The sequence below is a fragment of the Blattabacterium cuenoti genome (assembly GCF_014251635.1).
Lineage (GTDB): Bacteria > Bacteroidota > Bacteroidia > Flavobacteriales > Blattabacteriaceae > Blattabacterium > Blattabacterium cuenoti_S.
Genome location: NZ_CP059194.1, coordinates 519,044 through 634,386, shown reverse-complemented (window position 1 = coordinate 634,386; position 115,343 = coordinate 519,044). Strand labels below are relative to the sequence as shown.

At 25.3% G+C, this 115,343-nt stretch carries 106 protein-coding genes, 6 tRNA genes and 1 pseudogene (2 of these 113 running past the window's edge); 66 read left to right on the top strand and 47 right to left on the bottom strand.

The features are described 5' to 3' along the window. The 15 genes from H0H64_RS03105 to H0H64_RS03035 form a co-directional block, all read left to right on the top strand. Positions 1–745, top strand: partial view of a mechanosensitive ion channel family protein gene (locus tag H0H64_RS03105; RefSeq protein ID WP_185857323.1) — the 3' portion only. The gene continues 542 nt to the left of window position 1, outside the view; 745 of the gene's 1,287 nt are visible here — the last part of the coding sequence; its start codon lies beyond the left edge, outside the window; it ends in the stop codon at positions 743–745. Beyond that, positions 739–1,476: a pyridoxine 5'-phosphate synthase gene (locus tag H0H64_RS03100; RefSeq protein WP_185857322.1), complete on the top strand. Its 738-nt coding sequence runs from the start codon at positions 739–741 to the stop codon at positions 1,474–1,476. Before H0H64_RS03105 ends, H0H64_RS03100 begins: the two co-directional genes overlap by 7 nt. Further along, entirely contained in the window at positions 1,460–2,236 is a 777-nt protein-coding gene (locus tag H0H64_RS03095; RefSeq protein WP_185857321.1) for an alpha/beta fold hydrolase, read from the top strand. Before H0H64_RS03100 ends, H0H64_RS03095 begins: the two co-directional genes overlap by 17 nt. 30 nt (positions 2,237–2,266) lie before the next feature. Further along, on the top strand, positions 2,267–4,549 hold the full coding sequence (locus H0H64_RS03090; RefSeq protein WP_185857626.1) for an aconitate hydratase: 2,283 nt from the start codon (positions 2,267–2,269) through the stop codon (positions 4,547–4,549). A gap of 1 nt (position 4,550) precedes the next feature. Beyond that, the gene (yidD, locus tag H0H64_RS03085) at positions 4,551–4,775 is read left to right on the top strand and encodes a membrane protein insertion efficiency factor YidD (RefSeq protein WP_185857320.1); all 225 of its coding nucleotides are present in this window, start codon (positions 4,551–4,553) and stop codon (positions 4,773–4,775) included. A 6-nt stretch (positions 4,776–4,781) separates the two neighbouring features. Further along, the gene (gene lgt, locus H0H64_RS03080) at positions 4,782–5,675 is read left to right on the top strand and encodes a prolipoprotein diacylglyceryl transferase (protein ID WP_185857319.1); all 894 of its coding nucleotides are present in this window, start codon (positions 4,782–4,784) and stop codon (positions 5,673–5,675) included. Next, positions 5,662–6,186, top strand: coding sequence for a DUF192 domain-containing protein (locus H0H64_RS03075; protein ID WP_185857318.1), 525 nt, complete (start codon positions 5,662–5,664; stop codon positions 6,184–6,186). Before lgt ends, H0H64_RS03075 begins: the two co-directional genes overlap by 14 nt. Positions 6,187–6,255: 69 nt before the next feature. Then, entirely contained in the window at positions 6,256–6,585 is a 330-nt protein-coding gene (locus H0H64_RS03070) for a HesB/IscA family protein (protein WP_185857317.1), read from the top strand. Further along, positions 6,585–8,027: a Fe-S cluster assembly protein SufB gene (sufB, locus tag H0H64_RS03065; protein WP_185857316.1), complete on the top strand. Its 1,443-nt coding sequence runs from the start codon at positions 6,585–6,587 to the stop codon at positions 8,025–8,027. Before H0H64_RS03070 ends, sufB begins: the two co-directional genes overlap by 1 nt. 14 nt (positions 8,028–8,041) lie before the next feature. Further along, a complete protein-coding gene (sufC, locus tag H0H64_RS03060; protein WP_185857315.1) occupies positions 8,042–8,794 on the top strand; it encodes a Fe-S cluster assembly ATPase SufC in 753 nt (250 codons plus the stop codon). 25 nt (positions 8,795–8,819) lie between these two features. Continuing rightward, entirely contained in the window at positions 8,820–10,118 is a 1,299-nt protein-coding gene (gene sufD / locus H0H64_RS03055; protein ID WP_185857314.1) for a Fe-S cluster assembly protein SufD, read from the top strand. A gap of 6 nt (positions 10,119–10,124) precedes the next feature. Continuing rightward, positions 10,125–11,360: an aminotransferase class V-fold PLP-dependent enzyme gene (locus H0H64_RS03050; RefSeq protein WP_185857313.1), complete on the top strand. Its 1,236-nt coding sequence runs from the start codon at positions 10,125–10,127 to the stop codon at positions 11,358–11,360. A 10-nt stretch (positions 11,361–11,370) separates the two neighbouring features. Beyond that, positions 11,371–11,688, top strand: coding sequence for a 50S ribosomal protein L21 (rplU, locus tag H0H64_RS03045; protein WP_185857312.1), 318 nt, complete (start codon positions 11,371–11,373; stop codon positions 11,686–11,688). A 15-nt stretch (positions 11,689–11,703) separates the two neighbouring features. Beyond that, positions 11,704–11,967: a 50S ribosomal protein L27 gene (rpmA, locus tag H0H64_RS03040; RefSeq protein ID WP_185857311.1), complete on the top strand. Its 264-nt coding sequence runs from the start codon at positions 11,704–11,706 to the stop codon at positions 11,965–11,967. Next, positions 11,958–12,032: transfer RNA gene (locus H0H64_RS03035), tRNA-Arg, on the top strand. The genes rpmA and H0H64_RS03035 overlap by 10 nt, the downstream gene beginning before the upstream one ends. Before the next feature lie 3 nt (positions 12,033–12,035). Here H0H64_RS03035 and H0H64_RS03030 read toward each other — a convergent pair. Further along, positions 12,036–12,109, bottom strand: a tRNA-Ile gene (locus tag H0H64_RS03030). 149 nt (positions 12,110–12,258) lie between these two features. On the opposite strand from H0H64_RS03030, the gene H0H64_RS03025 reads away from it, so the two are divergent. Both H0H64_RS03025 and H0H64_RS03020 read left to right on the top strand, forming a co-directional pair. Continuing rightward, complete coding sequence (locus tag H0H64_RS03025; protein ID WP_185857310.1) at positions 12,259–12,567, top strand: ribosome-binding factor A; 309 nt, start codon at positions 12,259–12,261, stop codon at positions 12,565–12,567. Positions 12,568–12,587: 20 nt separating this feature from the next. Next, on the top strand, positions 12,588–13,781 hold the full coding sequence (locus H0H64_RS03020) for an ABC transporter permease (RefSeq protein ID WP_185857309.1): 1,194 nt from the start codon (positions 12,588–12,590) through the stop codon (positions 13,779–13,781). Here H0H64_RS03020 and H0H64_RS03015 read toward each other — a convergent pair. Together H0H64_RS03015 and H0H64_RS03010 are read right to left on the bottom strand one after the other, a co-directional pair. After that, a complete protein-coding gene (locus H0H64_RS03015; protein WP_185857625.1) occupies positions 13,772–14,689 on the bottom strand; it encodes a ribonuclease Z in 918 nt (305 codons plus the stop codon). The genes H0H64_RS03020 and H0H64_RS03015 overlap by 10 nt on opposite strands. Before the next feature lie 66 nt (positions 14,690–14,755). Then, positions 14,756–15,289: a CPBP family intramembrane glutamic endopeptidase gene (locus H0H64_RS03010; RefSeq protein ID WP_238784988.1), complete on the bottom strand. Its 534-nt coding sequence runs from the start codon at positions 15,287–15,289 to the stop codon at positions 14,756–14,758. A gap of 97 nt (positions 15,290–15,386) precedes the next feature. Here H0H64_RS03010 and H0H64_RS03115 point away from each other — a divergent pair, with 97 nt between their 5' ends. After that, on the top strand, positions 15,387–15,539 hold the full coding sequence (locus H0H64_RS03115) for a hypothetical protein (protein ID WP_238784987.1): 153 nt from the start codon (positions 15,387–15,389) through the stop codon (positions 15,537–15,539). 225 nt (positions 15,540–15,764) lie between these two features. After that, entirely contained in the window at positions 15,765–16,949 is a 1,185-nt protein-coding gene (locus H0H64_RS03005) for a M14 family zinc carboxypeptidase (RefSeq protein WP_185857307.1), read from the top strand. Here the strand turns inward: H0H64_RS03005 and rpmH are convergent, their stop codons facing one another. After that, a complete protein-coding gene (gene rpmH / locus H0H64_RS03000; protein WP_185857306.1) occupies positions 16,950–17,099 on the bottom strand; it encodes a 50S ribosomal protein L34 in 150 nt (49 codons plus the stop codon). 300 nt (positions 17,100–17,399) lie between these two features. Here rpmH and H0H64_RS02995 point away from each other — a divergent pair, with 300 nt between their 5' ends. The 7 genes from H0H64_RS02995 to gap all read left to right on the top strand — a co-directional run bounded on the left by H0H64_RS02995 (position 17,400) and on the right by gap (position 23,799). Then, the gene (locus H0H64_RS02995; RefSeq protein ID WP_185857305.1) at positions 17,400–18,731 is read left to right on the top strand and encodes a bifunctional UDP-3-O-[3-hydroxymyristoyl] N-acetylglucosamine deacetylase/3-hydroxyacyl-ACP dehydratase; all 1,332 of its coding nucleotides are present in this window, start codon (positions 17,400–17,402) and stop codon (positions 18,729–18,731) included. Positions 18,732–18,751: 20 nt separating this feature from the next. Next, positions 18,752–19,342 (top strand): elongation factor P, encoded by a 591-nt coding sequence (locus H0H64_RS02990; RefSeq protein WP_185857304.1) that lies wholly within the window; start codon positions 18,752–18,754, stop codon positions 19,340–19,342. A 16-nt stretch (positions 19,343–19,358) separates the two neighbouring features. Beyond that, positions 19,359–20,234 carry a succinate--CoA ligase subunit alpha gene (sucD, locus tag H0H64_RS02985; protein ID WP_185857303.1) on the top strand — a complete coding sequence of 292 codons (876 nt, stop codon included), beginning with the start codon at positions 19,359–19,361 and terminating at the stop codon, positions 20,232–20,234. A 10-nt stretch (positions 20,235–20,244) separates the two neighbouring features. Further along, positions 20,245–20,829, top strand: a complete 585-nt coding sequence (gene pth, locus H0H64_RS02980; RefSeq protein ID WP_238784986.1) for an aminoacyl-tRNA hydrolase — start codon at positions 20,245–20,247, stop codon at positions 20,827–20,829. 28 nt (positions 20,830–20,857) lie between these two features. Next, positions 20,858–20,930 (top strand) — tRNA-Arg (locus H0H64_RS02975). Positions 20,931–20,964: 34 nt separating this feature from the next. Further along, on the top strand, positions 20,965–22,755 hold the full coding sequence (lepA, locus tag H0H64_RS02970; protein WP_185857624.1) for a translation elongation factor 4: 1,791 nt from the start codon (positions 20,965–20,967) through the stop codon (positions 22,753–22,755). 27 nt (positions 22,756–22,782) lie between these two features. Then, on the top strand, positions 22,783–23,799 hold the full coding sequence (gene gap / locus H0H64_RS02965; protein WP_185857301.1) for a type I glyceraldehyde-3-phosphate dehydrogenase: 1,017 nt from the start codon (positions 22,783–22,785) through the stop codon (positions 23,797–23,799). Between the two features lie 15 nt (positions 23,800–23,814). Here the strand turns inward: gap and H0H64_RS02960 are convergent, their stop codons facing one another. Then, entirely contained in the window at positions 23,815–24,201 is a 387-nt protein-coding gene (locus H0H64_RS02960; protein ID WP_317168464.1) for a type I restriction enzyme HsdR N-terminal domain-containing protein, read from the bottom strand. Positions 24,202–24,332: 131 nt separating this feature from the next. Between H0H64_RS02960 and trxB the strand changes: the two genes are divergently transcribed. Beyond that, positions 24,333–25,292, top strand: coding sequence for a thioredoxin-disulfide reductase (gene trxB, locus H0H64_RS02955; RefSeq protein ID WP_185857299.1), 960 nt, complete (start codon positions 24,333–24,335; stop codon positions 25,290–25,292). Beyond that, on the top strand, positions 25,289–26,740 hold the full coding sequence (locus H0H64_RS02950) for a glycine--tRNA ligase (protein WP_185857298.1): 1,452 nt from the start codon (positions 25,289–25,291) through the stop codon (positions 26,738–26,740). The genes trxB and H0H64_RS02950 overlap by 4 nt, the downstream gene beginning before the upstream one ends. Positions 26,741–26,742: 2 nt before the next feature. On the opposite strand, the gene pheT is transcribed toward H0H64_RS02950, so the two are convergent. From pheT to H0H64_RS02935, 3 genes are all read right to left on the bottom strand, one after another. Further along, a complete protein-coding gene (gene pheT / locus H0H64_RS02945) occupies positions 26,743–28,806 on the bottom strand; it encodes a phenylalanine--tRNA ligase subunit beta (protein WP_185857297.1) in 2,064 nt (687 codons plus the stop codon). Next, the gene (locus tag H0H64_RS02940; RefSeq protein ID WP_185857296.1) at positions 28,803–29,936 is read right to left on the bottom strand and encodes a DNA polymerase III subunit beta; all 1,134 of its coding nucleotides are present in this window, start codon (positions 29,934–29,936) and stop codon (positions 28,803–28,805) included. The genes pheT and H0H64_RS02940 overlap by 4 nt, the downstream gene beginning before the upstream one ends. A gap of 58 nt (positions 29,937–29,994) precedes the next feature. Beyond that, positions 29,995–30,068 (bottom strand) — tRNA-Met (locus tag H0H64_RS02935). Between the two features lie 98 nt (positions 30,069–30,166). Here H0H64_RS02935 and pdxH point away from each other — a divergent pair. Then, positions 30,167–30,817 carry a pyridoxamine 5'-phosphate oxidase gene (pdxH, locus tag H0H64_RS02930; RefSeq protein WP_185857295.1) on the top strand — a complete coding sequence of 217 codons (651 nt, stop codon included), beginning with the start codon at positions 30,167–30,169 and terminating at the stop codon, positions 30,815–30,817. A 63-nt stretch (positions 30,818–30,880) separates the two neighbouring features. On the opposite strand, the gene H0H64_RS02925 is transcribed toward pdxH, so the two are convergent. Both H0H64_RS02925 and fmt read right to left on the bottom strand, forming a co-directional pair. Then, positions 30,881–31,147, bottom strand: a complete 267-nt coding sequence (locus H0H64_RS02925; RefSeq protein WP_185857294.1) for an HU family DNA-binding protein — start codon at positions 31,145–31,147, stop codon at positions 30,881–30,883. A gap of 96 nt (positions 31,148–31,243) precedes the next feature. Beyond that, entirely contained in the window at positions 31,244–32,212 is a 969-nt protein-coding gene (gene fmt, locus H0H64_RS02920) for a methionyl-tRNA formyltransferase (RefSeq protein WP_185857293.1), read from the bottom strand. Positions 32,213–32,346: 134 nt separating this feature from the next. Between fmt and H0H64_RS02915 the strand changes: the two genes are divergently transcribed. The 3 genes from H0H64_RS02915 to H0H64_RS02905 all read left to right on the top strand — a co-directional run bounded on the left by H0H64_RS02915 (position 32,347) and on the right by H0H64_RS02905 (position 36,544). Then, entirely contained in the window at positions 32,347–32,580 is a 234-nt protein-coding gene (locus H0H64_RS02915) for a DUF2795 domain-containing protein (protein WP_012821710.1), read from the top strand. A 49-nt stretch (positions 32,581–32,629) separates the two neighbouring features. After that, positions 32,630–35,929, top strand: coding sequence for a preprotein translocase subunit SecA (gene secA / locus H0H64_RS02910; protein WP_185857292.1), 3,300 nt, complete (start codon positions 32,630–32,632; stop codon positions 35,927–35,929). 165 nt (positions 35,930–36,094) lie between these two features. Beyond that, complete coding sequence (locus H0H64_RS02905; RefSeq protein WP_238784985.1) at positions 36,095–36,544, top strand: SanA/YdcF family protein; 450 nt, start codon at positions 36,095–36,097, stop codon at positions 36,542–36,544. Here the strand turns inward: H0H64_RS02905 and menD are convergent. From menD to prfB, 6 genes are read right to left on the bottom strand one after another with little or no spacing between them, the layout of a single operon-like run. Further along, on the bottom strand, positions 36,536–38,215 hold the full coding sequence (gene menD / locus H0H64_RS02900; RefSeq protein WP_185857291.1) for a 2-succinyl-5-enolpyruvyl-6-hydroxy-3-cyclohexene-1-carboxylic-acid synthase: 1,680 nt from the start codon (positions 38,213–38,215) through the stop codon (positions 36,536–36,538). The two genes, H0H64_RS02905 and menD, sit on opposite strands and share 9 nt — an antisense overlap. Positions 38,216–38,222: 7 nt before the next feature. Continuing rightward, the gene (gene fabG / locus H0H64_RS02895; RefSeq protein WP_185857290.1) at positions 38,223–38,957 is read right to left on the bottom strand and encodes a 3-oxoacyl-[acyl-carrier-protein] reductase; all 735 of its coding nucleotides are present in this window, start codon (positions 38,955–38,957) and stop codon (positions 38,223–38,225) included. Next, positions 38,954–39,649 (bottom strand): (d)CMP kinase, encoded by a 696-nt coding sequence (gene cmk / locus H0H64_RS02890; RefSeq protein WP_185857289.1) that lies wholly within the window; start codon positions 39,647–39,649, stop codon positions 38,954–38,956. The genes fabG and cmk overlap by 4 nt, the downstream gene beginning before the upstream one ends. 21 nt (positions 39,650–39,670) lie before the next feature. Further along, positions 39,671–40,534 carry an agmatinase gene (speB, locus tag H0H64_RS02885; protein ID WP_185857288.1) on the bottom strand — a complete coding sequence of 288 codons (864 nt, stop codon included), beginning with the start codon at positions 40,532–40,534 and terminating at the stop codon, positions 39,671–39,673. Further along, positions 40,531–41,922 carry a type III PLP-dependent enzyme domain-containing protein gene (locus H0H64_RS02880; RefSeq protein WP_185857287.1) on the bottom strand — a complete coding sequence of 464 codons (1,392 nt, stop codon included), beginning with the start codon at positions 41,920–41,922 and terminating at the stop codon, positions 40,531–40,533. The genes speB and H0H64_RS02880 overlap by 4 nt, the downstream gene beginning before the upstream one ends. A gap of 25 nt (positions 41,923–41,947) precedes the next feature. Beyond that, positions 41,948–43,051 carry a peptide chain release factor 2 gene (gene prfB / locus H0H64_RS02875; protein WP_185857286.1) on the bottom strand — a complete coding sequence of 368 codons (1,104 nt, stop codon included), beginning with the start codon at positions 43,049–43,051 and terminating at the stop codon, positions 41,948–41,950. Positions 43,052–43,154: 103 nt separating this feature from the next. On the opposite strand from prfB, the gene clpB reads away from it, so the two are divergent. Further along, the gene (gene clpB, locus H0H64_RS02870; protein ID WP_185857285.1) at positions 43,155–45,791 is read left to right on the top strand and encodes an ATP-dependent chaperone ClpB; all 2,637 of its coding nucleotides are present in this window, start codon (positions 43,155–43,157) and stop codon (positions 45,789–45,791) included. Continuing rightward, the gene (era, locus tag H0H64_RS02865; protein ID WP_185857622.1) at positions 45,791–46,669 is read left to right on the top strand and encodes a GTPase Era; all 879 of its coding nucleotides are present in this window, start codon (positions 45,791–45,793) and stop codon (positions 46,667–46,669) included. Before clpB ends, era begins: the two co-directional genes overlap by 1 nt. A gap of 2 nt (positions 46,670–46,671) precedes the next feature. Here the strand turns inward: era and tyrS are convergent, their stop codons facing one another. Together tyrS and H0H64_RS02855 are read right to left on the bottom strand one after the other, a co-directional pair. Continuing rightward, positions 46,672–47,946 carry a tyrosine--tRNA ligase gene (gene tyrS, locus H0H64_RS02860; RefSeq protein WP_185857284.1) on the bottom strand — a complete coding sequence of 425 codons (1,275 nt, stop codon included), beginning with the start codon at positions 47,944–47,946 and terminating at the stop codon, positions 46,672–46,674. Positions 47,947–48,355: 409 nt separating this feature from the next. Next, positions 48,356–49,921 (bottom strand): hypothetical protein, encoded by a 1,566-nt coding sequence (locus H0H64_RS02855; RefSeq protein WP_185857283.1) that lies wholly within the window; start codon positions 49,919–49,921, stop codon positions 48,356–48,358. A 139-nt stretch (positions 49,922–50,060) separates the two neighbouring features. On the opposite strand from H0H64_RS02855, the gene H0H64_RS02850 reads away from it, so the two are divergent. From H0H64_RS02850 to leuB, 4 genes are read left to right on the top strand one after another with little or no spacing between them, the layout of a single operon-like run. Then, positions 50,061–51,284: a 2-isopropylmalate synthase gene (locus tag H0H64_RS02850; RefSeq protein WP_185857282.1), complete on the top strand. Its 1,224-nt coding sequence runs from the start codon at positions 50,061–50,063 to the stop codon at positions 51,282–51,284. Positions 51,285–51,294: 10 nt separating this feature from the next. After that, on the top strand, positions 51,295–52,695 hold the full coding sequence (gene leuC / locus H0H64_RS02845; RefSeq protein WP_185857281.1) for a 3-isopropylmalate dehydratase large subunit: 1,401 nt from the start codon (positions 51,295–51,297) through the stop codon (positions 52,693–52,695). Next, entirely contained in the window at positions 52,670–53,263 is a 594-nt protein-coding gene (gene leuD / locus H0H64_RS02840; protein ID WP_185857280.1) for a 3-isopropylmalate dehydratase small subunit, read from the top strand. The genes leuC and leuD overlap by 26 nt, the downstream gene beginning before the upstream one ends. 1 nt (position 53,264) lies before the next feature. Beyond that, positions 53,265–54,323: a 3-isopropylmalate dehydrogenase gene (leuB, locus tag H0H64_RS02835; protein WP_185857621.1), complete on the top strand. Its 1,059-nt coding sequence runs from the start codon at positions 53,265–53,267 to the stop codon at positions 54,321–54,323. Here leuB and H0H64_RS02830 read toward each other — a convergent pair. Both H0H64_RS02830 and H0H64_RS02825 read right to left on the bottom strand, forming a co-directional pair. Further along, positions 54,317–56,977, bottom strand: a complete 2,661-nt coding sequence (locus H0H64_RS02830) for a PD-(D/E)XK nuclease family protein (RefSeq protein WP_185857279.1) — start codon at positions 56,975–56,977, stop codon at positions 54,317–54,319. The genes leuB and H0H64_RS02830 overlap by 7 nt on opposite strands. Beyond that, positions 56,961–57,899, bottom strand: a complete 939-nt coding sequence (locus H0H64_RS02825; RefSeq protein WP_185857278.1) for a bifunctional riboflavin kinase/FAD synthetase — start codon at positions 57,897–57,899, stop codon at positions 56,961–56,963. The genes H0H64_RS02830 and H0H64_RS02825 overlap by 17 nt, the downstream gene beginning before the upstream one ends. A 76-nt stretch (positions 57,900–57,975) precedes the next feature. On the opposite strand from H0H64_RS02825, the gene atpD reads away from it, so the two are divergent. Both atpD and H0H64_RS02815 read left to right on the top strand, forming a co-directional pair. Continuing rightward, positions 57,976–59,484 (top strand): F0F1 ATP synthase subunit beta, encoded by a 1,509-nt coding sequence (gene atpD, locus H0H64_RS02820; RefSeq protein ID WP_185857620.1) that lies wholly within the window; start codon positions 57,976–57,978, stop codon positions 59,482–59,484. An 18-nt stretch (positions 59,485–59,502) separates the two neighbouring features. Beyond that, positions 59,503–59,733: a FoF1 ATP synthase subunit delta/epsilon gene (locus H0H64_RS02815; protein WP_185857277.1), complete on the top strand. Its 231-nt coding sequence runs from the start codon at positions 59,503–59,505 to the stop codon at positions 59,731–59,733. Here H0H64_RS02815 and pdxA read toward each other — a convergent pair. After that, entirely contained in the window at positions 59,728–60,768 is a 1,041-nt protein-coding gene (pdxA, locus tag H0H64_RS02810; protein WP_185857276.1) for a 4-hydroxythreonine-4-phosphate dehydrogenase PdxA, read from the bottom strand. The two genes, H0H64_RS02815 and pdxA, sit on opposite strands and share 6 nt — an antisense overlap. A gap of 43 nt (positions 60,769–60,811) precedes the next feature. Between pdxA and H0H64_RS02805 the strand changes: the two genes are divergently transcribed. Then, on the top strand, positions 60,812–61,411 hold the full coding sequence (locus H0H64_RS02805; protein ID WP_185857275.1) for a riboflavin synthase: 600 nt from the start codon (positions 60,812–60,814) through the stop codon (positions 61,409–61,411). A gap of 24 nt (positions 61,412–61,435) precedes the next feature. On the opposite strand, the gene H0H64_RS02800 is transcribed toward H0H64_RS02805, so the two are convergent. Next, positions 61,436–63,019 carry a phosphoenolpyruvate carboxykinase (ATP) gene (locus H0H64_RS02800; RefSeq protein WP_185857274.1) on the bottom strand — a complete coding sequence of 528 codons (1,584 nt, stop codon included), beginning with the start codon at positions 63,017–63,019 and terminating at the stop codon, positions 61,436–61,438. Between the two features lie 88 nt (positions 63,020–63,107). Between H0H64_RS02800 and H0H64_RS02795 the strand changes: the two genes are divergently transcribed. From H0H64_RS02795 to yihA, 5 genes are read left to right on the top strand one after another with little or no spacing between them, the layout of a single operon-like run. Next, a complete protein-coding gene (locus tag H0H64_RS02795; protein WP_185857619.1) occupies positions 63,108–63,377 on the top strand; it encodes an acyl carrier protein in 270 nt (89 codons plus the stop codon). A 34-nt stretch (positions 63,378–63,411) separates the two neighbouring features. After that, the gene (gene fabF, locus H0H64_RS02790) at positions 63,412–64,671 is read left to right on the top strand and encodes a beta-ketoacyl-ACP synthase II (RefSeq protein ID WP_185857273.1); all 1,260 of its coding nucleotides are present in this window, start codon (positions 63,412–63,414) and stop codon (positions 64,669–64,671) included. After that, positions 64,661–65,398, top strand: coding sequence for a ribonuclease III family protein (locus H0H64_RS02785; protein ID WP_185857272.1), 738 nt, complete (start codon positions 64,661–64,663; stop codon positions 65,396–65,398). The genes fabF and H0H64_RS02785 overlap by 11 nt, the downstream gene beginning before the upstream one ends. Positions 65,399–65,428: 30 nt before the next feature. Then, positions 65,429–66,238 (top strand): alpha/beta fold hydrolase, encoded by an 810-nt coding sequence (locus tag H0H64_RS02780; RefSeq protein WP_185857271.1) that lies wholly within the window; start codon positions 65,429–65,431, stop codon positions 66,236–66,238. Then, positions 66,207–66,842 (top strand): ribosome biogenesis GTP-binding protein YihA/YsxC, encoded by a 636-nt coding sequence (gene yihA, locus H0H64_RS02775; protein ID WP_185857270.1) that lies wholly within the window; start codon positions 66,207–66,209, stop codon positions 66,840–66,842. The genes H0H64_RS02780 and yihA overlap by 32 nt, the downstream gene beginning before the upstream one ends. Here the strand turns inward: yihA and H0H64_RS02770 are convergent. From H0H64_RS02770 to H0H64_RS02760, 3 genes and pseudogenes are all read right to left on the bottom strand, one after another. Beyond that, entirely contained in the window at positions 66,809–67,231 is a 423-nt protein-coding gene (locus H0H64_RS02770) for a type II 3-dehydroquinate dehydratase (protein WP_185857269.1), read from the bottom strand. The genes yihA and H0H64_RS02770 overlap by 34 nt on opposite strands. Before the next feature lie 23 nt (positions 67,232–67,254). Then, the gene (locus H0H64_RS02765; RefSeq protein WP_185857268.1) at positions 67,255–67,962 is read right to left on the bottom strand and encodes a pseudouridine synthase; all 708 of its coding nucleotides are present in this window, start codon (positions 67,960–67,962) and stop codon (positions 67,255–67,257) included. Positions 67,963–67,971: 9 nt separating this feature from the next. Further along, positions 67,972–68,897, bottom strand: a pseudogene (locus H0H64_RS02760) (GHMP family kinase ATP-binding protein). A 153-nt stretch (positions 68,898–69,050) separates the two neighbouring features. Between H0H64_RS02760 and H0H64_RS02755 the strand changes: the two are divergent. The 4 genes from H0H64_RS02755 (at position 69,051) to H0H64_RS02740 (ending at position 73,895) form a co-directional block, all read left to right on the top strand. Further along, positions 69,051–69,938 (top strand): NAD kinase, encoded by an 888-nt coding sequence (locus H0H64_RS02755; RefSeq protein WP_185857267.1) that lies wholly within the window; start codon positions 69,051–69,053, stop codon positions 69,936–69,938. 66 nt (positions 69,939–70,004) lie between these two features. After that, entirely contained in the window at positions 70,005–70,736 is a 732-nt protein-coding gene (locus H0H64_RS02750; RefSeq protein ID WP_185857266.1) for an isoprenyl transferase, read from the top strand. Positions 70,737–70,741: 5 nt separating this feature from the next. Beyond that, complete coding sequence (locus tag H0H64_RS02745) at positions 70,742–73,357, top strand: BamA/OMP85 family outer membrane protein (protein WP_185857265.1); 2,616 nt, start codon at positions 70,742–70,744, stop codon at positions 73,355–73,357. Positions 73,358–73,385: 28 nt separating this feature from the next. Further along, a complete protein-coding gene (locus tag H0H64_RS02740) occupies positions 73,386–73,895 on the top strand; it encodes an OmpH family outer membrane protein (RefSeq protein WP_185857264.1) in 510 nt (169 codons plus the stop codon). Between the two features lie 7 nt (positions 73,896–73,902). Here H0H64_RS02740 and H0H64_RS02735 read toward each other — a convergent pair. Beyond that, a tRNA-Phe gene (locus tag H0H64_RS02735) sits at positions 73,903–73,975 on the bottom strand. 90 nt (positions 73,976–74,065) lie between these two features. Here H0H64_RS02735 and H0H64_RS02730 point away from each other — a divergent pair. The 3 genes from H0H64_RS02730 to H0H64_RS02720 are packed head-to-tail and all read left to right on the top strand — an operon-like array spanning position 74,066 to position 77,943. Beyond that, positions 74,066–74,536, top strand: coding sequence for a hypothetical protein (locus H0H64_RS02730; protein WP_185857263.1), 471 nt, complete (start codon positions 74,066–74,068; stop codon positions 74,534–74,536). Position 74,537: 1 nt separating this feature from the next. Further along, positions 74,538–75,809, top strand: coding sequence for a hemolysin family protein (locus H0H64_RS02725; RefSeq protein WP_185857618.1), 1,272 nt, complete (start codon positions 74,538–74,540; stop codon positions 75,807–75,809). Position 75,810: 1 nt separating this feature from the next. After that, on the top strand, positions 75,811–77,943 hold the full coding sequence (locus tag H0H64_RS02720) for a SurA N-terminal domain-containing protein (RefSeq protein WP_185857262.1): 2,133 nt from the start codon (positions 75,811–75,813) through the stop codon (positions 77,941–77,943). Here the strand turns inward: H0H64_RS02720 and H0H64_RS02715 are convergent. The 3 genes from H0H64_RS02715 to H0H64_RS03110 form a co-directional block, all read right to left on the bottom strand. Beyond that, entirely contained in the window at positions 77,940–78,209 is a 270-nt protein-coding gene (locus H0H64_RS02715) for a Sec-independent protein translocase subunit TatA/TatB (protein ID WP_185857261.1), read from the bottom strand. The two genes, H0H64_RS02720 and H0H64_RS02715, sit on opposite strands and share 4 nt — an antisense overlap. Then, positions 78,206–80,950: a protein translocase subunit SecD gene (gene secD / locus H0H64_RS02710; RefSeq protein WP_185857260.1), complete on the bottom strand. Its 2,745-nt coding sequence runs from the start codon at positions 80,948–80,950 to the stop codon at positions 78,206–78,208. The genes H0H64_RS02715 and secD overlap by 4 nt, the downstream gene beginning before the upstream one ends. Positions 80,951–81,115: 165 nt before the next feature. After that, positions 81,116–81,271: a hypothetical protein gene (locus H0H64_RS03110; RefSeq protein WP_238785006.1), complete on the bottom strand. Its 156-nt coding sequence runs from the start codon at positions 81,269–81,271 to the stop codon at positions 81,116–81,118. On the opposite strand from H0H64_RS03110, the gene H0H64_RS02705 reads away from it, so the two are divergent. Both H0H64_RS02705 and H0H64_RS02700 read left to right on the top strand, forming a co-directional pair. Further along, a complete protein-coding gene (locus tag H0H64_RS02705; RefSeq protein WP_238785005.1) occupies positions 81,198–82,898 on the top strand; it encodes an ABC transporter ATP-binding protein in 1,701 nt (566 codons plus the stop codon). The two genes, H0H64_RS03110 and H0H64_RS02705, sit on opposite strands and share 74 nt — an antisense overlap. Before the next feature lie 2 nt (positions 82,899–82,900). Beyond that, complete coding sequence (locus tag H0H64_RS02700) at positions 82,901–83,623, top strand: DUF475 domain-containing protein (RefSeq protein ID WP_185857258.1); 723 nt, start codon at positions 82,901–82,903, stop codon at positions 83,621–83,623. Here the strand turns inward: H0H64_RS02700 and H0H64_RS02695 are convergent. The 5 genes from H0H64_RS02695 to folP all read right to left on the bottom strand — a co-directional run bounded on the left by H0H64_RS02695 (position 83,615) and on the right by folP (position 88,919). Further along, the gene (locus tag H0H64_RS02695) at positions 83,615–84,811 is read right to left on the bottom strand and encodes a dihydrolipoamide acetyltransferase family protein (protein ID WP_185857257.1); all 1,197 of its coding nucleotides are present in this window, start codon (positions 84,809–84,811) and stop codon (positions 83,615–83,617) included. The two genes, H0H64_RS02700 and H0H64_RS02695, sit on opposite strands and share 9 nt — an antisense overlap. Before the next feature lie 57 nt (positions 84,812–84,868). After that, positions 84,869–85,861 (bottom strand): pyruvate dehydrogenase (acetyl-transferring) E1 component subunit alpha, encoded by a 993-nt coding sequence (gene pdhA, locus H0H64_RS02690; RefSeq protein ID WP_185857256.1) that lies wholly within the window; start codon positions 85,859–85,861, stop codon positions 84,869–84,871. 75 nt (positions 85,862–85,936) lie between these two features. Then, entirely contained in the window at positions 85,937–87,235 is a 1,299-nt protein-coding gene (locus tag H0H64_RS02685; RefSeq protein WP_185857255.1) for a UDP-N-acetylmuramoyl-tripeptide--D-alanyl-D-alanine ligase, read from the bottom strand. A gap of 36 nt (positions 87,236–87,271) precedes the next feature. Continuing rightward, the gene (locus H0H64_RS02680) at positions 87,272–88,063 is read right to left on the bottom strand and encodes a diadenylate cyclase (protein WP_185857254.1); all 792 of its coding nucleotides are present in this window, start codon (positions 88,061–88,063) and stop codon (positions 87,272–87,274) included. Between the two features lie 22 nt (positions 88,064–88,085). Further along, positions 88,086–88,919: a dihydropteroate synthase gene (gene folP / locus H0H64_RS02675; protein WP_185857253.1), complete on the bottom strand. Its 834-nt coding sequence runs from the start codon at positions 88,917–88,919 to the stop codon at positions 88,086–88,088. A gap of 41 nt (positions 88,920–88,960) precedes the next feature. Between folP and H0H64_RS02670 the strand changes: the two genes are divergently transcribed. The 3 genes from H0H64_RS02670 to H0H64_RS02660 all read left to right on the top strand — a co-directional run bounded on the left by H0H64_RS02670 (position 88,961) and on the right by H0H64_RS02660 (position 90,376). Continuing rightward, positions 88,961–89,467 (top strand): nucleotide modification associated domain-containing protein, encoded by a 507-nt coding sequence (locus tag H0H64_RS02670; RefSeq protein WP_185857252.1) that lies wholly within the window; start codon positions 88,961–88,963, stop codon positions 89,465–89,467. A gap of 50 nt (positions 89,468–89,517) precedes the next feature. After that, positions 89,518–90,276 (top strand): triose-phosphate isomerase, encoded by a 759-nt coding sequence (gene tpiA, locus H0H64_RS02665; protein ID WP_185857251.1) that lies wholly within the window; start codon positions 89,518–89,520, stop codon positions 90,274–90,276. A gap of 26 nt (positions 90,277–90,302) precedes the next feature. Next, positions 90,303–90,376: transfer RNA gene (locus H0H64_RS02660), tRNA-Arg, on the top strand. 13 nt (positions 90,377–90,389) lie between these two features. On the opposite strand, the gene H0H64_RS02655 is transcribed toward H0H64_RS02660, so the two are convergent. The 5 genes from H0H64_RS02655 to ubiE form a co-directional block, all read right to left on the bottom strand. Beyond that, positions 90,390–91,253 (bottom strand): sigma-70 family RNA polymerase sigma factor, encoded by an 864-nt coding sequence (locus H0H64_RS02655; RefSeq protein WP_185857617.1) that lies wholly within the window; start codon positions 91,251–91,253, stop codon positions 90,390–90,392. A gap of 13 nt (positions 91,254–91,266) precedes the next feature. Continuing rightward, positions 91,267–93,408, bottom strand: a complete 2,142-nt coding sequence (locus H0H64_RS02650; protein ID WP_185857250.1) for a polyribonucleotide nucleotidyltransferase — start codon at positions 93,406–93,408, stop codon at positions 91,267–91,269. Between the two features lie 92 nt (positions 93,409–93,500). Beyond that, positions 93,501–93,758, bottom strand: coding sequence for a 30S ribosomal protein S15 (rpsO, locus tag H0H64_RS02645; RefSeq protein ID WP_185857249.1), 258 nt, complete (start codon positions 93,756–93,758; stop codon positions 93,501–93,503). A gap of 36 nt (positions 93,759–93,794) precedes the next feature. After that, complete coding sequence (locus H0H64_RS02640) at positions 93,795–95,315, bottom strand: GH3 auxin-responsive promoter family protein (RefSeq protein WP_185857248.1); 1,521 nt, start codon at positions 95,313–95,315, stop codon at positions 93,795–93,797. Between the two features lie 40 nt (positions 95,316–95,355). Continuing rightward, complete coding sequence (ubiE, locus tag H0H64_RS02635; protein WP_185857247.1) at positions 95,356–96,087, bottom strand: bifunctional demethylmenaquinone methyltransferase/2-methoxy-6-polyprenyl-1,4-benzoquinol methylase UbiE; 732 nt, start codon at positions 96,085–96,087, stop codon at positions 95,356–95,358. A gap of 106 nt (positions 96,088–96,193) precedes the next feature. Here ubiE and H0H64_RS02630 point away from each other — a divergent pair, with 106 nt between their 5' ends. The 6 genes from H0H64_RS02630 (at position 96,194) to H0H64_RS02605 (ending at position 102,952) form a co-directional block, all read left to right on the top strand. Next, positions 96,194–97,303: a 3-oxoacyl-ACP synthase III family protein gene (locus H0H64_RS02630; protein WP_185857246.1), complete on the top strand. Its 1,110-nt coding sequence runs from the start codon at positions 96,194–96,196 to the stop codon at positions 97,301–97,303. 2 nt (positions 97,304–97,305) lie between these two features. Beyond that, a complete protein-coding gene (locus H0H64_RS02625) occupies positions 97,306–97,560 on the top strand; it encodes a type B 50S ribosomal protein L31 (RefSeq protein WP_185857245.1) in 255 nt (84 codons plus the stop codon). 5 nt (positions 97,561–97,565) lie between these two features. Next, the gene (locus tag H0H64_RS02620; protein WP_185857244.1) at positions 97,566–98,756 is read left to right on the top strand and encodes a putative sugar nucleotidyl transferase; all 1,191 of its coding nucleotides are present in this window, start codon (positions 97,566–97,568) and stop codon (positions 98,754–98,756) included. 70 nt (positions 98,757–98,826) lie between these two features. Further along, complete coding sequence (gene metE / locus H0H64_RS02615) at positions 98,827–101,115, top strand: 5-methyltetrahydropteroyltriglutamate--homocysteine S-methyltransferase (RefSeq protein ID WP_185857243.1); 2,289 nt, start codon at positions 98,827–98,829, stop codon at positions 101,113–101,115. A 21-nt stretch (positions 101,116–101,136) separates the two neighbouring features. Next, the gene (locus H0H64_RS02610; RefSeq protein ID WP_185857242.1) at positions 101,137–101,592 is read left to right on the top strand and encodes a SufE family protein; all 456 of its coding nucleotides are present in this window, start codon (positions 101,137–101,139) and stop codon (positions 101,590–101,592) included. A 1-nt stretch (position 101,593) separates the two neighbouring features. Further along, positions 101,594–102,952: an aldehyde dehydrogenase family protein gene (locus H0H64_RS02605; RefSeq protein WP_185857241.1), complete on the top strand. Its 1,359-nt coding sequence runs from the start codon at positions 101,594–101,596 to the stop codon at positions 102,950–102,952. Here the strand turns inward: H0H64_RS02605 and rpoN are convergent. The 6 genes from rpoN to leuS all read right to left on the bottom strand — a co-directional run bounded on the left by rpoN (position 102,947) and on the right by leuS (position 111,497). Next, positions 102,947–104,389 (bottom strand): RNA polymerase factor sigma-54, encoded by a 1,443-nt coding sequence (gene rpoN / locus H0H64_RS02600; protein ID WP_185857240.1) that lies wholly within the window; start codon positions 104,387–104,389, stop codon positions 102,947–102,949. The genes H0H64_RS02605 and rpoN overlap by 6 nt on opposite strands. Positions 104,390–104,392: 3 nt before the next feature. After that, complete coding sequence (gene asnS, locus H0H64_RS02595; RefSeq protein WP_185857239.1) at positions 104,393–105,799, bottom strand: asparagine--tRNA ligase; 1,407 nt, start codon at positions 105,797–105,799, stop codon at positions 104,393–104,395. A 10-nt stretch (positions 105,800–105,809) separates the two neighbouring features. Beyond that, positions 105,810–106,364: a ribosome-recycling factor gene (locus H0H64_RS02590; protein ID WP_185857238.1), complete on the bottom strand. Its 555-nt coding sequence runs from the start codon at positions 106,362–106,364 to the stop codon at positions 105,810–105,812. A 9-nt stretch (positions 106,365–106,373) separates the two neighbouring features. Next, on the bottom strand, positions 106,374–107,090 hold the full coding sequence (pyrH, locus tag H0H64_RS02585; protein ID WP_185857237.1) for a UMP kinase: 717 nt from the start codon (positions 107,088–107,090) through the stop codon (positions 106,374–106,376). A 56-nt stretch (positions 107,091–107,146) separates the two neighbouring features. Continuing rightward, a complete protein-coding gene (locus H0H64_RS02580; protein ID WP_185857236.1) occupies positions 107,147–108,574 on the bottom strand; it encodes a Glu/Leu/Phe/Val family dehydrogenase in 1,428 nt (475 codons plus the stop codon). A 151-nt stretch (positions 108,575–108,725) separates the two neighbouring features. Further along, positions 108,726–111,497, bottom strand: a complete 2,772-nt coding sequence (gene leuS / locus H0H64_RS02575) for a leucine--tRNA ligase (RefSeq protein ID WP_185857235.1) — start codon at positions 111,495–111,497, stop codon at positions 108,726–108,728. 157 nt (positions 111,498–111,654) lie between these two features. On the opposite strand from leuS, the gene mgtE reads away from it, so the two are divergent. Beyond that, positions 111,655–113,001, top strand: coding sequence for a magnesium transporter (gene mgtE / locus H0H64_RS02570; RefSeq protein ID WP_185857234.1), 1,347 nt, complete (start codon positions 111,655–111,657; stop codon positions 112,999–113,001). Here mgtE and H0H64_RS02565 read toward each other — a convergent pair. Together H0H64_RS02565 and H0H64_RS02560 are read right to left on the bottom strand one after the other, a co-directional pair. Then, positions 112,996–113,997: an RluA family pseudouridine synthase gene (locus tag H0H64_RS02565; RefSeq protein WP_185857233.1), complete on the bottom strand. Its 1,002-nt coding sequence runs from the start codon at positions 113,995–113,997 to the stop codon at positions 112,996–112,998. The two genes, mgtE and H0H64_RS02565, sit on opposite strands and share 6 nt — an antisense overlap. Next, positions 113,998–114,891 (bottom strand): PASTA domain-containing protein, encoded by an 894-nt coding sequence (locus H0H64_RS02560; protein ID WP_185857232.1) that lies wholly within the window; start codon positions 114,889–114,891, stop codon positions 113,998–114,000. A 45-nt stretch (positions 114,892–114,936) separates the two neighbouring features. Between H0H64_RS02560 and H0H64_RS02555 the strand changes: the two genes are divergently transcribed. Next, positions 114,937–115,343 carry the beginning of a D-alanine--D-alanine ligase gene (locus H0H64_RS02555; RefSeq protein WP_185857231.1) on the top strand. Its footprint extends 574 nt past the window's final position, so the window shows 407 of its 981 coding nt (coding positions 1–407); it begins with the start codon at positions 114,937–114,939; the stop codon falls past the right edge of the window.

Sequence of the window (115,343 nt, the reverse complement as noted above, 5' to 3'; positions counted from 1 at the left end):
TGATCTTATTACTATTTTAACCAGTTTAGGAGCTATAACTGCTTTTGTTATCCTAGTATTCAGAGATACAATTCTTGGATTTGTTTCAGGAGTTCAAATGGCATCTACAAAAATGATTAAAGTAGGAGATTGGATTAGAATTCCTAAATATAGTATAGAAGGAACAGTTATTGAAATCAATTTAACTTCGGCAAAAATAGAGAATTTTGATAAAACTATTACGAGCGTCCCTACTTATGATTTAATTTCGACAGCTGTTATAAATTTTGAATTTATGCGTCAAAAAAATATACGTAGAATTAAAAGATCTATTTTATTCAATATACAATCTTTTCATTTTTGTAATTCAGATAATTTGAAAAAGTTTCAACATGTTTATTTAATTAAAAATTATATAGAAAAAAAACAAAAAGAAATAGATATTTTCAATAAAGAAAAAAATATTGATGTTAGTATAAATATTAATGGTAGAAGATTAACAAACATTGGTCTTTTTCGGCAATATGCATTGGAGTACTTGTCTCAACATCCAAAAATATCACAATCAGAAACTTTAATGGTTCGACATTTAGAGCCTACTCCTTATGGACTCCCGATAGAATTGTACTGTTTTACGAACACTTCTGAATCTATTAAATACGAACAGATACAGGCTAGCGTTTTCGATCATTTACTAACAGCATCTAAAGAGTTTGGTTTAGAGGTTGCGCAAGTTACTAAAAAAGAAATTTTGAAAAAATGGTAAGATTAAGTGTTAATTTAAATAAGATAGCAACATTAAGAAATGCAAGAGGAGGAAATATCCCTAATGTTTTGCAGGTTGCAATAGATATACAAAAATTTGGAGGTCAAGGTATTACAATACATCCACGTCCCGATGAAAGACATATTACATATAAAGATGTTTATGATATCAGCTCTGTAATTACAACAGAATTAAATATTGAAGGAAATCCTACTGAAAGATTTATGAAATTAGTATTAGATGTTAAACCAACACAAGTAACTTTAGTTCCCGATTCCGATGATGCTATTACGTCAAATTCTGGATGGAATACTTTTTTATATCAAGATTTTTTAACTGATAAAATTAAAAAATTAAAAAATAATGGAATTCGTACTTCTATTTTTTTAGATCCAAAACCAGAATTAGTTTCATATGCAGCTAAAACAGGTGCAGATAGAATAGAATTATATACAGGATATTATGCTATAAGATATGCGGAGAAAAAATGGAATTGCATTGATCCGTATATTGATACGGCAAAAATAATTATAAATAATCATATGTTTATTAACGCTGGTCATGATTTAAATTTAGATAATATTTCTTTTTTAATTGAAAAAATACCAAATATATCAGAGGTGTCGATTGGACATGCTTTAATTAACGAATCTATATATATGGGACTAGAAAATACAATACAAAGTTATTTGAAAAGAATAAATAAATATAAAAATGATACTACATTCTAAAATTTATGGATCTGGTCCTCCTATTTTAGTTTTTCATGGTTTATTTGGAAATGGAGAAAATTGGATTTCTTTTGCAAAAGAATTTGAAAAACTTTATCAAGTTCATCTATTAGATATTAGAAATCATGGAAATAGTTTTGTTTCTGATAAAATGAATTATGATCTCATATCAAGAGATATATTAGAATATATACATTATTATGAATTAAATGATCCTATCCTATTAGGGCATTCTATGGGAGGAAGAGCCGTTATGAAGTTTTCCATAAAGTATCCTTTTATTCCAAAAAAAGTTATCGTTTTAGATATCAGTCCTAAAGCTTACATTAAACCCAATCAAGATCAAAAAAAGTTAATTCATGTTTTAAAAAAAGTAGATTTCAATATAATTAATACTAGAAGAGATCTAGACTCTTTTTTAAAAACATGGATTTTAGATGTAAAAATTAGGTTATTTTTTTCTAAATGTATTCAAAGACAAGAAAGTGGGAAACTATGTTTTTATTTCTCTTTATTAAATATTGAAAAAAATTATGATTCTTTAATTCGTCATAAAATAAAAAACGGTTTATATTATGGTCCTACTCTTTTTTTGCGAGGAGAATATTCAAATTATATTCTTGATGAAGATTATAATTATATACGTAAGCTATTTCCAAAATCAAAAATTTGGATAGTTAAAAAATCTGATCACTGGATTCATATAGACAACCCCATAGATTTCTATACTAAAATAAATGTTTTTTTAAACGAAACATAATTTATGTATATTATTAAAAATAATAATTTTATGATTTTTGATCTTGATATGATTCGAAGTTTTTATTCAAATTTTTTGTACAAAATTGAAAAAATTCGAAATGTGATAGATACCCCTATGACTTATTCAGAGAAAATTTTGTATTCTCATTTAGGTGAAGACATAAAAGAAATAGCGACTAACTTTGAATCAAAAAATTATCGAGATAAATATTACATGAATTTTCTTCCAGATCGTATTATCATGCAAGATGCAACAGCTCAAATGACATTGCTCCAGTTTATGCAAACTAAAAAAGAAAAAACGTTTATTCCTGCTTCTGTTCATTGTGATCATCTTATATATGCTAGAGATGGATACGACTTAGATTTAAAAAATGCGATAGAAAAAAATCAAGAAATTTATAATTTTTTAAGATCCGCATCTCATAAATACGGAATAGATTTTTGGGGAGCTGGATCTGGTATTATTCATCAAATTGTTTTAGAAAATTATGCATTTCCTGGCGGGATGATTATAGGAACAGATTCTCATACTCCTAACGCTGGAGGATTAGGTATGTTAGCGGTAGGAATTGGAGGAGCTGAAGCTGCTGAAGTTATGTCAGGATCATTTTTAGAATTGAAATTTCCTAAAATAATTGGAGTAAATTTGACAGGAAAAATTAATGGATGGACTTCTCCTAAAGATGTGATATTAAAATTATCTGGAATGATTGGAGTTTCAGGGGCTAAAAATCATATCATTGAATATTTTGGAGAAGGAATTAATAATATTTCTTGTGTGGGGAAAGCGACTATATGTAATATGGGAGCAGAAATAGGAGCTACGGCATCTTTATTTCCTTATGATACAAAAATGAAAAATTTTTTGGATAAAAACGGAAGAAATCAGGTATCTATAATAGCAGAAAAAATAAAACATTTTTTAAAAGCAGATCCAGAAGTTTATCAAAATCCATGTAATTATTATGATAAAGTAATAAAGATAGATTTAAATGTTTTAGAGCCACATATTAATGGACCTTTTACTCCAGATAAAGCGACTCCTATTTCTAAAATGAAAGAAGAAGCCGTTAAAAACAATTGGCCTACCAAAATAGAGGTAGGATTAATTGGCTCTTGTACAAATTCTTCTTATGAAGATTTATCAAAGGCTATATCAATAATTCGACAAGCAAAAAAGAAAAAATTGAAAATTAATTCAGAATATATGGTATCTCCAGGGTCTAAAAAAGTTTCTTTTTTTATGAAAAAGGAAGGATTTTTATCTCTTTTTAAAGAGATTGGAGCTAAAATTTTTTCTAATGCTTGTGGGCCTTGCATTGGACAATGGGATAGAAAAGGAAATAAAAAAAACGTAAAAAATACGATTATTCATACTTTTAATAGAAATTTTTCATCTCGCAATGACGGAAATCCAAAAACGCATGCTTTTATAGCTTCTCCAGAAATTGTCACCGCTTTAGTATTTTCTGGAAATTTGACATTTAATCCTATAAGAGATATGTTGAAAAATGAAATAGGTGAATATGTAAAATTCGAAGAACCTAAATCAATGGAAATACCTACTAAAAATTTTAATATAGAAGAATTAGGATATGAAAATATTTCAAAAAAAAATAGAAAAAACTTATCTGTGATTATAGAAAAAAATTCTAAAAGATTACAGATTTTATCCCCATTTTTAGCATGGAATGGAGAGAATTTAATAAATATTAGACTTTTAATTAAAACTAAAGGAAAATGTACTACAGATCATATTTCAATGGCAGGCCCGTGGTTAAAATACCGAGGTCATCTTGAAAAGATTTCTGAAAATTTACTAATGGGTGCTGTAAATGCTTTCAATCATGAAAGGAATAAAATAAAAAATACTATAACAGGTAACTATGGAACGGTTTATGAAATTGCTAAATTTTATAAATTTAAAAATATACAAACTTTGATTGTTGGAGAAGATAATTATGGAGAAGGTTCTTCAAGAGAACATGCAGCTATGGAGCCTCGTTTTTTAGGAATTCGTGTAGTTCTTGTTAAATCTTTCTCTAGAATATACGAAACTAATTTGAAAAAACAAGGAGTTTTAGCTTTAACTTTTTCAAATTCTGATGATTATTACAAAATTGAAGAAGAAGATGTATTCCATTTTTATATGAAGAATATATCTCCTAATGAAAATATAGTAGTAGAGTTAATTCATAAGAGTGGACATAAAGAAAAAATCATAGTTCATCATTCCTATAATGAAAAACAAATTGAATGGTTTAAAGCTGGTTCTTCATTAAATTTCATTAAAAATCATAAAATATAACATGAAAATTATAAGAATTTTTTGCATTAAAATTATCAGATTATATCAAATAGGGATATCTCCATGGATAGGGAATAACTGTAGATTTATACCAACTTGTTCAAGTTACATGATTTTATCACTAAAAAAATGGAATTTTTTTAAAGCTATTTTCATAAGTATAAAAAGAATCATGAGGTGTAACCCATGGGGACCATATGGTCATGATCCTACAAAATCAATTTAATGAACCATGCAAACATTAGAATATATTAATTGGGATCCTATCCCAAAATTTAGTTTGTGGAAAGGTTTTGTGATTCATATTTATAGTCTAATGTTTGTGATTTCTTTTTCATTAGGATGGTACATTATGAAATACATTTATCAAAAGGATAATATACATAAAAAATATTTGGATCCTTTATTCATATGTACTTTTTTTGGAGCTTTTATAGGAGCTAGATTTGGTCAAATTATATTTTATGATTTTTCATATTTTTCCGATCATTGGATTGAAGCTTTCCTTCCTATAAGAGAAAACGAGCATAATTTTTTGTTAGGATTTATGAAAGGGTATGAGTTTATTGGTTATAGGGGGTTATCTAGCCATGGGGCAACCATAGGTATTATTTTATCTAGCTTATTTTATAGTAAAACGATTCTAAAGAAAAAATCTTTTATTTGGTTATGCGATAGATTATGTCTTCCCGTATCAATATCGGCTGTTTTTATTAGAATAGGAAATTTCTTTAATTCTGAAATAGTAGGAAAACCATGTAATGAAAAATTGCCTTGGGCGGTAAAATTCGTACAAATGGATACAGAATATGGAGAGATAGTCCCTAGACATCCTGCACAAATATATGAATCCATTGGTTATCTAATAATTTTTTTATTACTTTGGTATTTATATCGAATAGGAAAAAAAAATTATGATGGTTTTTTATCTGGAATTTTTTTTATTTTTCTTTGGTCTATACGTTTTTTATTAGAATTTATGAAAGAACCACAAGGAGAAGAAATTCTTAATTTTTTATCTATAAATACAGGACAGTGGCTTAGTATTCCTTTTATTATTTTTGGATTTTTCCTTTTAAACTTATCAAGTATTAAAAAGTATTTTTTTCATAATGAAAAAAATTAATATTTTTTGTTCTTTTATCATAATAGTAATAATGATTCTGTGTATTTTTATAAATTCATCTGAAAGAATTAATTACGATTCTGATATGTTTTTAGATGTCGGAAATCTATTAGAAATAGAATTTATTAAAGATGGAGAAATATATTTAAATAATAATAATTCTATTATAAAAAAAATAGATATAGAATTAGCAGATAAAGATATAGAAAAAAATAATGGATTAAAATACAGATCTGTTCTAAAAAAAAATAGAGGAATGTTATTTTTATTAAAAGATCAAGAGGAGTATAAACAGATAAATATGAAAGACATGCGAATTCCTTTAGATATTGTATATATCAATCAATTTAATACTGTTATTTTTGTGAATAAATACGTAAGTCCTATGAAAGATATAGAAGAAATAAATTTTCCTTTGTACATAAAATATATTTTAGAAATTAATGCTGGTATGTCGGATAAATGGGGGATAAAGGAAGGTGTAACAAAAATTACTTGTTTTATTAAATAATTTAATTAATCATGAATCATGCAAAATAATTATCTTTATCTCGTGTAATCACAAAAATTGTAAATAATTATGGTTTTTATATCTGAAAAAGCTAAAAATAAATTAGTTTCTCTTATGAAAAGAGAAGGCCTTTCTCATGATGTTTCTTTTGTTAGATTTGGAGTTAAAACTGGAGGTTGTTCAGGAATGTCTTATGAATTGACTTTTGATAAAAAAAAACAAGAAGGAGATAGACTTTTTAAACATAAAGAAATGAAAATATTGGTAGATCAAAATAGTATTTCTTATTTAGAAGGAACAACATTAGAATATTCAGATGGACTAAATGGAAAAGGTTTTTATTTCAATAATCCTAAAGCAAAACATACTTGTGGATGTGGTAAAAGTTTTTCATCATAATGAAAAAAAATGATAAAATACTGGAAAATTTTACCCAATCTGAATACAAATATGGATTTTATACTCCAATAGAATCAGATAAGATCCCAGTGGGATTAAATGAAAACGTCATTCGTAAAATAACAGAAAAGAAAAAGGAACCTACATGGATGTTGGATTGGAGATTAGAATCTTATCACATATGGAAAAAAATGAATTCCCCAAAATGGGCAAATATAAAATACCAAGTTCCAGATTTTCAAAAAATAAGTTATTATTCTGCTCCTAAAAAAAAAATAGATTTAAATAATTTGGAAGAAGTAGATCCAGAGTTAATAGATACATTCAATAAATTAGGAGTCCCTATAGAAGAACAAAAAATGCTTTCAGGTGTTGCAACGGATATAGTATTAGATTCCGTTTCTTTAGCTACCACATTTCAGAAAAAATTAAAAAAGAAAGGGATTATATTTTGTTCTATAAATGATGCTTTGAATAAATATCCAAGTATTGTAAAAAAATATTTAGGTTCAGTTATTTCAAAGAAAGATAATTTTTACGCAGCTTTAAATTCAGCTGTATTTTCAGATGGTTCTTTTTGTTATATTCCAAAAGGAGTCCGTTGTCCTATGGAATTATCCACATATTTTCGTATTAATGAAAATAATACAGGTCAATTTGAAAGAACCTTAATTATTGCAGATGAAGATTCCTATGTTAGTTATTTGGAAGGGTGTACTGCTCCGCAAAGAAAAGAGAATCAATTACATGCAGCTGTAGTTGAAATTATAGCATTAGAGAATGCTGAAATTAAATATTCTACCGTTCAAAATTGGTTTCCTGGAAATAAAAAGGGAGAAGGAGGTGTTTTTAATTTTGTCACAAAACGTGGTTTGTGTGAAAAAGGAGCAAAAATATCTTGGATACAAGTGGAGACTGGATCTTCAATTACTTGGAAATATCCATCTTGTATTCTGAAAGGAGATTTTTCCATAGGACAATTTTATTCTTTAGCTTTAACTAAAGATTTTCAACAAGCTGATACTGGAACTAAAATGATACACATAGGAAAACATACTAAAAGTGTTATTATATCAAAAGGGATATCCGCTGGAAAAGCTCAAAATAATTATAGGGGATTAGTGAAGATAGCGCCTAAAGCAATTCATTCTCGTAATTTTTCTCAATGTGATTCTTTATTAATTGGAAATCAATGTGGAGCTCATACTTTTCCATATATTCATGTATATAATTCCAATTCTAAAGTTGAACATGAAGCAACAACTTCAAAAATTGGAGAAGATCAAATTTTTTATTGTAATCAAAGAGGAATAAAGACGGAAAAAGCGATTTCTTTAATTGTACATGGTTTTAGCAATGAAGTTCTAAAAAAACTTCCTATGGAATTTGCAGTAGAAGCTCAAAAACTTTTGGAAATTTCTTTGGAAGGATCTGTCGGATAATAATAAAAATTATTATGTTAAATATAGAAAATTTACATGCTTCTATAGAGAAAAAGAAGGTTCTTAGAGGAATTAATTTAAAAGTCAATCCAGGAGAGAGTCATGTTATTATGGGACCTAATGGTTCTGGAAAAAGTACTCTTGCTGCTGTCATAGCAGGGAAAAAAGAGTATAAAATAACTGAAGGAAATATTTATTTTTTTAATAAAAATTTATTAAATTTTTCACCAGAAGAACGGGCTCATTTAGGAATTTTTCTTTCTTTTCAACATCCAGTGGAAATACCAGGAGTATCCATTATTAATTTTGTTAAAACAGCGGTTAATTCGATTCGTGAAGCACGAAATGTAAATAAAATGTCTTCTAAAGATATTCTATTAAAAATTAAAGAAAAATCCTCTTTATTAAATATTGAAAAAAATTTTTTTTATCGTTCTTTAAATGAAGGTTTTTCGGGGGGGGAAAAAAAACGTAATGAGATATTTCAAATGATGATGTTAGATCCTTTATTATCTATTTTAGATGAAGTTGACTCAGGTTTAGATATAGATGCTTTACGTATAGTTGCTCAAGGAATTAATGCTTTTAGAAATAATAAAAATTCTGTTTTAATTATTACTCATTACAAAAGATTATTAGATTACATTTATTCAGACTATATTATACATATTCTATATAACGGAAAAATTATTCAGTCAGGAAATCAAAAATTAGCTGAAAAATTAGAAGAGGAAGGATATGATTGGATAGTAAAAAATCAAGTATAAAAGAATTGTTTAACTTTATAATTAAATGCAGTTAAGAGAAAAAGTAACTTTATTAATTAAAAAATTTTCTTCTGCGAAAAAAAAAGACTCTTATATGTCTTTTTTGCAACGAAAACATTTTGATTTTTTCCACAAACAAGGATTTCCTTCTTCTATAAATGAAGAATGGAAAAATATAGATATTGACTCAATTATTAACCAGGATTATAATATCATTTCTGAAAATGAAAAAATAAAAAATATAGAACCTAATAAAATAAAAAATTTTTCTTTTCTTAAGAAAAAAAGATCTTTTATTTTGATTTTTGTAGATGGTAAATATAACCCTGATCTTTCATACACTTATGCAGAAAATATTATTTTATCAAATATAATATCACTAAAAGAAAATGAAATTAAAGATTATTATGGTAGATTATCGTATCACTATGATGCATTTTATACTTTAAACACGTTATTATCAATAGATGGGGCCTATGTTTATATTCCTAATCATGTTATTTTAGAAAATCCTATAGAAATATTGCATATTTCTACAGGTATTGAATCTAAAATTATGTTGAATCACAGAAATTTGATCGTAGTCGGAGAACATGCTCATGTTAAAATTATAGAACATTTCAAATGTTTAAGAAGACATTCTTCTTTTATAAATTCCGTGAGCGAAGTTTATGCTATGAATCATAGTATAATTGACTATTATAAAGTACAAAATGATTTAGTAGAAACTTCTATAATAGATAATACATATTTGAAACAAAATGAGAATAGCAAATGTACCGTTTATACTTTTTCTTTACAAGGAAATTTTATAAGAAACAATTTAAAGTTTTATTCTATCGGAAAAAAAACCTATTCTTATTTATATGGCATTTCTCTTTTATCAGGAAAACAATTCGTAGATCATCATACTTTGATAGATCATTTATCTTCAGGGGCTTATAGTTTTCAATTATATAAAAATATTTTAAGTGAAAAATCTAGAGGAATTTTTAATGGAAAAATAATTGTTAATAAATTTATAAAAGAAATAAATGCATTCCAAAAAAATCATAATATTCTTCTTTCTAATGAAGCAAGTATATATGCCAAACCTCAATTAGAAATTTATTCTGAATATGTAAAATGTTCCCATGGTTGTACCATAGGTAACATACAAGAATCTGAGTTATTTTATCTTCAATCCAGAGGAATTTCTGAAAAAAGAGCTAAAATGTTATTGTTATTCTCTTTTTTAAGGGAAATGTTGATTCCTATTCATATTTTTGAATTGAAAAAATTTATCAATAAAAAAATAAAGGAAAAATTAGATAAACATTTATAAAAATATATGTTTTCAGAGAAAGAAATACAAAAAATAAGAAATCAATTTCCTATTTTAAAAGAAAAAATATACTCTAATCCCTTAATTTATATGGATAATGCAGCAACTACTCAAAAACCCTTAAAAGTAATTCAAGCATCCCAAAACTATTATTCTACTATGAATTCTAATATTCATAGAGGATTGCATTATCTTAGTCATAAAGCGACTCTATATGTTGAGAATGTTAGAAGAAAAATTCAAAAATTTATTCATGCAAAATATTCTTCAGAAATTATATTTACGAAAGGGACTACAGAATCTATTAATTTGGTCGCTTCTAGTATGGAAGGTTTTATAAAAAAAGGAGATGAAATTATTATTTCTTGTATTGAACATCATTCAAATCTTGTTCCATGGCAAATTCTTTGTAAAAAGAAAAACGCTATTTTAAAAATAATATCTATTCATGAAAGTGGTTTTTTAAAATTGACAGATTTTGAATTTTTAATTTCAGAAAGAACAAAAATAGTATCTATTAGTCATATATCAAACGTTTTAGGAATTATTAATCCTGTTAAATATATTATTGAAAAAGCTCATGAATATGGAGCTTTAGTTTTAATTGATGGAGCTCAAGCACTGTCTAATTTAGATTTAAATGTACAAGATTTAAATGTAGATTTTTATGTTTTTTCTGCTCATAAAATGTATGGGCCTACTGGAATTGGAGTATTATATGGAAAAAAGAAAATATTAGAAAAATTATATCCTTATCAATTTGGAGGAGAAATGATTAAAGATGTAAGTTTTAATGAAACAACTTATTCAGATTTACCGCTTAAATTTGAAGCAGGGACCCCAAATATAGAAGGAATTATTGTGTGGGGATTTGCTATAGATTTTGTAAAAGAAATAGGGATATCAAATATTCAATCTTACAAAAAAAAACTTTTAATGTATGCTATAAAATGTTTAAGTTCAATAGATGGAATTCAGTTATATGGAATTTCTAAGGATCTTTCTAATAAATCTGGTATTCTTTCCTTTAATGTTGATAATTTACATTGTTTTGATGTAGGCAGTATTTTAGATCGTTTAGGAATTGCGGTTAGAACAGGACATTTATGCGCACAACCTCTTATGAATTTCTTTAAAGTTTCAGGTATGATTCGAGTTAGTTTTTCTGTGTATAATACTTGTGAAGAAATAGATTATTTATTGGAAAGTCTTTTAAAGGCAAAAAAAATGTTATCCAAGTAAAATAGAATTTATGATATATGCTATTGTTAATATAAAAGATAAACAATTTAAACTTATTGAAAATAAATATGTTTATGTTCCTCACATCTCTGTAAATGTGGGAGAAAAAATATTATTAAATCAAGTTTTTTTGTTTTCTAAAGAAGGAAAACTCTTTTTAGGGGATCCTTTTTTAGAAAAAATAAACGTAATAATAGAAATTATGGAACATATAAAAGGTAAAAAAATTTTTATTTTTAAGAAAAAAAGAAGAAAAGGATATAAAGTAAAAAATGGATTTAGACCTTTATTCTCAAAAATAAAAATAGTTTCTTTTTTAGAAAAATAAAAACAATAAAACAATATGGCTCATAAAAAAGGTTCTGGAAGTTCTAGAAACGGAAGAGATTCAATAGGAAGAAGATTGGGGATTAAAATATATGGAAATCAATACGTAAATTCTGGTAATATCATAGTTCGTCAGCGAGGAACAAAACATCATCCTGGAAGAAATGTAGGAATGGGAAAAGATCATACTTTATATGCTATAAAAAATGGTTATGTTTCTTTTAAAAAAGTAAGAAAAAATAAATCGATTGTTTCTATTATAGAAACTAAGACTGGGTAGTTCAAATAGGATATAACAACAGTTTCCTAAACTGTAGGTTGAGGGTTCGAATCCCTCCCCAGTTATAATGGTCCCAGCTGGATTTGAACCAGCGACACCCTGATTATGAGTCAGGTGCTCTAACCAACTGAGCTATGGGACCTAGAATTTATAAAAAAACAGAACTCATACAAGTTTACAATATTATTTTTCCTATTACAAATTTTTTTGGAAAATTTTTCTGCTTTTATTTATTAAAATAAAAGTTATTTTGAATTATTGAATTAAAAATTCAACATACGAGACGAAATTATGAAAAAAATGAACTTGATTAGAAATGAGAAACTCTCTTCAATATTTTTTATAGAAATAGCAGAAATTCTTAATGAGGAAATCTATTATAATCGAAGTAAAAATAAATTTTTAGTGACTTTGATTAAGATATGTATAACTCATGATATGAACTTAATAAAAGTATATATTAGTATTTATCCTTTTTTAGATAAAAATATATTGAAATTTATTCGTTCTAAATCTAAATTTTATAGAAAGCTACTTTCTAAAAGATTAAGGTATCGTGTGAAAAAAATTCCAAAATTGGATTTTTGTGCATTTGTGTAAAATTTAATAACTAATAACTTTTGACTGCTTCTTTTTATATATCTATACGTTATTTTTTTTCTAAAAAAAAAACAAATCTTGTTAATATTATTGTTTTTTTATCAGTTTTATCTATCAGTGTATCCACTTTTTCTTTGTCTACAATTTTATTCGTTTTTTCTGGATTAGAAAATTTAAATAAAAAATTTTATCAAATCCATTATCCTGATATTACTGTTTCCCATTCAAATGAAAAAGATTTTTATATCGATGATAATGTTATAAAAAAAATAAAATCTATACAAGGAGTTATAGCTCTTTCTAAGACTATGGAAAAAAAAGTTTTTTTTTATTATAATCATCATGAATATTTTATTCTTTTAAAAGGAGTAGACATGGAATATGAAAAAGTAATGAAAAAATTTAAAAGAATAAATTTAAAAAAGAATAGATTTGATTATTTAAATATATATGTAGGATGGTCTTCCATGGTTTCATATTTTCCAATGTTACTATATCATGTAATAAATATGCCTTTACAAATATTTATCTTGGATTATAAAAAAAATTCTTTAGTTTCATTTTTTATGAAAAAAAAAATTTCTATAAAAGGAATTTTTCATTTTAGCCCTAAAATGGATAGAAAATATTTTTTTTGTGATTTATCTGAACTTCAATATATAATGAAAAGAAAAGTTTTTCATGTGTTAGAAATAAAGATTCATGATAAAGCTAACATAAATAATGTGAAAAATATTTTATTAAAAGAATTGGGACAGAAATTTAATGTAATAACACGTGCAGAAAGAGAGAAGATTTTTTATAAAGTTTTAAATACAGAAAAAATATTTATTTATTTTTTATTCATATTAATGACAGTAATTACTGGATTTAATTTATTTAGTGCTATTTGCATTTTGCAATTAGATAAATTGAAAGAGCTTGTAACATTATGGAGTATAGGATTTTCTTTGTACAAGATTAAGGGTATATTTTTATATGTAGGATTTATGATCACTATTTTTGGTTGTTTAAGTGGGTTATTTATATCTTATATTGTTTCATTAATACAAGAAAAATATAAAATATTTAAAATAGCAAAAAGAACACCTTTTCCTGTTAAAATTACAATAGAAGACACTTCTATAGTTGTATGTATCATTTTAGTAATAGGATCAATTATATCTTTTTGTTCTTTAAAAAGAATTCATAACATGATTTCAAATTATAAATAATATGTTTTTAGAGGTTCAGATGCTTCTACATTAAAAAATATTTCTTTTGCTTCTTTTTCGAATTCTTTAATATTAGGAAATCTATTTGAATAGTGTCCCAATAATAGTTTTTTTACTTCAGCTTTTTTAGCTATATATGCCGCCTGATTTGCAGTAGAATGTCCTGTATTTATAGCCCTTTCTTCTTCTATTTTTAGAAAGGTAGATTCATGATATAATAAATCTACATATTTTATATGTTCAATTATAGGTAAGTAAAAAGAAGTATCTGAGCAAAAAGCGTAAGATAATATTTTGGGGGGATCAAATGTTAATTTTTGATTAGGAATAATTCTTCCATCATTTGTTTTAAACTCTTTTCCTAATTTTAAATTTTGATAGTCCATTATTTTAATATCAGGTATTTTTTTAATTTCTTCCATATTTAATTTTCTACTACTGGGTTTTTCTCTAAAAAGAAATCCATTGGCATAAATTCTATGTTTTAATGGTATGGAAAAAATTTCTATTTTTTCGTTTTCCATAATTTTTTCAAATTTATGGGATGATAATTCTATATGATCTATACTATACTTAAGTCTGGTATAAGACCATTTAAAATGAACATTTATGATCTCTTTTAATCCTTTTGGAGCGTAAATAGTTATTGATTTTTCTCTACCTAATAAATGAAAAGTAGATAACAATCCAATCAATCCGAAAAAATGATCTCCATGTAAATGAGATATGAATATGTGTATAATTCTATTAAATTTTATTTTTGCTTTTCTTAATTGAACTTGTGTCCCCTCTCCACAATCAATAAGAAAGGAATAACCTTTCATTTCCAATATTTGAGCAGTGGGATGAAACTTTTTTGTAGGGATGGAAGAATGACATCCCAAAATAGTTAATGAAGACTTTTTCATCATGAAAAGTTTTTTTAATAGATTTTCTAATTCATGTCAGTATTTTCTTATAATTTTATAAAAAAATTAAATTTTTTTGTTTTTTCTTTTGAAAAGAAAAATACTACCAATAATTATTATAATGAAAGCTATTATTAATATTAATCCAATATTCATATTCATATTGACCTCTTTTGAGGAAAGAGGATTTTCATTTCTCATAAAAAAAAACATAGTGAATATAGCAAAAGCATTATTAAAAATATGTAATAATATACAGTCTATAATAGAAGAAGTTATAAAATAAATGAACCCTATAAAACTTCCAATGATCATACCTCCTACAAATTGCCATGGATTCATGTGAGTTAATCCGAATAAAAATGAAGAAAATAAAATAGCTTTAATAGGATGTATCTTATTCTTTAGCATTCCATTTAAAATAATACCTCTAAAAAGAACTTCTTCACATATAGGCGCTAGCAATACTGTAGTGGAAAAAAAAGGAATTGGATTTTTAATTTCTTCTTTTAGAAATTCTTCGATTTCTTTATACATATTTCCTAATATAGGCCCCTCTCTTGGAACCAATGAAGAAATATATTCATTAATAATGATCATACAAAACATCATACAAAAAATAACAAGATAAATATACCATGGAGAGAATTTCATGGATAAATCTATTATGAGATTTTTTTTTTGAGCTTGATGAGATATGAAAACAAATAAAAAAATGAAAGGAAGAGTATATGATATTGAAAATATCATGCTTTCAGGTAAATTAATAGAAATCAATAATTTTCTAAGAATTACATTGAAAAAATTTAAAGCAGTAAATCCCACTATTAATAAAACCGATTCGATATAATTTATTTTAAAGTAATTCCTCATAATCAATGTTAAAAATTCGTATTTTGTTTTGTTCTTTAGCTTATACAGTTATACAGCATTTTTATTTTTCATTTCATTTTATGAAAATCTTTATAATTTAGTAAAAGTTTATTTTTTGAAAGATAATAACAATTTTGTTATTTATCATAATCATATCATATCATAGATCGCAGAATTCTTTCAAGATAAAATTAAAATCATTATGTTGTTTTTTGATATTCTATCTCTATTTCAAACTTACGAATCTTTTAAAGATAAAGATAGTAGTCTTAGTAGTTCAAAAATTTTCAGATATTCTGACTTATTGCAAGTTATAGATAAGTATAAAGACATATGTTCTATTGTTCCTATAGGATTATCTATAGAGAAAAGAAAAATTTTCAAAATCAAATGGGGGATAGGAGAAATAAAAATATTAATATGGTCTCAAATGCATGGAAATGAAACAACTGGAACAAAATCTATGTTTGATATTTTTCATTTTTTCTTGATAGAAAAAAATTGTGATTTAGTTAAATTTTTTTTTAAAAATTTAACTATTTTATTTATTCCTATGTTAAATCCTGATGGATCTGAAATATTTCAAAGAAGAAATGCTGTGAATATAGACTTAAATAGAGATGCTATTCGTTTACAGTCTCCAGAAATACAAATTTTATTTCAAGAAATAGAAAAAAATAAACCTAATATTTTATTTAATTTACATGATCAAAGAAGTATTTATAACGTTGGTTATAAAAAATTTAACCCTGCTATTTTATCTTTTTTATCTCCTTCTGTATCCATGGAAAAAGATATATATTCTATAAGTAGAAAAAAATCTATGGGAATTATAAATTTTATGGTAAAAGAACTCGATAAAATTTTACCTGAGATTGGGGCAATAGGAAGGTTTTCTGATGAATTGTATCCTACAGCTACTGGAGATCGCTTGCAGAAATTAGGTTATCCTTGTGTTTTAATTGAATCTGGGAATTATCCCAAAGATTTTAAAAAGAAAATTATTAGAAAATACAGTGTATTTTCTATTCTTGCGGGTATTTATTTTATTTCTTACAAAGGTTATAAAGGAGAAAATCTTGAAAAAGATTATAAATCCTATTTTTCTATTCCAGAAAATAAAAATATTTTATTAGATAAAATATATAGAAAAGTACAAATACATAAAAATCAAAATGAATTTTTAATAGATATAGGGCTGATGAATTTTGAAAAATTTGATTTAATGAAAAAAAATATTTCTGTTTTTACAAAAATAGTAGACATAGGAGATTTATCCAATTTTTTTACCTATGAAGAATTTATTGTTACAGGAAGCAAATTTTATGGAGAAAAAGGAATAAATGTTCCTGAAATAGGAAGCTTAGAAAATTTTAAAATTTTCTAATTATTTTTTAAAATTAGAAACTGCAAGTTTTTTTCTTCCCTTTCTCCTTCTTCTCGATATAATCATGCGACCTGTTTTTGTGTTCATTCGTTTCATAAATCCATGAACGTTGACTTTTTTTCTATTTGAAGGCTGGTAAGTTCTTTTCATCTTATTATTCTATTTATTAATATTATAAAAATATTTTACGTTTTTTTTTTCTTCTATTTTTTTCTTTTTTATATTCAGTAATCTTTTTTGATAATAAAAAAAAAGTAATATAAAAATACCGATAATAAAACCTGTAAAAAATAAAAGTATACGTTTTGAAAAACTCATGATATAATAAAAATCATACATTCGGATTAAATTACATAAAGTTTTTATTTTTCTAGTATTTTTTTGGAAAAACTCATATTCAGTATGATTTTTAATTTATAGGGAATTAAGTTCTAATATATATATTATTATATGCTTAAAAAGCAAAAAACTATTGCAGGAAAAATTTCTTTACAAGGATTTGGTTTATATACTAAAAAGAGAGCAACTGTTACTTTTAAACCAGCTCCAATTCATACAGGATTTATTTTTATTAGAATAGATATAAAAGAAAAACCTTGTATCAAAGCTCATTATTCTTTTTTTATAAAGGAAAATATAGACAAAGGTATTTTTTTGGAAAAAAATGGGTTTAAAATTTATACGATTGAACATGTTTTAGCAGCTCTAACTGGGATGGATTTAGATAATGTTATTATAGAATTAGATAATATTGAAATTCCTATAATGGATGGTTCTTCTAAATTTTTTGTAGAGGCAATTCAAAAAGTAGGTATTATAGAACAGGGCGAAAAAAGAAAATATTATTCAATAACAAAAATTATTTCTTATGAAAATACAAAAACAGGAGGAGTAATTTTAGCTTTACCTTCTAAAAAGTTTGAAATCATGACCTTTATAAATTTTAACTCTTCAAAAGATTATACGCAAAATGCTATTTTTAAACATTTGTATCAATTCCGAAAAATTGCTAATTCAAAAATTTTTTGTATTCTTCGCGAAAGAAATAAAATAATTGATTCTTTTTTCGAAAAAAAAATTGAAAAAATGAAAGAAGACTCCATGTGTTCTCTTTTTTATAAAACGCTTTCTTTCCAAGATCAATTTAATGAAATAGCCAAACATATTCTTTTAGATATTATAGGTTTTCTAACTTTAATGGAAACTAAGTTAAAAGGTAAATTTATTTTTTATAATCCAGATAATTATCTTATTATGCAATTTTTAAAGGAGTTAATGAATAAAATTCAAACATTTAAAAAAAATGACATTCCTGAATTCGATTTAAAAAAGAAACCTCTTTTGGATATAAAAAGTATTATGAAAATTTTACCTCATAAACCCCCATTTCTTTTAGTAGATAAAATTATAGATTTAACAGAAAATAGTATTCTAGGAGTTAAGAATGTAACAATGAATGAATCTTTTTTTATAGGACATTTTCCTAGCGAACCAATTATGCCCGGAGTATTACAAATAGAAGCGATAGCACAAGTAGGAGGAATACTTGTGTTAAATAAATTAAATCAACCTGAATTATATTCTACCTATTTTTTAAAAATAGATAAAGTGAAATTTAAACACAAAATAGTTCCTGGAGATATAATTATTATTCAAGTTTATTTGTTAGAATCTATGAAGAGAGGAATTGTTCATATGCAAGGAAAAGGTTATGTTAATAATAAACTTGTAGTAGAAGCAGAGGTTGTTGCAAAAATAGTTAAGAATTATGAAACATTCTGAAATTTTTAATTTAAATTCAAATGAATATCAGAAAAGGTTTATATATACAGTGGAATAAGGAAATATTCAAAATTATTGATTTTCTTCATGTAAAACCAGGAAAAGGATACGCCTTTGTAAGAACAAAATTGAAAAATTTAGTAACAGGTTATGTTTTAGAAAATAATTTTTCAGCAAAATATAAATTGAAAAAGGTCAAAATAGAATCTCATTCATATAGATATTTATATAAAGAAAGAAATATTTTTTATTTTATGAATGATAGCTCTTATGATCAAATACAAATGGAAAAAAAACTAATCAAAAACATAAATATAGAATTTTTAAAAGAAGGGATGAAAATCCCTATTTTTTTTCATGTAAAAAGTGAAAAAGAAAAAGTTTTTTTATTTTTAAAAATCCCTTCTACGATTATTTTAAAAGTGGAACAAACAGAATATGTTAAAAAAGGGGATACTATTAATAATACCAATAAAATAGTTGTTTTAGAAACAGGAGCTAGATTATTGGTCCCTTCTTTTATCGATACAGGAGATTTTGTTAAAATAAATACAGAAAACAAATCTTATATAGAAAGAGTAAAAAAACAAAATTCAAATTATTTTACATAAAAATTAATTAAGAATTATGAGTATTTTGATAGATAGAAACATTAAAGTCCTTGTACAAGGATTAACTGGTCGAGAAGGTTTATTTCATACTGAACAAATGATAAATTATGGAACACCTATAGTGGGAGGAGTAACTCCAGGTAAAGGCGGTAAAATGTATTTAGGTGTTCCTATTTTTAATACGATTGAAGAAGCGGTAAATCATACAGGAGGAAATGTCAGTGTAATTTTTGTTCCTTCTGTTTTTGCTTCTGATGCTATTTTGGAATCTATTTATATGAATATACAAATTATTGTATGTATAACAGAAGGGATACCTGTTTCAGATATGATTCGAGTGAAACATTTTTTGAAAGAAAAAAAATCTCGTTTAATAGGACCAAATTGTCCTGGAATTATTTCTCCAGAAGAATCTAAAGTGGGAATAATGCCAAATTCAGTATTTAAAAAAAAAGGAAACGTAGGGATAATTTCTAGATCAGGAACTCTAACTTACGAAGCGGCAGACCAAATAGTAAAATTTGGTTATGGAATTTCCACTGCTATTGGTATAGGAGGAGATTCTATTATCGGAATGAATATAAAAGAAATTATGAAATTATTTTTACATGATTCGGAAACAGAATGTATTGTTATGATTGGAGAGATAGGAGGTCAGTTAGAAATTGAGGCAGCTAAATGGATAGAAAAATTGGAAAATAAAAAACCGGTTATAGGTTTTATAGCTGGACAAACGGCTCCAAAAGGCAGAACTATGGGACATGCTGGAGCTATTATTGAAAAGAAAATAGAAACAGCACAGGAAAAAATGAAAATAATGGAAAAAAGTGGAATATACATTGTAAAATCTCCAGCTAATATAGGAAAAGCCGTATACGAAATCCTTCATTGATCAAATGAATATGAATCACAGCATAGAAAAATTTTTGATAGTTGGATTAGGAAACCCAGGATATTTATACAAAAAAACTAGACATAATTTAGGATTTATGATTTTAGATCAAATATCTAAAAAATATTTTTTTTCTTTTTCAAAAAAAAAACTAGGTTTTATTTCATCATTTAGTTATGATGATAAATTACTTTTTTTTTTAAAACCTTCTACTTATATGAATCGTAGCGGTATAGCTGTTAAATATTGGATAATAAAAGAAAAAATTATAATCAAAAATATTCTTATAATATCTGATGATATTTATTTAAATTTTGGAAATTTTCGTTTAAAAGGGAAAGGAGGAAGTGGAGGACATAATGGATTAAAAAATATAGAAAAAGAAATAGGAACATCTCATTATGCGCGTCTTCGTTTTGGAATTAAGAAAAATTTTTTGGATAAAAAAATAAATTCTTATGTATTAGAAAATTGGAAAAATGAAGAAATAGACGATTTATTTTCTAAATTAGATATAGGGATAAAAATAATATTTTCATTTGTAACAAATGGCCTGCATAAAACAATGAATATATTCAATTGTCATAATACTTAATAATTTAATTATTTTATTTTTATTTTATAGCCTTGTAGTTTAATAGGAAAGAATATAGGATTCCGATTCCTATGGTATGGGTTCGATTCCCTTCAAGGTTATTTTATTATTTTTAAACTTAATCAATTAATCATGATTAATTATATTCGTAATTTTTGTATTATCGCACATATAGATCACGGAAAAAGTACGTTAGCTGATCGTTTGTTAGAATATACAAAAACAGTTTCAGAAAAAAAACGAAATCAACTATTGGATGATATGGATTTAGAAAGAGAACGTGGAATTACTATTAAAAGTCACGCTGTTCAAATGGAATATAAATATAAGAATAAAATATACATTCTTAATCTAATAGATACACCTGGTCATGTTGATTTTTCATATGAAGTATCACGTTCTATTGCAGCTTGTGAAGGAGCTTTACTTGTTGTCGATTGTACAAAAAGCGTACAAGCGCAAACGATATCTAATCTTTCTTTAGCATTAAAAAATAATCTATTCATTATACCAGTTTTAAATAAAATTGACTTGTTTGATGCTCTTCCAGAAGACGTAATGAAAGAGATCATGGAATTAGTAGAATGTAAAATGGAAGATATTATTCCTGTTAGTGCAAAAAATGGACTTGGGATTGAGAATATTTTAAATGAAATAGTAACACGTATTCCTGCACCAAAAGGAAATCAAAATGCTCCTTTGCAAGCTATTATTTTTGATTCTTTATACAATCCATTTAGGGGAATTGAAGCCTTATTTAGAATAAAAAATGGTTGTATACGAAAAGGACAAAAATTACGGTTTATGTCTACAGGAAAAGTTTATTCTGCTTATGAGGTGGGAACTTTGAAGTTAAAACGGATTTCAAAGAATCAAATCAACACAGGAGATGTCGGATATGTTGTCTCTGGAATAAAAAATACGAGTGAAGTAAAAGTGGGAGATACTATAACAGATGCTGAAAACCCAGCTATAGAAGCAATACAAAAATTTGAAGAGTTTAAACCTATGGTTTTCGCTAGTATTTATCCAGTTAATTCTGATCAATATGAAGAATTACGTTCTTCTATAGAAAAATTGCAATTAAATGATGCAGCTCTTTCTTTCACTCCTGAGTCTTCTCCCGCATTAGGATTTGGTTTCCATTGTGGATTTTTAGGATTTCTTCATATGGAAATAGTTAAAGATCGTTTAAAACGTGAATATAATATTTCTGTAATACTTACTATTCCTAATGTTTCTTACATAATTTATATGAAAAATAATCGAAAGGTTTTAATTAATAGCCCTTCAGATTTTCCAGAAATGGAAAAATTAAAAAAAGTAGAAGAACCATATGTTTTGGTTTCTATTATAACCAAAGAGATTTACATAGGAAATGTAATGTCATTATGTATTGAAAAACGAGGCACTATGATTGGGCATCATAATTATTTAACTTCAAAAAGAGTTAAAATTATGTTTGAAATGCCTTTATCAGAGATTGTATTTGATTTTTATGATAAATTAAAAACAATTTCTAATGGATACGCTTCTTTTGATTATAATTTTATTGGTTATAGAAATTCAGATTTAAGAAAAATTACTGTATTGATAAATCATGAAAAAATAGAAAATTTATCACTTTTAGTTCATAAAACAAAAGTTTTGTTTTTGTCAAGAAAAATATGTCAAGAATTATCTATATTAATTCCAAAACATCAATTTAGTATTCCTATTCAAGTTTCTGTATCTGGAAAAATTATAGCAAGAGAAACTATTAAAGCTTTAAGAAAAAATGTTACGGATAAATGTTATGGAGGTGATGTTTCTAGAAAAAGAAAACTTTTGGAGAAACAAAAAAAAGGAAAGAAAAAAATGCGTCAAATAGGAAAAGTAGAAATTCCATCATCTACTTTTATAACTTTTTTAAAAGTGAAAAATTAATTTTATAACAAAAAAAATTATTGAAATATGTCTATAAAAATAGGAATTAATGGAATTGGAAGAATAGGAAAACTAGTTTTATTAGCTGCTTTAAATAGAAATAATGTTCAAGTAGTATCTATAAATGATTTAGTGTCTATAGAATACTTAGCTTATATGTTAAAATATGATTCTATTCATGGTTGTTTTAAAGGAAATATTCGTATTGAAAATAATAATTATTTAATATTGAATGAAAAACGAATTAAGGTAACCAATGAAAAAGATCCTGAAAAACTAAATTGGGGTAATTTGAATATAGAATATGTTGTTGAATCTACTGGTTTTTTTTTAACAAAAGATTTAGCGAATGCTCATTTAAAATCAGGCGCTAAAAAAGTGATTTTATCTGCTCCTCCTAAACCTAAAGAGGATATTCCTATGTTTGTTATGGGAGTAAATCATGAAAATATGAGAAAAGACCAAAATATTGTATCTAATGCTTCCTGCACTACAAATTGTCTATCTCCTATTGTTAAAGTTTTAAATGATAATTTTGGAATATCTGAGGGGTTAATGACAACTATACATGCCTCTACTGCAACTCAAAAAGTTGTTGATTCTGTTTCCGATAGGGATTGGAGAGGAGGAAGATCTTCATTAATTAATATAATACCGTCATCAACAGGCGCAGCGAATGCAGTGGGAAAAATTATTCCAAGTTTAAATGGTAAATTAACAGGTATGGCTTTTAGAGTTCCTGTAGCAGATGTTTCTGTTTTAGATTTTACGGTTAATCTAAAAAAAAGCGCTAGTTTTGAAAAAATTAAATTGTGCATGAAACATGCTTCTAAAACTACATTAAAGGGAATACTAGGATATACAGAAGACGCTGTTGTTTCATCCGATTTTATAGGAGATAAAAGAATTTCTATTTTTGATGCTAATTCTAGTATTATGTTAAATCCCAATTTTTTGAAAATTATTTCTTGGTACGATAATGAAGTAGGTTATTCTAATAAATTATTGGATCTTCTTGATTATATGCATTCTTTATCTTTATAATTTTTTTTATATTAATTATGGAATATGTTTTAGAAATGAAAATTTCTTTTTGTATTTATCAACTTGAAAAATAAAATTATTTATTCCATTACTTACCATTAAAAATGGAGCTTTGATAGTTTGATTATATATGGAAATTTGATCAAAAGTTTTTTGTGTAATAGAAATTTTTGGAGTCTTACATTCTATCAATATGTGTGGTTTTTTATTAAATTGAACAAGAATATCTAGTCGTTTATTCAGTTTATTTATTTTTAAAGGATATTCCACCCATATATTGGAGTTTTTATAATTTTTTATTTGTTTTAATAAAAAAATTATATATTGACGTATTACTTCTTCTTGAGTAAAGAAATAAAATTTTTTTCTGATTACGCAGAATATATAAATTTTATTTCTCATTTTTTTTATACGTAAATGTCTTCTTATAAAGAAATTTAAATCATGCATAATTGATTAATTCAATAATAAAAATTAAAAATATTTTAGTATATAATTCTTTATAAAGAAAGTAAAAAAAAACAAATATTTTTATGTTATTTAAAAAACAAATACAAAATTGTGTAATTATTGGATCTGGACCTGCTGGTTATTCTGCTGCTATATATGCAGCAAGAGCTAATATAAATCCTATTCTTTTGACTGGATTTCAACCTGGAGGACAATTAACGACAACTACTGATGTTGATAACTATCTTGGTTTTCCCGAAGGGATTAACGGGAACGATCTAATGAATAATTGCAAAAAACAAGCAGAACGTTTTAATACTAAAATAATTCATCAATCAGTAAATCATGTTATTTTATCTAATAAAAAAGGAGGAACACATCGTATTTTTTTAGATAAAAAAAAATGTATAGAAAGTATAGGACTTATTGTAGCTACAGGTTCTCGACCGAAATCTCTGGGAATCAATAAAGAAAAAAAATTTATAGGATTAGGAGTTTCTTTTTGTGCTACTTGCGATGGTTTTTTTCATAAAGAAAAAGATGTAGCTGTAATAGGAGGTGGAGATACGGCTTTAGAGGAAGCACATTATTTAGCAAAGATTTGTAAAAAAGTGTATTTAATAGTGAGAAAAAATTATTTTAAAGCATCCAAAATTTTACAATATCGTATTTTAAGAAAAAAAAATATTAATGTCTTCTTTTGTTCCAATGTTACAGAAATTATTGGAGATAATTTTTTAGAAGGGATTAAAATTTTTAACCAAAAAACTGAAACTAGTAAAACAATTTTAATTAGTGGCTTATTTATTGCTATCGGTCATGTTCCTAATACAGAAATTTTTAAAAATGAATTAGATTTGGACAAAAAAGGATATATTATTGTGCAAAAAGGAAAAACTATAACGAGTAAACCTGGAGTATTTGCGGCAGGAGATGTCCAGGATCCTGATTATCGTCAAGCTATTACTTCTGCTGGAACTGGATGCATGGCGGCATTAGATTTAGAAAAGTATTTATCTTTATGCATTGAATCAATAACATGAAAAAATGTAGTCATTTTTTTGATTTTTTAATTTCTCACGCAAAAATTTATGGTTTCATTTTTCCTTCTAGCGAAATTTATGGAGGATTAAATGCTATTTATGATTATGGTCCACATGGAGTGGAGTTAAAAAATAATATAAAAGAATTTTGGTGGAAGTCAATGACTCAGATTCATGAAAATATAGTAGGAGTAGATTCTTCTATCCTTATGCATTCTAATGTTTGGCATGCATCCGGTCATGTTGATCAATTTAATGAATTATTAATTGAGAATAAAGACTCTAATAAGAGATATCGTCCTGAAATTTTAATTCAAGAATATGTAGATAAAAATTTTTTAAATGATCCTAAAAAAAAAGAAAAAACATTATCTCGTTTATCTAAATCTTTGAAAAAAAGAGATTTGCTTGACATTAAAATTTTAATTGATGAATTATGCATTTGTGATCCCGTTTTTAAAAGAAAAAATTGGACAGAAATTCGTCATTTCAATATGATGTTCAAAATTAAAAATGGCAATGAAAAAGATTTATATCTTCGCCCCGAAACAGCTCAAGGTATATTTTCTAATTTTCAAAATATTATAAGATCTAATAGAATGAAAATTCCATTTGGAATTGCACAAATAGGAAAATCATTTAGAAATGAAATTATTGCAAGAAAATTTATATTCAGAATGCGGGAATTTGAACAAATGGAAATGCAATTTTTTATTCTTCCCGAAGAAGAAATGAAATGGTATGAGTATTGGAAAAAAAACCGATTAAAATGGCATTTAGAATTAAACTCAGAAGATAATAAAAAATCCTATAAATTATGTGATCATGATCATTTAGCTCATTATGCAAGTGTGGGGGCAGATATAAAATTTCATTTTCCTTTTGGGTTTCAAGAAATAGAAGGAATTCATTCTCGTAGAGATTTTGATTTAAAAAATCATGAATTTTTTTCTAAAAAAAAATTAAGAATTTTTGAATTGGATCGAAATTATATTCCTTATGTTATAGAAACATCTTTAGGATTAGATCGTCTTTTTTTAGCTATATTTTCTTCTTCCTTAAAAAAAGAAAAATTAAAAAATGGAAAAATACGTATAGTATTAAAACTTCCCTATTATTTATCTCCAATTAAAGCGGCTATATTTCCGTTAGTTAGAAAAGATGGATTACCAGAAATAGCAAAAAAAATATTTAATGATATAAGGGGTTATCATAGATTAGTTTACGATGAAAAAGAATCCATTGGGAAACTATATCGAAGACAAGACGCTATAGGAACTCCATTTTGTTTTACTGTAGATTACAATACTATAAAAACAGATACAGTAACCATAAGATATAGAGATAATATGGAGCAAAAAAGAATTCACATAAAAGAAATATCAAAAATAATAGAACAAGAAACTGGATTAAGAAAAATTTTAAAAAACTTATCTAATTTTAGATAATTTTATTTTTCTCTTATTTCCGCTTTTAATTCTTTTCTCAAAAAAAATTCAATTTTTTTCATCAAATTATTGATAATTTTATCAGTTAATGTCTTTTTTTTACTTTCAAAAAAGAAACTTATAGTATAAGATTTTTTTGATATAGGTAAATTGCTCCCTTCATATAAATCATATATTTTAATTTTTTTAATTATATGATTTTCTTTTTTTTTAATTAATTGATTGATTCTTTCAAATGAAAAAGTTTTATCCACTAATAGAGATAAATCTCTTCTTGAAGTTGGATACCTGGAAAACGGAACATAAATTATTTTTTTTTCTTGAATAAGAGAGACCAAGTATTTCCAATCAATTTCTGCATAAAACATTTCATTTTTTTTTAAAATATTATTTTTATACTTCCCAATTTCAACTAAATTTTTATGGTTGTATAACATAGAGATCCCATTTTCCAATAATGGATGTTTGGAAAGTATTTGAGTATAATTACATATTCCACTTTTTTGAAAAATTTGTTCAATAATTCCTTTTAAATAAAAAAAAGGAGAATTTTTAGATTCATTTTTTTCTTTTTGTGATATAGCTATTCCAAGACAGGTTTTTTCTAAAAATTTATTATTCCTTTTATAATATATTTTCCCTAATTCAAAAAATTTTATTATATCAGAATCAATTCGGTTATTATTATAATTATATTTGATACAATCAATCATGTTGAATAATAAGCTAGAACGCATAAGTTTATGACTTTGATTCACTGGATTCATAACCCTAATCTCTTTTCTATTAAAAAAAGAATTAAGTAAATAAGAATATTCTTTTTCATTTATTATAGTAGAAGAAATTATTTCATGAAAGCCATAACAAACTAATTGTTCTAAAAACATTTTTTGTATTTCATGTTCTGTTTTATAAAAAATTTTAGGAAATGTAGTAATTTTGATTTGTTTATTATATATTGGTATTTTATGAATACCATAAATCCGTAATATTTCTTCAATTACATCTATTTCCCTTTGAACGTCTGTTCTATACGAAGGAACGCTAATGAATAAATATTTATCATTCTCATAATAAATCATCATTTCTAATAATAACAAAATTTTTTTTATTTTTTTCCTAGATATTTGTCTTCCTATAATATTTACAATTTTATTATAACGAAGTTTTATTTTTGAAAATGAAACAGGATTAGGATAAAAATCAATTATATCTGAACATATTATTTTATTTTTTGTCATGTTCTTTATAAGAAAAGATGTTCTTTGTAGAGCGTATACAGTCTGATTAGGATCTATATCTTTTTCAAAAAGATGTTGTGTTTCTATTTTTAAAAAATGTTTTTTTCTAATATTCCGTATAATGGTGGGGTTAAAACAGGCGCTCCCAATAAAAATATTTTTAGTTCTAATATGTATATTAGATTTAATATTATTGATCATTCCAGCTATAGATAATGGTTTTACAGTATCATAAATAACTAAATCTGTTTCATTAAGTTTTATTTTTATATCATCCGAAAATTGAAAATCTGTATTTTTTTCCGCATTTTTGATTATAATTTTTCCATCCTCTATTTGATCCATGTCAAAAATATGTATCGGGTGTCCCAATTCGTACATAACAAAATGCATTATATCTATTATATTATTTATAGATTTTATCCCTATAGATTTTAATCTAGAAATTAACCAATATGGAGATGGCTCTATTTTTATTTTTGAAATAAACATTCCGGAATATCTTACACACTCTTCATGTTTTTTTACAAAAATTTGAATACGAGATTTATTATTACAATTAATTTCTTCATTAATTTCTGGTTTTAACAAATGGACTTTGTATCCACGAAATCTCAATACAGCGTATAAATCACGTGCAATTCCGTAATGACTCATCGCATCTGTACGATTATGAGTGATTTCCATATCTAAAATAAAATCCTTATCCGTGTTATTAATTCCTTTTACTGTTAGTCCAATATCAGTCAATATATTGGATATTTGGTTTTCATCCATATTAATAGGGAATACATATTTTTTAAGCCAATTCAATGATATTTTCATATTTTTATTGTAGACATAATCAATATAAAAATAGATTCTTCTTTTTTTTTCTTATATAAGGGCCTTAAAACTACCATTTTATGATATAGTTCAAAATAAACAAAATCTTCATTCAAAGAAGATAGAATTTCAATTAAAAATTGAGAATTAAAACCTATTTTCATATTTTTAAGATTATTAAAAACAACTTTACACTCTATTTTTGAAATAGAATAATGAATATCAATCGCATTTTGATCACAAATTTTTAATTCATTATGATTAAAATGGAAATCAATAAAATTTTTTTTGTTTTTAGAAAAGATAGAAATTCTTTTAATAGTATTTAACAATAATAATTTATTAATAATAAGAGATATATGGCATTTATTATTCTGAATAATAGAATGATAATCTGGATATTTTTCATTAATTAGTTGACAGGATAAAATATGATTTTTGAAATGAAAAAGAATATTCTTATTGAAAATTAAGAGAAAAATCATATTATTTTTTTTTTCGTTTTTTAAAATTTCCTGAACTATATTAAGATGTTTTCGAGATACAGTAAATTGTATATTTCTATTTGTTTTAAAATTCTTTATAGTATATTTAACTAGTTTATAAGTATCTGTAGCTACAAAATTTGCCTCATTGGTAAAAAATTGAAAAAATACTCCATTTAATATAGGGTTCAATTCTTCGTCAACAATATGAAATAAAGTTTTATTTAATATTTTTAAAAGAACATTTGAAAGTAAAGAAATTTTTACAAAAGAATATCTACATAGTGAATAGATATTATTATGATTTTGATCGAAGAAAGTAGGGATTTCATAAACCCCATGCTTTGAATAAATATTAAGTATATTTTTTTTTTTCTTTAGAAAAAGTTTTTCATTTGAAAATGTACTTAGAAGATCTATCATAAATTTTATAGATACAGTCACTTTTTCTTTAGTATATTTTTTAATACATATTTTTACATATGTAAAAATTAGATTCTTTGAATCTAATCCCCATATAATTCTTAATTTATTTTTTTTCGAAACTTCAAAAGTAATTAAATTCGATAAATTATTAATATTTATAATTTTATATAAAGTATGTAATTTTCTTAATAGAAAGTAATTTAAAACAGAAAAATACATATTCTATAGGTGTTGTTTTACAAAAACAAACAATAATACAATAATAATTCATTTTTAGTAGCGTGAGGGGGATTTGAACCCCCGACCTCTGGGTTATGAATCCAACGCTCTAACCGACTGAGCTATCACGCCGATAATGTTGTATGTTTTATTTTACTATACATACATACTCATACTATTGATAAGATAAAGTTAGTATATTTTTGTCTTATATTAATATTTGTAATATTATGACTATTGATTTGAGTAATCTTAGAAAAGACTATGCAAAAAACCCTTTATTGGAATCTGAAGTACCAAAAGAACCTTTTTTATTGTTTGATAACTGGTTTAAACAGGAAAAATTATTTCAAAAAGATAACGAAGAAATTAACGCTATGTCTATTTCTACTATAGGGGAAGATGGAGGGCCAGAAACTAGAGTTGTTTTATTAAAAGAATATTCAGAAAACGGATTTATTTTTTATACAAATTATTATAGTTTGAAAGGAAGGGCAATTCAAAATATACCTAAAGTATGTATTTCTTTTTATTGGAAAAATATGGAAAGACAAATTATTATTAAAGGAATAACATCAAAAATTCCAAGAAAAAAATCAGATGAATATTTCCATAACAGACCTATAGGAAATAAAATTGGAAGTTGGGTTTCTAGACAAAGCATGATTATTTCGTCTAAAGAATATTTATTAAAACAATATAATAAATGGAACAATTTTTTTAGTAAAAGAACTATAAAACGGCCTTTTGATTGGGGGGGGTATCTTGTAAAACCTTATAGAATGGAATTTTGGCAAGGACAACCTAACAGACTTCATGATAGACTTGTTTATATTTTAGAAAAAGAAAAAAAATGGATTTTGTGCAGATTATCTCCATGATAATATAATAATAAAGAAATAAAGAGATAAAGTTTGTTGAATTACAAACTTTATCTCTTTTCTTTAAAATTTTGTTAATTCTGCTCCTATTTTAAATTTAGCTACTTTTTTTCCTGGAATATATATTTTTTTTCCTGTTCTAGGATTGACTCCATTTCTGGGATGTCTTTCTACTACAGAAAAGGTTCCGAATCCTACAAGAGTTACTTTATCTCCTTTTTTTAGTGATTCAATCACTGTTTCAATAAATGCATCTGTAACGTTTTTTGCTTTTATTTTTGTTATTCCAGTTTTTTCGGCTATTGAATTAACCAATTCCGTTTTGTTCATGAATAATTAATTTAATTTTAGTTAACTATAAAATAATCTTATAATTAACAACAGCAATAGCAAATATATATATAAAGTATAAATGATTAAATTTTTTTATCGAACAAAAAGATTTTCTCTTATTTTCAATCCATTAATTAAATTTTTAATATGCATTCTTTTTTTACCTTCTATTTGTCCTTCAATAATAGATATAAAACCTTCTTTAACGGAAATTTTCATTTCATGTGATAAAACAATGAATATCAGACCAATTGGAAGAATATGTGTTTTACGTATTTTTTTAACAATAAAAATTTTAAATCTAACAAATTTTTCTTTATTAAAAAATAACAAAGTCCATGCTGTAGGATAAGGACTTAATCCTCTTATTTTGTTATAAATTGATTCTATAGAAGGATTTTCCCATTGTATTCTACAATCTTTAGTATATATTTTTGGAGCGTATTTTAATACAGAGGAATCAATTTTTTTTTGAGAAATAGATTTTATTTCATTTCCTATAATATTTTCTAAAGTTTGAATAACTATAGAGCCACTAATTTTTTTTAATTTTTCTTCTAGTTCTCCTGCGGTTTCTTCTTTTTCGATTCCAATTTCTTTTTGTAAAATAATTTTTCCAGAATCTATTTTTTTTTCTATGAAAAAAGTAGTTAATCCAGTTTTACTTTCTCCATTAATAATAACCCAATTAATAGGAGCTGCTCCTCTATATTGTGGAAGAAGAGAGGCATGTAAATTGAAAGATCCCATTTTAGGAAAATTCCAGACTTCTTTAGGTAAAACACGAAATGATACAACTATTTGTATATCTGGATTCCATACTTTTAGAGTTTCTAAAAAAAAATGATTTTTAAGATTTTTAGGTTGTAAAAAGGGAATATTATTTTCTAATGCGTATATTTTAACAGGTGTAAATGCTTTTTCACCTTGATTTTTAAAAAATGGATTATCAGGACTTGTGATTATTCCTATAATATTATGTTGTTTTATATATAATTCTTTTAATGTATAAAGAGAAAAATTGTTTGAACCTATGAATACAATTTTGGGAAACTTTTTCATGTAATTTATTTGTAATTTAAATTCACTAATTTTATCTTGTAATTTTTGTAAAAAAGTTCATTGGATTTTGAAAATCAAATATATAAAAATAAAATATCATTTTTTTAATTTTTAATAATGAAAAATATTAATATATGTATTGGACTTTAGAATTAGCTTCTCATTTAGAAGATGCACCTTGGCCGGCAACAAAGGAAGAATTGATTGATTTTGCTATTCGTACGGGAGCTCCTTTAGAGGTAGTTGAAAATCTTCAACAGTTAGAAAATGGGGAAGGAGAAGTTTTTGAATCTATAGAAGATATATGGGCGGATTATCCACGTGATGACGAAGATTTTTATTGGAATAGAGATGAATATGAACTTTGAATTGTTTATTTTTTATATGATCAATTAATTTAATATATTTTTTAGTTTAATGAGTTTTATCATAAAGATTTTAAATAAATTATTAGTAAATAAGAATGATAGAGACCTTAAAGAGGTTAGAAAATTTTTGGTTCAAATCAAAAAAGAAGAGAAAAAAATCTTTTTGTTATCTGACGATGAATTAAGAAATAAAACTCAAGACTTAAAAAATATTATACAAACATATACAAAAAAATTTCATGAAAAGAAAAAAAAATTATTAAAGAAAATACAAGAAAAATTTTGTTCTATTAGCGTTTTAGAAAAAATATATTCAAATCTAGAAAGTCTTCAAGAAGAATGTTACAAAACAGAACAAAAAGTATTAATAGATATTTTACCTCAAGCTTTTGCTATAATTAAAGAAACAGCTAAACGTTTAAAAGATAAAAAACGACTTATTGTTACATCTACTTCTTTTGATAAAGAATTATCAAAAATAAAGTCTTATGTCCATTTGAATGGAGATCAAGCAATTTGGATAAATGAATGGAATGCATATGGAAAAAGCATTATTTGGGACATGGTTCATTATGATGTTCAGTTGATGGGAGGGGTAGTATTACATCAGGGAAAGATAGCCGAAATGGCTACGGGGGAAGGAAAAACTTTTGTAGCCACTTTATCTGCTTATTTAAATGCTTTATCTGGAAGGGGGGTCCATGTTGTTACAGTAAACAGTTATTTATCTAGAAGAGATACAAGTTGGATGGCTCCTTTAATGGAATTCCATGGATTAAAAGTTGATTGTATTGATAATTATTCATCTTCTGATGTATATATGCGTAAAAAAGCATATCAAGCAGATATTACTTATGGAACAAATAATGAATTTGGGTTTGATTATTTACGTGATAATATGGCTTGTTCTAAAGAAGAATTAGTTCAAAGAGAGTTAAATTATGCTATTATAGATGAAATAGATTCTGTATTAATAGATGAAGCGCGTACTCCTTTGATTATATCGGGTTCTGTTGATCCTAAAAAAGATAATAAAGAAGAATTTGAATTATTTAAAGGAAAAGTAAAAACTCTAGTTAGTAAGCAAAACATTATAGTTAATAATTTTTTGCATGAAGCAAAGAATTTAATCAAAGATGGAGAAAAAAAATTAGGCGGATTTAAATTATTTCAAGCGTATCGTGGATTACCCAAAAAAAAATCTTTAATAAAATTTTTGAGTGAAGATAATATTCGTTTAATATTGCAAAAAACTGAATCTCAATATTTTCAAGATCATGGAAGAGAGATGTATAAAGTGGACAAAGATCTTTATTTTGTGATAGATGAAAAAAATAATACTGTGGAATTAACAGATAAAGGGATTGAATTTTTATCAAAAAATGTGGAAGATATAGGCTTTTTTGTCTTACCAGATGTCAATATAGAACTTACTGAAGTAGAGAAAAAAAATTTTTCCAAGGAAAAAGAAATAAATGAAAAAGAAAAACTTTTGAAAAATTTTTCTATAAAATCACAAAGAATTCATACTATTAATCAATTACTTAAAGCTTTTACTTTATTTGAAAGAGATGTGGATTATGTCGTTTTAGATAAAAAAGTGAAAATAGTAGATGAACAAACTGGTCGTATAATGGAAGGAAGACGTTATTCTGATGGCTTACATCAAGCTATAGAAGCGAAAGAAAGTGTTCAAGTAGAATCTTCCAGTCAGACTTTTGCTACAATCACTTTACAAAATTATTTTAGAATGTATAGGAAAATATCTGGTATGACAGGAACTGCAGAAACAGAATCTGGAGAATTTTGGCATATTTACAAATTAGATGTAGTAGTAATTCCGACACATAAAAAAATACAAAGGAAAGATTTGCAAGATCTTGTTTTTAAAACTAAACGAGAAAAGTATAATGCTGTTATAGAAAAAATTATTCTTTTATCTCAAAATGAAAAACGTCCGGTTCTTGTTGGGACCACTTCTGTTGAAGTTTCAGAATTCCTAAGTAGAGCTTTAAAATTTATGAAAATACCGCATAATGTTTTAAATGCCAAATTACATGAAAAAGAAGCGGAAATTATAGCAAAAGCAGGATTTTCTGGATCCGTAACTATAGCAACTAATATGGCAGGTCGTGGAACTGATATTAAACTATCAAAAGAAGTTATTAAAAATGGAGGATTATCGGTTTTAGGAACAGAAAGACATGATTCTAGAAGAGTAGATAATCAATTAAGAGGAAGATCAGGACGTCAAGGAGATCCAGGTAGTTCTCAGTTTTATGTGTCTTTAGAAGATAATTTAATTCGTTTATTTATTGATTCGGAAAGATTATCTAAATTAATGGATCGATTTGGACATAAAGAAGGAGATATAATACAACATCCTTTATTGACCAAATCTATTGAAAAAGCACAAAAAAAAATAGAAGATAACAATTTTAGTATACGAAAACGTTTGTTAGACTATGATGATGTTATTAATAAACAAAGAGAATTTATTTATAAAAAACGAAGAAATGCATTATGTGGGGATGAATTGAGTTTAGATATTTCTAATATGGTTTATCTTTTATTAGATATAATGATTAATGTTAATCAATCTCTCAATGATTTCAAAAATTTAGAATATGAATTTTTTCAAATTTTTGGAATTAAATTTCCTATACAAGAAGATGAATTTGTATCTTACAAAGAACGAGATTCTGTAAACACACTTCATGATATAATTATTGGTTATTATGAAGAGAAGAAAATAAAAATGATAGATCAAGATATCAAACCTATTATATCTAATATTGTAGATAATAAAAATCAAGAATTTTATCAAATACGAGTTATTTTAACAGATGGATATCAAAATATAGTTTCTATATCATATTTGAAAGAGTTCTACAATACAAAAGGAAAATCTTTATTATCCATGTTTGAAAAAAAGACTATATTATGTTTTATGGATGAAAAATGGAAAGAGCATTTACGTGAAATGGATAGTTTACGATATTCTGTACAAAACGCTGTTTTTGAACAAAAAGATCCTCTTATTGTTTATAAGCAAAATGCTTTTAATTTGTTTCAAGAAAGAGTTTATAATATAAACAAAAGAATTATTTCTTTTTTACTTAAATCTACTATTATAAGAGGAGACATTTTGTGCTTTCCAAAAAATAAAAATAATTTTAAAACAAATCTTTTTATGAATATGAAAGGAAAAGATAAAAAAAAATTAGGAAGAAACAATAGAATTAATATTCGTCATTTAATTACAGGAGAAACTAAAAATATTAAATTCAAACAGATAGAATTTTTTTTAGAAAAAGGAGAATGGATCATAGAGGAGGATTCTTTTTAGAATAGAATATGTTTTTTAGAAATAAAACGTATATTTTTTATTATTATTTTATTCATTATATTTTGTCATTTCGGAATAAGTTTATGGTCAATAAGAAAGAGTTATGATTCTATTAATTATATTCCATATAATGCATTTGGTGTAGTTTTAGGAACTTCTAAATATTTGCAGGGGGGCGGAATTAATGCATATTTTAAGTATAGGATAGATGCAGCTTATTTTCTTTTTTCTCATAACAAAATACGTTATATTATTGTAAGTGGAGATAATAGAGAAAAAAACTATAATGAACCAAAAATGATGAAAAAAGAGTTAATTAAAAAAGGGATTCCTTCTCATTTTATATATGAAGATTTTTATGGAATTAACACTTTACATTCTGTCATTAGGGTTCATCAAATTTTTCATCAAAAAAAATTTACGATTATATCTCAAAAATTTCATAATGAAAGAGCTATTTTTATTGGAAATTGTTTAGGACTGGATGTAATTGGGTTTAATGCTAAAAGTCTTACTTTTGATACTAAAATACAACTCAGAGAAATTTTTGCAAGAATTAAAGCCTTATGGGATATTATTCTATCTATTAGATTAGATAGAATAGGATTAGGATAGATAAGATAAATATTTTTTCAAAATTTGAGCATTGTTAGATTTTTGAGTGTTTATTTCTAATAAAAAAGGTTTATTTGACTTTTCCCAAAAGGAGGATAAACTATTTTTTAAAGCATTTTGATTAGATACTTTTTCATATTTCCAATGATGCATTTCGCATATTTTTTCTGCGGAAAGAATATGTTTTGTTTCGAAAAAATTGAATATTTTTTCAGGAAGTTCTTTTTCTGAAATGAATCTGAAGATATTCCCCCCTCCATTATTAATAAGTATAATACGAAAGTTTTTTGGAATGTAATTATTCCATAAAGCATTACTGTCATAAAAGAAACTTATATCTCCAATTATTAATGTAACAGTTTTTTTTGTAACAGAAGAACCTACAGCAGTTGAAACAGATCCTTCTATTCCTGAAGTTCCACGATTACAATAAGATTTAATAGAATATTTTTTTTCATCAAAAAGTTGATAATATCTTACAATCATACTGTTTCCTAATTGTAGGATAGTATTATTAGGTATAGCTTTAAACACAAAGAACAAAACTTTTAAATCTGAAAAACTTTTTTCTTTTTTTAAAAAAAATTTATGTTTTTTCTTTTTTTCTCTTTTTAATTTATCCCATTTTTCTCTGTAATCTGAAAAAGGGATAGTATAATTATCAAAAATTTGAAAAAATGATTCTGGATTTATATCCCAATAAGTAGTTAATTTATAATAGGTATCCGGGTAATTTTCGTAATGTTTCCCTATATGCCAATGATATATTGGAGGATATTTTCTTAAAAAATATTTTATTTTTTTTGATATAATGTTTATTCCAATAGTTAATAAAATATGAGGTTTCAAGCTTATCCATTTTTTAGGATTCATATTAAAAATAAGTTGATCTATATTTGAAAAAAAAGATTTTCCATATACATGAGATGTTGTTTCTGTGAAAATCACGATAGAAGGATTCAAACTTAACTTTCTTAAAATTTTTTCCATATTCTTTTTTTCCGGATAATATAATCCCAACAAAATCATTTTTTTTTTACATTTTTTCCATATATATTGTTCTTTTTTATAATTATATGTTTTAATATAATTTTTAATAGGAATAGTTTTTATAATTTTAGGTTTTACTTGTAAATGATTTATAGTATTATAAAGTGGTTCAGAGAATGGGATATTAATATGTATAGGTTTATTTTTTAAAATACATTTGTTTATAGATTGATTCATCAATCTATCATTATACCATATTCCTGATTCAGATTCGTCTTCTGTCAATTGAATAGAAGTTTCTACATGTTTTTGAAAAATATTTTCCTGATGAATAGATTGTCCTTCAAATACGTCTACTATTTCTTTTGGTCTATCTGCTGTCACTAAAATAAGTGGAATCCTTTGATAAAAAGCCTCTATAATTGCAGGATAATAATTAACGACAGCAGATCCAGAAGTGCAACTAATGACTACAGGTTTTCTAATTTGTTGAGCAATTCCTAATGCAAAAAAACCAGCACATCGTTCGTCTACAATACTGTAGGTTTTAAAATCTTTATGTTGAGTAAAATGTATAATGATTGGAGCGTTTCTAGATCCTGGAGATATGATTATGTTAAATATAGATTTTGCTTTTAAAATCTCTCCTAAACTTTGAACAATTTTTTTATTTGAATACATTTATGATTTAAATTAACCCTCCATTTACATTTAATACAGTACCAGTAATATAGTTTGATAAATCTGAAGCAAGAAATAAAGTAGAATTAGCTATGTCTTGAGGGGTTCCTGGTCTTTTTAATGGAATATTTCTTATCCAATTTTCTTTGATTTTATATTCAAAGTGATAATTCATTTTTGTTACAATATAACCGGGAGCTATAGCATTACAACGGATATTTTTTTTACCTAATTCTCTGGCTATTGATTTTGTAAATCCAATAATTCCTGCTTTCGATGCTGCATAATTAGATTGTCCTATATTTCCCGTTAATCCTACAACGGAGCTCATATTAATAATGCTCCCTTTTTTTTGTTTCATCATTGGATGAATAGCATGTTTAGTTAAATTAAATATAGAATATAGATTAGTTTTAATGACATAATCCCAATTCTCTTTCGAAATTTTAAGCAAAAAATTATCTTTTATAATCCCTGCATTGTTCACTAATATATCTATACTCCCATATTTTTTTATCACCTTTTGCACTAAATTTTCTGATGAATGAAAATCAGAAAGATCTATTTGATATGCTTCAACCAAATCTTTAAATTCAAATTCTAATTTTTTTGCTTCTTTTTTTGAGGAAAAAAATGTAAAAATAACATTAGCTCCATGTTGTACAAAAGTTTTTACGATAGACTTCCCTATATCTCCTGAACCTCCTGTTACTATAGCTATTTTTCCATTTAATAATTTCATATGATAATATGATTATTTTTAATTAATTGAAAGATAAGATTTAATTGTTCATCTATACTCAAAAATGTATTATCTATTTCTATAGAATCTATAGATTTTTTGAGTGGGGATACATTTCGTGAAGTATCCATTATATCTCTATGAATTATATTTTTTTTTACTTCTTCATAAGACACCTCTTCTCCTCTTTTTTTTAAATCTTGATATCTTCTGTAAGAACGAATTTCTATGGATCCCTTCATAAATATTTTTAACTCTGATTTAGGAAATACACAATTTCCTACATCTCTTCCATCTATAACAATTCCTTTGTTTTTTCCAATATTTCTTTGCATGGTAGTTAACTTATCTCTAAGTTCTGGAATTTGAGCTATTAAACTTACTTTAGCCGCTACTTTTTCAGATCTAATCTTAGATTGAATATTTTCTTCATTTAAAAAAATATCTGTTTGATTATATTTTTTATTCCATTTAAATTTTAACCTGATTTCTTTCAAAATAGAAATAAAATTTCTAGTGTTCCACAAATCACTATCAAAAATTTTTTTTCGAATAGCAAATAAAGCTACACTTCTATACATAGCGCCACTATCTATATATTTATATTTTAGTTTTTTAGAAATAGCTTTAGCTAAAGTGCTTTTACCAGATGAAGAGTATCCATCTATAGCTATAATAATTTTTTGATTCATATTAATTAATTCACATTTATTTTATATATGTTTATATGATAGTAATTTATAAAAAAGTTTTACGGTTAGAAAATCAGTAGAAGATTCCTCTTTATTAGGTAAAAGCTCTACTATATCAAATCCTATTACATTTTTTTTTAGAAAAACTTTTTTTAAAAATTTTAAAGTTGTATACCAAGATAAACCTCCTGGTTCTGGAGTCCCTGTAGAAGGAGCGATACTAGGATCAAAAACATCTATATCTATACTGATAAATACATTTTCAGATAATTTATGAATAGCATCTTGCATCCATAAATCATTTTCATAAATTTCATGCATATAAAATATGTTTCCTTTTTGAATATATTTTTTTTCTAGTATGTCCATACTACGAATTCCTATTTGTATTAAAGGATGTTTTTGAGAGGCTTCATACATAGAACAAGCATGATTGTAAGGATCCCCTTTGTATATAGGACGCAAATCTGTATGTGCGTCCATATGAAGAATACTTAAATTTGCATATTTTTCTCCGAAAGCTCTAATACTGCCTATTGATATAGAATGATCTCCTCCTATAAACGTTATGAATTTTTCTTTAGAAAGAAATTTTTTTGTAACATTATATATTTTTTCGATCATTTTTTTTGTAGAAATTGAAGAATTTATAACATAAGGAACAATAAAAATTCCTTTTTTATAGACTTCAGACTTGGTTTCAATATCATATAATTCTATATGTTCTGCTGCGGATAAAAAAGCTTTGGGCCCTTTTTTTGATCCCTTTTTCCATGTTTGAGTATAATCATATGGAACCAGGATAAGTACCGTTTTAGATTTATTAAGTGTAGCATACTTTTTAGGTATTCCCGCAAAAGTTTTTTTTTTGTAATTAAATTTCAATAACCTAATATTTTTAAAACTTCTTCTGGACTTTGTGATTGACGAAATATTTTATATACAAAATTTTTTTTTTCATTATGATCTATCAATATATGAATAGGTTGAGGGATTAAACAATGGTGTACTCCACCATATCCACTAATTGTATCTTGATAAGCTCCAGTATTGAAAAAACCAATATAAAGCGGAATTTTTCTATGAAAACAGGGAAGATATATAGCATTCATATGTTGTTCTGAATTATAATAATCATCACTATCGCATGTCAATCCTCCTAAAAAAACTCTTTCATAGCAATCATTCCAACGATTAATTGCCATCATAATAAATCTACGACTTATTGCCCAAGTATCAGGAAGTGTAGTCATAAAAGAGCTGTCTATCATATTCCATTTTTCTCTATCATTTTGACGTTTTTGATTAAGTATTTTATATAAAATCCCTCCACTTTCTCCTACTGTATAAGCGCCAAATTCTGTGTAAATATGAGGTTCTGAAATATTTTCTTTTTGACAAAATTTTTTGATTTGATAAACAATTTCATTCGCCATATATTCATAATCATACTTAAAAGACATAGATGTTTTAATAGGAAAACCTCCTCCTATATTTAGGATTTCTAATTCTGGTGCTATTTTTTTTAATTTAGCATAAATATGTAAACACTTGAAAAGTTCATTCCAATAATAAGCAGTATCTTTTATTCCTGTATTTATAAAAAAATGTAACATTTTTAATTCTACTTTAGGATTATTTTTTATTTTGTTTAAATAAAAAACAATAATATCTTTATATCCGATTCCCAATCTAGAAGTATAAAATTCAAATTTAGGCTCTTCTTCAGAAGCTATTCGTATACCCAATTTAAAAGGATAATTAATAACTAAATTTAGTTTTTCCAATTCATCTGAATTATCTAATATTGGAATTGTATTACAAAATCCATTATTTATAAGTTCTGATATATTTTCAATGTAATTTTTTGGTTTAAATCCATTGCATATAACTTCAATATTTTTAGTCGTTTTTCCTTTTCGATAAAGATTTTTGACTATTTCTATGTCATAAGCATATGAAGTTTCAATACTAATATTATTTTTCAAAGCTTCTTCTAACACAAAAGAAAAATGAGAACTTTTTGTACAATAACAATAAGTGTATTTATTGTTATATTGATTGGAATAAATTGCTTTTTCAAACCATTTTTTAGCTTTTCGTATATTTTGAGATATTTTTGGTAAATATGTAAATTTTAATGGAGTTCCGTATTTCTTTATAAGATCCATTAATGGAATTCCGTGAAATTCTAAAAAATTATTTTTTATAGAAAATTCCTCAGTGGGAAAATCAAAAGTTTGATCTATCAGATCAGCATAACGAATTTTCATTGAAAATGAATATAAAGTAAGAAAATTAACTTATATCTGTATCTTTATTTCCTTTATTATATATTAAAAATTTTTTTAAAAAAATATCTATTTCCCCATCTATTACAGATTGAACTTGTGTAGTTTCATAACCAGTTCTTAAATCTTTTACTAATTTGTAAGGATGCATAATATAATTTCGAATTTGAGAACCCCATTCTATTTTTTTTTTTTTGGATTCTATTTTTTCTTTTTTTTCATTTATTTTAATTCTTTCTATTTCAAATAATCTGGATTTCAATAATTGTAAAGCTTTTTGCCTGTTTTGTATTTGAGAACGTGATTCTGTATTCTCTATAGTAATTCCTGTAGGATTGTGACGTAATCTAACCCCTGTTTCTACTTTATTTACATTTTGACCTCCTGCTCCACTAGAACGGAAAGTCTCCCATTGTATATCTGATGTTTTAATATCTATATTAATATGGTCATCGACCATAGGATAAACATATACAGAAGAAAAAGAAGTATGACGTTTTGAATTACTATCAAATGGAGATAGACGGATCAATCTATGTACTCCATTTTCTCCTTTCAAATAACCAAAAGCATAAGGGCCATCTATTTCTAAAATAACAGATTTAATACCAGTAACATCTCCAGATACATGATGTATTTTTTTTACAGAAAAATTTTTTTTTTCTGCCCACATAAAATACATCCTCATTAATATAGAAGCCCAATCACAACTTTCAGTTCCTCCAGCTCCAGAAGATATTTGTAATATAGCTTTGAAAGAATCTTCTTTTTCTGAAAAAATATTTTTCAATTCTATATTTGAAAGTAATTTCTTAGTTTTATGCAATTGAATTTCGAATTCTTTTTCTAAATTTTCTTCTTTGGAAAAAGAAAATATTACTTCTAATTCTTCAAAAGCATTTTTTAATTCCGTAAAATCTTTTATGCATGCTTTCATATCATGCATTTCCTTTATAAAACTTTTAGATTTTTTATAATTTTTCCAGAAATTAGGACTTGATGTTTTTTCTTGTTCTTTATTTATATGCTCTTTTATTTTCTCTATTCTGAGAATATTATAAATTTTATGAATTCTTTTTGAAAGAGATTGTATTTCTTCTTTTTTTATCATAGTGCGAAAATAAATATTTTGAAATAATTAGTTTTGATAATTATTCTGATCAAAAATTTTTGATATTTTTTTTATATTATGAAAATAAAAATTTCATTTTTACATGAATTATAAGTTTACAATTAAATCACAAAAAGCGATACAAGAAGCGCAACATATTGCATTAAAGAATAATCAACAATCTATTGAAAATGCACATATTTTAAAATCAATTTTAAAAACTGAAGAAAATATAATTCATTTTATTTTAAAAAAATTAAAAGTAAATTATCAATCAATAATTATTGGCTTAGATCGCATTATTTCCACTTATCCAAAAATACTTAATGGTCCTTTAACTCAACATTTCAGCTCACATGTCTCAAACATGTTGAATTTTGCAGAAAATTATGCTAACATATTAAAAGATCAATTTATCTCTATAGAGCATATTTTTTACGGAATTTTTATGAGTTTAGATGATACTTCTAAATTATTGATAGATCAAGGAATAACAGAGAAAAAAATAAAAGAAGTAATTAAAGATATAAGAAAAAAAAATGGAAAAATAATTTCTCCTACAGTTGAAAATATCTATAATGCATTGGATAAATACGCAAAAAATCTTAATGAATGGGCCTATAAAGGGAAATTGGATCCTGTTATTGGCCGTGATGAAGAAATCCGTAGGGTTTTACAAATATTATCTAGAAGAACAAAAAACAACCCAATATTAATTGGAGAAGCAGGAGTAGGGAAAACTGCTATCGCTGAAGGTTTAGCCCATCGTATTATAAGTGGAGATATTCCAGATAATTTAAAAAATAAACAAGTCTATTCTTTAGATATGGCCTCTCTAATTGCAGGAGCTAAATATAAAGGGGAATTTGAAGAACGTCTTAAAGCTGTAATAAAAGAGGTAACATTTTCAGATGGAGAAATCATTTTGTTTATTGATGAAATTCATACTTTAGTTGGGGCAGGAGGAGGAGAAGGTGCTATGGATGCCGCAAATATTTTAAAACCAGCATTAGCCAGAGGCGAACTTAGAGCAATAGGTGCTACTACTTTAAATGAATATCAAAAATATTTTAGAATAGATAAAGCTTTAGAAAGAAGATTTCAACAGGTGTATGTTGATGAACCGTCTATTTCCGATGCTATATCTATATTACGTGGAATTAAAGAAAAATATGAAAGTCATCATAAAGTAAGAATAAAAGATGAATCGATTATAGCTGCTGTAGAATTATCTAAACGTTATATTAATGAACGTTTTTTACCAGATAAAGCGATTGATCTTGTAGATGAAGCGGCTTCTAAGTTGAGAATGGAAATAAATTCAAAACCAGAAGAATTAGATGTATTACATAGAAAAATTATGCATATGGAAATACAAATAGAAGCTTTGAAAAAAGAAAATGATGAAAACCAATTAATTCCTTTAAAAAAAGAATTATATAAATTGAATGAAGAAAGAATGGAATTGCAAACTCAGTGGCAAAACGAAAAAGATTTAGTTGAAGGTATCCAAAAAGCTAAAGATCAAATAGAAAATTATAAATTTGAAGCAGAACAAGCAGAAAGATCAGGTGATTATGGGAGAGTAGCAGAATTAAGATATGGAAAAATAAAAGAAGAGGAAAATAAAGTAAAAGCGTTAAAAAATGAATTAAAAAAACAAGAAGACAAGGGAAAAAAAATGATACAAGAAGAAGTTTATAGAGAAGATATCGCTCAAGTTGTATCGAAATGGACCGGAATTCCGGTTACTAAAATGTTGCAAAGTGAAAAAGAAAAATTATTACTTTTAGAAAAAAAATTACATAAAAGAGTAGTAGGGCAAAATGAAGCTATTCAATCTATAGCAGATGCTATACGGCGTTCTAGAGCAGGATTACAAGATGAAAAAAAACCTATAGGATCTTTTCTTTTTATGGGGAGTACTGGAGTAGGAAAAACAGAACTCGCTAAAACTTTAGCAGAATATTTATTCGATGATGAGAATAATATGATTCGTATAGATATGAGTGAATATCAAGAACGTCATTCTATAAGTAGATTCATAGGAGCTCCTCCTGGATATATAGGTTACGAAGAAAGTGGACAATTAACAGAAGCTATACGTAGACGCCCTTATAGTGTTATTTTGTTAGATGAAATAGAAAAAGCTCATTCAGATGTTTTTAATATCCTCTTGCAAATTTTAGACGATGGAAGGTTAACGGATAATAAAGGAAGAACTGTTAATTTTACAAATACTATTATTATTATGACTTCCAATATAGGGGCAGATATTATTCAGGAAAATTTGGATCAAGAAATTTCTTCTAATAGAATGGATGCTACGAAAAAAACTTTAATAGATTTATTAAAAAATGTTGTAAGACCTGAATTTATTAATCGTATAGATGAAATTATTTTATTTAAACCTCTTTCTAGAAAGGAAATAAAAGATATTGTTAAATTACAAATGAAAAAATTAGGAGAATTGCTATATAATAAGAAAAATATTTCTATCGAATCGACTAATGAAGCTATAGAATATTTATCGGAAAAAGGATACGATCCTCATTTTGGAGCTAGGCCTTTAAAAAGAGTGATTCAGCATGATATTTTAAATAATCTCTCCAAAGAGATACTAAAAGGTAAAATACAAAAAAGTCATAAAATTTTAATAGATTTTTTCAAAGAACAAGGAATTGTGTTTAGACAATCAGAAAGAATTGAAAATATTAATATTTTAAACACCAACAAGTGATTCATAAATCCGGTTTTGTTAATATTATAGGATCTCCTAATGTGGGGAAATCTACCTTAATAAATTCTCTTATGGGAGAAAAACTTTCTATCATAACGAACAAACCACAAACTACTCGTCATAGGATATTGGGAATTGTTAATAAATCTAATTTTCAGATTATCTTTTCGGATACTCCAGGTGTGATTGATCCTATTTATCCTATGCAAAAAATTATGATGCAATATGTAGAAAAATCATTAGAAGATGCAGATATTATTTTACTTACTACAGAAATAGGAAAATTAGAGGACGTTTCAATATTCAATCATATCAAAAAAAAAAACAAAAGTGTTCCCATTATTATATTGATTAATAAAATAGATAAAATAGAAACGCAATGTGGAGTATTATATTATACCATTAATTATTGGCATAAATTATTTCCTTATTCAGAAATATTCCCAATATCTGCATTAAAAAAAATGAATCAAGATCTATTAATGAATAAAATTATATCTTTGTTATCTGAACATCCCCCTTATTATCCCAAAGATTATTTAAGTAATAGACATGAACGTTTTTTTGTAAATGAAATAATTAGAGAAAAAATATTTTTTTTATATAAAAAAGAAATCCCTTATTCTGTAGAAGTTCAGACAAAATTTTTCAAAAATAAAAATACTTTTATATATATATTATCATACATATATGTAGAACGATATTCTCAAAAAGGAATATTAATAGGAAAAAAAGGAAATTCTATTCAAAAATTAAAGTTTTTTTCTATAAAAAGCATAGAGTTTTTCTTTAAGAAAAAGATACAATTAGAATTGTATGTAACAGTTTGTAAAAACTGGCGATATGATTACAAAAAGTTAAAAGATTTTGGGTACTAAATTTATTCAATTTTTATAATAAAAAATTCTTTTTTTCCAAATTGGAACAAAACATACTTTTTTCCTATTATATTTTCTTTTTGAATCATAATATTTTCTTTAACAAGAACTTGATTCAAGTGAATTGAATTTGCTTTTAAAGCACGATTCGCTTCACTTTTGGAAGAAAAAAAACCACTTTTTTTTAAAATATCTAATAAAAAAATACCTTTTTCAAATTCATCATAAGATATAAACATATGTGGAATATGATTATATATAGAAATGAAAGTTTTATCATCCAATAATTGATAGGGGTTGTTTATTTTTTCAAATAATACATTTGTAATTTCTATCATTTTTTTGGAAATTTCATTTCCATGGACCCATTCGGTAATTATATTAGCTAATTTTCTCTGTAACAATCTTTTATTTGGATATTTTCTATGTTCCATAATTAAATTTTGGATTTTGTCTTTAGAAAAAAAAGTATATATTCTTATATACTTTTCAATTTCAACATCAGAAATATTCATCCAAAATTGATAAAATTTATATGGAGATGTTTTTTTTTTATCTAACCATATATTTTTTTCTTTCTCACTTTTTCCAAATTTAACTCCATTAGGTTTTGTGATTAAAGGAAAAGTAATTCCATATGCTTTTTTTCCTGTTTTTTTTCGAATCAATTCTATCCCTGTCGTGATATTTCCCCATTGATCAGATCCACCAACTTGCAATTGGCAATTTTTTATTTGATTTAAATACAAAAAGTCATATCCTTGTATAAGAGAATAAGAAAATTCAGAGAAGGATATTCCGTCTTTTTTATGATTAATTCTTTTTTTGACGGAGCCTTTAGATATCATGTAATTTATAGGAAAAAATTTCCCTATTTCACGAATAAAATCTAGAAAAGTAATATTTTGAATCCAATCGAAATTATTTAACAATTCTATTTTTTCTGAATAAAAATTTAAAAGTCTTAATATTTGGTTTTTTATAGATTCCGTATTTTTTTGCAAAACTTTCTTACTTAAAAAGGTTCTTTTATTTTCCCTTTCTGAAGGGTCCCCTATCAAACCTGTTGCTCCACCAACTAATGCTATAGATTTATGTCCTTTTTTTTGAAAATGAATTAACATAATAATCGGCAAAAGACTTCCTAAGTGTAAAGAATCAGATGTCGGATCAAAACCTACATACATGGTTGTAGGTTTTTTTAATTGATTTTCTATACCAGGAACTTTATTTTTAATTAAACCTCTCCATGAGAGTTCATCAATAATATTTTGCATAGATAATAGAAATCTTGACTTAAATTATTCGATTATGATAAAAAAAATCATGATGTACAATTTATTTACTTTTTTTTTTAGTTTAGTTCATCTCATTTACAGCATTATTTTTTTTAAAAAAGATTTTCCCTTTATATTAAAAATATATGTTTTTTTATTGCCTGTAAATAATTTTCTTTTTCTTTTTTATTTGTTTACAAAACGTAAATATAAACATACTACATATATTTATGTACTATGTAGCACGGTTAAATTATTTTTCAGCATTTCTATTTTTTTTTATTTAATCATTGATTATTATGGTGTTTCAAATTTCTCTTTATTATTGAAAGCTTTAATTCATTTTATTTTTTCATATTTTATGATTCTTTTTTTTAGAATCATATTTTTATTGAATTAAATAATTTTTTTATTTATTGTTTTTTAAAAATTTTTCCTTTATAATCAATTCTACAGATTTATTTTCTATTTTTGAATTTAACCAAGAAATGATATCTAAATATAGGAAAGTTCTTTTTTCATAAGGATGATCATAATATTTAATTAATTTATCTCTTAATTTTTTAAATTGATTTTTTATTTGATGTGGATATACGTTTCCTAAATTTTGAAAAAAATGAATGATTTTCTTTTGTACAACATACCAGTCATCCATTTGAATAAAAAATTTATATGTAGATTGAATTTTTTGATCCATATTTTCATCTAAGCCGCTTTCGTAGCACGCGATTAAATGTAAAAGTCTAGCAAAACATTGCAAATCTTGTCGTAAGTTTTTTTTTTTGTTTTCCATAATCTTTGATAAATACAGAATAGTATTTTCATTATCTCCACTACCAAAATATAAACAAGCAATTTTATAATAAAGAATCATAATATAATGATAATCCAAACGATGAAAAATTTTATTAAATTCTATAAATAATGATGGAAGAACTTCTTTAACTCCTTTCGAGAAGCTTCCCTCCATATAATGTTTATTGATCCGGTTAGTATATGTATACATGAAAATTAATATTTTAGTATTCCCATTTATTAGTATTTCTCCATTTTTTACTTCTCTTTCAAATTGTTTAAACATATGAAGAAATTTTGAATAATGATTTAGATAAAATAAAGTATCTAACAAGTAATGATATCCTTTTAAATAACTTACAGGGGCTATTTTTTTAGCCTTTGTATGATTCTGAAACAATTCTACCCATTTATAAGATGATCTATAGCACATTATGAAATCTTGTCGAATATAATGATACCACACTTGAGCTTGATATAAAAATAATTTTTCGTAAAAACTAAGTTTATCAATATCAAATTTTGGAAGATTTGTACGAAAATATGTTTCTATAAATATTTTATCTTTTTCATTTCTTACATATCCTACTTTTAAATATAAACCATATAATTCTAAAGAAAGGCTAGATAATGCATTATTACATTGAATTCTTTCAATTAATTCTTTTGATTCCGAGGATAATTCTCCCGACCTAGAATAAAGACTTCTAGTTATATGTTGAGATTCTATCATTTTTTCAAATTCTACTAATTCTAATAGAATTGTATTCGATTCACAAGATCGAGCAATAATTTTTGCTTTTCCTAATAATTTTAAGCTTTGTATATATAAGCCTTTATTATATAAAATTTTAGCAAAATCTAAATATTCACGGATTTGTATATCATGATTTTCTATAGTCTGTTGTAATTTTTTAAGACTAATCAAAATTTGTTTATATAAATGAGCTTTCATATTAGATAATTGTTCTTTTTTTATTGGAACATTTTTTAATATTTTTTTTTCGTTGTAAGAACTCATTTTATTCATGATTTCGAATAATTTCATGAACTTAGCGTATTTATTTCTTTTTATACGATTCGCATAAAGTCTAAAATTTCTTTTCTCTGATTTTGATAAAGTTTGAATTAATAAAAATAGATGATCTGATTTATTTTTATTATTATTGTAATTAGACATTGTAATTTTATAATAATATTTTATTTGATTAATAGAAAAATATAAAGAAATTTTTGTAATTAGATATTGTAAGTATTACAATAATTTATTTCTATTTTCTTTTTGGAAAAAATAGTTTTGATGAAAATAATCCAATGATATGGAAAAAAAGAGAATACAAATTTTGGATACAACTCTACGAGATGGAGAACAGGTTCCTGGGTGTAAATTAAATACGAAAGAAAAAGTAAGAATCGCTAAAAAATTAGACTCTTTAGGAGTCGATGTAATAGAAGCAGGATTTCCCACTTCAAGTCCAGGAGATTATAAATCCGTTCAAGAAATATGTAAATCAATTTCACATACTACTGTAATATGTGCCTTATCTAGAGCTGTAGAAAAGGATATAGAAGTAGCGGGGTCAGCATTAAAATATGCTAAGAGACCTAGAATTCACACTGGAATAGGAACTTCAAATTGTCATATTCGTTATAAATTTAATAGCACTCCAGAAAAAATTATAGAAAGAGCTATATATGCAGTGAAATATGCAAAAAGGTTTGTAGAAGATGTGGAATTTTATGCTGAAGATGCAGGACGTACAGAAAATGAATTTTTAGCAAAAGTTTGTGAAAATGTGATTAAAAATGGAGCAACGGTAATTAATATCCCAGATACTACAGGATATTGTTTACCAGAAGAATATGGAAATAAAATACGTTTTTTAAAGGAAAATGTAAAAGGAATTCATAAGATAATATTATCTACTCACTGTCATAATGACTTAGGATTAGCTACAGCTAATTCATTATCTGGAATTATGAGTGGAGCAGAACAAGTAGAATGCACTATGAATGGAATTGGAGAAAGAGCTGGAAACACTTCTTTAGAAGAAATTGTTATGATTATTAAGCAAAATTCTCATTTAAATTTGTTTACTAATATTAATACAAAATTAATTTCTTCTACAAGTACCTTGGTATCAGAATGTACGGGAATGAAAGTGCAAGCCAATAAAGCTATAGTGGGAATTAACGCTTTTTCTCATTCTTCTGGAATTCATCAAGATGGAGTCATTAAAAAAAGGGAAACTTATGAAAGCATTAATCCAGAAGATGTTGGAATAGATCAGTCTTCAATAATTCTTACAGCGAGAAGTGGTCGGGCAGCTCTAGCATATCGTTATAATAAATTGGGGTATTTATTAAATAAACATTCTTTAGATTTAGTTTATTCTATTTTTTTGAAATATGCAGATGAAAAGAAAGAAATATCTGATATGGAATTAAAAATCATATTAAAAAAAGCTAATTTGAATAATAATAAAAATAAAGTATTGCATATCAATACGAATAATAGTAGTATAAGAATAAATGTCGTATAATAGTATAAAAATGTCAAAATCATTATTTGATAAAATTTGGGAGGCGCATGTTGTTAAAAAATTGGAAAATGAAATATATATTCTTTATATAGATAGACATTATATTCATGAAGTTACAAGCCCTCAAGCATTTCTAGAGTTAAAAAAAAGGAATTTATCTATTTTTAGACCCAATCAAATTATAGCTACTGCAGACCATAACGTACCTACAATTAATCAGCATTTACCAATTTCAGATCCTTTATCTAGAAAGCAAATAAATTTATTAACAGATAATTGCAATAAATTTGGAATCACCCTATATGAATTAGGGAATCAAAATAATGGGATAGTTCATGTTATTGGACCTGAATTAGGTTATACTTTACCCGGTATGACAATAGTTTGTGGGGATAGTCACACTTCCACTCATGGAGCTTTTGGCTGTATAGCTTTCGGAATTGGAACAAGTCAAGTTACTATGGTTATGGCAAGTCAATGTTTATTGTTATCCAAGCCTAAACAAATGAAAATACAATTAAATGGAAATTTAAGAAGAGGAGTAACTCCGAAAGATGTTATTTTATATATCATATCAAAATTAGGAGTGGATGTTGGAGTTGGATATTTTATAGAATATACGGGGGATACTATTAAAAAAATGAGCATGGAAGGAAGAATGACTATTTGTAATATGAGCATTGAGATGGGGGCAAAAGGTGGATTAATAGCTCCAGATAAAATCACTTTTGATTATGTAAAAAAATGTAAGGAATTTCAAAAAATTAAAACAAAAGAGAAACAAATTATAAAATATTGGGAATCTTTAAAAACAGATGATAAGATAATATTTGATAAAGAATATCTATTAAAAGCTGAAGATATTGAACCTATGATAACATATGGAACAAATCCCGGAATGTCAATAAAAATATCAGAAAAAATACCAAAATCAGGAATAGATTATAAGTCTTTAGATTATATGGGGTTTTCATTAGGTGAATCTTTGATAGGAAAGACAATTAATTATATTTTTATAGGAAGTTGCACAAATTCTAGAATAGAAGATTTGAGATTGGTGGCCTCTATAATAAAAGGAAAAAAAAAAGCGAATCATGTACAAGTAATGATAGTCCCTGGATCCAATCAAGTCGTAAAACAAGTTAAAAAAGAAGGATTAGATAAGATTTTTAAAAAATCTGGATTTGATTTTCGTCAACCAGGATGTTCTGCTTGTTTAGGTATGAATGAAGATAAGATCCCTGCAGGAGAATATTGTATTTCTACATCTAATAGAAATTTTGAAGGAAGACAGGGTCCAGGATCTCGTACTTTACTTGCTAGTCCTTTAACTGCAGCTATTGTAGCTGTTGAAGGTAAAATTGTAGATATTAATAAATATATTTATGAAAAAATTTACGACGTTAATTAGTCAGGCTGTTCCATTATTTATAGAGGATGTAGATACAGATCAAATTATTCCTGCTCGTTTTTTAAAAAAAATTGAACCTGAAGAATGTGGAAAAAATCTTTTTATGGATTGGCGTTATCAAAAAGATGGTTCCTTAAATAAAAATTTTATATTAAACGATTCTAATTTTCATGGAAAAATTCTTTTATCAGGAAGGAATTTTGGTTGTGGGTCCAGTCGTGAACATGCTGTATGGGCTATTTTTTATTATGGATTTAGGGTAATAATATCTAGTTTTTTTGCTGATATTTTTAAAGAAAATGCATTAAATAATGGACTATTAGTAGTAGAAGTGTCCGAATATTTCTTAAATAAATTATTTAATGCAGTTGAAAAAAATCCGAAAATTCAAATAAAAGTTGATTTAATTAATCAAAAGGTTACAATTATAAAAACTGGAGAATTTGATAAATTTCATATACATCCATATAAAAAAAATTCTTTCATATATGGTTATGATGATATAGACTTTTTAATTTCTATCAAAGATAATGTAGAAAATTTTGAAAAAAATAGAAGATTTTTTTAATATGAAAAAAAATATTTCTGTAATAGAAGGAGATGGAATAGGGCCTGAAATTATAAGACAAACGATAAAAGTTTTAAATTCCATCGCTATAAAATACGGTCACGATTTTCATTATAAAAATATTTTAGCTGGATCTAAAGCCATAGAAAAATTAGGGGATCCTATGCCAAAAGAAACTATAGATAATTGTTTAAAATCAGATGCTGTTTTATTTGGTTGTATAGGAGACCCTAAACACGATCATAATCCAATAGGAATGAGGCCTGAAGACGGATTGTTAAAACTCAGAAAAAAAATGAATTTATATTGTAATATTCGTCCTATAGTAGTATTTCCAAAATTAGATAAATCTCCTATAAAAAAGGAATTATTAAATGGAGTAGATTTTATTATATATCGTGAATTAACGGGAGGGATTTATTTTGGAGAAAAAGGTCGTAGTAAAAATGGAGAAAAAGCATATGATTATTGTATTTATTCCAAATCAGAAATCGAAAGAATTGGGGAAATGGCTTTTAAAGCTGCTCTTTTTCGTAAAAAAAAAGTAACACTGGTGGATAAGGCGAATGTATTAGAAACTTCTAGATTGTGGAGAGAAGTTATTAAAAAAATATCGTTAGATTACCCAGATGTGTCTTTAGATTTTTTGTATGTAGACAACGCATCTATGCAAATTATTATGAATCCAAAAAAATTTGATATTATTTTAACGGATAACATGTTTGGAGATATTCTGTCAGATGAATCTAGTGTTTTAGCAAGTTCAGTAGGATTACTACCTTCTGCTTCGATAGGAGATTGTAAATCGATGTTTGAACCAATACATGGATCTTATCCTCAAGCTAAAGGAAAAAATATTGCAAATCCTTTAGGATGTATTCTTTCAGGTTCTATGATGTTAGAATATTTTGGAATGCATCAAGAAAAAAATCTTTTAGAAAAAGCTGTGAAAAATTCTATTGAAAAAAAAATCTGTACACCAGATGTTATTGATTCAAAATTATCTTCTACTACTGAAGAAGTAGGTGATTGTATAGAAAAATATATTATAAATCAATAAATTTTTTCTACGATTGGAATTCTAGGATCTAGAATATCAGAAATTCTTTTAATAAGAAATGGGAGAACATTTATTTTATAATCTAAATATGTTATGTTTGTTTTTTGAATTTTTTGTATATGAAAAATATTTATAGGAACTTGGAATATACTTCCATTCATTTCGGGAGAAACAATTCCTATAATAGGAGGTTTTTTTTTACTTCCTTTAAATGCAGGGGATTTAAACCATAAATAAATATAAATAAGCAATTGCATGATTTTTGCTTGATTTATATCAGAGAAAATGTTTTCCATATTTTTTAAAGAAATATTTATCTCTTTGATTTTTGAAAATCCTATCTTGTAATCAAGAATACGAGTAATTCCATCATACTCATCTATACGATCTATAATACCATGCAAATTTACCTTTATCGGGCCAACATTTAATCTTGCAGATACTTTCCGTTCTATTTCTTTTATAAAAATTTTATGTCCGTTAATAACAAATTTTTCTTCCCATGAAATAAAATTTTCTATATAATTTTTTATGACATAATAAAAAAACATATTATTTCCTTCAATAATTTCTTCTTTTTCTAAAAGAACTTTTTTTATAGTAGATTCATAATTTTTTTTCATTTTATGAATATACTCAATGGTAATCAAATTCCCTTTTATAGGATCATATAAAATTTTTAATGTTTGATGAATAATTTTTCCTATTTTTTTTTTATAAGACGTTTTTTCTAGGTTATTTAATTTCAGTATTTTCTTATAATAGAATAAAAGAGGATTATAATTATATAAATAAATGGAAGAAGGAGATAATCCTTTATATATTAATTCATGTAAACGCTGAATAATCGATTTCGTTTTATTAATTACAATAGGAAGTCTTTTTGAGATTATAGGAAAAAATGGTTTATTTATTTTTTCCGTTGAGATTTTAGAATTTATTTCTATCCTATGAATAAAACGACTTTTTTCCCCAGAATTAATTTCATCTGGTTGATCTTTATATATTAAATATGTTTTTTTGGAAAATTGAATAATCCTTGTTAAATGATGGAAATACCAATTTTCATTGGTGTTATTTATTTGTAATTTTTGATATATATCAAAGGGAATGAATGAATTTTTTTTATGACTTGGTGGGATTACTCCTTCATTAAAGGATGTAATAATCACAATATCAAAATTTTTAAAAAAAACATCTATGAAACCTGTTACATACAATCCTCTTATATTTTTATGCATGTATCGTACATTTTCTGTATGAGTAAACTGTTCATATATGTTAAATAGATCATTGATTCCTATAGATAAATTTTTAGTTTTTCTAACTATTATTCTTAATTTTTGTATATAAGTTTCTAGTTTAAAAAAAAATTTTAGTTCCAAAAAATGTTTTCTTTTTTTCGTAATAAGCAATTTTATAAATTTTCTTATAAAGCTTATAATACTTATAAGAATTATTTTGATATTGTCAGTTGGAATTTTAAAAATAATCCATAAATCATTTTCATATAAATATTTTTTTATTTCGTCTTCGTAAATAAAATCAGAATCATTTTCAATATTAAATTTATTTAATATTGTATTTTTTTTTAAAAAAAATTTTTTAATATATCCATTGGATAATACTCTTATAACATCTTTTTTAGTAAATTTTTTGAATTTATTTTTTTTTAACAGTAATTGAAATATAGAATAAAAAGTATAATAAATAGGAATATCATTTAATGGACAATTAATATTGAAAGAAACATTAATTCTTAATTTTCTTTTTATAGAATGTATTAATGGAATGGTCAAATGGTTATCTCCTGGGATTAAAAGGATTTTGTTAGGTTTTTGATTTTTTTTTATGAATTTACATATGATATCCTCTACAATTCTCAATTGTTCTATTTCTTTTGGAACTCCAATAATTTTTAAATTATCATATTGTAAACGTTTTTTAGAATTCGAAATTATCTTTTTATTTAAAGGCCATGGAGTCGAAATTGAAATATCTTTTTTACATAAATCATAAACTAGTCCTTGTTGAAGAATTTTTTGAGTCAAAATTTTTTCACATTCATTAAATGCAATACTATCAACAAGAAATAATACAATTTTTATATTAAAATTTCGATATAAAAAGGAATCTAAACGAGAAATCGCTGTTTTGAAAAGCATTCCATGATAAGCAATTCCTTTTTTTAGAAGTTGAGATTGTAAAATATAATAGTATTTATGAATTTTTTCCCAAAAAAAATTTTTTTCTTGTTCTAAAAGATCAAGATTCCATTTGTTTATCTTTTCTCTAGAAATAATGCAAGAGAAAAAAGATTCAACATTAACCATGTTAAAATCTATATTTTGAAAATCATTTAATATTTTAGGTCCCCAATTAAAAAAATCATGAAAATTTTTTTCTATGAAATCATTTTTTTTTAAAATAGAAAAAAAGTAAAGTAAAGTTGAATGATTATCTAAAGTTTTGAGTTCAGAAATATTTTCAAAAAATTCTTTTATTGTAAAAAAATTAGTTTTTGAACTGAATTTTGAATTGTATTTATTTTTTATATATTCTATAATAGTAGGATCTTTTGATATAAAAAAGATTTTTTTATTGAAGTTTTCGAATATAATATCTTTAATAATTTTATCAACTTTTTTTTTCACGAGAAAAAAATCTTTTTATATTGATTTCGTCTATACATATTTGTTTTTTCAATTCTTGTATAGAGTTAAATTTTTTTTCTTCACGTATTATGTGAATCATTAAAATATCTATTTTTTTTCCATATATATTTTCAAAAAAATCAAATATATGCACTTCTATTTTTATTTTTTTATTTTCTTTCTCTATAGTGGGGTTAATTCCTATATTTAACATTCCTAAATATATGTTATTAAAATAATTAATTTTTACAGCATAGACCCCCTTTTTAGGAATCAATTTTTGAGAGTCCACTTGTAGATTTGCAGTTGGAAAATTCATCATTCTTCCTATGCCTTTTCCTGGGATGACATTTCCAGATAATGTATAGAAATATCCTAAAGCTTGATTTGCCCATTGTATATTTCCTAATAAAAGAGATTCACGTATATGAGTCGAGCTAATGACTTTTTCTCTTAATTTATGAGGACTTACTTGATAAACTTTTATTTTATAAATATGAGATAATTTTTTTAATTCTTCGTAAGAATTATCTCTGTTTTTTCCAATATGAGAATCGTATCCAGTAATGATTTGTTGAATTTTATATTTAGGATGTAAAATTTTTTTTAAAAAGTCTTTTGTTCTTAATTTTGAAAAATCTATAGTAAAAGGATGAATGATTAAATGCTCTATTCCTGTTTTTTTTAAATTATATATTCTTTCAGAAAGAGTATTTAAGTAAAAAAAATTTTTATTAGAGTTCAATATTTCTTTTGGATGTGGATGAAAAGTAAGCAAAACGGAAGAATATTTTTTTTGAGATCTAAAAATCAAGTTTTTAATAATTTTTTGATGACCTATATGAACGCCATCAAAAATTCCAAGTGTAAATACACATGGATATAAAGAAGAAAATTCATCAATCAATGAATAAACTTTCAAAATTGTTATCTTTTTTCTCTTACATTTACAATTACAAATTTAACTGTATAAATATTTAAAAAAAAGGGATTACATGATGCATCAAAAAAAATTTAAAGGAATAATTACTCAAATTATAGGACCAGTAATCGATGTTTCTTTTAAAGAAGGTTCTTATCTTCCTAAAATTTATGATGCTTTGGAAGTATATTCATATAAAAAAAATAAAATTGTATTGGAAGTTCAACAACATATGGGAGATAGGAATGTTCGTTGTATATCTATGGAAGTTACGGACGGATTGCAAAGAGGTCAAGTAGTTTATGCATTAGATAAACCAATTTGTGTACCTGTAGGTGAATCTATTAATGGTAGGGTTTTTAATGTATTAGGAGATTGTATAGACGGATTAGGAGATGTAGATAGATCGGATAGCAAGCCTATTCACAGTAAGTCTCCTGCATTTGTAGATTTATCTACTGATACAGAAATTTTGTATACAGGAATTAAGGTTATAGATTTAATAGAACCTTATCCTAAAGGAGGAAAGATTGGTTTATTTGGAGGGGCAGGGGTTGGAAAAACTGTATTAATACAAGAATTAATTAATAATGTAGCAAAAGGACACGGAGGCCGATCTGTTTTTGCAGGAGTAGGAGAAAGATCTAGAGAAGGAAACGATTTATTAAGAGAAATGTTGGAATCTGGAATTATAAAATATGGAAAGTCTTTTATGGAATCTATGAAAAAAGGATATTGGGATCTTTCTAAGATAGATAAAGAATCTTTGAAGGAATCTAAAGCGGCTTTTGTTTTTGGTCAAATGAACGAACCACCTGGAGCCAGAGCAAGAGTGGCTTTATCCGGATTAACATTAGCAGAATATTATAGAGATCAATATTTAGAAGGAAAAAAAGGACAAGATGTATTATTTTTTATAGACAATATATTTCGTTTTACTCAAGCTGGATCAGAAATTTCTGCGTTATTAGGAAGAATTCCTTCATCAGTAGGATATCAGCCGACTTTATCTTCTGAAATGGGCTCTATGCAAGAAAGAATAACTTCTACAAAAACAGGGTCTATCACTTCAGTTCAAGCGGTTTATGTTCCTGCAGACGATTTAACAGACCCTGCTCCTGCTATCACATTTTCACATTTAGATGCAACTACCGTTCTTTCTAGAAAAATAGCATCTTTAGGAATTTACCCTGCAGTAGATCCTCTAGATTCTACTTCACGTATTTTATCTCCAGATATAATAAATGAAAATCATTATAATTGCGCACAAAAGGTGAAAGAAATTTTACAAAAATATAATTCTTTACAAGATATTATAGCTATTCTCGGAATAGAAGAATTAAGTGAAGAAGATCAATTAATAGTTGCTAGAGCTAGACGTGTTCAACGTTTTTTATCTCAACCATTTCATGTGGCAAAACAATTTACGGGAATAGAAGGAGAATTTGTAAAAATTGAAGACACTATAAAAGGATTCAATATGATAATAGATGGAGAGTTGGATGGTATTCCAGAAGCCGCTTTTAATTTAAAAGGAACTATTGAACAAGTTATAGAAAGTGGAAAAAAAATGTTATTGACATAATTGTCATAAATGAATTTTATGAAAATAAAAATTATTAGCTCTCATAAAATTTTGTATCAAGAAAATATAATTTCTATTATAGCTCCTGGATATCATGGGTATTTTCAAATATTAAAAAATCATACTCCATTTATTTCTATATTAAAAAATGGTTGTTTAAAATTAGAATCAAAAAATGTAAAAAAGAAAATAAAGATAGAAGGTGGACTTTTACAAGTGAAAAAAAATCTGATTGTTATAATTTTATGATAATTTGGATAAACTAAATTCCATATATTCTTTTCTATTTTTAAATATTTTTATAGCGTTAAAAATTGCTTCTTCAAATGAACTTTCATTAGCAATTCCTTTTTTAGCTATATCATAGGCGACTCCATGATCAGGAGATGTCCGTATATGAGAAAGTCCAGCTGTAAAATTCACTCCATGATTAAAAGTTAGGGTTTTAAAAGGGATTAATCCTTGATCGTGATACATAGCTAAAACTGCATCAAAATTTCGATAGCTTTGATTTCCAAAAAAACTATCTGAAGGATAAGGCCCAAAAACTAACCATCCTTGTTTTTGAAATAAACTATCAATAGCTGGTTTAATTTTTATTTTTTCTTCATTTCCTATTAATCCATTATCACTGGAATGTGGATTACATCCTAAAACTGCAATTTTAGGTTTTTCTACAGAAAAATCAATGATAAGAGATTTACGTAAAATTTTTATTGATTTTATTATTTTTTTAATATTTAATTCTGAACTTACCCTTTTTAAGGGTAAATGATTGGTAACTAATGCAATTTTTAAAAAATCGTGAATCATTAACATTAAGGATTCTCCTCCCAAAACATTCTGTAGATATTCAGTATGACCAAAAAATGAAAAATTTTTGAAATTCATGTGTTTTTTATTAACAGGAGCTGTTACAAGTACATCTATTTTTCCTTCTTTTAAAGCTTTTACTGCTTTTTTTAAAGATGAAATAGGGTATTTTCCTGATTCAGGATGATTTATTTTTATAGATTCAAATTTAATATCATCTTTCCAAATATTGAAAATATTGATTTTATAATCAACTACTTCTTTAAAATTTTTAACTTCTCGTATATTATTGATTTCCATATTTAAAATTTTTTTATAATAAAAACATAATTTGGTAGATCCAAATAATATCGGAGTAAAAAAATCTAAAAGTTTTTTTTTTGAACACACTTTCAAAAAAATCTCTATTCCTATTCCGTTAATATCACCCGTGGTAAATCCGACTTTAATTTTTTTTTTTATATGATTCATATATATAATTTAGTTTAAAATATGAAAAAAATTATCAACCATTATGTTTACTGGGATAATAGAATGCACTACAAAAGTGCATCAATTTAATCGTGAAAAAAATAATCTTCGTATAACTTTAAATAATCCATTTTTAAATAACGAAATTCAAATCAATCAGAGTATTTGTCATAATGGAGTATGTTTAAGTATTATGGATATAAATAAAAAAACTTATTCAGTTATAGCTTCTGAAGAAACTTTATTATGCTCTAACTTTAATTTTTTAAAAATTCAAGATGAAGTAAATTTGGAAAGGGGAGTAATGTTGCATGAAAGATTAAATGGACATATAGTTCAAGGACATGTGGATACAACTGTTACGATAATTAAGATTGAAAATAGAAATGGAAGTTGGCTCTTTTTTTTTCAATCTAAAAATAAATTGGATCAACTAGTTGTAGAAAAAGGTTCTATTACTATTAATGGAATAAGTCTTACTATAATAAAATGTGATCAATATACATTCAACGTTTCTATTCTTCCTTTCACTTATGAAAAAACCAATCTTCATTTAATGAAGATTGGTGATATTGTAAATGTAGAATTTGATATACTAGCAAAATATATTAATAAATCTATACAAAAACATTGTAAAAAATAGATAAATATATTTACTTATTCTATTCTACTCTAAAACAGGTTCTCCAGACAAAATATTTTTATCTATATATTGTCTATATATATTAAAATGTTGAATAAATTTTTTAGCAAGTATTTTGACTTGATTTTGATACATTTTTTCATTACTCCATGAATTTTTCGGATTCAATATACTAGAAGATATTCCTGGACAAGATTTCGGTATTTGAAAATTAAAAATAGGATATTTTTCGTAAGAGACTCCTGACAAAAAACCGTTTAAAGCATTTTGCACAATTTTACGTGTATCATCTAATTTTATACGATATCCAGATGATAATCCTCCAGATATCAATCCGGTATTAATCATCCAAACATTGATTTCAGTATTATCTAATTTTTTCATTAACATTTTCGTATATTGAACGGGATGTAAAGGCATAAATGGAGCTCCAAAACAAGAAGAAAAAGTTGCTTTTGGTTTTTTAATATTTAATTCAGTTCCAGCAACTTTAGATGTATACCCTAACAAAAAATAATAAGAAGATTGTGCTTTATTAAGTTTAGCTATAGGAGGTAAAACCCCAAAAGCGTCGTATGTTAGGAAAAAAATATTTCTTATATTAGAAGACAATAGTTTTCTTTCAATATTTTTTATAAAATAAATAGGGTAGCTTATTCTCATATTTTGAGTAATGGTGTCATTTAAAAAATCGACTTCTTTAGTTTTTTTTTTGAAAATTACGTTTTCTAACATTGCTCCTTTTCTTATCGCATGATAAATCATAGGTTCATTTTTTTTAGAAATACCCAATATTTTAGCATAACATCCTCCTTCAAAATTAAATACAATATTATCATAAGTCCATCCATGTTCATCATCCCCAACCAAATTTCTATTTATATCATTAGAAATAGTAGTTTTTCCTGTTCCAGATAATCCAAAAAATAAAGCTGTATCTTTTTTATGTTTTCCTACATTTGCGGCACAATGCATAGGAAAAACATTTTTATACATAGGGAGGATAAAATTGAGAACAGAAAATATAGATTTTTTAATTTCTCCTGTATATCCTGACCCTCCAATCAGGATTACTTTTCTCGAAAAATTTAATATAGAAAAATTTTTATTTCGTGTCCCATCTTTTACAGGGTTAGCCTGGAATCCTGGAGCACACAATAATAACCAATCTGGTAAAATTTTTTCCAATTTTGTGAATCTTAAAAAAAGATTATGAATAAATAAATCAGACCACGGATATTCACTAATAGAACGAACATTTAATTGATAACGATTATCGGAACAAAGATATCCATCTCTGATATATAATGTTTTTCCAGATAAATATTGTGCAAATTTTTGATATAAAAAATCAAATTTTTCTGAATCGAAAGATTGATTAAATTTTTCATCCCACCAAACTTTTTGTTCTGTAATCTTATCTTTTACAATAAATCTATCTTCGGGGGATCTTCCAGTGAATACCCCTGTATTTATTGCTAAAACCCCTGATTTTGTTTCAATTCCCATTTTTTTTTGAATAATAATTTTTTGTAGTTCATAAGGCGTAAGTTGCCAATTATATGAAGAATTCAAAATTCCATAATTTTTTAGAGAAAAAGAGATCATATGTCATGTACTATTTATGCGTAAAGCAAATTTATATATGATTTACAAAAGTTTACTAATTTTGTATCATAAAAAAAATTATGAATCTATGTCTGACATTGCATCAAAAGTTAACGCTCTTATTGTAGAAAAATTAAACGTAGAAGAAAGTGAGATTACTCCTACCGCTAGTTTCACTAATGATTTAGGAGCAGATTCCCTAGATATAGTAGAACTCATTATGGAGTTTGAGAAAGAGTTTAACATTAGTATCTCAGATGAGAAAGCTGAAAAAATAACAACAGTAGGTGAAGCCGTTCAGGCTATAGAAAATCTTTTAATGGAAAAAAAAAATGTAGAAGAAAAAAAAACTGATTAGATTATACAGGTATTTATTTTTTTTATGTGTAGATATGGAGAAATTAAAAAAAGTAGTGGTTACTGGTATCGGTTCTATTACGCCTATAGGTAATACTGTAGAAGAGTATTGGTTTTCTCTTATTAACGGAAAAAATGGTTGTAATCCCATTACTTATTTCAATACTAAAAAATATAAAACTAAATTTGCTTGCGAATTAAAAAATTATGATTCAAGTGTTTTTTTCAATAAAAAAGAAAAACGAAAATTAGATCCTTGTGCACAATATGGGATTGTCGCTTCTGAAGAAGCGATCAAAAATAGTGAAATTAATTTTTCAAAAGAAGAAAGAGAAAGAATAGGAGTAATTTGGGCATCTGGAATTGGAGGTCTTTTAAATTTAGAAGAATCTATATCAGATTATATACATGGAGGAAAATATCCTAAATTTAGTCCGTTTTTTATTCCAAAAATGCTAATAGATATTACTGCGGGTTTTATTTCTATAAATTATGGTCTTCATGGTCCAAATTATGCGACAGTATCTGCTTGTGCTTCATCTTCTAATGCCATTGTAGATGCTTATCATCTAATATGCTTAGGAAAAGCTGATATTATGATTACTGGAGGATCTGAAGCGGCCATCACACAAAGTGGAGTTGGGGGGTTTAATGCTTTACATGCATTATCTACTAGAAACGAAGATTATCAAACGGCATCACGACCTTTTGATCAAAATAGAGATGGTTTTGTATTAGGAGAAGGAGCAGGATGTCTTGTTCTTGAAGAATATAAACACGCTCAAGAAAGAGGGGCCAAGATATATGCTGAAATAGTAGGAGTAGGAATGTCTGGAGATGCATACCATATTACAGCTCCTCATCCAGAAGGAAAAGGAATTGTTTTAGCTATGAAAAGCGCTATTCGAGATGCTGGGATTGAATGCAAAGAAGTTGATCATATTAATTCTCATGGAACATCTACTAAATTAGGAGATCTTGCAGAAATAAAAGCAATTCAAGAAGTATTTCATGAAAACATACATAATATAAATATTAATTCTACAAAATCTATGACGGGGCATTTATTAGGTGCAGCTGGAGCAATAGAAGCAATTGCTTCTATTCTTCCTATAACAAAAGGGATCATCCCTCCAACTATAAACTTGTTCCATATAGATAAAAATATAGATCCAAAAATTAATTTAACCCCAAATAAAGCAATAAAAAAAAAGGTAAGAATTAGTATGTGCAATACTTTTGGTTTTGGGGGACATAATGTTTGTATTTTATTCAAAAAAATAAATGTTATCTGAAAATAGTGCTATTTTTGAAAAAAATGACTATTCCATATTAGTTGGTCGGTTGATAAAAATATTAGGGTTTTGCCCAAAAAATACAAAATTTTTAAAGGAAGTATTTATATATAGTTTTTCTACTAAAAAAAGAAATTTGAATCAAAATTATTCTATTAATTTTCAAAGATTAGAATTTTTGGGAGATGCTGTATTAAATTCTATAATATCATATTTTTTGTGTGAAAAATTTCCTAAAAAGAAAGAAGGAGAATTAACTCAAATACGATCCAAAATTGTATGTAGAAGAAATTTAAATGAAATTTCTAAAAAATTAACTATTGCAGATATTTTTTTCGATAAATCTATTATGATATCTGATAATATGCTAGGAAATACACTTGAAGCTTTAATCGGATTCATTTATTTGGAGGGAGGATATCAAAGCTGTGAAAATTTTGTACATAAAAAAATTTTACATACTCATGTAAATATTGAAAAATTGCAAAATGAAATTTTCAGTTATAAAGTATGGATTATAGAATGGGCTCAAAAAAATAAATTTTTTATAAATTTTAAAACTTTTAGAGAAGATAAAAATAAAATTATCTATTTATCTGAATTCACAATATCAGAATGTGGAATTCAAACCAAAGGAAGAGGATCTTCGAAAAAAAAATCAGAAGAAATGGCAGCTAAAGAAGCTTACTTGGTTGTTCAAAAACAAAAACAACAAAAAAATACTTAAAAACATAAAATAAAAAAATTAAATGATGTTATGCTTAATATTATTGAGAATAAAGAGAATAAAGAAAAAAAATTTCCTCATATAAAAGAAGGGAAAGGGCATACTTTGATTTTACTTCATGGATTAATGGGGGGCTTAAGCAATTTCAAAGCTCTTTTAGATTTTTTTCCAAAAAAAGGTTATCAAGTTATCATCCCATCATTACCTATTTATAATATGCCATTATTCTTGACTAATATTTATAACATATCTAAATATATAATCCAATTTTTAATGGAAACAGGAATCAAAAAAGCGACTTTAATAGGAAACTCCCTTGGAGGACACATCGCTTTAATCATAGCAAAAAAAAGAATGGATTTAGTACATTCTGTGGTTTTGACAGGAAGTTCAGGCTTATTCGAAAAAGCCTTTGGAGATGCTTTTCCTAAAAGAGAAAATTATGATTATATTAGAAAAAAATCACAAGAAGTTTTTTATAATCCAAATATAGCTACTAAAGAATTAGTAGATGAAGTTTTTCATATTGTAAATGATAAAAAAAAAGGAATTAAAACTCTATATATTGCCAAAAGTGCCATGAAATATAATATGTCTAAAGATTTATCTGTAATTCAGCAACCTATTTGTTTAATTTGGGGAAAACAAGATCAAGTCACCCCTCCAGAAGTCGCAAAAGAATTTCATAGATTATTACCTCATTCAGAATTACATTGGATAGATAAATGCGGGCATGTTCCGATGATGGAACATCCCAAAAAATTTATAGAAATATTAGAAAAATGGCTTTCTAAATTTAATTTTAATCATGAAAATTTTTTCTGTAAAATTTACAGGTAGTTTTACTAATATCAATCAGTTATTTATTCATAATTTTCCTGAATATGCTTTTGTAGGACGTTCTAATGTTGGAAAATCTAGTTTAATAAATAGTATAACTAAAAAAAAAATCGCTAAGGTTTCTTCTTTCCCTGGAAGAACACAAAGCATCAATTATTTTTTAATAAATCATCAATGGTATTTCATAGATTTGCCTGGCTATGGTTTTTTTTCTGTAAAAAAAAATAAAAAAAAGACGCAAAAATTAATCATAGATTATATTTTTCATAAAAAATATATCACTTTTTTATTCTTGTTGATAGATTGTCGGTTTCTTATACAAGAAATAGATTTAAATTTTATACAAAAATTAAACGATATGAAAATGCATTTTTGTGTTGTTTTCACAAAAACGGATAAATTAAAAAATCATAAACTGATTGATGAAAATATTTCTTTCTGTATTAATACAATTCAAAAAAACGGTCTATCTATACCCACATGGGTTAAAGTTTCCGTTAAAAATAAATATGGAATCAACAATATAATTCAATATATTAATAAATTAAATGATTTTTATAGACCTAAGACTCATAAACAAAAACTCATTATTCCTAATTCGTAAGATTTAAATCCAAAACCAAAAATTGTTCCATTACAAACAGGAGATAAGAATGATTTTTTTCTAAAAGATTCTCTAGAATAAATATTAGAGATATGAACTTCTATAACAGGAGAAGGGATAGATTTTATAGCATCAGCAATTCCTATAGAAGTATGTGTATAAGCTCCTGCGTTTAGGATAATTCCATTGTATTTGAATCCTATATAATGTAAAATATCTATAATTTTCCCTTCACTATTATTTTGATAATAAATAATTTCTATATGATTAGATAGTTTTTTTTTTAATTTTTTAATATAATCTAAAAAATTTTCATTTCCGTACAATTCAGGTTCTCTGATTCCTAAAAGATTTAAATTAGGACCATTAATAATGGCTATTTTTTTCATGAAAAAAATATTTTTATATTTAGTTATTTAGTAATATTTTGTATTTCTTCTTTATTTAAAAAACACCAATTTCCTATTTTAAGATCTTTTTTGTAAAGTCCCCCGAAATTAATACGATCTAATCGAATAACTTGATAATTTAATTTTTTAAATATTCGTTTAATGACTCTATTCCATCCGATATATAATCCTATTTCTATTTGATTTTTAGCATTTTTTTGATTCACAAAAATAACTTTTACTTTTCCTTCTTTTAGATAAATTTTTCCTTTTCTTATTTTATCTAAATCTTCATTTCTAATTTTTTTATTTAATGATACATGATATATTTTTTTTATATGATATTTAGGATGAGTTAACTTCTCAGCCATATATCCGTCATTTGTTAGAAGCAAAACTCCTGTAGTAGAAGAATCTAATCTTCCTACAGGAAAAATCCTATATTTAGATAAACAAGGAATTAAATTCATTACTGTTTTTCTATTAAATTGATCTCGTGTAGTAGTAATAAAACCTTTAGGTTTATTAAGTAATATATAAATTTTATTTTTAGATTTAATTTTTGATCCATGAAATTTAACAATATCATCTGTACGAATAATTGTTCCTAACCTAAAAACAGGTTTTCCATTCACTTCTATTGCTCCAGATTGAATAAGTTTATCCGCTTTTCTTCTGGAAGAAATTCCTGCATTGGACAAGTAATGATTTAATCTAATTTTATGATGCATAAAAATGAATTAAAAATGAAAAAGAACTTCCATTGTATATTTTTTTAATTTTTTTCTAGATAAATCATAATTCGAGGTGAAACCTAAAATAAAGCCCCCCCCTCCAGAACCACACAATTTTAAATAATATATATTATTTAAAATTCCATTTTCCCATATTTTCCAAAATTTTTTTGAAATCATGGGACGAAAATGATTGAAAACCCAAGTGGATAAAAGTTTAACATTTTCCAACAAAATTTTAAAATCTTTCTTTAAAAAAGACTCAATGCATTTTTCATTATATTTTATAAATTCTATGAAAAAAAATTTTTTGAATTTATTCTGTTTAAACTTTTTGAAAAAAAATTTGATCATAGAATCAGTTTTACTAGGAGCTCCAGAATTTAATAAAAAAATAGCTCCTTTTCCTTTATTTTTTTTTGTAATTTTTATTATAGAAATATCTGTTTTAGACCGAATGAGTAAAGGTTGATTTAAATAACAAATTAAAGGGTCTATTCCAGAGCTTTTTCCATGAAAAAAAGACTCCATTTTACTGAATATATTTTTTAATATTATGATATGTTTTTTTAAACATGTCTTTAATTTATTTTTTGCATATTTATCATAAATAGCGGCAACTAAAGCTCCAGAACTTCCTATTCCATATCCTTGAGGAATGTTTGAATGAAAAAATATTCCTTTTTGTATATCTTGATGTAATTTCTTTAAATTCAGTTTTGTTAAAACTTTTTTTTTTCCAAAATAGATAAGAAACTATAAAATTTCTTGATTTCATAATTTGAAAAATCTTCAATATTCTTATTGAATTCTGAATGAACTTTTAAAGTTCCTCTGTAAATATTGTGAGGAATAGAAAGTCCGCTTGAATTTTTTAAAACCCCATATTCTCCAAATAACAATATTTTTGCCGGAAACGAAGATTTTTTCATTTTTTATTTTAATTTTTTGCTTACTATTTTCTTTTTCAAACAACACAAATTTAAAAAAAACTCTTTATTTTTATTATTTTCATTTATTATGTTCTAATAAATAAAATAATTAAATTCGTAATTTTTCAGTTTGTTGTTTAAGAAAATTTTAAAATGAAAATAGCCGTATATGGACAAAAATTTTGTGAAAAAAATATACCATATTTAAATCAGTTCATAGGCTATGCCTTTAGTCATTCAATAGAAATTCATATTGAAAAATCATTTTTTCATGTTTTGTCTTCTTTTAAAGAATTCAAATATTTAGATTTTCCTGTATTTTCTCATTATAAAGAACTAACAAATAAAGATTTCAGTTTAATGTTTACTTTTGGGGGAGATGGGACTATACTCTCCGCCATTACATTAATTAGAGATTCTGGTATTCCTATAGTTGGAGTTAATACAGGAAATTTAGGTTTTTTAGCTACTTTTAGTAAAGACGTTTTTATACAAAAAATAGATAAAATTTTTAATAGAAAACTTAACATAATGCCTAGAAGTTTATTGTCGTTAAAGACTTCTGTAACGGATCAAAAAAAATTTTTCAACTTTGCATTAAATGAAATCGTAATCCTTAGAAAGGAAATGGTTTCGATGATCACTATAGATGCTTATATAGATAATGAATTTTTAACTTCTTATTGGGCTGATGGATTAATAATTTCTACCCCCACTGGGTCAACTGGATATTCTCTAAGTTGTGGCGGTCCTATTATTGGACCTGAAAATAAAAATTTTGTTTTAACACCTATATCTCCACATAACTTATTTTCACGTCCATTAATCATATCGGATCATCAAAAAGTGTATTTAAAAATACATAGTCGTGTAAAATCTTATTCTTTATCTATGGATACAAGATTAACTTCTTTGAATCAAGAAAACGAATTATACATTCAAAAAGCGCCTTTTTACATATATCTCCTTCAAGAAGGAAGGAATACATATTATAAAACATTGAGAGAAAAACTTTTATGGGGAATGGATCAACGAAATTGAATATGAAAAATCTTGATTTTTATTTTATATCTTTGTAAAAGATGTGTTTATGTTTTTTATGAATTTATGAAAGAGTTACTAGAAAAAATAGACTATAATAATATTCCTCATCATGTAGCTATTATTATGGATGGAAATGGTCGTTGGGCAAAAAAAAGAGGAAAATTGAGAACATTTGGACATGAAAAATCAATACAGTCTGTAAGAGATACTATAAATGGAAGTAAAGAATTAGGAATTCCTTATATAACTTTATATGTGTTTTCTTCAGAAAATTGGAATAGGCCTAAACAAGAAATAGATAGTTTAATGCGTTTATTTCATACTAATTTAAAAATTCATTTAGAAGAAATTCATGAAAAAAATGTGAAAATTCTTACTATAGGAGAAGTAGAAAGATTTTCTGAAATGATTCAACAAGAACTATTTTTCTTCATGAAAAAAACAAAACATAATACATCTGGAACTTTAATTTTAGCATTAAGTTATAGTGCTAGAGAAGAAATTTTAAGAGCAACAAAAAATATTGCGGAAAAAGTCTGTAATGGTTTGTTTTCTGTAAAAGATATAGATCTTTCTTTTTTTCAAAATCATTTGTATACTAAAAATTTGCCTGATGTAGATTTAATTATTAGAACAAGTGGAGAACAACGTATTAGCAATTTCCTGCTTTGGCAATCGGCTTATGCAGAGTTATATTTCACAAATGTTTTATGGCCTGATTTTCGTAAAAAAGATTTCTTTGAAGCTATAATAAATTATCAAAAAAGAAAACGTCGTTTTGGAAAAATAGAATAATTTTCATGAAAAAAAATATTTTTGTAATTATAAACTGCATTTTTTATTTATTTTTTTTGACACTTCAACAAGTATACTCGTTTTCTGTTAACGATGAGAATTCTTATAAAAAAGAGCACTCGTTTTCTGTTAACGATGAGAATTCTTATAAAAAAGAGCACTCGTTTTCTGTTAACGATGAGAATTCTTCTATTACTAAAAATAAAAAGCATTATAATAAAAATATTTTTTTCCTTGTAAAAGAAATACATATCATAGGGAAAACTAAATATGACAGTCGTTTTATTTCTGAATTATCAGGTATTTCTATTGGAGAACCTATTGATATTTATGGAGTAAAAACAGATAATGCTATAAGAAAATTGTGGAAAAGTAATCTTTTTAGAAAAATATCCATTTACAAAAAGAAAAAATATCAAAATGAAATTGATTTATTTTTTGAATTAGAAGATTTAGAAGAAATTCATGAAATCAAAGTAAAAGGAATTGAAAAAGATAAGTTTCCCAATATAGAAAAAATAAAAATTGGAGAAAAAATTTCTTATGATTTGATTCAGTCTGTTAAAAATGATATACAAGAATATTATGTTAAAAAAGGGTATCATGATATTAATATAAAAAGTGAAATAAATAAAGAGAATGATAAAAATGTACTATGTTTATATGTGGATAAAGGAAAAAAAATTGAAATAGAAGAAATATTATTTCATGGGAATCAAGTCATTCAAAATAAAGAATTGCTTGACCTAATGAGTCAAACTAGAAAAAATTTATTTCCCATAATTTCTATAATCAAAAAACCTCTTTTTATTCAAGAAAATATAAAAAAAGATTTAAAAAATATCATCAATAAATATAAGTCTATGGGATTTATTGATATTCAAGTATTTTTAGATTCTATATGGAAAAAAGAAACAGGAAATTATGGAATAAGAATAAAAATCATAGAAGGAAAAAAATATTATTTAGGAAACGTTACTATATTAGGAAATAAAAAGTTTAAAACAGATTTTTTGAAAAAAATTTTCTTTTATAAAAAAGGAGACATATATAATCCAATTGGGATTAGAAAAAATATTTTAAATCCTTCTTATGCTGATAGTATTTTATATGCCTATTTAAATTTAGGTTATTTATTTTCTAATATTACTTTTATGGAAAAAAGGATTCTAGATAATGAAATAGATTTAGAAATTAAAATATTAGAAAATCAACCTGTCTACATAAATAAAGTTTTTATATTAGGAAATTTAATAACTAAAGATCATGTAATTAGAAGAGAATTAAAAACTTATCCTGGAGATCTTTTTTCTATTCATAACATTAAATATAGTTTGTTACATTTAGAGAATTTAAATCTTTTTGATAAAGTATATCATATAATTAAACCAAACAAAAAAGATGAATGGGTTGATATAGAATGGCATGTTGTAGAAAAAAATACTAATGAGTTTCAACTTCATGGAGGTTTTGGAGGAAAAAATTTTAGAAAAGTTATCGGAAATTTTAAATTAAATTTTGGAAATTTTTCTATTAAAAATATTTTTAAATGGAACTTGTGGAATCCCATTCCTCAAGGAGACGGACAAAAATTAGTTCTTCACAGTCAGTTAGGAAAAGATTTTACATCTTATGGTATTTCTTTTACAGAACCTTGGATAGAGAGAATCCATCCCACTTCTCTTACTTTAAAAAGTCAATATTCAATAAAAAAAATTAAAAACGAAGAGGATTTAGATTTTTTATCTCAAGTATATAAAAATACTGAAATATCGCATGAAGAAAAACAACATCAATTTTTAGAAAAAATAGGGGTTTCTATTGACTTAAATAAGTCTTTAACTTTTTTAGATCCTTATTCTAAGATTTTTACATCTATAGATTACGAAAAATTTATTTATCAAAAGGAAATTTCTTCTAATTTATATCAAAAACGCCAATTCAACAATCTGAGTTACTTAATTTCATTTCAAAGATTTTCAATAGAACCCGATATTATTTTTCCATTTCAAGGATCAAAAATCCAGCTTAACAGTACATTTACTATTCCATATTCCGTAATTTTTAAGAATAATAAAGAGAAGGAATGGATGGAGTATTTTAAATTAAAAATAATTTTATTTTGGTATCATAAAATTATAAAGAATATGATATTGAAAACAGGAGGAGAATTAGGTTATTTAGGGCAATATCACAATTCAAAAGAATTATTTCCGTTCCAAAAATTTTATATGGGTGGAGTACATAATAATTTATTAGGATCAAAATTATATGATAAAGATTTTATTCCATTAAGGGGGTATTCTTATAAAGATAAAATTATAAATAATGGAGGGACTATTTATAATAAACTTATTTTGGAAATACGTTATTTGATTAAAAATTTATCAAATATTAAGATTTGGACAATTTGTTTTATGGAAGGAGGAAATATTAGCAATTCTTATCAAGAATTTAATCCATTAGTTATAAATAAATCTTTTGGATTTGGATTTCGTTTATTTTGGCCTCCAATAGGTTTTTTAGGGTTAGATTTTGGATATCCTATAGATAAGGATATAATTCGTGGTTTTAATCAATCAAAATGGAAAACACATTTTATAATAGGAAAAGATTTGTAATACAATACAAATAAAAACACAAAATAATATGAAAAAAAATATAATTCTTTATTTTTTATTATTTCTATTTTTATTCGGATATCATTCGTATTCTAAGGATCATAAGGAATGTCATAATAAAATAGTTTGTCTTAATAGTACGGCTTTGATAGAGAAAATGCCAGAATTTTCTACTGCGCAAAAAGAATTGGATAGAATTAGTAAAATCCATGAAAATATTTTAGATAAATTAGCAAAAGAATTTCATAAAAAAGCAGAAAAATTTCAAAAAAATAAAAATCCAATTCTTAAAAAAGAATTAGAAATTTTACAGTCAAGAGCCCATGCCTATCAAAAAACAGCTTCAGACGATTTAACTAAAAAACAAAATAAATTATTAAATCCTATATATAAAAAAATAGAAAACGCTATCCATAAAGTAATAGATAAAGATAAAAATATTATAAGAGTTGATGATTGTAGTCCTGGAAAAGGAGTTTTAGTAAATAAAGGAGAGGATATTACTGAAGCAGTTAAAAGAGAGTTAGGTATAAAATAAAAATAAATGGTATCTCCCGGAATCGAACCGGGGACACAAGGATTTTCAGTCCTTTGCTCTACCTACTGAGCTAAGATACCAAAACATAAAAACAAAAGTACAATAAAATAATTAGTAATAAATTTTGTTATCATATCTTTTTATTATTTTTATTTTTTCTATTTTCTTGTATGAACAGAGATGCTTTAATAAGAAAAGATAGAAAACAAATACCTAAAAATATTTTTATTAAAACAAGTCTTTTTTATAAAGAAAAAGGATTCTTAAAATTTGTTATTTATTCTCCTATTATTAAAGAATATACTTTTTATACTTTGTTTCCATATGGTTTAAATTTATTCATTTATGATCAAAATACTAATAAATATACTTATATTAGGGCTGATTGGGTAAAATCAATTGATAAAATATTCTATCATATTAAAGGAAATATAAAAATTATGAGTCCTAAAGGATATTTATTGAAAACTGATGAGATTTTTTGGGATATAAAAAATAAAAAAATATTTAATAAGAAATATACAACAATCATATCTAATTTAGATGGAATCAGACTATATGCTAAAAATGGAATAGAAGCTACTGAAGATTTAAAAGAAATTAGATTAAAAAACATTAGTGGAACTTTACCTATTAAATAATATAATTTTTCATATTAGTATAGTTTTTATTACTATACTAGTATCTGCTTTTTTTTCTGGTATGGAAATGGCATTGATTTCTTCCAGTTTATTTCAAATAGAAATAGAAAAAGAAAATAAAAAAGGTTCTTTTCATTCTAAACTTCTTTCAAAAAGTATAAACAATTCCAAAAAATTTATCACTACAATGGTAATTGGAAATACCATATCTTTAGTTATATATGGGATTTATATGGGAAAATTGTTTTTGTCTATTTTTCCAAAAGAATTTTTGGATAATTCTTTATGGATGATTTTTTTAGAATCAATTTTTTCTGCGACTATCATTTTAATTATTGGAGAATTTATTCCAAAAATAATATTCAGTGTGTATTCAAATGAATTGTTAAGTTTATTCATTGTCCCTGTATATGTAATATATAAAATATTTTCTCCTATTACAAACTCCATTATTTGTATTTCTAATGTTTTTTTGAAAATTTTAGGAGAAAAAGAAAATGATAAAAAGAAAATTTTTGATAAAGAAGATTTAGTTTATTTTTTATCAGAAAACATAGAAAAAAATATAAAAGGAAAAGAATTTTTGGAATCTGAAATTGAAATTTTTCATAAAGCACTGGATTTTTCTGAAAAAAAAGCACGAGAATGTATGGTTCCCAGAAAAGAAATAGTTTCTTCTAATCTAATATTTTCTTCTATAAATAATATCAGAAATATATTTACTGAAAGTGGCTTATCTAAAATAGTGATTTATAAAAATAATATAGATAACATTATTGGTTATATTCATTATTTAGAGTTATTTAAAAAACCAAAAAATATCGAATCTATAATTCGATCAGTAGAATCAGTTTATATAACAACTCCTATTAGAGAAATCATGGATCTTTTAATTAAAAAAAAAAGAAGTATTGCTATAGTATTAGATGAATATGGGGGGACTGCAGGAATGATAACTATGGAAGATATTTTAGAAGAGTTTATTGGAGATATAAAAGATGAACATGATGAAAATTTATTACTAGATAATAAATTAAATGATTATGAATTTTTATTTTCTGCACGTTTAGAAATTGATTTTATCAATGCTAAATATAATTTAGATCTTCCTCAATCTGATAAATATGAAACTTTAGGAGGATTGATCGTTACTTATACAGGAGACATTCCAAAATATGGAGATAAAATTGTTATCAATAAAAATTTTTATATAGAAATTAAAAAAGTATCTAAAAATAAAATAGAAGAAATTTTTCTGAAAAAAAAAGTTTAAAATGAGTTTTTTAGAGAAAATAAGAAAAAATACATGGTTAGTTTTCTTTTTTATAAGCATATCTTTGCTATTTTTTATATTAGATCCTAATATTCTGCTGAAATTTTTTACTGAAAATTCCACTGTTATTGGAAAAGTAAATAGAGATAACATTTTTTTAAAAGAATATCTTGATTATTTTCAATTTTTGAAACAATTTCGTGAAGATGAAGTTGATGAGCATTTGAAAAATGAGGCTTGGAAACTATTAGTTCATGAAAAAGTGATGAATCAGCAAGCTAAAAAATTAGGTATTACAAGTACAAAAAAAGATTTTTGGAAAGCAATAGAAAAGCAATCAATATATAGCAAAATTATTGATTTTCAAAATGAAAAAGGAAAAATGGACATGAATAAATTTCAATTTTATTTAAAAAACTTGGAAAAATTACCTTCTAGTTTAACGCCTCAAATAGAAGCAGAAAAAAATATTTGGTTGTATGAAAAGAATAGTATTCCAAAAAGAATTGTTGCAAAAAAATATATAGAAATGTTGATGTATGGATTAAATACTTCTTTTATAGAAGCTCTATTAAATTATAGAGATAAAAATCAATTTTCCATAATTGATTATGTATTCATTCCTTATTCAGACATAGAAAAAAAATATTATAAAATACAAAGTCATGATATTTACGATTTTATTAAAAAAAATAAATTTCTTTATAAAAAAGAAAATTTAAGAAATCTCAGTTTTATAATTTTTCGTTCTCATCCATCATTAGATGACGAAAAAAATATGGATTTGAAAATAAAAAAATTATTTAATAAATTTAAATCTTCCAATCATAATTCTATAATCGTTACAAATCAGTCTGAAAAACCTTTTGATTCAAATTTTTATTTGAAAAATAATTTACCTCTTTTTTTGAAACATTTTGTGGAAAAAAAAAATCAAGTAGGGAGTATGTTTGGGCCTTTTAAAGATGACAATATTTATATCATGGCTAAACTTACTGGAAAAAAAATGGTATATAATTCTGTTTTATCTAGTCATATATTGATTTCTCATAAGGAAGCTGTACGTTTTTATAATAATAGGACTAAGAAAAAAGCTGAAGAAATAGCGAAAACAATATATGATATTGTAATCAAAAATCCTGATAGATTTAATTCTTTAGTATGGGAAAAATCTGATGATATTGTCAATACAAAAAAAAATAAAGGAAATTTAGGATGGATCAAATATGAAGAGCAAAATGAAGCATTTAAAGGTAAGGAATCATTTGATTTTTTTTCTTTAAAAAATAAAAAAGGGACAATAGGTTTAACGGAAACTAAATTTGGATATCATATTATCAGAATAGACGATATAAAAGATATCAAACCTGCTTATCAATTTGCCATAATAATTAAAACACTAACTCCATCAAAAAAAACGGAAGATATTCTTTACCAAAAGATTATTAAATTTATGAAAGAAAATAAAAATTCAAATTTGAATACATTTATTAATAATGCAAGAAAAAAGAAATATGAAACAATCTTTTTAAAAGAAATAAAAAATCATCAATGGAACATTCAGGACTTGAATACTGAATTGGATCAAGAAATTATAAATTGGTCTTATGAAAAAAATAGAAAAGAAGGAGATGTAAAAATTTTTTCCGCTTATAATAAAGATTATATTATGGTTTTTTTATCTAAAATTCAAAAAAAAGGATATCCTATTGAAGAAATAAAAAATAATATATCTCCTTTCCTTTTAAATAAAAAAATAAGTCATTATTTATATAATATAATGAAAAACAAACATATAAGTTTGGAAGAAATAGCTTATTTTTTTAGAAAAAAAATAAATAAATCTTGTAAAATCAATTTTTATCAATCTATGATAAAAAATTACAAAGAACCTAAAGTAATAGGATATGCTTTTTCATCAAAATTATATAAGACCTCTAAACCAATATTAGGAGAAAGGGGGATTTTTTTTATAAGAACATTAAAACGTTTTAATACATCTAAAAAGCTTTCCTATCTCTCTTCTGAAATAGAATCTTTAAATGCTGACTTAAGAAAAAATATTTTAGAAAAAATAGGAAATGTGTTAATTGAAAAATCTAATATCAAAGATTATAGAAAAAATAATATCTAATTATTTCGTTTTATAGAATAAGGAGGTGTATATTTTTTTACTTTTTTATTTTCATCTTTATGATTATAAATTTCTTCTTTTATAGATTGATCAATATTATTTTTAATAATTTCATTTTTAATTTTTGTTTTGGCGTTTTTTAAGTACCGTATTCCTTCTCCTAATCCACGAGCTATCTCTGGTATTTTTTTAGGACCAAAAACAAGTATAGCTATAAAAATGATAAAGAAACTTTCTTCTATACTAATAAATAAAAAATTTTTCATTTTTTTACATTTTTTTTACAAAAATCATATACTATAGATGGAGCTATAAATATAGAGGAATAAGTTCCCACACTAATTCCAATAAATAAAGCTAACATAAAACTATGAAGTACTTTTCCTCCAAATAAGAAAATAATTAAAATTACTAATAAAGTGAGAAAAGAAGTATTTATAGTTCTACTCAGAGTACTAGATATCCCTTTATTTATAGTTTCTTTCATTATAAATGATGTTTTTTTTGAAATTTGTCTAATTTTATCATAAACTATTACGGTATCATTAATTGAATAACCTACTATCGTTAATAAAGCGGCTATAAAAGTTTGATCTATTTCCAGAATAGGAAATTTTTCGTGAAAAAATGAAAATATTCCAAGAACAATAATTGAATCATGAATTAAAGAAATAATTGCACCTATTCCAAATTCCCATTTTTTAAATCTTATAAAAATGTATATAAAAATCCCTATTAAAGAAATCATAATAGAAAGAAAAGCTTTATGAGTCATATCTACAGCTACTGTAGGGCCTACTTTTTCAATAGATAAAATACCTAATGATTTATTTTTTTTGATATTTCTAAAGTCCTCAAAATTTATAGGAAAAAAATTTTTTAAAGCTGAAAACATCTTTCTTAAAATTATTTCGTCTATTTGATTATTTTCTTCCCAAATTTTATATTTGGTAACTATTTTAAGTTGATTTTTATCTCCGAATGTTTGTACCCTAGGAAAAGAAGGTTTTCCATTTTCTATAAATGTTCTCGACAAAATTTCTGAAATTTTTTCAGGTACCATTTTACGATCAAAAAGAATTACATAAGAACGACCCCCAACGAAATCTAAACCCATATTGAATCCTTTGAAAAAAAAAGATAGTATACTAACAATTATAAGAATACAAGAAATCATGTAAACCCATTTTCTTCTGGACAAAAAATCATATTGCATATTTTTAATTTTATTCAAAATAAAAATTGATATCTTTTTTCTAAAAGAAATTTTTTTATATTTTTTTAAATGCCATTCTAAGAACAACCTTCCTAAACAAATGGAAGTAAACATAGATATCATAATTCCAATAATTAAGGTTGTAGCGAATCCTCGTATTGGTCCTATACCAAAATAAAATAAAATTATTCCACATAATAAAGTTGTGATTTGTCCATCTATAATAGAAGATAAAGCTCCATGTAATGTGTAACTATTATGAATAGATGTTAATATATAAATTTTCTTTTTTATATTTTCTTTAATCTTTTCATAAATCAAAATATTAGCATCCATGGACATTGCTAATGTTAGTATAATTCCCGCGATACCAGGAAAGGTCAATACAGCATTCATAGAAATGAGAATTCCAAAAATAAATATTATATTAAAAAAGAGGATAATATTAGCATATAATCCTGGAATGGAATAATAAAAAAACATCCAAGTAAATACAAAAAATAAGGAAATCAAAAAAGATATGATCCCTTTTCTAATAGATTCTTTACCCAAAGAAGGACCGATAATATCAGTTTGAACAATTTTTACAGAAGTAGGTAATTCTCCTGTATTTAACACATTTATTAAATCATTAGATTCTTGTATTGAAAAATGTCCATATATTTGAGACATTCCATTTGGAATAACTGATTTTACTACAGGAACTGCATACACTAAATTATCAAGCACTATTGCGATACTTTTTCCTATATTTTTCTCTGTAAATATTTTCCATTTTTTAGTTCCTTCTTGATTCATTTTGATATTTATGGATATTTCATTTAAAGGACCAAAAGATTTATAAGCATGAGTCACTATATCTCCATTTAAAGAATCATATGTATTTTCATTATTGATTTTTACAGCAAATAATTGAAAAAAATTATCTAATTTTTTATATCCCCATAAAAATTTTACATCATGTAAATCATATGGTAAATAATTTCTAGCTTCCGAAGAATTTAGAAAATCAGAAATAATTTTTTGATAGTTTATATGAACTAATCCGACTACATTTGAAGATTTAATGAGTGGAATATTCAAAAGATCTATAAAATGTTTTTTTATTTTAGAATGTTTTTTATCATAAAATTTATTGATTACATTGAAATACGAAATAATTTCTTGAATATTATAAGTTTCAAAAAAATGTAATTCCGCTTTTTTTTCTAAAATATTTTTGATTCTATTTATATTTTTTATTCCAGATAGTTCTATTAAAATTCGATTAGAATTTTTGATTCTTTGAATATTGGGTTGAATGATTCCGAATCTATCTATTCTGGATCTCAAAATATTCTGAATAGAAATTATAGATGATTCTATTTTTTTTCTTAAAAATTTTTTTACTTCTGAATCAGAACTATTAGGATCAATTTCTTCGAAATTTGATTTATTTCCAAATAAATTTGGAGAAGATAAATTGATATCTAATTTATTATTATTAATCTCTTGATTAAAGGAATTCATGAAAAATGACAAATAATCTGTATTTGGGTTTTCTTTTTTTTTCTTATCTGCATTTTCTAACGCTTTTAGAAAAACAAAATTTTGAGAATTTTCAGAAAATTTTTTTAATAAATCTTTTTCAGAAATATCTAAAATCATACTTATTCCTCCTTTTAAATCTAATCCTAGATTTAAATTTTTTGTATTATTTTTATTATTTACAATAATAGATAATATATAATATAAACAAATTGTAGTCAGTATTATGGTTACAAAAATTGTAAAAAAGTTTCTTACATTCATATTACCATCGATTTACATTTAGCATAAAAAAATTATATATGAAATTATTATTTTATTAACAGATTAAAAAATTTTTATAGCTATATTTATTATATTGGGATTTAAGAAAATTAAATGAATGCACTTGAAAAAAATTTTAGCTTATTCAAAGCCCTATAAATATCATTATATCATTAATATATCATGTAATTTTTTATATTCTTTATTTTCAGTTATATCCATTATATCGATTTCTCCTGTATTAAGTATTTTACTTGAATCTTCTGAATACAAAAATAAAACAACATTTTTTAATTCTTTTAATGTATTTTTCGATTTCATTATTAAATATTTTCATGATTATATAAAAATACTGTTATATAAATATGGAAAAATAAACACTTTAGCTATATTTTGCGTTTTTATTATTCTACTTTTTTTTATTCGAAATATTTTTCGATATTTGGCGGAATATTTTTTAATAGGAATAAAAACTTCTATCGTTCGAAATATTCGAAACGATTTTCATAAAAAAATACTTTCTTTACCCATAATTTTTTTTTCAAATAAGAGAAGTGGAGATTTAATGTCTAGATTATCTAATGATGTTAATGAAATAGAGGTATCTATTGTTGGTTCTTTAGCTAATTTGATTAGTTCTCCTATTATGGTCGCTTTTCATTTACTAACCTTATTTTTTATGAGTTATCAATTAACGTTATTTGCTTTTTTATTGTTTCCTTTAATGGCAATTTTTTTATCTATTATAGGAAATAGCTTAAAAAAAGATGCAAGAGGAGCTCAAAACCAATTAGGAAAATTATTTTCTGTTATAGAAGAAACTTTAAATTCTATTAAAATTATAAATATTTTCCATGCTGAAAATCAAATGCAAAAACGCTTTGAACAAGTATCTGAATACCAGAAAATACTTTCTGATCGGGTTAATAGAAAAAAAGAATTAGCTTCTCCTATGAGTGAATTTTTGGGTTCAATTACAATGATTTTAATTATTTGGTATGGAGGAAAACTTTTTTTAGAAAAAAAAGGAATGGCGCCAGAGATACTTTTCCCTTTTATAGGACTTTTTTTTCAAATTATTAATCCAGCAAAAAGTTTAGTTAATTCTATATCCAATATTCAAAAAGGAAAAGCAGCTGCAGAACGTATAGTAGAGATATTGAATACTAGATGTGTATCAAATGAAAAAATTATATATAAATCTATTTTTAATTTTGAAAATGAAATATTATTTCGTAATGTATCATTTACTTACAATAAATTAATCTTGATTCAAGATTTAAGTTTTTCCTTAAAAAAAGGAAAAACCGTAGTATTAGTAGGTAGATCTGGTAGTGGAAAATCGACTATTGCTAATTTATTGGCTAATTTTTATGATGTAACATCTGGAGAAATTACTGTAGATGGGACTAACATTAAATATTTAAAAATTAAAGATTATAGAAAATTATTAGGAATTGTAACTCAAGAACCGGTTCTTTTTAATGATTCTGTTTTTAACAATATAGCGTTAGGAACAGAAAAAAAAATATCTATAAATTCTGTGATACAAGCAGCTAAAATTGCTAATGCACATTGTTTTATAAAAAAACTTCCTAAAGGATATGATACTATCATAGGGTATAACGGAAATAAATTATCTTTAGGTCAAAAACAAAGAATTAGCATAGCTCGAGCTGTATTTAAAAATCCTAAAATTATGATTTTAGATGAAGCGACTTCCTCTTTAGATACAGAATCTGAAATTACAGTTCAAAAAGCCTTAAATAAAATGATGAAAAATAGAACATCTCTTGTAATAGCGCATAAATTATCTTCTTCCATTATACAAAATGCAGATCATATTATTGTCTTAGAAAAAGGAAAAATTATAGAACAAGGAAAACATAATACTCTAATTTCAAAAAAAGGAACTTATAGTAAGTTAATGTCTCTACAAAATTTTTAAAGATGAATATTGAAAAAAGTATTACAGAAATTATTCATCATCCTGTTTTATCTATTTCTATTATAGTAAATTTATTTTTAATAGAAAGCATTTTATCTATAGATAATGCAGCGATATTAGCATCTATGACTCTCAATCTTAAAAAAAAAGACAGAAAGAAAGCCATAAAATATGGAATTATTGGTGCTTATTTTTTTAGAGGAATATGTTTATTATTTATTTCCATGTTAATAAAAATATGGTGGTTAAAACCATTAGGAGGGATTTACTTAATTTTTGTAGGATTAAATCATTTTTTTTTTAAAAAAAATTCCTTATCAAAGGATTTCAAAAATGAAAAAACACAATATTCTTTTTGGAAAGTTATTTTCATTATAGAAATAATGGATTTAGCTTTTTCCATTGATAATATTTTCGCTTCTGTTGCTTTATCAGAAAACTTGATATTAATTTTTTTAGGTGTATGTATAGGGATATTCTCAATGAGATTGATTGCACAGTTTTTTGTTAAATTGATGGAAAAATTTACAGAATTAAAACATTCAGCCTTTATTGTAATTATTATTCTTGGATTTAAACTTGTTTTTTTTTCAAAAAAATATGTTCCTAATTTATTTTTATTTTTTTTTTCTGAAAAAATATTTTCATTATTAACTTTTTCTATATTTATATTTCCTATTTTTTTATCATGTATTAAAAAAAGAATAAATAAAAAATTAAAATAATATAGTAATAGGATCTTCTAAAAAATTTCTAAGAGAATGAATGTATTCACTTCCTTTAGCTCCATCTATAATTCTATGATCACAAGATAATGTAATTTTCATAACATTTCCTATTTCAATTTTATAATTTTTTACAACTGGACGCATCATAATAGATCCTACAGATAATATAGATGTATTAGGTATGTTGATAATGGAAGTAAAAGATTCTATTCCATACATCCCTAAATTTGAAACTGTGAATGTACTATTTTCTATTTCTTCTGGTTGTATTTTTTTTGATTTTGAACGTAATACTTTATCTCTAATCTCTTTTGAAATTTGTAATAATGATTTTTGATCTACATTTTTAATAACCGGAACAATCAATCCCTCTTTTATAGCTACTGCTACTCCAATATGAATATGTGAATGTATTATAACTTTTTCGTCGTCCCATGAAACATTCATGTCAGGATGTTTTTTCAAGGATTGAGCTACAGCTTTTATAATAATATCATTAAATGATATTTTTTCTTCTGAAGAAAGTTTATTATTTAAATTTTTCCTAAATTCAATTAATTTATCTGTATTTATTTCACTAAATAAATAATAATGTGGAGCTGAAAATTTAGAATAAATTAAATGTTTTGCTATTTTTTTTCTTATGGAAGAATGAATAACAGTATTTTCACTTTCTTTTTCCTTTTTCTTTAGATTAAGGTCAATTTTTTCGTAAGATTCTATATCTCTTTTAATGATTCTTCCATATTCTCCACTTCCCTTTATATCATCTATAGGAATACCTATTTCTTTAGCCATTTTTTTTGCCACAGGAGAAATAAATATTTTTTTATTTCTTTTTTCGTTTTTTATTTCTTGATTTTTTTCTAACCTAAACTCCTGATTATCTTGTTCTTTTTTTTTATATTTATATTGGAATTTTGAAATTATGTGACTTATGTCTTCCTCTTTTTTCCCTATAATTGCTAATACATCATTTACACGCGTAGTTTCTCCTTCTTTTACTCCAATAAAGAGTAAAACACCACTAACATCTATCTCAAAATCTTGAGTTGCTTTATCCGTCTCTATTTCAGCTAAAATCTCACCTTCTGAAACTTTATCTCCTATTTTTTTATTCCATTTGATTACAGTCCCCTCTTTCATTGTATCACTTAATTGGGGCATGTATATTATTTCTGCCATTATTTTTATTTTTATATATGTTTGTTTATGAATACGAAGGAAAAACTTTATCTAGATTTATTTATCTAGAAAAGGATAATTTGTTTCATGATAAACTACATTATACATTTTTTCTAAAGAAGGAAAATCTGATTTTTCTGCAAATTCGACACAAGATTCTACCTTTTTTTTAACTTCATTTTCTATTTCATTTAAATTTTCTATGGTTTCCCATTCATTCTGAATGATAATATTTTTTAATTTTAAAATTGGATCTTTTTTCTTGTATAAATGAACTTCCTCTTTACTACGATACAACTCAGAATCAGACATGGAATGCCCTCTATATCTATATGTTTTAACATCTAAAAAAGTAGCGCCTTCTCCTTTTCTAGCTCTTTCTATAGCAGTATAAGCGACTTGTGATACTTTTTTTGGATCCATTCCATCTACAGGATAAGAAGGAATCCCATATGACTTTCCTATTTTATAAATTTCTTCTATATTACTACTTCTTTTTACAGAAGTCCCCATTGCATATTTATTGTTTTCACATATGAAAACAACAGGAAGTTTCCATAACATAGACATATTGAATGTTTCATGTAAAGATCCTTGTCTTACTGCTCCGTCTCCCATAATAGTCAGGGTTACAGCTTTTCTATTAAAATATTTATCAGCAAAAGCAATTCCAGCTCCTAACGGAATTTGTCCGCCTACAATTCCATGCCCACCATAAAAACGATGTTTTCTACTAAAAATATGCATAGAACCTCCCATTCCATGAGAAGTTCCTGTTTTTTTTCCTAAAAGTTCCGCCATTACTTTTTTTGGATCAACCCCCATAGAAATAGGTAAAATATGACATCTGTAAGCGGTTATAATTTTATCTTTAGACAAGTCCATTGCATGAGTTAATCCAGCAGGGATCGCTTCTTGTCCATTATACAAATGTAAAAATCCTCTAATTTTTTGTTTTAAGTATAGGGAACGACATTTGTCTTCAAATTTTCTCCAAAAAGACATATCTTTAAACCACTTGATATAGGTTTTTGTGGTAATTTCCTTCATTATAAAGAAAAATTTTATGAAATAATCATCGTATAGTATACAAATTTAATCTTATAAGATTAAATATACAAAAATTTAAATTAAACAAATAAGGCTTTCTAGTTCCATTTTTCTAGAACCTTTAATAAGAATATAATCTGTTTCTTGAATAGAAGATTTCTGAATCCATTCAACAAAATTTTTTTTGTTTATAAAATTTTTTATTTTATAGGACGTTTTTTTTGTATTAAAAAAAATGTTTCCAATTAAGAAAGCAATGTTAATGTTGCTTTTTTTTATAAAGGAAATAATTTTTTCATGTTCATTCTTAGAAAATGGCCCTAATTCCAACATATCTCCTAATATTATGGTTTTGTGCCCTTGTATATTGTTAAAAAAGGCAAGAGCTTCGATCATACTAGTCGGATTTGCATTATAACAATCTATAATAATTTTTATATTATTTTTCATTAAAATTTGAGAACGATAATTATTAGGAATGTATTCTTCTACCGCTTCTTTCATTTTTTTTAAAGGAACTTTGAAGTATGTCCCAATAGTTATAGCAGAAGCGATATTATATAAATTGTAATTTCCTATTAAAGGAGAAATAATTTTTATATTTTTAATGTATAAAGCCGACTTTTTGATGTTGTTTCCCCATGAATATTCAATATTTACATCTGTTTTTTTTTTTTTTGTTCCTGAAAAGATATATCTATTCGTTCCTATACTATTATATAATTGAATAGAATCATCTCCATTGATAAATATTACTTTCTTATTTTTCTTTAAAAAATCATATAATTCTAATTTGCTGCGTATAATTCCTTCTATACTTTTAAATCCTTCTAAATGAGCTCTTCCAAAATTTGTAATATATCCATAATCTGGATTTATAATCCGACACATTTTCTCTATTTCTTTTTCATGATTTGCTCCGATTTCCATTACAGATATTTGTGTATCTCTAGGCATAGAAAGTATAGTTAACGGAATTCCTATATGATTATTGAAATTATTTATGGTGGAATGAACTTTTTTATATTTTTTAGCAAGAATAACTTTAGTCAGTTCTTTTGTAGTGGTTTTTCCATTACTTCCAGTTATTGCTATAATAGGGACGTGATACAATCTATATCTATGGTACATAGCTAATTCATGCAAAAAATATAATGTATTGTACACGAAAATAATTTTTCCGCAAAAAGCATATTTTTTATCATCAACTATAGCTAACATTGCTCCATTTGAAATCGCTTCATATGCAAATTGATTCCCATCAAAATTTTTTCCTCTTAAAGCTATAAAGATAGATCCTTTTTTAACTTTTTTACTATTTATTTCTATTCCAGAAGAAATAGAATACAATTGATATATATTTTGAATATTCATAAATCATATAATGTATTTTTTAAATCAAGAATTTAATTATAGTAAATCTTTTTCAAGTTTCATTTTTAAATTATTAATATTAGTGATGACAGTTCTTTTTTGATCTTTTATATAAGATATGTAACCTGTTTCTTCGGATATAACAAGACATATCGCATCCGTTTTTTCAGATAATCCAATAGCAGCTCTATGTCGTAATCCAAGACGAGATGGAATTTCTTTATTGTAAGAAACAGGAAGAATTGCTCTTGTTTTTATTATTTTATTTTCGACAATGACTACAGCTCCGTCATGTAATGGACTATTTTTATAGAAAATGCTTTCTAAAATAGAAATATTGACTTTAGCATCCATTTCATCTCCATTTTGAATAAATTCTTTTAAATCTTGATGTAATTGAATAACCATTAAAACCCCTGTTTTATCTCCAGAAAAAATAGCACAAGCATTCACTATGCTATCTATAGTTTCCGTTTTAATTGAAACTCCTGATTTTTTAAAGAGAGAAAATATAAATTTTTTAAAAAAAATTTTGCTTCCTACTATGAGAAGAAACTTTCTAATTTCTGGTTGGAATACAATGATCAAAGCTAAAAAACCTCCTTTAAAAAAAGCACTTATAACTATGCTGAGAAGTTTCATTTTATAAATTTCTACTACTTTCCAAAAAATAAAAGTCGCAATGATACCGTAAAAAATATTTAAAGCGGCAGTCCTGTAAACCAATCTGTATACTTGAAATAGAATAATGGTTACCAGAAAAATATCTAAAATATCAATGAAAGAAATTTTCAATAAATGTAATAATGAAAAAAAAGCTTCACGCAAAAATAATACAAGTATTAGTGAATTATAAAATTTTTCTATAATATTGTACTAATTTAATGCATTCTACAGCTTCTTTTACATCATGTACACGTAAAAATTTTGCTCCATTTAAAAGAGCTATAGTATGAATAATGGAAGTTGCATTTAATGATTTTTCATAAGAAGTTTTTAAAATGAATTTGATCATAGACTTTCTAGAAACGCCAACTAGAATCGGATAATCTTGAAATCCTAATAAAGATAGGTGTTTTAATAATTGAAAATTATGTTCTATTGTTTTTCCAAATCCAAATCCAGGATCTAAAATGATATCTTGAATTCCATATTTTTTTAAACAGTAAATTTTTTTCGAAAAAAAATTATTGATTTCTATTATTATATTTTCATGATAATATGGATATTTCTGCATATTTTCTGGAATCCCTTTCATATGATTTAATATATATGGAATTTTTAATTTTCCTAACAAAGGAAACATATTTTTATCTAATTTTCCTCCTGATATATCATTTATCATTATAGCGCCTTCTTCCACCGCTATTCTAGCAACTTCACTACGAAAGGTATCTATAGAAATTTTAACATTTGGAAAATTTTTTATGATGCCACGAATAGGTTTGATAACTCTTTTTATTTCTTCTTTTTCCGTTACTGATTTAGATCCTGGTCGTGTGGAACAAGCTCCAATATCTATAAAATCAGAACCTTCATTTAATAATGCACCAACATGTTGTAATATACTATATTCGGAACATAACTTTCCACTATTATAAAAGGAATCAGGAGTTAAATTAACTATTCCCATTATTTTTGGTTCTTTTAAATGCAATAAAGTGCCCGCACAATTAATTATCATTGAAAAACTATTTATTGTAATTTGTTATAAAATTAAATGATATGAATCATTCTTCTCTTGATCTTGATTTTATTTTTATTATTCAAAAATGTAGGAAACTTTTTTTAAAAAAATTAGAAGATTATGGGTTATCATGGAAATTTTTTCATAATTATTCCATAATAGATCAAGTTTTAATTAAAATAATTCGGATTAAGAATATTCAATTAAAAGGATTTCAAAAAATTAAAGAAGAAAAAATAACAGATACGTATATAGATATCATAAATTATTTAATAATTATTTTAATCAAATTGGATGTTTTTTTTACATCAAATTTTCATAAAATATCACATAATGATGTGATTTTGATATATAACGAAAAAATAAAAAAAATAAAAAATTATATATATGTGGACAAAACTTCAAATAAGTTTTCTATAAATCTTATTTTGAAAAAAATATTTTTTTTAAAAAAAAATAGAAAACAAATTTTATTCAAAGAATTAGAAAAATTTTGTTTTAAAATGTTAGTCGAAATCATTTTCTTATTAAGAAAAAATCTGTAATCTAAAAAAAATTACAATTTTTATTTATATTTAAAAATATTTATATAAAAATGAGAAAAAAGACAGTTATTGCAAATTGGAAAATGAATTATGACTTTCATGAAACAACTTCTTTTATTAGAAATTTTTTAAAAATTGTTTTTGAGAGAAAAATAAATCATAATAAAGAAATTATTATAGCACCTTCTTTTCCTTTTTTACATATTTCAAATCAAATTTTGCAAGGAACAACTTTAAATATTGCGGCTCAAAATATTTATCAAAAAGATAAAGGATCCTATACAGGAGAAGTATCTGCTTCTATGTTAAAATCTATAGGAGTTCAAAAAGTTATACTAGGACATAGTGAACGTAGAGAATTTTTTTTCGAAAAAAATAATGTTTTACTAGAAAAAATAAAAATAGCATTGAAATATAGTTTTAATATTATTTTTTGCGTAGGAGAATCATTTTTAGAAAGATCGAACAATAAACAATTTGAAGTTGTTAAAAATCAATTAAAAGAAACTGTTTTTCATTGTTCATCGGATGAAATAAAATCTTTTTATATAGCTTATGAACCAGTATGGGCAATTGGAACAGGAACAAACGCTACATTTGAACAAGCTCAGACAATGCATGAATTTATTCGTTCTTTATTTTTTAATAAATATGGAGAAAATATTTCTAATAAAATATCTATTTTATATGGAGGAAGTGTTAATGATTTTAATGCAAAAAATTTTTTTTCTCAAAAGGATATAGATGGGGGACTTGTCGGGAAGTCGTCTATGAAACTTGAAAAATTTTTGAAAATAGTTCAATCTTAGTTAGTATATTTGTATCATGTATCATGGGCCTCGTAGCTTAATTGGATAGAGCATCTGACTACGGATCAGAAGGTTATGGGTTCGAGTCCCTTCGAGGTCGCGTTTAGTTCTAACTAACCTAAATAAGGTTTTAATATTTTGCTTCTAGAAGAGTGTTTTAGTCTTTTTAAAGCTATACTTTCAATTTGTCTTACACGTTCTCTTGTTAAATCGCAAGATTGCCCCACTTCTTCTAAAGTCATAGGTGGAGATCCATTTAATCCAAAATGTAAAATGATAACCCTCCGTTCTCTCTCACTTAAAGTTTCTAAAATTCTTCTTATATCTTTACGTAAAGATTCTTTTTCTAAATGTTCGTCTGGACGAGGAGATTCATCAGATCGAACTAAGTCATATAAATTAGAATCTTCTCCTTCTATTAATGGAGCATCCATTGAAACATGTCTTCCTGAGTTTTTTATAGATTCTTCAACATCTTTCTCATTCATATCTAAATATTCTGCTATTTCTCTTGCAGAAGGGGTTCTTTGCAATTCTTGTTCTAGTTGAGCGAGAGTTTTCAGTATTTTGTTTAATAAAGCTAATTTATTTGTAGGCTGTCTAATAGAACGTGATTGTTCAGCGATAGCTTGTAAAATAGCTTGTCTAATCCACCAAACAACGTATGATATGCATTTAAAACCTCTTGTTTCATCAAAACGTAATATTCCTTTTATTAAACCTAAATTTCCTTCATTAATTAAATCACATAAACTTAAACCTTGATTTTGATACTGTTTTGCAACAGAAACAACAAAACGTAAATTGGCATTTACGAGCTTATCTATAGCAGTATCGTCCCCTTCTCTTGCTCTACGAGCATATTCTACTTCTTCTTCTGGAGTTAATAATGGAATTTTTCCTATTTCGTGAAGATATTTATCTAACGATTCAGATTCACGATTTGTTACTTGTTTAGTAATTTTAAGTTGTCTCATATTTTTTTTCTTTTTATTCATTTTTTTTTCCAGGACGGGGTAAAAGTATTTTTCTAGAGAGTTTCATTTTCTTATTTCTTTCATCCATTCCCATAAATTTAACGTCAATAATATCTCCTATATGGAATTCTTCTTCTATATTTTTTAATCTTTTCCATCCTATTTCCGAAATATGCAGCAACCCTTCAACTCCTTTAGATATTTCAACAAAAGCACCAAAATCTTTTATAGATTTTACTTTTGCTTTATAAACTTTTCCTAATTCAGGAACAAAAGCTATTTCTTTAATTCTATTGATGGCTTTCTCTATTTTTTCATCATCTTTTCCAATAATTTCAATGCAACCTAAATCCCCCTTTTCTTCAATTAGTATGTTTGTATTTGTACATGATTGTATTTCTTGAATAACTTTTCCACCTGGACCTATAACCGAACCTATAAAATCTTTGGGTATATTAAAAGTATATATTTTTGGAGCATTCGGTTTTATTTTTTTTCGATATTCAGGTAAAATTTCTAACATTTTTTTTAAAATAAAAATACGTCCTTCTAAAGCTTGCATTAAAATTTGATTAATGAGATCGAATGTTACTCCTTGCATTGTTTTCACATCCATTTGACAAGCTGTAATTCCATACTTAGTTCCTGTTATTTTGAAATCTAAATCTCCAAAATGATCTTCCTCTCCTATTATATCTGATATAATAACTTTATTTTCATTTTCCATAAATACTCCCATAGCAATTCCGGAAACAGGATTTTCTATAGGAATCCCTGCATCCATTAATGCTAAACTGGCGGCACAAACTGTAGCCATAGAAGATGAACCATTAGATTCTAGGATATCGGAAACAACACGAATTGTATATGGATTATTAGGGATAATATTTTTTAATGCCCGTTGAGCTAAATTTCCATGACCAACTTCACGTCTAGAAACCCCTCTTATAGAACGTATTTCTCCTGTTGAAAAAGGTGGAAAATTGTAATGTAAATAGAATTTCTCCTGATTTTCTATAATAACATTATCAATCCTATTAGCATCTAAAGATGATCCTAATGTTACTGTAGTTAAAGATTGAGTCTCTCCTCTTGAAAATAAAGCAGAACCATGTACTCCAGGTAAATAATCAACTAAACTAGATATTGAGCGTATTTGTTTACTAGTTCGGCCATCTAATCGTACTCCTTTTTTTAAAACTAAATTTCTAATTATATTTTTTATAATTTCTTCAAAAAATTGTTCAACAATAGTTTCTTTTTTCTCTAGTTCTTCTTCTTTTAAAAAATTTTTTTTAAAATCATTTAGTACAATTTTCTCTTGAATAGATCTAGTTTTTTTATCTACAAAATTTTGATAAATATTTTCAATTTTATCATGTGAAAATAAAAAAAGTTCTTTTTTTAATCTTTTATTTTCTTCTGAAGTATTTATTGATTCTTGATCATCAAAGAAAAAAAAACGATTCTTTGATAATTTATCAACTAAACGGATTTGAGCATCTATTTGTAATTTTATAGCTTCATGAGCTATAATCAAAGTTTCCAAAAATTCATTTTCTTTTATTTCCTTCATTTCTCCTTCTATCATAATAATAGAACGATTTGAAGCTCCTACTATCAAATCTATATCCGCATTTTTTAACTGATCTAAACGAGGATTAATAATGAATTTCCCATTTAAACGTATAATACGTATTTCTGATATAGGCCCATTAAAAGGAATTCCTGCTACAGATAAAGCTGTTGATGCAGCTAATCCTGCTAATCCATCTGGTAAAACAGTTTTATCATATGAAAGTAATGAAATCATAACTTGTATTTCTCTTTTAAAAGAATCCGGAAATGTAGGTCTTAAAACGCGATCTACTAATCTCATTGTCAAAATTTCTTCGTCAGAAGGTCTTCCCTCTCTTTTAATAAAACCTCCAGGAATCTTCCCTCCAGCAGAATATTTTTCTCTATAATCTACTGTTAAAGGCAAAAAATTGATTTCATTTCTTGTTTCTTTGGATACGACCACAGTTGCCAAAAGCATCGTATTTTTTGCACGGACTGTAACGGCTCCATCTGCTTGTTTAGCTAATCTTCCTGTTTCTATAACGATAGTACGACCATCTTTCATAGATATGGTTTCTTTTACTATATCTGGCATATTTTTTTATTTTCTATATAATAACAACTTATATTATATTATAGTTATAGATTTATTTTATATTTTATAGATACAGAAATATTTTATTAATTTTATTTTCTTAATCCTAAATGTTTAATTATATTTTTGTAATTGTTTATATCATGTTTCTCTATATATTTTAGTAATTTTTTTCTTTTTCCCACCATTTTTACTAAAGCTCTTTCTGTGTTAAAATCTTTTTTATTATTTTTGAGATGATTGTTTAAATGATTAATACGATAAGTAAACAAAGCGATTTGAGCTTTAGAAGAACCTGTATCGTAAACAGATGTTCCATAAGTTTTAAATATTTCTTTTTTTTTTTTCATAATAAAACTATAAAGTTATAAAATATTTTATTGAAACTAGTCTCTATTTTTTTCCATTTTGATAATGGAATCAATATATCTTCTATCATTAGATAAACGAGGAATTTTATTTTGTCCCCCTAATTTTTTATGTTTTTTTAGCCAATCATAAAATAAACCATTTTTAGCTACATATATAACAGGAGGACCTAAAACAATATTTTTATATCGTTTAATTTCGTAATCTGAATTCAAAGATTTTAATTCATTATCCAAAATATCCCTAAAATCACATAAATTTACAGGTGGTTTTTCAAATTCTATAATCCATTCATGAGCTCCAGAATTTTTTCGATTCATATACACAGGACCTGCCGTATATTCACGAATAATGGAATTCGTTTTTATGCAAGTTTTATTTAAGGCTTTTTCTGCATTTTCAACAATTAATTCCTCTCCAAAAGAATTAATATAATGAGTTGTTCTTCCTGAAATGGAAATTCGATATGGAGATAAATTTGTAAACCTAACAGTATCTCCAACTATGTATCTCCATAATCCTGCATTAGTAGAAATGACAAGTGCATAATTTTTGTTTAATTCTACTTTATCAATAGATAATATTTTAGGATCTGTATTATTTATCTCTTCTGTAGGGATGAACTCATAAAATATACCATGATTTAATAATAACAAAAGATCTTCAACATTTTTTTGATCTTGTATAGCAAAAAAACCCTCTGATGCACTGTATACATCATAATAATTTATAGATTTATCAAATAATTTCTCATATTGATTGATATAAGGTTTTAAACTGACTCCTCCATGAAATATTACCTCTATATTAGGCCATATTTCGTTTATTTTTTCTTTGTCAAATTCTTTTAATAATTTTTTCAAAAAAATCAACAACCAAGAACAAACTCCTAATAAAATTCTAACGTCTTTATGACCTGTTTCTTTTACCATCTTGTCTAATTTTTTTTCCCATTCACTCATTAAGGCTATTTTTTTTTTAGGTATACAAATATTTTCAATCCAAAAAGGCATATTTTTAATTAAAATGGAAGACAAATCCCCATAAAATGTGTTGTATTTTTTATACAATTCGTAACTTCCTCCTAGACGAACTGCTTTTCCAAAAAAAATTTTTGTTTTGGGATGATTATGAATATAGATGGATAACATATCTTTTCCTGCTTTATAATGACATGTATTCATAGATGATTTGGTGACAGGAATATATTTGCTTCTTGTGTTCGTTGTCCCAGAGGATCTGGCAAACCATTTTACTCCTCCTGGCCATAATACATCTTTTTCTCCTTTACGAATTTTTTTAATAAGACATTGTAAATCAGCGTATTTGCATATAGGAATTCTTTCGGAGAATTGTTGATATTTTTTAATATCACGAAATCCGTATTTCTTTCCAAATTCGGTATTTCTCGCATAAAAAATCAGTTGATCGATTAGTTGATTTTGTATTTCTATCGGATAACGCATAAATAATTCTATGCTTTTAATTCTTTTTTTAAGGAAAGTAGGGGTAAAATATCCAGATAAATATTTGATCATGATGAAAAAATATTTTAATTATAAGGTTATAAAAATGAATTTATTTCTTTATTTTTTTAACTAAATAAATAGAAACAATTCCAAAAGTTAGTTTTTGTATATGAATCGGATCGAATTTATGATATTTTAAGAGTTTATTCATTTTTTTGTTGCAATATGGAAAAGAGAATATAGATTTTTTTAAATAATTGTAAGCAAAATGACTTTTGGATATAAAATTTCCTATTTTTTTTACAAAATGGAAATAGAAATAATAAATTTTTTTTATCCAATAATTGGAAGGTTTAGAAAATTCTAAAATAACTAAAATTCCTGAAGGTTTTAAAATCCTATGTATTTCTCTAACAGAATGATGAATGTATTGAAAATTCCTTATTCCGAAAGCAATAGTTACTATATCGAAAGTTTCATTTTGAAACGGAATATTTTGTGAATATCCTTTAATAATTTGAACTCTTTTTTCAAAAAAATTGTTTTTTATTTTTTTTTCAGCTATTTTCAGCATTTTATCAGATGGATCTAATCCTGTAATATGAGCATGTTTGAATTGATTGGCTAACAATATAGCTAAATCTCCAGTACCAGTTGCTAAATCTAATATTTTTAGAATTTTTTTTTCACTCAATTTATATAATAAATGAATTGTTTTTCTTCTCCATATAAAATCTATTCCAAAAGATAGTATATGATTAATTAAATCGTATTTATTGGCAATATGATCAAACATATTTTTCAATTTTTCTTCTTTTGAAGAAGGAGAATATTTATACATAATATTTGGAATTTACTTTTTAAATTAAAAAGTATGGGAAAAAAATAATTTTTTTGAAGAATTTTATTTTTTTACTTTAATTTATATAATATATATAAAGAAAGAAATGATTCGATCAATTATTACGGGAACGGGGCATTATTTACCAAAAAAGATAATAAAAAAAGATCATTTTTTGAAACATAAATTTTACGATAAAAGAGGATTAAAAATTGAAAAATCTAATGAGGAAATCATCAATAAATTTCAAAAAATTACAGAAATTGAGGAAAGAAGATATATAAATGAAGGATTATTAAATTCTGATATTGCTGCTATTGCAGCAAAAAAAGCTTTGATAAATTCTAAAATTTATAAGGAAGAAATAGATTATATTATATCTGCTCACAACTATGGAGATATTCATCCTATTTCTTATCAATCTGATTTTATGCCTTCTATCGCTGCTAAAGTAAAAAATAAACTTAAAATAAGAAATAGAAAATGTAGACCATATGATATGATTTTTGGTTGTACAGGATGGATAGAAGGCATGATTCTTGCGGATCAACTTTTACGATCTAAATATGCTAGAAATATATTGATTACTAGTTCCGAAACTTTATCTAAAGTTATCGATCCACATGATAGAAATGCAATGATTTTTTCCGATGGAGCAGGAGCAGCGATACTATCTGCTATAGAATATTTAGAAGATGAAAAACATGGGGTCATTCATTATGATACTCAATGTGATAATAATGAGAAATTATATTATTTAACGAATGGCCCTTCTTTAAACCCAAATTATAAAAAATCTTTAGTTAATATTAGAATGAATGGAAGGAGAATTTATGAATATGCATTAACGAAAGTTCCAAACATGCTAAAAAATATACTTGATCATGCTAATTTTCATATTAAGGATATAAAAAAAATTCTTATTCATCAAGCTAATGCTAAAATGGATTATGCTATTTTAAAAAGATTATTGAAATTATATAATTGTACATCCTTAAAGAAAGATTTCATGTCAAAAATTATGCCGATGACAATACAAAAATTTGGAAATTCTTCTGTAGCGACTGTTCCTACTTTATTGGATTTAATTCTTAAAGGAAAAATGCCACCTCATGAGATTAAACCTGGAGATACAATTCTCATGGCTTCTTTAGGCGCTGGAATGAATATTAATGGATTGATTTACCGTTTTCCAAACAAAAACAAGAAAAAATAAATATGAAAAAAAAAATACATCCAGAAAATTATAGACCTGTTGTTTTTAAAGACATTAATAATGATAAAATAATTATTTGTAAATCTACAGTTATAACAAAAGATTCTATCCACATAGATGGAAGTGACTATCCATTATATAAAATGGAGATATCTAGTTATTCACATCCGTTTTTCACTGGAGAAAAGAGATTTTTAGGTAAAACGGGACCTGCTGAGAAATTTAAGAAAAGATATGAAAAATATAAAAAATTATAATTCATATGAATTTCATATTATATGATGGGATAGAATGGAAAAAATTATTTCCTATAACACTTACTAGACCTGTATCAGAAATCAGATTAGGATTATTTACTATAAAAGAAAGGTGGGAAAAATATATTGGAAAAAATGTAGAGAGCATTATTACACAGCCATTTCTTTCAAAAAAATTTTCAAAAAAAGAATCTTTATTTTTTGAAAATATATTGTTAATTAATTCTGCATTTCTTCCTAATGAAGAGTTAATTCAAATTCTTTTTTCTTTAAAAGAAAATGAAACTATTTTCTTTAAAGAAAAAATGATTGCCATAAAAAAAAATTTCTTTTTAGGAAAAGAAAACATTCATTCTTTATTTTTAAAAAAGTGTAAAAAAACATATCATGTAAATAAAATTATTCATATTCAATATCCATCGGATATATTTATTAATAATGAAACTGTTATAAAAAAAGATTTTTTGTTTTTCACAAATGGAAAAAAATCGTCCTCTTTGTTAGGAAACAATCATGTTATTTGTAGGGATAAAATTTTTTTGGAAGAAGATATAAAAGCGAATAATGTTGTATTAAATGCGGAACATGGCCCCATATACATTGAAAAAGGAGTTGAAATTATGGAAGGATCTGTAATTAGAGGGCCAGTAGCAATTGGAAAACACACCACGTTAAATATGGGGGCAAAAATATATGGAGCAACAACTATAGCTACTTTTTGTAAAATAGGAGGAGAAATTTTTAATTCAGTAATTTTTTCCTATTCTAATAAGGTTCATGATGGATTTTTAGGTAATTCTATTTTGGGAGAATGGTGTAATTTAGGGGCTGGAACCAATATTTCTAATTTGAGAAATGATTATCAAAAGGTAACCGTTTGGGATTATGAGAAAAAAGATTTTTCCCATACCAATTTACAATTTTTTGGTCTAATCATGGGAGATCATTCTAAATCATCAATAAATACTCAATTTAATACCGCTACAATTGTAGGTGTTAGTGATAATATTTTTGGATATGGATTTCCGCCTAGATATATTCCTTCTTTTTTTTTAGGAGGGATTCAAAAAAAAAAAAGAATTCCTTTTAATAAAGTTTGTGAAACTGCTGAAATTATGATGAATAGAAGAAATGTTAATTTTTCTCTTTTAGACAGAAAAATTTTAGAATATTTATATCAATTATTGGATATTTAGTTAATTTTTGATATATGCATATGTATGGTGGTATGTATGGATTACAATACAATTTTTAAAAGTTATTTATATGCTGAAACATAATTTAGGTTATCCTCGTATAGGGATACAAAGAGAGTTAAAAAAAGCTTGTGAAGCTTATTGGTCAAATAAAATTGATTCTGACGCTTTATTTGATGTAGGAAAAAAAATCAGAAAAGAAAATTGGAAAACGCAAGAAAAAGCTAATTTGAATTTAATTCCATGCAATGATTTCAGTTTTTATGATCATGTTTTAGATATGTCTTTGTTATTAGGAGTAGTTTCAGAGTCTTATCTTTCTATTCCATTGATTCAAAACAATATTGATCTATATTTTTCTATGGCTAGAGGGTTTCAAAAAAATGGTTGGGATATTAAAGCGATGGAGATGACCAAATGGTTTAATACTAATTACCATTATATTGTTCCAGAATTTGAAAAAAATCAAAAATTTTCTATTTTTTCGAAAAAAATTTTTGATGAATTAGAGGAATCTAAAAATGTATTAAAATCAATAAAAAAAATTAAACCTGTATTAATTGGACCTCTATCTTATTTATTTTTAGGAAAAGAAAAAGAAAAATCCTTTCATAGAATGGATTTAATAGAAAATCTTATTCCTATTTACATAAAAATTATTAACAAATTAAAAAATGAAGGAGTTAATTGGATTCAATTAGATGAACCTATTTTAGCTTTAGATATGTCAGAAAAAGAAAAAAAAGTTTTTAAATATGCTTATGGAGAAATATCCAGATTTTGTTCTGGAATTAATATTTTGTTAACTTCTTATTTTGATGGGATCTCAGAAAATATATTTCTTTTTCAAGAGATATCTATTCAAGCTTTACATATAGATTTAGTGGAAGATTCAAATCAGTTGGAAAAAATACTTTCTTTTTTTTCAAGAGACTCAAAAATGATTTTGTCTTTAGGTCTTATTGATGGAAGAAATATATGGAAAAATAATTATGCTAATTCTATTAAAAAGATAGAAAAAGCGATGGAATCTGTGGGAGAAGATAGAATTATGATTGCTCCTAATTGCTCTCTTTTACACGTTCCTATAGATATAGAATATGAGAATTCTATTCACATAGATATCAAAAATAAAATGTCTTTTGCAAAACAAAAAATTTATGAATTAAATGATTTAGAAAAAATTATAAAAGGAAATAAAAATATTCTACTCAGTAACTCCTCTTTATTAGAAAAATCATCCTCTATTTTTCATGATATAAAAATAAAGGAAAGAGCAATGAAAATAACAGACCAAGACATACAAAGGGAGAATCATTTTTATATTAGACAAAAAAAGCAGAAAAAAAAATTTCATCTTCCTCTATTTCCTACTACGACTATAGGATCTTTTCCTCAAACGAAAGAAATACGTAGTTTGCGAAATAAATTTCGAAAAAAAGAACTGAGTAAAGAAGAATACGATGAAAAAATAAAAAATTTCATTGTAGAAGTTATTAAAGAACAAGAAAAAATAGATTTAGATGTATTAGTTCACGGGGAATTTGAAAGAACTGATATGGTGGAATATTTTTCTGATAAATTAAAAGGAATACTTTCTACTGATAATGGATGGGTACAAAGTTACGGAAGTCGCTGTGTTAAACCTCCTGTTATTTATGGTGATGTTGCTCGTGTTGGCGATATGACTGTTAAATGGATCTGTTTTGCTCAATCTAAAACAAAGAAATTAATGAAAGGGATGCTAACTGGCCCCGTTACAATCTTACAATGGTCTTTTGTCAGAGATGATCAACCTATTTATCATACTGCTTATCAAATAGCTTGGGCTATTCGAGAAGAAGTCTTATCTTTAGAAAAATCTGGGATTCAAATTATTCAAATTGATGAACCTGCTTTAAGAGAAGGATTACCTTTGAAAAAAAAGAATTGGAAATCTTATTTTGATTGGTCTATTCAAGCTTTTCGTTTATCCTCAAGTGGAGTGAAAGATGAAACTCAAATACATACACATATGTGTTACAGTGAATTTAACGATATATTACAACATATAGCAGATATGGACGCAGATGTGATTACTATAGAAACTTCTAGATCTAGAATGGAATTGTTAAAAGCCTTTTCCGTTTTTTCTTATCCTAATGAAATAGGTCCAGGAGTATATGATATTCATTCTCCAAGAATCCCAACAGTAGAAGAAATATTTGACTTAATAGAAAAAGCTTCAAGAAAATTACCTATAAAAAATATTTGGGTTAATCCAGATTGTGGATTAAAAACTAGAAAATGGAAAGAAGTATTGATGTCACTTCATAATATGACAAAAGCAGCGAAAATGGCTAGACTAAAATTAGTCTAGTTCATATTAAATTCAAAAAAAATGAATTTGCATAAAAAAGAAGAAATAATAAAAAAAGAATTTAAAATTCTTAAAAATTGGGAAGAAAAATATGAATATTTGATAGATTTAGGTAAAAAATTATCTAATAAGTCACCTATATTTAGATCTGAAGATAAATTAATTCATGGATGTCAATCCAAAGTTTGGTTAGAGGCTAAATTTAATGAATCGCGCATTTTTCTTGATGCGGATAGTGATGCTTTATTGCCTAGAGGGATGGCTGCTCTTATGATTCGAGTATATTCAGGCCTCTTTCCTTTTGAAATTATTTGCTCTAATGCTAATTTTATTTATGAAATAGGATTTCAAACTTTTTTATCTCCTATTAGAGCTAATGGAATGTTTTTATTTTTAAAAAAAATAAAATTTTATGCCATAGCTTTTCATACCAAAGTTTCTATTAATTTGAATGGACGAATTTTAAAAAAAAAATGAAATGTTTCAAACCATTAATCCTGTAAACGATAATGTATTAAAAACTTATTATTTTTTATCCAATAAAAATATTGATTTTAAATTATCTGAAGCTCAAAACGCATATAATAAATGGAAAAATTATCCTTTCAATTTGAAAATTGAATGTTTAACGAAATTCTGTTTTTTCATGAAAAAAGCCACAGATATTATGGCTTATTCCATTACTCAAGAAATGGGTAAACCCATAACTCAATCTCATGCAGAAGTAAATAAAAGTATTAATTTATGTAAATATTATTGCGAGTTCCAAAAATCTATTTTTATTAAAAAAATTTATACTGAATATAAAATTTCTTATGTAAAGTTTGAATCTATAGGCGCTATATTAGGAATTATGCCTTGGAATTATCCCATTTGGCAAACAATAAGATCTACTATTCCTAACTTATTATTAGGAAATGTAATGCTGATTAAACCAGCTATTAATACAACAGAATGTTCTCTTATTTTAGAAAAATTATTTTTAGAATCCGGTTTTCCTAAAGGTATTTTTCAAGTTTTATTAATGGATATAAATCAGATAGAATCTGTTATAGCCCATCCTGCAATACAAGGGGTTACTTTTACAGGAAGTACTTTAACGGGAAGTATTATAGGATCATTATCTGGAAAATATATTAAAAAATCTGTTTTAGAATTAGGAGGAAATGATGCTTTTGTCGTTCTGAAAGATGTAGAAAATATAGGAAAAATAGCAAAATTAGCTACAGAATCTAGATTAAATAATACAGGACAAACATGTATTTCTGCAAAAAGATTTATTGTAGATAAAACTATAATAAATGATTTTATAGATGCAGTTATACAAGAAATGAAAACATATCACAGAGGAAATTTATATGATGAATCTACTAAAATAGGTTATATTTCTCGTCATGATTTATCTGAAAAATTGTATCAGCAATACAAAAATATTATACTAAATGGAGGAAAAATATGTTTAGAAATTACCAGAGATGGTAATTTTTTTTCTCCTTCTTTATTAAAAATAGAAAATGATAACTGTATAGTGAAAAAAGAAGAAATATTTGGTCCAATAGGAATTATTTATTCTTTCTCTCAAGAAAGAACAATTCCTGATATTGTTAATAATACACCATACGGGCTTGGAGCTTCTATTTGGACAAAAGATTTAGAAAAAGCGGAAGAAATATCAAAAAAAATAGACACGGGTATGGTTTTCATAAATGAAGTTGTGAAATCAGATCCACGTTTTCCTTTTGGAGGAGTTAAAAACTCTGGATATGGTAGAGAATTATCTTCTTTATCTATAAAAGAATTTTCCAATTGTAAAACTGTGGTTATATCAAAATTATAAATTCTTTCGCATTCTTGCAACAGGAATATGCATTTGATCTCTATATTTCGCGATAGTTCTTCTAGCAACTAAATAGCCTTTTTTTTGAAGTATTTTGGATAATTTTTCATCAGTGAAAGGTTTTTTTTTATTTTCTTTAGATATTGATTCTCCTAAAAGTTTTTTTATTTCAATAGAGGAAATTTCTTTTCCTTTTTGGTTTATCATCTTTTCAGAAAAAAAACTTTTTATTAAAAAAGTACCATACGGGGTGTTAACATATTTACTATTAGCGACACGTGAAACAGTAGAAATACCTACTCCAATTTTTTGGGAAATATTTTTTAAAATCATAGGTTTTATTTTTAGTGGATCTCCCGTTAAAAAATATTCTTTTTGATAATCCATAATAGCGTTCATTGTTAACATTAATGTATTTTGACGTTGTTTGATTGCGTCTACAAACCATTTTGCTGAATCTATTTTTTGTTTTAAAAATACAATGGTTCCTTCATTTTTTTTTATATTTTTATCTGATTTATAGGATTTTAACATATTTAAATATAAAGATGATACTTTTAATTCTGGAACATTTCTTTGATTTAAAGAAAGTTCTAATTTTTCATCTGAAATATAAATATTAAAATCCGGAATTATATGATCCAAATTTTTAGTGTTATCAGAATAAAACCTTCCTGGTTTAGGATTTAATTTTCTTATTTGATCAATAACTTTTCGTAAATCTTTTTTTGTTATTCCCAATTTTTTTTGCAATTTTTTGTAATGTTTTTTTACAAAAGATTCAAAATGATCTCGTATTATTTTTTTTGATAAAAAAATTTCTTGATTGATTTTTTTTTTCTCTAATTGAATCAGCAAACATTCTTGTAAATTCCTGGATCCTAACCCTATAGGATCTAATTTCTGTATATAATTTACAAGTAATTTCTCTATTTTTTCTGTAGAGACAGATATTCCAAGTATTAAAAAAATATCATCGGATATAGATGTAATTTTTCTTTTAATATAACCATCATTGTCTATATTTCCTAATATAAAATCAGCAATTAATAAATCTTTTTCATTTAAACGAAATGTATGCAATTGATTTTTTAGATATTCTTGAAAAGAAATTCCAGAAATAATGGGAATATGTTTTTTTATGCTATAATTTTGGTTATTGATTTGGAAATCTTCAATTTCGTCATCACTTAAATATTCATCTATATCAGATAGATCTGAAGATTGATTTTGATCCTCTATAAGATCCATCTCATTTTCTTCTGAAGATTCTTCTAAGTCCGAACAATTTTCTTCCTCTAAAGCTGGATTTTCTTCCAATTCTTTTTGAACTCTTTGTTCAAAATCTAAAGTGGACAATTGAACTAATTTCATTAATTTGATTTGTTGTGGAGAAAGCTTATGTTGTCCTTTTTGCAATAACTGTTGTTTTAACATGTTTTAAAATTCTGCATTGTTTGGAACTCTGGGAAATGGGATAACATCACGAATATTATTCATTCCTGTGATAAATTGAACTAAACGATCAAAACCTAAGCCAAATCCACTATGAGGAACAGAACCAAAACGACGTGTATCTAAATACCACCAAAGTTTATTTTTATCAGTATTTGTATCTTTCATACGTTGTAATAATATATCATAACGTTCTTCTCTTTGAGAGCCTCCAACAATTTCTCCTATTTCAGGAAATAAAATATCCATAGCTCTAACAGTTTTTCCATCATGATTCATACGCATATAAAAAGCTTTAATGCTACAAGGATAATCAAATATAATTACAGGAATTTTAAAATATTTATCTACTAAATATTGTTCATGCTCCGATTGTAAATCCATTCCCCAAATAATTGGATGTAAAAATCTTATATTTTTTTTCTTTTCTTCTTGATCAAGAATTCTTATAGCTTCTGTATAACTAATTTTCTTGAATGGATATTTTAAGATAAGTTCTAATTTTTCTAAAAGGGAGTTTTTTTTCTTTTGGTTCCATTTTTCCAAACATTGATTTAAAAAAATCAAGTCTTCCATGCTATTATCAACAATATATTTTATAATAAACTTGAGAAAATTTTCAGCTAAATTAATATTTTCTTCCAGATGATAAAAAGCAATTTCTGGTTCAATCATCCAAAATTCAGATAAATGTCGTGAAGTATTGGAATTTTCTGCCCGAAACACAGGACCAAAAGTATATACTTTTCCTAATCCTAAAGAAGCAGTCTCCGCTTCTAATTGCCCGGATACACTGAGATAAGTTTTACATTTAAAAAAATCCTTTGCATAATCTATTATTTTATTTTTTTTAAAATCCATAGTTGTAATATGAAACATTTCTCCGGTTCCTTCACAATTTAAAGTGGTAATAATTGGAGTATGAATATAAAAAAAACCATGTTTATGAAAATATTTATGTATACCAAAAGCTATATGATGACGAATTCTCATAATGCAACTAAAAATATTTGTTCGGAAACGTAAATGAGCTTGTTCACGTAGTTTTTCAAAACTATGTTTTTTAGGTTGCAAAATAGATTTTTGAAGAATTTTTGGATCTACTGATTCATATATAGTTATATCCACAGATTGGAGTTCAATATATTGTTTTGTTCCAATACTTTTTTTCACTATTCCTATAACTCTAATTGAACTTCCAATTGTTATTTTTTTTACAATACTTTTATTATTCGATAAAATAATTTGTATATTTCTAATTGTAGATCCATCATTCAAAGTTATGAAAATAGAATGACGAAAAGAACGGATCCATCCTTCGACTAATACTTTTTTATCTATAAAAAATTTTCCTTTATTTAGTAATTCTTTAACTGAATATTTTCTTACCATTTTATATTTTCTATATTTTCAATATTTCCTTTTCCTTATGAATAAAGAAATTTTCAATTTTTTGTATATATTCGCTGGTCATTTTTTGTATATAATTTTCTCCTGTTTTAGAAATGTCTTCTGATATTTTTAATTTTCTTATATATTGGTTATTTTTTTTCCTAATTTCTCTCACAAGAATTTTTGCATGTTCTGTTTGTGATTTGATTTTTTTTATCAAATTTTTTCTACTTTCTTCTGTAATTATAGGCAAATGTATATGAATAGAGTCTCCTTTATTAGTTGGCATAAAACCTAAATTAGCATTAATAATAGCTTTTTCTATATTTGAAATAATCGTACGATCCCAAGGATGAATAGAAATATTCATATTATCTATAATAGAAATATTGGCTACTTCTGTAAGAGAAAAAAAAGTTCCATAACATTTTATTTTTATTTTACCTAGAAAAGAAGATACAGATTTACTTCCTAATCGAACACGATGAATTTCTTTTGTTAGTTTTTTAAAAATTTCCTCCATTTTTTCTTTACAAGAGGAGAAAATATTATTTAATTCATCCATAATTAATTTCTATTTTTTTTTAGAAACCATAGTTCCTATTTCTTCTCCTGAAATTACTTTTTTAAAATTTCCTTTTCTGTTAATATCAAAAATAATAATCGGTAAATCATTTTCATTTCCTAAAATGAAAGCCGTTTGATCCATCACTTTTATTCCCATTTGATATGCCATATCAAAAGATATATTTTTAAATTTTTTAGCATATTTATCCTTTTCTGGATCTGTTGTATAAATTCCATCCACTCTAGTCCCTTTTAATAACACATCAGCTTTTATTTCGATAGCACGTAAAACAGCGGCTGTATCTGTAGTAAAATAAGGATTTCCTAATCCTGCTACAAATATTACCACCCTTCCTTTTTCAAGATGGTGTATGGCTCTGTCTTTTCCAAAAGGTTCTGCTATTTCATCCATTCGAATAGCTGTTTGAATATAAGTACATATTCCTACATTTTCTAAATATGATTGAAAGGCGATCCCGTTAATAACGGTAGCTAACATTCCCATGTAATCTCCCTCTATACGATTTATCGTTTTTTCCTTTATTCTAGAAAATCCTCTAAATATATTCCCGCCTCCAATAACTATAGCTACTTGAGCTCCCATATCTACTACTTCTTTTACTTCTTCAGCATATTGTTGAAGACGAGTAGAATGAAGTCCAAATTCGTTATCTCCCATAAGAGCTTCTCCACTTAATTTCAATAATGATCTTTTGTACTTCATGAAAAATATATTATATTTTTATCTTTTTTTTCATAATAAAGGATATTGTAAGAATATTATGGAAAAATTCCTAGTTTTTCATAAGAGTCAATAATTTTATTGATTGCGAGTACAAATGCTGCAGTACGCATGTTTTTTATTTTTGATGATTTTTTTAAATCACGGATTTTATGAAATCCATTAATCATTGTATCTTCTAATCCGCTACGGACCAGATCTATTTCTCTTGGTCCTCTTAAAATAATTTTTTTTTCTTCTGAAGAAATTTTTTTTTTGCAAACCGTTTCTATAACATGCAAGAATTCTGCATTCATATTTTCGCTAAATTTCTTTTCCATACGGCCATAACGTACATGACTTAAGTTTTTTAGCCATTCGAAATAAGAAACGGTAACTCCTCCTGCATTTAAGTAAATATCAGGAACAATAATTATTCCTTTTTTCTCCAGTATATCATCAGCTTCAGGGGTGGTAGGTCCATTTGCAGCCTCTCCAATAATTTTAGCCTTAATACGATTTGCATTATTTTTATGGATTACATTTTCTAATGCTGCTGGAATTAAAATATCACATTCTAATTCTAAAGCTTTTTCCGTATTCTCTATATTTCTTGCTTCTGGAAAATTTAGTATAGACCCAGTATTTCTTAAATGTAAGAAAACTTTCGATACGTTTAATCCTTTCTCGTTATAAATCGCGCCTTCCCTTTCTGCTAAAGCAATAATAACAGCTCCTGCTTCGTGAAAAAAAGTGGCGGCATGATAACCAACATTTCCTAATCCTTGTATAATAATTTTCTTTCCAACTAATCCTACATCAAGACCAACAGAGTACATGTCTTCTTTTGTATAACACAATTCTCTAATTCCATAAAATACACCTAATCCTGTTGCCTCTTTTCTTCCTCTTACTCCTCCTTGAGAAACAGGTTTTCCTGTTACGCAAGCTAATGCATCTACGTCTCCAGAACGAAGAGATAAAAAAGTATCCAAAATCCAACTCATCTCTTTTTCTCCTGTTCCATAATCAGGAGCCGGAACATCTATTCCTGGTCCAATAAAATTTTTTTTAATCAATTCAGAGGTGTAACGACGTGTTATCTTTTCTATATTTTCTGGTGATATGATTTGTGGATCAATCTTAATTCCACCTTTAGCTCCCCCAAAAGGAACATCAACTATGGCACATTTATAGGTCATTAAAGCAGCTAAAGTCATAACTTCATCTTGATTCACTTTAGTACTATATCGAATTCCTCCTTTACAAGGAAGTTTATGATGAGAATGTTGAACTCTATATGCTTCAATCACTTTGATTTCTTTTCCTATTTTCACAGGAAAATGCATACGATATACAGAATTGCAAGCTTTAATTTGTTCTAAAAGACCTTTTTCAATAGAAAGAAATTGTGCAGCTTTATCGAAATTTTTTTCTATACAATTAAAAAAACTATATGTACCAGTTTTATTTTGGTTTTTTGACATAAAAAAAAGTTTTTATACATTTCCATAGAATGAAAAAAAAATACAAAAATGAATGCTACATTATTGACTACAAATCTACATTTTATGTATAAATTTTAATCCATTACAATATGAATTAAGTATTTTAATATAAAGTGTCATTTTAAAAAATTTATTTAAACAAAATATTTATTATTTTTTTAGGGATTAAAATTAACTTTTGTAAAGTTTTTTCTTTCAAAAAAAATTTTGTTTTAGGATGATTTAATATTTTATTTTTTATTTCTCCTATTGAAGTGTTATAATTAAATTTTTCTGAAAATTTGAATTTTCCATTAAACATAATCGGATATGTTATTTTTTTTTCCACTATATATTTTGGATTAAAAACTGGAAAATTATAAAATATAATAGATTTTTTTTTCCCCATCTTACACCATAATTCTTCGGAAATATAAGGCGCAAATGGAGCTATTAATTGAACTAAAGGTTCTAATATTTTTCTTTTGTTACATTTTAATACGGTTAATTGATTAGTCATAATCATTAATAAACTTATAGAAGTATTCCAAGAAAAAGATTGCATTTTATTTTGAATTTTTTTTATAGTACTATGTAAAATTTTAAGTTCTTGAACTGTTGGATTCATTTCACTTACTTTAAAAATTTTATTTTTATGAAATAAACTCCAAAATTTATTTATAAAATTTTTTATCCCATTTATTTTTTTTTCTTCCCAAGGTTTAGATTGATTAATAGGACCTAAAAACATTTCATAAATACGAAATACATCTGATCCATATTTTTCACAAATATCATCAGGATTTATTACATTATATTTGGATTTTGACATTTTTTCCAATTTTCTTTTACAAAAAAAGGATCCTCTTTCCAAAATAAAAACAGATGAATAAAATTCCGGTCTGTATTTTTTAAACTTATTAATATCTAATTCATTGTTTTTTTTTATTAAAGAAAGATCTACATATATTTCTTGAAAAGAAAAATATGCGTGTTTTTTATTTTTTAATCCATAAGAAATAAAAGTATTTTCTCCTATCACTTTTAGTATAATAGCAGAATAACTCAAAATCATTCCTTGATTCAATATTTTTTTGAAAGGTTCCTCAGTATTTATCCAACCTCTATCTAACAAAAATTTATGCCAAAATCTAGCATAAATCAAATGACCTGTACTATGTTCAGCTCCACCAATATATAAATCGACATTTTTCCAATAATTTTCTTTTTTTTTATCAATAAAGAATTGATTATTATCTACATCCATATATCTAAGAAAATACCAACTCGATCCTGCCCAACTAGGCATTGTACTAGTTTCCATTGGAAATACATATTTATGATCAATAAGAATATTAGAGACAATTTTCATGTTTCTTTCATCCCAGGCCCAATTTTGAACTCTAACTAATGGAGATTTTCCATCTTTAGGATGAAAGTTCTCTATTTTAGGAAGGACTATAGGCAATTTATCAATGGGAATTGCTTTTGGAATTTTATTTTTAAAATAAATAGGAATTGGTTCTCCCCAATATCTTTGTCTGGAAAAAATAGCATCACGAATCTTATAACTGATTTTAATTTCTCCTATTTTATTATTTATTAAAATTTTGATTATTTTTTCTTTTGCTTCTTTAATATTTAATCCATTTAAAAAATTAGAATTCATACATTTTTCATTAACATCTAAAATTTTTATGATCTCTATCCCCAATTTTTTTGCAAATTTTCTACTTTCTTCTTCATATCCAGGTATTCCTATTATAGATTGGGTTTTATTATTTATCGTAAAAAAATTACTGACATAAATGGGGATCCTTTTATTAGAAATAAAAGGATGTAGTGCATAATTCCCTGTAAAAATACCATAAATATTTTTTGTATTTTTGTATGCAGGAAATTCTTGAGTAAAATATGTAAAACCATTTTTATGGTGTAAAATTTTATCTGCAAGTGGATGGTCTGGAGATAGTATGATAAAAGTCATTCCAAATATCATTTCTGGATGAGAAGTAAATAATTCAATTTGATTGATTTCACCAATAGGATAAACAATTTTTAAAAATATAGAAATTCCTATTGACTTTCCTATCCAATTATATTGTAACTTTTTTAAAGATTGAGAACAATCAATAAAATTTAAACCTTTTATAAGTCTTTCTGCATATGCACTAATTCTTATATGCCATTGTAACATTTTTTTTTTGTAAACTGGATATCCACCTCTTTCACTTTTTCCATTCTTTATTTCATCATTAGCCAATACTGTTCCTAGATCTGGACACCAATTCACTATATTATTACATAAAAAAGCTAATCTATAATCTAAAAGAATAGATTCTTTTTCGTGTAAATTGAATTTATTCCACGTTTTTGAATCAAATTTGTAATTTGATGTGGTGTTTGTGTTAATGAAATTATTTCCGTTTTTATTAAATTCTTTAATTAAAAGATCTATAGGTTTAGCCTGTTCAGTGTTTTTATCGTACCAAGAATTAAAAATTTGAATAAACATCCATTGAGTCCAACGATAATAATTAGGATTGCTGGTATATAGTTTTCTATTCCAATCAAAAGAAAGCCCTATTTTATTCATTTGTTCTTCGTATCTACGTGAATTTTCAAGAATAGTTTCACAAGGATGTTTTCCTGTTTGTATAGCATATTGTTCTGCAGGAAGTCCAAAAGAATCAAATCCTATTGGATTTAAAACATTATACCCTTCTGCTCGTTTATATCTTGCATAAACATCTGATGCTATGTAACCTAAACAATGTCCTACATGAAGACCTGTTCCAGAAGGATAAGGAAACATATTTAAAATGTAGTATTTTCTCTTTTTACTTTCTTTGGTATAAAAAACGTTATGTTTTTTCCAGTATATTTGCCAACGTTTTTCTATTTGACGAAAATTATATTTCATTTTTTTTTAAGACAATATGTATATAAATATTACAATGATTTTATTACGTAATTTTAATTTATTTCTGCAGAACAATACAATATAGAAATTGTTTTTGTTTCTTGCGGGAATGAACCCAATCATATTATAAACTCAAAAAAAATTTCTACAAAAAAAAATGTTTAATGAGGATCAAGATTATTTAAATAACGATAAATTTATAAACAATCAAACTGTAAGTAGATTAATAAAGATTATTTATCACTATCCTAATGATGTTATAAAAATATTTAGTTTGTTAAAATTATGTAAAGCAATTTCTCTTTTTAAAGAATTAGATTTTTCTATAAAAAAAAAAATTATAAAAGGCTTGCCTTCTATTAAAAAAATGGAATTATTAAATAATTTATCAGTATATGATCGTGTTCACTTTTTAGATAATCTTCCAAAAAATATTTTAAAAGATTTAATAAAATATTTAAGTCCAGAAGATAAATATAGAATTTTAGTATCTCTAGGATATCCTAAAAATAGTGTAAGTCGTTTGATGATTCCATATTATCTTGCTGTTCAAAAAAATTGGAGTGTGCAAGAAGTTTTGGATTACATTCGTAAAGAGGTAAATAATAGTGATGTTATAGAAATTGTTTATATAGTAGACCAAAAAGGTCAATTAATAAATGATATAAAAATACAAGAATTTTTGTTAGTAGACCCAAAAACAAAAGTATTCAATCTAATGAGCAGTCAATGTACTGAAACTTTAAATGTTACAGACACAGAAAAAGAAGCTATTCAAATATTTTCTATGAGCAATAGAATTTCACTTCCAGTTATAGATAATCATAATTTTCTATTGGGAATAGTAACTGTATATGAGATTTTGGATAAAAATTATAGAAAAAATTTAAAAAAAATAGGAGGGATGGAAGCTTCAAATCAATCTTATTCTTATTTAAACGTTCCTTTATTTAAACTTATTAAAAAAAGAGCTGGATGGCTAATTTTATTGTTTATAGGAGAAATGTTAACGACAACAGTTATGCAAAAATTTTCAAGTGTTATAGAAAAAGCTGTAGTTCTTGCTTTGTTCATTCCTTTAGTTGTTTCAAGTGGAGGAAATAGCGGTTCTCAAGCTGCAAGTTTAATTATACAAGCAATGGCTTTAGGAGAGGTAAAAATAAAAGATTGGTGGATTGTGATGCGAAGAGAAATTATTTGCGGTTTTTTTTTAGGGAGCATTTTAGGATTAACAGGTTTTATACGTGTCATCGCTTGGCATAAAATAAATTTATTTAATTATGGATCTCATTGGATATTAGTCGGTTTAACAGTTTTTTTATCCTTGATCGGAGTCGTATTATGGGGGACATTAAGTGGGGCCATGTTACCTTTTATAATTAAAAAATTAAGAGGAGACCCAGCCAGCTCTTCAGCTCCTTTTGTGGCTACATTAGTAGATGTTGTTGGGTTAATTATATATTTTTCTATATCTTATATTCTTTTGCACGGGACTTTATTATAATAATATTTTTCTACATTTTTGTAAAACCATTTGAAAATCTTCAGGAATTGGACAATAAAAATAACATTTTTCATTTTTTGGATGAATAAAAGAAAGTGATATTGCATGCAAAGCTTGTCTTGGTAATATCTTAAAACAAGTTTTCAAAAATTTTATATTTTTATTTGAACATTTTTTTTTCATAAAAATTCTATTCCCCCCATACATAGAGTCGTGAAACAATGGATGACCTAAATATTTGAAATGTGCTCTTATTTGATGTGTTTTTCCTGTTTTTATATTGCAAGAAACATATGTTAAATATTTAAATCTTTCTAACACTTTATAATGTGTTATAGAATACTTTCCTTTATAAAATTCATTATTTCTAAAAATGGTCATTTTTTTTCTATTTTTAGGATCTCTTCCAATAAAACCAGTTATAATTCCTTTTTCTTCAAGTAAATTTCCCCATATTAAAGCTCTATATTCTCTTTGAATTGTTTTCGAGTTGAATTGTTGGAATAAACATTTTTTAGAATGTTCATTTTTAGCTAAAACTAATAAACCTGATGTATCCTTATCTAATCTATGAATTAAACCGCTTCTATACAAATTGAAATTACTCAAATTTGAGTTTTGGAAATGATATTTAATTCCATGAATTAATGTTCCTTTATTATTGCCAAAGCCAGGATGAACTACCATTCCTGCAGGTTTATTAACTACAAGAACGTCTTCATCTTCATAGATAATATCAATATTTATTTTTTCCGCAATAATATTTTTATACTCTAAGTGATCTAATGTAGGAATATTAGGAATTTCTATTTCTATAAAATCCAAAGATTTTATTTTATAATTTTTTTTTACAATATGTTTATTCACAATAACTTTACCTGAAATCGTTAATTTTTGAATTTGATTTCTGCTAATATTTTCTATATTTTTTTTCAAAAACTTATCAATACGAATTTCTTTTTGATTTTTCTTTGCAGTGATTTGAACTTTTTTCATTTAGTTCGATTCTATTTGTTCTTTTTCTTTTTTTTCTTCGGTTTGTTTTTGAGGCTTTTTTTCTTCTATTTGTATTTTTTCTGTTTGTTGTTTCTGAGAATCTTTTTCTTCTATTTGAATTAAATCATCTAATAATTCTTTTGAAGTTAACCAAAGTTCAACAGATTTATTTTTGTTATGAATCACTCCAGGTTCAGGTTTTTGACGGTATACTTTTGCATTTTTTTCAGGATTTTTGATTTCATGATCATAGTAAAAATTAATAACATGAAATAATTGATTTTTTAAAACGTAAGTAGCTGAATATAAAGTCATTCCAATAACATCAGGTACTATGGAGTTGTTTTTTTCATATCCTTTTCCAATAATTAAAGTGATTCCATCTTGATTGGTATTAGTAGGAAACCGATATCCAAATCGGATAGATTTATTTTTATATAAAACTTTTAAAATAATATCTTTATCCATATCATTAATATATTTTATTTCTTTGACGGATATATGATTAGCATGAAGTAATTTTATAGCTATTCGTTTATCTTTATTAATGATATTAGGCAAAATAGATTGGGATGATTTAGAATTAACTTGTATATATATATGTCTTCCTTCTTTAACATGATTTCCAGCTTCTGGTGAAAAGGAAATAATTCCATTAATCCTAAAATTAGGATCATAACGTGATGTATCTATATCGTATTTCAGGCCTAATTTTTTTAAAATTGATATAGATTGAGTCATATTAAAACCTCTTAAATTAGGAACTACAACATAAGATCCATGTTTTGTATAAATATCTACCCATTTCAATGCCAATTGAGTAATTTTATATAAAATAAATATGGAAATTATAAAATTGATGATGAATATTACAAAATATTTTGAATAATTCATAAAAATGTTTTTATATCAAAAAATTAACAAAATTAAAAATAAATAATGAAAAAAATAGCTGTCGTTATGGGGGGATATTCAAAAGAATCTGTTGTTTCACTAAAAAGTGGAAAAGTTGTTTATGAAAATTTATGTAGAAAAGAATTTGATCCTTATCGGATATATCTTTTCAAAGATAAATGGTTCATGAAAAATGAGAAAAATAAAGAATATCCTATTAATAAACAAGATTTTACTGTTTTTAGAATGAAAAAATTAAAATTTGATTGTGTATTTAATGCTATACATGGAACTCCAGGAGAAGATGGAATATTACAAGCTTATTTTGAGCTGTTAAAAATTCCTTATACAGGATGTAATTTTCATCATGCTAATGTTACTTTTAATAAAAAATATTGTTCAACTTTCTTGAAGCATTTTGGAATTAATACGGCCGAGTCTTTTTTTTTAAA

Bases quoted from the DNA above. Each gene is read 5' to 3' on its own strand.
- H0H64_RS03100 (WP_185857322.1), top strand. From the start codon at position 739: ATGGTAAGATTAAGTGTTAATTTAAATAAGATAGCAACATTAAGAAAT.
- H0H64_RS03095 (WP_185857321.1), top strand. From the start codon at position 1,460: ATGATACTACATTCTAAAATTTATGGATCTGGTCCTCCTATTTTAGTT.
- H0H64_RS03090 (WP_185857626.1), top strand. From the start codon at position 2,267: ATGATTTTTGATCTTGATATGATTCGAAGTTTTTATTCAAATTTTTTG.
- yidD (WP_185857320.1), top strand. From the start codon at position 4,551: ATGAAAATTATAAGAATTTTTTGCATTAAAATTATCAGATTATATCAA.
- lgt (WP_185857319.1), top strand. From the start codon at position 4,782: ATGCAAACATTAGAATATATTAATTGGGATCCTATCCCAAAATTTAGT.
- H0H64_RS03075 (WP_185857318.1), top strand. From the start codon at position 5,662: ATGAAAAAAATTAATATTTTTTGTTCTTTTATCATAATAGTAATAATG.
- H0H64_RS03070 (WP_185857317.1), top strand. From the start codon at position 6,256: ATGGTTTTTATATCTGAAAAAGCTAAAAATAAATTAGTTTCTCTTATG.
- sufB (WP_185857316.1), top strand. From the start codon at position 6,585: ATGAAAAAAAATGATAAAATACTGGAAAATTTTACCCAATCTGAATAC.
- sufC (WP_185857315.1), top strand. From the start codon at position 8,042: ATGTTAAATATAGAAAATTTACATGCTTCTATAGAGAAAAAGAAGGTT.
- sufD (WP_185857314.1), top strand. From the start codon at position 8,820: ATGCAGTTAAGAGAAAAAGTAACTTTATTAATTAAAAAATTTTCTTCT.
- H0H64_RS03050 (WP_185857313.1), top strand. From the start codon at position 10,125: ATGTTTTCAGAGAAAGAAATACAAAAAATAAGAAATCAATTTCCTATT.
- rplU (WP_185857312.1), top strand. From the start codon at position 11,371: ATGATATATGCTATTGTTAATATAAAAGATAAACAATTTAAACTTATT.
- rpmA (WP_185857311.1), top strand. From the start codon at position 11,704: ATGGCTCATAAAAAAGGTTCTGGAAGTTCTAGAAACGGAAGAGATTCA.
- H0H64_RS03025 (WP_185857310.1), top strand. From the start codon at position 12,259: ATGAAAAAAATGAACTTGATTAGAAATGAGAAACTCTCTTCAATATTT.
- H0H64_RS03015 (WP_185857625.1), bottom strand. From the start codon at position 14,689: ATGAAAAAGTCTTCATTAACTATTTTGGGATGTCATTCTTCCATCCCT.
- H0H64_RS03010 (WP_238784988.1), bottom strand. From the start codon at position 15,289: ATGATCATTATTAATGAATATATTTCTTCATTGGTTCCAAGAGAGGGG.
- H0H64_RS03115 (WP_238784987.1), top strand. From the start codon at position 15,387: ATGAAAACAAATAAAAAAATGAAAGGAAGAGTATATGATATTGAAAAT.
- H0H64_RS03005 (WP_185857307.1), top strand. From the start codon at position 15,765: ATGTTGTTTTTTGATATTCTATCTCTATTTCAAACTTACGAATCTTTT.
- rpmH (WP_185857306.1), bottom strand. From the start codon at position 17,099: ATGAAAAGAACTTACCAGCCTTCAAATAGAAAAAAAGTCAACGTTCAT.
- H0H64_RS02995 (WP_185857305.1), top strand. From the start codon at position 17,400: ATGCTTAAAAAGCAAAAAACTATTGCAGGAAAAATTTCTTTACAAGGA.
- H0H64_RS02990 (WP_185857304.1), top strand. From the start codon at position 18,752: ATGAATATCAGAAAAGGTTTATATATACAGTGGAATAAGGAAATATTC.
- sucD (WP_185857303.1), top strand. From the start codon at position 19,359: ATGAGTATTTTGATAGATAGAAACATTAAAGTCCTTGTACAAGGATTA.
- pth (WP_238784986.1), top strand. From the start codon at position 20,245: ATGAATCACAGCATAGAAAAATTTTTGATAGTTGGATTAGGAAACCCA.
- gap (WP_185857301.1), top strand. From the start codon at position 22,783: ATGTCTATAAAAATAGGAATTAATGGAATTGGAAGAATAGGAAAACTA.
- H0H64_RS02960 (WP_317168464.1), bottom strand. From the start codon at position 24,201: ATGAGAAATAAAATTTATATATTCTGCGTAATCAGAAAAAAATTTTAT.
- trxB (WP_185857299.1), top strand. From the start codon at position 24,333: ATGTTATTTAAAAAACAAATACAAAATTGTGTAATTATTGGATCTGGA.
- H0H64_RS02950 (WP_185857298.1), top strand. From the start codon at position 25,289: ATGAAAAAATGTAGTCATTTTTTTGATTTTTTAATTTCTCACGCAAAA.
- pheT (WP_185857297.1), bottom strand. From the start codon at position 28,806: ATGAAAATATCATTGAATTGGCTTAAAAAATATGTATTCCCTATTAAT.
- H0H64_RS02940 (WP_185857296.1), bottom strand. From the start codon at position 29,936: ATGTATTTTTCTGTTTTAAATTACTTTCTATTAAGAAAATTACATACT.
- pdxH (WP_185857295.1), top strand. From the start codon at position 30,167: ATGACTATTGATTTGAGTAATCTTAGAAAAGACTATGCAAAAAACCCT.
- H0H64_RS02925 (WP_185857294.1), bottom strand. From the start codon at position 31,147: ATGAACAAAACGGAATTGGTTAATTCAATAGCCGAAAAAACTGGAATA.
- fmt (WP_185857293.1), bottom strand. From the start codon at position 32,212: ATGAAAAAGTTTCCCAAAATTGTATTCATAGGTTCAAACAATTTTTCT.
- H0H64_RS02915 (WP_012821710.1), top strand. From the start codon at position 32,347: ATGTATTGGACTTTAGAATTAGCTTCTCATTTAGAAGATGCACCTTGG.
- secA (WP_185857292.1), top strand. From the start codon at position 32,630: ATGAGTTTTATCATAAAGATTTTAAATAAATTATTAGTAAATAAGAAT.
- menD (WP_185857291.1), bottom strand. From the start codon at position 38,215: ATGTATTCAAATAAAAAAATTGTTCAAAGTTTAGGAGAGATTTTAAAA.
- fabG (WP_185857290.1), bottom strand. From the start codon at position 38,957: ATGAAATTATTAAATGGAAAAATAGCTATAGTAACAGGAGGTTCAGGA.
- cmk (WP_185857289.1), bottom strand. From the start codon at position 39,649: ATGAATCAAAAAATTATTATAGCTATAGATGGATACTCTTCATCTGGT.
- H0H64_RS02880 (WP_185857287.1), bottom strand. From the start codon at position 41,922: ATGAAAATTCGTTATGCTGATCTGATAGATCAAACTTTTGATTTTCCC.
- prfB (WP_185857286.1), bottom strand. From the start codon at position 43,051: ATGATAAAAAAAGAAGAAATACAATCTCTTTCAAAAAGAATTCATAAA.
- clpB (WP_185857285.1), top strand. From the start codon at position 43,155: ATGAATTATAAGTTTACAATTAAATCACAAAAAGCGATACAAGAAGCG.
- tyrS (WP_185857284.1), bottom strand. From the start codon at position 47,946: ATGCAAAATATTATTGATGAACTCTCATGGAGAGGTTTAATTAAAAAT.
- H0H64_RS02855 (WP_185857283.1), bottom strand. From the start codon at position 49,921: ATGTCTAATTACAATAATAATAAAAATAAATCAGATCATCTATTTTTA.
- H0H64_RS02850 (WP_185857282.1), top strand. From the start codon at position 50,061: ATGGAAAAAAAGAGAATACAAATTTTGGATACAACTCTACGAGATGGA.
- leuC (WP_185857281.1), top strand. From the start codon at position 51,295: ATGTCAAAATCATTATTTGATAAAATTTGGGAGGCGCATGTTGTTAAA.
- leuD (WP_185857280.1), top strand. From the start codon at position 52,670: ATGAAAAAATTTACGACGTTAATTAGTCAGGCTGTTCCATTATTTATA.
- leuB (WP_185857621.1), top strand. From the start codon at position 53,265: ATGAAAAAAAATATTTCTGTAATAGAAGGAGATGGAATAGGGCCTGAA.
- atpD (WP_185857620.1), top strand. From the start codon at position 57,976: ATGCATCAAAAAAAATTTAAAGGAATAATTACTCAAATTATAGGACCA.
- H0H64_RS02815 (WP_185857277.1), top strand. From the start codon at position 59,503: ATGAAAATAAAAATTATTAGCTCTCATAAAATTTTGTATCAAGAAAAT.
- pdxA (WP_185857276.1), bottom strand. From the start codon at position 60,768: ATGAATCATATAAAAAAAAAAATTAAAGTCGGATTTACCACGGGTGAT.
- H0H64_RS02805 (WP_185857275.1), top strand. From the start codon at position 60,812: ATGTTTACTGGGATAATAGAATGCACTACAAAAGTGCATCAATTTAAT.
- H0H64_RS02800 (WP_185857274.1), bottom strand. From the start codon at position 63,019: ATGATCTCTTTTTCTCTAAAAAATTATGGAATTTTGAATTCTTCATAT.
- H0H64_RS02795 (WP_185857619.1), top strand. From the start codon at position 63,108: ATGTCTGACATTGCATCAAAAGTTAACGCTCTTATTGTAGAAAAATTA.
- fabF (WP_185857273.1), top strand. From the start codon at position 63,412: ATGGAGAAATTAAAAAAAGTAGTGGTTACTGGTATCGGTTCTATTACG.
- H0H64_RS02785 (WP_185857272.1), top strand. From the start codon at position 64,661: ATGTTATCTGAAAATAGTGCTATTTTTGAAAAAAATGACTATTCCATA.
- H0H64_RS02780 (WP_185857271.1), top strand. From the start codon at position 65,429: ATGCTTAATATTATTGAGAATAAAGAGAATAAAGAAAAAAAATTTCCT.
- yihA (WP_185857270.1), top strand. From the start codon at position 66,207: ATGAAAATTTTTTCTGTAAAATTTACAGGTAGTTTTACTAATATCAAT.
- H0H64_RS02770 (WP_185857269.1), bottom strand. From the start codon at position 67,231: ATGAAAAAAATAGCCATTATTAATGGTCCTAATTTAAATCTTTTAGGA.
- H0H64_RS02765 (WP_185857268.1), bottom strand. From the start codon at position 67,962: ATGCATCATAAAATTAGATTAAATCATTACTTGTCCAATGCAGGAATT.
- H0H64_RS02755 (WP_185857267.1), top strand. From the start codon at position 69,051: ATGAAAATAGCCGTATATGGACAAAAATTTTGTGAAAAAAATATACCA.
- H0H64_RS02750 (WP_185857266.1), top strand. From the start codon at position 70,005: ATGAAAGAGTTACTAGAAAAAATAGACTATAATAATATTCCTCATCAT.
- H0H64_RS02745 (WP_185857265.1), top strand. From the start codon at position 70,742: ATGAAAAAAAATATTTTTGTAATTATAAACTGCATTTTTTATTTATTT.
- H0H64_RS02740 (WP_185857264.1), top strand. From the start codon at position 73,386: ATGAAAAAAAATATAATTCTTTATTTTTTATTATTTCTATTTTTATTC.
- H0H64_RS02730 (WP_185857263.1), top strand. From the start codon at position 74,066: ATGAACAGAGATGCTTTAATAAGAAAAGATAGAAAACAAATACCTAAA.
- H0H64_RS02720 (WP_185857262.1), top strand. From the start codon at position 75,811: ATGAGTTTTTTAGAGAAAATAAGAAAAAATACATGGTTAGTTTTCTTT.
- H0H64_RS02715 (WP_185857261.1), bottom strand. From the start codon at position 78,209: ATGAAAAATTTTTTATTTATTAGTATAGAAGAAAGTTTCTTTATCATT.
- secD (WP_185857260.1), bottom strand. From the start codon at position 80,950: ATGAATGTAAGAAACTTTTTTACAATTTTTGTAACCATAATACTGACT.
- H0H64_RS03110 (WP_238785006.1), bottom strand. From the start codon at position 81,271: ATGAAATCGAAAAATACATTAAAAGAATTAAAAAATGTTGTTTTATTT.
- H0H64_RS02700 (WP_185857258.1), top strand. From the start codon at position 82,901: ATGAATATTGAAAAAAGTATTACAGAAATTATTCATCATCCTGTTTTA.
- H0H64_RS02695 (WP_185857257.1), bottom strand. From the start codon at position 84,811: ATGGCAGAAATAATATACATGCCCCAATTAAGTGATACAATGAAAGAG.
- pdhA (WP_185857256.1), bottom strand. From the start codon at position 85,861: ATGAAGGAAATTACCACAAAAACCTATATCAAGTGGTTTAAAGATATG.
- H0H64_RS02685 (WP_185857255.1), bottom strand. From the start codon at position 87,235: ATGAATATTCAAAATATATATCAATTGTATTCTATTTCTTCTGGAATA.
- folP (WP_185857253.1), bottom strand. From the start codon at position 88,919: ATGATAATTAATTGTGCGGGCACTTTATTGCATTTAAAAGAACCAAAA.
- H0H64_RS02670 (WP_185857252.1), top strand. From the start codon at position 88,961: ATGAATCATTCTTCTCTTGATCTTGATTTTATTTTTATTATTCAAAAA.
- tpiA (WP_185857251.1), top strand. From the start codon at position 89,518: ATGAGAAAAAAGACAGTTATTGCAAATTGGAAAATGAATTATGACTTT.
- H0H64_RS02655 (WP_185857617.1), bottom strand. From the start codon at position 91,253: ATGAGACAACTTAAAATTACTAAACAAGTAACAAATCGTGAATCTGAA.
- H0H64_RS02650 (WP_185857250.1), bottom strand. From the start codon at position 93,408: ATGCCAGATATAGTAAAAGAAACCATATCTATGAAAGATGGTCGTACT.
- rpsO (WP_185857249.1), bottom strand. From the start codon at position 93,758: ATGAAAAAAAAAAAAGAAATATTTAAAACTTATGGAACATCTGTTTAC.
- H0H64_RS02640 (WP_185857248.1), bottom strand. From the start codon at position 95,315: ATGATCAAATATTTATCTGGATATTTTACCCCTACTTTCCTTAAAAAA.
- ubiE (WP_185857247.1), bottom strand. From the start codon at position 96,087: ATGTATAAATATTCTCCTTCTTCAAAAGAAGAAAAATTGAAAAATATG.
- H0H64_RS02630 (WP_185857246.1), top strand. From the start codon at position 96,194: ATGATTCGATCAATTATTACGGGAACGGGGCATTATTTACCAAAAAAG.
- H0H64_RS02625 (WP_185857245.1), top strand. From the start codon at position 97,306: ATGAAAAAAAAAATACATCCAGAAAATTATAGACCTGTTGTTTTTAAA.
- H0H64_RS02620 (WP_185857244.1), top strand. From the start codon at position 97,566: ATGAATTTCATATTATATGATGGGATAGAATGGAAAAAATTATTTCCT.
- metE (WP_185857243.1), top strand. From the start codon at position 98,827: ATGCTGAAACATAATTTAGGTTATCCTCGTATAGGGATACAAAGAGAG.
- H0H64_RS02610 (WP_185857242.1), top strand. From the start codon at position 101,137: ATGAATTTGCATAAAAAAGAAGAAATAATAAAAAAAGAATTTAAAATT.
- H0H64_RS02605 (WP_185857241.1), top strand. From the start codon at position 101,594: ATGTTTCAAACCATTAATCCTGTAAACGATAATGTATTAAAAACTTAT.
- rpoN (WP_185857240.1), bottom strand. From the start codon at position 104,389: ATGTTAAAACAACAGTTATTGCAAAAAGGACAACATAAGCTTTCTCCA.
- asnS (WP_185857239.1), bottom strand. From the start codon at position 105,799: ATGGTAAGAAAATATTCAGTTAAAGAATTACTAAATAAAGGAAAATTT.
- H0H64_RS02590 (WP_185857238.1), bottom strand. From the start codon at position 106,364: ATGGATGAATTAAATAATATTTTCTCCTCTTGTAAAGAAAAAATGGAG.
- pyrH (WP_185857237.1), bottom strand. From the start codon at position 107,090: ATGAAGTACAAAAGATCATTATTGAAATTAAGTGGAGAAGCTCTTATG.
- H0H64_RS02580 (WP_185857236.1), bottom strand. From the start codon at position 108,574: ATGTCAAAAAACCAAAATAAAACTGGTACATATAGTTTTTTTAATTGT.
- leuS (WP_185857235.1), bottom strand. From the start codon at position 111,497: ATGAAATATAATTTTCGTCAAATAGAAAAACGTTGGCAAATATACTGG.
- mgtE (WP_185857234.1), top strand. From the start codon at position 111,655: ATGTTTAATGAGGATCAAGATTATTTAAATAACGATAAATTTATAAAC.
- H0H64_RS02565 (WP_185857233.1), bottom strand. From the start codon at position 113,997: ATGAAAAAAGTTCAAATCACTGCAAAGAAAAATCAAAAAGAAATTCGT.
- H0H64_RS02560 (WP_185857232.1), bottom strand. From the start codon at position 114,891: ATGAATTATTCAAAATATTTTGTAATATTCATCATCAATTTTATAATT.